General features: G+C 50.8%; 106 protein-coding genes and 1 tRNA gene (2 of these 107 running past the window's edge). 84 read left to right on the plus strand and 23 right to left on the minus strand.

Annotated features, from left to right (window positions below):
- Positions 1–292, plus strand: the 3' portion of a protein-coding gene (locus tag QP938_04775) for a TonB-dependent receptor (GenBank protein WIO75225.1). It extends 2,648 nt beyond the left edge of the window; only the last 292 of its 2,940 coding nucleotides appear in the window; its start codon lies off the left edge, out of view; it ends in the stop codon at positions 290–292.
- A gap of 49 nt (positions 293–341) precedes the next feature.
- On the opposite strand, the gene QP938_04780 is transcribed toward QP938_04775, so the two are convergent.
- Genes QP938_04780 through QP938_04790 form a run of 3 tightly spaced genes read right to left on the minus strand, consistent with a single transcriptional unit; the run spans position 342 to position 3,339 of the window.
- Positions 342–1,349 carry a cytochrome d ubiquinol oxidase subunit II gene (locus QP938_04780; GenBank protein ID WIO75226.1) on the minus strand — a complete coding sequence of 336 codons (1,008 nt, stop codon included), beginning with the start codon at positions 1,347–1,349 and terminating at the stop codon, positions 342–344.
- Entirely contained in the window at positions 1,346–2,779 is a 1,434-nt protein-coding gene (locus QP938_04785; protein ID WIO75227.1) for a cytochrome ubiquinol oxidase subunit I, read from the minus strand. The genes QP938_04780 and QP938_04785 overlap by 4 nt, the downstream gene beginning before the upstream one ends.
- On the minus strand, positions 2,779–3,339 hold the full coding sequence (locus QP938_04790) for a GbsR/MarR family transcriptional regulator (protein WIO75228.1): 561 nt from the start codon (positions 3,337–3,339) through the stop codon (positions 2,779–2,781). Before QP938_04790 ends, QP938_04785 begins: the two co-directional genes overlap by 1 nt.
- Positions 3,340–3,792: 453 nt before the next feature.
- Between QP938_04790 and QP938_04795 the strand changes: the two genes are divergently transcribed.
- Together QP938_04795 and QP938_04800 are read left to right on the plus strand one after the other, a co-directional pair.
- Positions 3,793–5,289: an adenylate/guanylate cyclase domain-containing protein gene (locus QP938_04795; GenBank protein ID WIO75229.1), complete on the plus strand. Its 1,497-nt coding sequence runs from the start codon at positions 3,793–3,795 to the stop codon at positions 5,287–5,289.
- The gene (locus QP938_04800; protein WIO75230.1) at positions 5,286–6,338 is read left to right on the plus strand and encodes a hypothetical protein; all 1,053 of its coding nucleotides are present in this window, start codon (positions 5,286–5,288) and stop codon (positions 6,336–6,338) included. Before QP938_04795 ends, QP938_04800 begins: the two co-directional genes overlap by 4 nt.
- Positions 6,339–6,411: 73 nt before the next feature.
- Here the strand turns inward: QP938_04800 and QP938_04805 are convergent, their stop codons facing one another.
- Positions 6,412–6,921: a rhodanese-like domain-containing protein gene (locus QP938_04805; protein WIO75231.1), complete on the minus strand. Its 510-nt coding sequence runs from the start codon at positions 6,919–6,921 to the stop codon at positions 6,412–6,414.
- A 97-nt stretch (positions 6,922–7,018) separates the two neighbouring features.
- Here QP938_04805 and QP938_04810 point away from each other — a divergent pair, with 97 nt between their 5' ends.
- A complete protein-coding gene (locus tag QP938_04810; GenBank protein ID WIO75232.1) occupies positions 7,019–7,327 on the plus strand; it encodes a metalloregulator ArsR/SmtB family transcription factor in 309 nt (102 codons plus the stop codon).
- A 10-nt stretch (positions 7,328–7,337) separates the two neighbouring features.
- Here QP938_04810 and QP938_04815 read toward each other — a convergent pair whose 3' ends face one another.
- A complete protein-coding gene (locus QP938_04815) occupies positions 7,338–7,913 on the minus strand; it encodes an NUDIX hydrolase (protein WIO75233.1) in 576 nt (191 codons plus the stop codon).
- 62 nt (positions 7,914–7,975) lie between these two features.
- Here QP938_04815 and QP938_04820 point away from each other — a divergent pair, with 62 nt between their 5' ends.
- Both QP938_04820 and QP938_04825 read left to right on the plus strand, forming a co-directional pair.
- The gene (locus QP938_04820) at positions 7,976–8,584 is read left to right on the plus strand and encodes a CoA pyrophosphatase (protein ID WIO75234.1); all 609 of its coding nucleotides are present in this window, start codon (positions 7,976–7,978) and stop codon (positions 8,582–8,584) included.
- Positions 8,585–8,602: 18 nt separating this feature from the next.
- A complete protein-coding gene (locus tag QP938_04825; protein WIO75235.1) occupies positions 8,603–8,794 on the plus strand; it encodes a DUF1289 domain-containing protein in 192 nt (63 codons plus the stop codon).
- 74 nt (positions 8,795–8,868) lie between these two features.
- Here QP938_04825 and QP938_04830 read toward each other — a convergent pair whose 3' ends face one another.
- Positions 8,869–9,672 carry an inositol monophosphatase family protein gene (locus QP938_04830; protein WIO75236.1) on the minus strand — a complete coding sequence of 268 codons (804 nt, stop codon included), beginning with the start codon at positions 9,670–9,672 and terminating at the stop codon, positions 8,869–8,871.
- 184 nt (positions 9,673–9,856) lie between these two features.
- Here QP938_04830 and trmJ point away from each other — a divergent pair, with 184 nt between their 5' ends.
- The 21 genes from trmJ to QP938_04935 all read left to right on the plus strand — a co-directional run bounded on the left by trmJ (position 9,857) and on the right by QP938_04935 (position 29,621).
- Positions 9,857–10,630 carry a tRNA (cytosine(32)/uridine(32)-2'-O)-methyltransferase TrmJ gene (trmJ, locus tag QP938_04835; GenBank protein ID WIO75237.1) on the plus strand — a complete coding sequence of 258 codons (774 nt, stop codon included), beginning with the start codon at positions 9,857–9,859 and terminating at the stop codon, positions 10,628–10,630.
- Between the two features lie 105 nt (positions 10,631–10,735).
- On the plus strand, positions 10,736–11,227 hold the full coding sequence (gene iscR / locus QP938_04840) for a Fe-S cluster assembly transcriptional regulator IscR (GenBank protein WIO75238.1): 492 nt from the start codon (positions 10,736–10,738) through the stop codon (positions 11,225–11,227).
- Between the two features lie 19 nt (positions 11,228–11,246).
- Complete coding sequence (locus QP938_04845; protein ID WIO75239.1) at positions 11,247–12,461, plus strand: IscS subfamily cysteine desulfurase; 1,215 nt, start codon at positions 11,247–11,249, stop codon at positions 12,459–12,461.
- Positions 12,462–12,504: 43 nt separating this feature from the next.
- Positions 12,505–12,897 (plus strand): Fe-S cluster assembly scaffold IscU, encoded by a 393-nt coding sequence (iscU, locus tag QP938_04850; protein WIO75240.1) that lies wholly within the window; start codon positions 12,505–12,507, stop codon positions 12,895–12,897.
- Positions 12,898–12,918: 21 nt separating this feature from the next.
- Entirely contained in the window at positions 12,919–13,242 is a 324-nt protein-coding gene (gene iscA, locus QP938_04855; GenBank protein ID WIO75241.1) for an iron-sulfur cluster assembly protein IscA, read from the plus strand.
- A gap of 32 nt (positions 13,243–13,274) precedes the next feature.
- Positions 13,275–13,874 (plus strand): Fe-S protein assembly co-chaperone HscB, encoded by a 600-nt coding sequence (gene hscB, locus QP938_04860; GenBank protein WIO75242.1) that lies wholly within the window; start codon positions 13,275–13,277, stop codon positions 13,872–13,874.
- 34 nt (positions 13,875–13,908) lie between these two features.
- On the plus strand, positions 13,909–15,762 hold the full coding sequence (gene hscA / locus QP938_04865) for a Fe-S protein assembly chaperone HscA (GenBank protein ID WIO75243.1): 1,854 nt from the start codon (positions 13,909–13,911) through the stop codon (positions 15,760–15,762).
- A 21-nt stretch (positions 15,763–15,783) separates the two neighbouring features.
- Positions 15,784–16,122: an ISC system 2Fe-2S type ferredoxin gene (fdx, locus tag QP938_04870; protein WIO75244.1), complete on the plus strand. Its 339-nt coding sequence runs from the start codon at positions 15,784–15,786 to the stop codon at positions 16,120–16,122.
- A gap of 51 nt (positions 16,123–16,173) precedes the next feature.
- Positions 16,174–16,368, plus strand: coding sequence for a Fe-S cluster assembly protein IscX (gene iscX, locus QP938_04875; protein WIO75245.1), 195 nt, complete (start codon positions 16,174–16,176; stop codon positions 16,366–16,368).
- A 118-nt stretch (positions 16,369–16,486) separates the two neighbouring features.
- The gene (locus tag QP938_04880; GenBank protein WIO75246.1) at positions 16,487–18,388 is read left to right on the plus strand and encodes a bifunctional diguanylate cyclase/phosphodiesterase; all 1,902 of its coding nucleotides are present in this window, start codon (positions 16,487–16,489) and stop codon (positions 18,386–18,388) included.
- A 198-nt stretch (positions 18,389–18,586) separates the two neighbouring features.
- Entirely contained in the window at positions 18,587–19,012 is a 426-nt protein-coding gene (gene ndk, locus QP938_04885; protein ID WIO75247.1) for a nucleoside-diphosphate kinase, read from the plus strand.
- A 23-nt stretch (positions 19,013–19,035) separates the two neighbouring features.
- Entirely contained in the window at positions 19,036–20,229 is a 1,194-nt protein-coding gene (gene rlmN / locus QP938_04890) for a 23S rRNA (adenine(2503)-C(2))-methyltransferase RlmN (protein WIO75248.1), read from the plus strand.
- A 164-nt stretch (positions 20,230–20,393) separates the two neighbouring features.
- On the plus strand, positions 20,394–21,176 hold the full coding sequence (gene pilW / locus QP938_04895) for a type IV pilus biogenesis/stability protein PilW (GenBank protein WIO75249.1): 783 nt from the start codon (positions 20,394–20,396) through the stop codon (positions 21,174–21,176).
- Positions 21,177–21,229: 53 nt separating this feature from the next.
- Positions 21,230–21,997 (plus strand): DUF4115 domain-containing protein, encoded by a 768-nt coding sequence (locus tag QP938_04900; GenBank protein ID WIO75250.1) that lies wholly within the window; start codon positions 21,230–21,232, stop codon positions 21,995–21,997.
- 52 nt (positions 21,998–22,049) lie between these two features.
- Positions 22,050–23,168, plus strand: a complete 1,119-nt coding sequence (ispG, locus tag QP938_04905; protein WIO75251.1) for a flavodoxin-dependent (E)-4-hydroxy-3-methylbut-2-enyl-diphosphate synthase — start codon at positions 22,050–22,052, stop codon at positions 23,166–23,168.
- Between the two features lie 103 nt (positions 23,169–23,271).
- On the plus strand, positions 23,272–24,546 hold the full coding sequence (hisS, locus tag QP938_04910; GenBank protein WIO75252.1) for a histidine--tRNA ligase: 1,275 nt from the start codon (positions 23,272–23,274) through the stop codon (positions 24,544–24,546).
- A gap of 68 nt (positions 24,547–24,614) precedes the next feature.
- The gene (locus QP938_04915) at positions 24,615–25,304 is read left to right on the plus strand and encodes a tetratricopeptide repeat protein (protein ID WIO75253.1); all 690 of its coding nucleotides are present in this window, start codon (positions 24,615–24,617) and stop codon (positions 25,302–25,304) included.
- Positions 25,305–25,345: 41 nt separating this feature from the next.
- Entirely contained in the window at positions 25,346–26,509 is a 1,164-nt protein-coding gene (bamB, locus tag QP938_04920; protein WIO75254.1) for an outer membrane protein assembly factor BamB, read from the plus strand.
- A gap of 125 nt (positions 26,510–26,634) precedes the next feature.
- Positions 26,635–28,035 (plus strand): ribosome biogenesis GTPase Der, encoded by a 1,401-nt coding sequence (gene der, locus QP938_04925; protein ID WIO75255.1) that lies wholly within the window; start codon positions 26,635–26,637, stop codon positions 28,033–28,035.
- 60 nt (positions 28,036–28,095) lie between these two features.
- Entirely contained in the window at positions 28,096–28,866 is a 771-nt protein-coding gene (locus QP938_04930; protein ID WIO75256.1) for a DUF481 domain-containing protein, read from the plus strand.
- Positions 28,867–28,895: 29 nt separating this feature from the next.
- Positions 28,896–29,621, plus strand: coding sequence for a DUF481 domain-containing protein (locus tag QP938_04935; protein WIO75257.1), 726 nt, complete (start codon positions 28,896–28,898; stop codon positions 29,619–29,621).
- Between the two features lie 129 nt (positions 29,622–29,750).
- Here the strand turns inward: QP938_04935 and xseA are convergent, their stop codons facing one another.
- Positions 29,751–31,094 (minus strand): exodeoxyribonuclease VII large subunit, encoded by a 1,344-nt coding sequence (gene xseA, locus QP938_04940; protein WIO75258.1) that lies wholly within the window; start codon positions 31,092–31,094, stop codon positions 29,751–29,753.
- Between the two features lie 378 nt (positions 31,095–31,472).
- Here xseA and QP938_04945 point away from each other — a divergent pair, with 378 nt between their 5' ends.
- Together QP938_04945 and QP938_04950 are read left to right on the plus strand one after the other, a co-directional pair.
- Positions 31,473–31,892: a hypothetical protein gene (locus QP938_04945; protein WIO75259.1), complete on the plus strand. Its 420-nt coding sequence runs from the start codon at positions 31,473–31,475 to the stop codon at positions 31,890–31,892.
- 94 nt (positions 31,893–31,986) lie between these two features.
- On the plus strand, positions 31,987–32,475 hold the full coding sequence (locus QP938_04950) for a DUF2165 domain-containing protein (GenBank protein WIO75260.1): 489 nt from the start codon (positions 31,987–31,989) through the stop codon (positions 32,473–32,475).
- 179 nt (positions 32,476–32,654) lie between these two features.
- On the opposite strand, the gene argS is transcribed toward QP938_04950, so the two are convergent.
- Entirely contained in the window at positions 32,655–34,394 is a 1,740-nt protein-coding gene (argS, locus tag QP938_04955; GenBank protein ID WIO75261.1) for an arginine--tRNA ligase, read from the minus strand.
- Between the two features lie 202 nt (positions 34,395–34,596).
- On the opposite strand from argS, the gene QP938_04960 reads away from it, so the two are divergent.
- The 3 genes from QP938_04960 (at position 34,597) to QP938_04970 (ending at position 38,077) form a co-directional block, all read left to right on the plus strand.
- Complete coding sequence (locus QP938_04960; GenBank protein ID WIO75262.1) at positions 34,597–34,845, plus strand: OadG family transporter subunit; 249 nt, start codon at positions 34,597–34,599, stop codon at positions 34,843–34,845.
- 258 nt (positions 34,846–35,103) lie between these two features.
- The gene (gene oadA / locus QP938_04965) at positions 35,104–36,894 is read left to right on the plus strand and encodes a sodium-extruding oxaloacetate decarboxylase subunit alpha (protein ID WIO75263.1); all 1,791 of its coding nucleotides are present in this window, start codon (positions 35,104–35,106) and stop codon (positions 36,892–36,894) included.
- 10 nt (positions 36,895–36,904) lie between these two features.
- On the plus strand, positions 36,905–38,077 hold the full coding sequence (locus QP938_04970) for a sodium ion-translocating decarboxylase subunit beta (protein WIO75264.1): 1,173 nt from the start codon (positions 36,905–36,907) through the stop codon (positions 38,075–38,077).
- A gap of 70 nt (positions 38,078–38,147) precedes the next feature.
- On the opposite strand, the gene QP938_04975 is transcribed toward QP938_04970, so the two are convergent.
- The 9 genes from QP938_04975 to QP938_05015 form a co-directional block, all read right to left on the minus strand.
- Positions 38,148–39,521: an NAD-dependent succinate-semialdehyde dehydrogenase gene (locus QP938_04975; GenBank protein WIO75265.1), complete on the minus strand. Its 1,374-nt coding sequence runs from the start codon at positions 39,519–39,521 to the stop codon at positions 38,148–38,150.
- A gap of 55 nt (positions 39,522–39,576) precedes the next feature.
- Positions 39,577–40,800, minus strand: coding sequence for an ectoine hydrolase (gene doeA / locus QP938_04980; protein WIO75266.1), 1,224 nt, complete (start codon positions 40,798–40,800; stop codon positions 39,577–39,579).
- Positions 40,797–42,074, minus strand: coding sequence for an aspartate aminotransferase family protein (locus tag QP938_04985; GenBank protein WIO75267.1), 1,278 nt, complete (start codon positions 42,072–42,074; stop codon positions 40,797–40,799). The genes doeA and QP938_04985 overlap by 4 nt, the downstream gene beginning before the upstream one ends.
- 111 nt (positions 42,075–42,185) lie before the next feature.
- Complete coding sequence (doeB2, locus tag QP938_04990; GenBank protein WIO75268.1) at positions 42,186–43,355, minus strand: N(2)-acetyl-L-2,4-diaminobutanoate deacetylase DoeB2; 1,170 nt, start codon at positions 43,353–43,355, stop codon at positions 42,186–42,188.
- A 170-nt stretch (positions 43,356–43,525) separates the two neighbouring features.
- On the minus strand, positions 43,526–44,392 hold the full coding sequence (locus tag QP938_04995) for a DMT family transporter (protein WIO75269.1): 867 nt from the start codon (positions 44,390–44,392) through the stop codon (positions 43,526–43,528).
- Positions 44,393–44,424: 32 nt separating this feature from the next.
- A complete protein-coding gene (dapE, locus tag QP938_05000; protein ID WIO75270.1) occupies positions 44,425–45,561 on the minus strand; it encodes a succinyl-diaminopimelate desuccinylase in 1,137 nt (378 codons plus the stop codon).
- A 123-nt stretch (positions 45,562–45,684) separates the two neighbouring features.
- Positions 45,685–46,161, minus strand: a complete 477-nt coding sequence (locus tag QP938_05005) for a Dps family protein (protein WIO75271.1) — start codon at positions 46,159–46,161, stop codon at positions 45,685–45,687.
- 641 nt (positions 46,162–46,802) lie between these two features.
- On the minus strand, positions 46,803–47,837 hold the full coding sequence (gene dapD / locus QP938_05010; protein WIO75272.1) for a 2,3,4,5-tetrahydropyridine-2,6-dicarboxylate N-succinyltransferase: 1,035 nt from the start codon (positions 47,835–47,837) through the stop codon (positions 46,803–46,805).
- A gap of 27 nt (positions 47,838–47,864) precedes the next feature.
- Positions 47,865–48,209, minus strand: coding sequence for an ArsC family reductase (locus QP938_05015; GenBank protein ID WIO75273.1), 345 nt, complete (start codon positions 48,207–48,209; stop codon positions 47,865–47,867).
- A gap of 643 nt (positions 48,210–48,852) precedes the next feature.
- On the opposite strand from QP938_05015, the gene QP938_05020 reads away from it, so the two are divergent.
- Together QP938_05020 and QP938_05025 are read left to right on the plus strand one after the other, a co-directional pair.
- A complete protein-coding gene (locus QP938_05020; protein WIO75274.1) occupies positions 48,853–49,380 on the plus strand; it encodes a histidine phosphatase family protein in 528 nt (175 codons plus the stop codon).
- Between the two features lie 41 nt (positions 49,381–49,421).
- Entirely contained in the window at positions 49,422–50,309 is an 888-nt protein-coding gene (locus QP938_05025; protein ID WIO75275.1) for a CHAD domain-containing protein, read from the plus strand.
- A gap of 11 nt (positions 50,310–50,320) precedes the next feature.
- On the opposite strand, the gene nth is transcribed toward QP938_05025, so the two are convergent.
- Genes nth through map form a run of 4 tightly spaced genes read right to left on the minus strand, consistent with a single transcriptional unit; the run spans position 50,321 to position 55,664 of the window.
- A complete protein-coding gene (nth, locus tag QP938_05030) occupies positions 50,321–50,974 on the minus strand; it encodes an endonuclease III (GenBank protein WIO75276.1) in 654 nt (217 codons plus the stop codon).
- A 3-nt stretch (positions 50,975–50,977) separates the two neighbouring features.
- Complete coding sequence (gene dapC, locus QP938_05035) at positions 50,978–52,183, minus strand: succinyldiaminopimelate transaminase (protein ID WIO75277.1); 1,206 nt, start codon at positions 52,181–52,183, stop codon at positions 50,978–50,980.
- Between the two features lie 15 nt (positions 52,184–52,198).
- A complete protein-coding gene (glnD, locus tag QP938_05040) occupies positions 52,199–54,853 on the minus strand; it encodes a [protein-PII] uridylyltransferase (protein WIO75278.1) in 2,655 nt (884 codons plus the stop codon).
- A gap of 40 nt (positions 54,854–54,893) precedes the next feature.
- Entirely contained in the window at positions 54,894–55,664 is a 771-nt protein-coding gene (map, locus tag QP938_05045; GenBank protein ID WIO75279.1) for a type I methionyl aminopeptidase, read from the minus strand.
- A gap of 446 nt (positions 55,665–56,110) precedes the next feature.
- Here map and rpsB point away from each other — a divergent pair, with 446 nt between their 5' ends.
- From rpsB to rpoS, 30 genes are all read left to right on the plus strand, one after another.
- Complete coding sequence (rpsB, locus tag QP938_05050) at positions 56,111–56,869, plus strand: 30S ribosomal protein S2 (GenBank protein WIO75280.1); 759 nt, start codon at positions 56,111–56,113, stop codon at positions 56,867–56,869.
- Positions 56,870–57,033: 164 nt separating this feature from the next.
- Positions 57,034–57,900 (plus strand): translation elongation factor Ts, encoded by an 867-nt coding sequence (tsf, locus tag QP938_05055; protein WIO75281.1) that lies wholly within the window; start codon positions 57,034–57,036, stop codon positions 57,898–57,900.
- 133 nt (positions 57,901–58,033) lie between these two features.
- Positions 58,034–58,786 (plus strand): UMP kinase, encoded by a 753-nt coding sequence (gene pyrH, locus QP938_05060; protein ID WIO75282.1) that lies wholly within the window; start codon positions 58,034–58,036, stop codon positions 58,784–58,786.
- Between the two features lie 4 nt (positions 58,787–58,790).
- The gene (frr, locus tag QP938_05065) at positions 58,791–59,348 is read left to right on the plus strand and encodes a ribosome recycling factor (GenBank protein ID WIO75283.1); all 558 of its coding nucleotides are present in this window, start codon (positions 58,791–58,793) and stop codon (positions 59,346–59,348) included.
- 102 nt (positions 59,349–59,450) lie between these two features.
- The gene (gene uppS, locus QP938_05070; GenBank protein WIO75284.1) at positions 59,451–60,206 is read left to right on the plus strand and encodes a polyprenyl diphosphate synthase; all 756 of its coding nucleotides are present in this window, start codon (positions 59,451–59,453) and stop codon (positions 60,204–60,206) included.
- Positions 60,199–61,032: a phosphatidate cytidylyltransferase gene (locus tag QP938_05075; GenBank protein WIO75285.1), complete on the plus strand. Its 834-nt coding sequence runs from the start codon at positions 60,199–60,201 to the stop codon at positions 61,030–61,032. The genes uppS and QP938_05075 overlap by 8 nt, the downstream gene beginning before the upstream one ends.
- Before the next feature lie 4 nt (positions 61,033–61,036).
- The gene (gene ispC, locus QP938_05080) at positions 61,037–62,206 is read left to right on the plus strand and encodes a 1-deoxy-D-xylulose-5-phosphate reductoisomerase (protein ID WIO75286.1); all 1,170 of its coding nucleotides are present in this window, start codon (positions 61,037–61,039) and stop codon (positions 62,204–62,206) included.
- A gap of 14 nt (positions 62,207–62,220) precedes the next feature.
- On the plus strand, positions 62,221–63,585 hold the full coding sequence (rseP, locus tag QP938_05085; protein WIO75287.1) for a sigma E protease regulator RseP: 1,365 nt from the start codon (positions 62,221–62,223) through the stop codon (positions 63,583–63,585).
- A 32-nt stretch (positions 63,586–63,617) separates the two neighbouring features.
- A complete protein-coding gene (gene bamA, locus QP938_05090) occupies positions 63,618–66,056 on the plus strand; it encodes an outer membrane protein assembly factor BamA (protein ID WIO75288.1) in 2,439 nt (812 codons plus the stop codon).
- Positions 66,057–66,120: 64 nt separating this feature from the next.
- Positions 66,121–66,630, plus strand: a complete 510-nt coding sequence (locus tag QP938_05095; protein ID WIO75289.1) for an OmpH family outer membrane protein — start codon at positions 66,121–66,123, stop codon at positions 66,628–66,630.
- 110 nt (positions 66,631–66,740) lie between these two features.
- Complete coding sequence (lpxD, locus tag QP938_05100) at positions 66,741–67,763, plus strand: UDP-3-O-(3-hydroxymyristoyl)glucosamine N-acyltransferase (GenBank protein ID WIO75290.1); 1,023 nt, start codon at positions 66,741–66,743, stop codon at positions 67,761–67,763.
- A 117-nt stretch (positions 67,764–67,880) separates the two neighbouring features.
- The gene (fabZ, locus tag QP938_05105; GenBank protein WIO75291.1) at positions 67,881–68,315 is read left to right on the plus strand and encodes a 3-hydroxyacyl-ACP dehydratase FabZ; all 435 of its coding nucleotides are present in this window, start codon (positions 67,881–67,883) and stop codon (positions 68,313–68,315) included.
- A gap of 10 nt (positions 68,316–68,325) precedes the next feature.
- Entirely contained in the window at positions 68,326–69,096 is a 771-nt protein-coding gene (gene lpxA, locus QP938_05110) for an acyl-ACP--UDP-N-acetylglucosamine O-acyltransferase (protein WIO75292.1), read from the plus strand.
- A complete protein-coding gene (gene lpxB / locus QP938_05115) occupies positions 69,096–70,265 on the plus strand; it encodes a lipid-A-disaccharide synthase (protein ID WIO75293.1) in 1,170 nt (389 codons plus the stop codon). Before lpxA ends, lpxB begins: the two co-directional genes overlap by 1 nt.
- The gene (gene rnhB / locus QP938_05120) at positions 70,258–70,908 is read left to right on the plus strand and encodes a ribonuclease HII (GenBank protein ID WIO75294.1); all 651 of its coding nucleotides are present in this window, start codon (positions 70,258–70,260) and stop codon (positions 70,906–70,908) included. Before lpxB ends, rnhB begins: the two co-directional genes overlap by 8 nt.
- A gap of 159 nt (positions 70,909–71,067) precedes the next feature.
- Positions 71,068–73,470 (plus strand): ABC transporter permease, encoded by a 2,403-nt coding sequence (locus QP938_05125; GenBank protein ID WIO75295.1) that lies wholly within the window; start codon positions 71,068–71,070, stop codon positions 73,468–73,470.
- A 138-nt stretch (positions 73,471–73,608) separates the two neighbouring features.
- Positions 73,609–77,295, plus strand: a complete 3,687-nt coding sequence (dnaE, locus tag QP938_05130; GenBank protein WIO75296.1) for a DNA polymerase III subunit alpha — start codon at positions 73,609–73,611, stop codon at positions 77,293–77,295.
- A 119-nt stretch (positions 77,296–77,414) separates the two neighbouring features.
- Positions 77,415–78,371, plus strand: coding sequence for an acetyl-CoA carboxylase carboxyltransferase subunit alpha (locus tag QP938_05135; protein ID WIO75297.1), 957 nt, complete (start codon positions 77,415–77,417; stop codon positions 78,369–78,371).
- 427 nt (positions 78,372–78,798) lie between these two features.
- Entirely contained in the window at positions 78,799–80,076 is a 1,278-nt protein-coding gene (gene tilS, locus QP938_05140) for a tRNA lysidine(34) synthetase TilS (GenBank protein WIO75298.1), read from the plus strand.
- A gap of 174 nt (positions 80,077–80,250) precedes the next feature.
- On the plus strand, positions 80,251–81,876 hold the full coding sequence (locus QP938_05145) for a CTP synthase (protein ID WIO75299.1): 1,626 nt from the start codon (positions 80,251–80,253) through the stop codon (positions 81,874–81,876).
- The gene (kdsA, locus tag QP938_05150; GenBank protein ID WIO75300.1) at positions 81,873–82,724 is read left to right on the plus strand and encodes a 3-deoxy-8-phosphooctulonate synthase; all 852 of its coding nucleotides are present in this window, start codon (positions 81,873–81,875) and stop codon (positions 82,722–82,724) included. Before QP938_05145 ends, kdsA begins: the two co-directional genes overlap by 4 nt.
- A 114-nt stretch (positions 82,725–82,838) precedes the next feature.
- Positions 82,839–84,131: a phosphopyruvate hydratase gene (gene eno / locus QP938_05155; GenBank protein ID WIO75301.1), complete on the plus strand. Its 1,293-nt coding sequence runs from the start codon at positions 82,839–82,841 to the stop codon at positions 84,129–84,131.
- A gap of 160 nt (positions 84,132–84,291) precedes the next feature.
- Complete coding sequence (gene ftsB, locus QP938_05160; protein ID WIO75302.1) at positions 84,292–84,579, plus strand: cell division protein FtsB; 288 nt, start codon at positions 84,292–84,294, stop codon at positions 84,577–84,579.
- Positions 84,576–85,289: a 2-C-methyl-D-erythritol 4-phosphate cytidylyltransferase gene (ispD, locus tag QP938_05165; protein ID WIO75303.1), complete on the plus strand. Its 714-nt coding sequence runs from the start codon at positions 84,576–84,578 to the stop codon at positions 85,287–85,289. Before ftsB ends, ispD begins: the two co-directional genes overlap by 4 nt.
- Positions 85,290–85,291: 2 nt before the next feature.
- Positions 85,292–85,762 (plus strand): 2-C-methyl-D-erythritol 2,4-cyclodiphosphate synthase, encoded by a 471-nt coding sequence (ispF, locus tag QP938_05170; GenBank protein WIO75304.1) that lies wholly within the window; start codon positions 85,292–85,294, stop codon positions 85,760–85,762.
- 102 nt (positions 85,763–85,864) lie between these two features.
- Positions 85,865–86,902: a tRNA pseudouridine(13) synthase TruD gene (locus QP938_05175; GenBank protein ID WIO75305.1), complete on the plus strand. Its 1,038-nt coding sequence runs from the start codon at positions 85,865–85,867 to the stop codon at positions 86,900–86,902.
- Between the two features lie 66 nt (positions 86,903–86,968).
- The gene (locus QP938_05180) at positions 86,969–87,610 is read left to right on the plus strand and encodes a protein-L-isoaspartate(D-aspartate) O-methyltransferase (GenBank protein ID WIO75619.1); all 642 of its coding nucleotides are present in this window, start codon (positions 86,969–86,971) and stop codon (positions 87,608–87,610) included.
- A 48-nt stretch (positions 87,611–87,658) separates the two neighbouring features.
- On the plus strand, positions 87,659–88,594 hold the full coding sequence (locus tag QP938_05185; GenBank protein ID WIO75306.1) for a DUF368 domain-containing protein: 936 nt from the start codon (positions 87,659–87,661) through the stop codon (positions 88,592–88,594).
- 3 nt (positions 88,595–88,597) lie between these two features.
- A complete protein-coding gene (locus QP938_05190; GenBank protein WIO75307.1) occupies positions 88,598–89,491 on the plus strand; it encodes a peptidoglycan DD-metalloendopeptidase family protein in 894 nt (297 codons plus the stop codon).
- 142 nt (positions 89,492–89,633) lie between these two features.
- Positions 89,634–90,506: an RNA polymerase sigma factor RpoS gene (gene rpoS, locus QP938_05195; protein ID WIO75620.1), complete on the plus strand. Its 873-nt coding sequence runs from the start codon at positions 89,634–89,636 to the stop codon at positions 90,504–90,506.
- A 115-nt stretch (positions 90,507–90,621) separates the two neighbouring features.
- On the opposite strand, the gene QP938_05200 is transcribed toward rpoS, so the two are convergent.
- Positions 90,622–90,945: a ferredoxin family protein gene (locus QP938_05200; GenBank protein ID WIO75308.1), complete on the minus strand. Its 324-nt coding sequence runs from the start codon at positions 90,943–90,945 to the stop codon at positions 90,622–90,624.
- A 55-nt stretch (positions 90,946–91,000) separates the two neighbouring features.
- Entirely contained in the window at positions 91,001–93,604 is a 2,604-nt protein-coding gene (gene mutS, locus QP938_05205; protein ID WIO75309.1) for a DNA mismatch repair protein MutS, read from the minus strand.
- Positions 93,605–93,761: 157 nt separating this feature from the next.
- Here mutS and QP938_05210 point away from each other — a divergent pair, with 157 nt between their 5' ends.
- The 20 genes from QP938_05210 to QP938_05305 all read left to right on the plus strand — a co-directional run.
- Positions 93,762–94,244, plus strand: coding sequence for a CinA family protein (locus QP938_05210; protein WIO75621.1), 483 nt, complete (start codon positions 93,762–93,764; stop codon positions 94,242–94,244).
- 134 nt (positions 94,245–94,378) lie between these two features.
- On the plus strand, positions 94,379–95,416 hold the full coding sequence (gene recA / locus QP938_05215) for a recombinase RecA (protein ID WIO75310.1): 1,038 nt from the start codon (positions 94,379–94,381) through the stop codon (positions 95,414–95,416).
- 109 nt (positions 95,417–95,525) lie between these two features.
- Complete coding sequence (locus QP938_05220) at positions 95,526–95,981, plus strand: regulatory protein RecX (protein WIO75311.1); 456 nt, start codon at positions 95,526–95,528, stop codon at positions 95,979–95,981.
- A gap of 79 nt (positions 95,982–96,060) precedes the next feature.
- Positions 96,061–96,486, plus strand: a complete 426-nt coding sequence (locus QP938_05225) for a hypothetical protein (GenBank protein ID WIO75312.1) — start codon at positions 96,061–96,063, stop codon at positions 96,484–96,486.
- A complete protein-coding gene (locus tag QP938_05230; GenBank protein ID WIO75313.1) occupies positions 96,437–97,303 on the plus strand; it encodes a M23 family metallopeptidase in 867 nt (288 codons plus the stop codon). Before QP938_05225 ends, QP938_05230 begins: the two co-directional genes overlap by 50 nt.
- A 269-nt stretch (positions 97,304–97,572) precedes the next feature.
- Entirely contained in the window at positions 97,573–97,764 is a 192-nt protein-coding gene (locus QP938_05235) for a Trm112 family protein (protein ID WIO75314.1), read from the plus strand.
- Positions 97,765–97,787: 23 nt separating this feature from the next.
- Complete coding sequence (locus tag QP938_05240; GenBank protein ID WIO75315.1) at positions 97,788–98,138, plus strand: histidine triad nucleotide-binding protein; 351 nt, start codon at positions 97,788–97,790, stop codon at positions 98,136–98,138.
- A gap of 49 nt (positions 98,139–98,187) precedes the next feature.
- A complete protein-coding gene (gene alaS / locus QP938_05245) occupies positions 98,188–100,791 on the plus strand; it encodes an alanine--tRNA ligase (protein WIO75316.1) in 2,604 nt (867 codons plus the stop codon).
- Positions 100,792–100,890: 99 nt separating this feature from the next.
- On the plus strand, positions 100,891–102,126 hold the full coding sequence (locus QP938_05250; GenBank protein WIO75317.1) for an aspartate kinase: 1,236 nt from the start codon (positions 100,891–100,893) through the stop codon (positions 102,124–102,126).
- A 193-nt stretch (positions 102,127–102,319) separates the two neighbouring features.
- Positions 102,320–102,505, plus strand: a complete 186-nt coding sequence (gene csrA / locus QP938_05255) for a carbon storage regulator CsrA (GenBank protein ID WIO75318.1) — start codon at positions 102,320–102,322, stop codon at positions 102,503–102,505.
- Positions 102,506–103,068: 563 nt separating this feature from the next.
- Positions 103,069–103,159, plus strand: a tRNA-Ser gene (locus tag QP938_05260).
- Between the two features lie 727 nt (positions 103,160–103,886).
- Positions 103,887–105,092: an RtcB family protein gene (locus QP938_05265; protein WIO75319.1), complete on the plus strand. Its 1,206-nt coding sequence runs from the start codon at positions 103,887–103,889 to the stop codon at positions 105,090–105,092.
- A 96-nt stretch (positions 105,093–105,188) separates the two neighbouring features.
- Entirely contained in the window at positions 105,189–106,127 is a 939-nt protein-coding gene (locus tag QP938_05270; protein ID WIO75320.1) for a hypothetical protein, read from the plus strand.
- Between the two features lie 15 nt (positions 106,128–106,142).
- Positions 106,143–106,340 carry a hypothetical protein gene (locus tag QP938_05275; GenBank protein ID WIO75321.1) on the plus strand — a complete coding sequence of 66 codons (198 nt, stop codon included), beginning with the start codon at positions 106,143–106,145 and terminating at the stop codon, positions 106,338–106,340.
- 195 nt (positions 106,341–106,535) lie between these two features.
- A complete protein-coding gene (locus QP938_05280; protein WIO75322.1) occupies positions 106,536–107,120 on the plus strand; it encodes a sigma-70 family RNA polymerase sigma factor in 585 nt (194 codons plus the stop codon).
- A complete protein-coding gene (locus QP938_05285) occupies positions 107,117–108,202 on the plus strand; it encodes a FecR domain-containing protein (protein WIO75323.1) in 1,086 nt (361 codons plus the stop codon). The genes QP938_05280 and QP938_05285 overlap by 4 nt, the downstream gene beginning before the upstream one ends.
- An 81-nt stretch (positions 108,203–108,283) precedes the next feature.
- Positions 108,284–111,775: a TonB-dependent receptor plug domain-containing protein gene (locus QP938_05290; protein WIO75324.1), complete on the plus strand. Its 3,492-nt coding sequence runs from the start codon at positions 108,284–108,286 to the stop codon at positions 111,773–111,775.
- Positions 111,776–112,364: 589 nt separating this feature from the next.
- Entirely contained in the window at positions 112,365–114,002 is a 1,638-nt protein-coding gene (locus QP938_05295; protein WIO75325.1) for a hypothetical protein, read from the plus strand.
- Positions 113,999–115,027, plus strand: a complete 1,029-nt coding sequence (locus tag QP938_05300; protein ID WIO75326.1) for a MoxR family ATPase — start codon at positions 113,999–114,001, stop codon at positions 115,025–115,027. The genes QP938_05295 and QP938_05300 overlap by 4 nt, the downstream gene beginning before the upstream one ends.
- A 116-nt stretch (positions 115,028–115,143) precedes the next feature.
- Positions 115,144–115,343, plus strand: partial view of a DUF58 domain-containing protein gene (locus QP938_05305; GenBank protein WIO75327.1) — the start only. The gene runs 697 nt beyond the window's last position; the window shows 200 of its 897 coding nt (coding positions 1–200); its start codon is at positions 115,144–115,146; the stop codon falls past the right edge of the window.

The raw sequence follows: 115,343 nt of genomic DNA on the forward strand, positions 1-115,343 counted from the left end.
CCATAATAACTATGGTGCGAACCTGTATGCCTACTACAGCCACCACTATAAAAACAGAGATGGTAATAGCGGCATAGTAAGTGATGCCAGTGTGGAGCATATGACAACTTATGACCTGACTGGCTACTACGATTTTGAAAACATAGCGCTTCGTCTGCGAGTTGGTGCGCAGAATCTGCTGAATACCAAGTTTCCATTTGCCGAGCGATGGAATACTCCATTTGATAGTACCCACTACGATCCCCGCGGACGTATCCTTTTTGTTGAATTGGAGAAAACATTCGACTTGTAACAAAAATAAAAGGGCAGCTTGCGCTGCCCTTTTATTTTTTTGAGGAAATTTAGTAGCACAGCTTCTGTGCCTTGCCCCAGAATACCCGATAGGAATAAATCGTATAACCAATAATCGCTGGCACAGTAATGGCCACACCCACCAGCATAAACTTCAGTGATGCGGTTGCGCTTGCGGCATCCCAGATGGTTAATTGCTCTGGCACAATAAACGGATAAAAGCTGTACGCTAAACCGTGAAAACTGAGCAGGAAGATGAACACCGCACCGGCAAACGGGACCCAGCAGTATTTATTGGGAATGCGCGGAAATTTTTTCAAAAAACGGTCGATGGCGATGACCAGGAAAAATGTCATCAGCGGAATCGGCGCCAACAAAATGATGTTGGGAATCGATAGCCATTTTTCAAAGATGCGTTCACTCACCAGTGGATTGACAATGCAGACTGCCAAAATACCCGCAGCCATAAACCACAAACTCCGACGTGCCCACTTGGCGGCTCTGCCCTGCAGTTGGCCATCGGTTTTCATAATCAACCAGCAGGCGCCGATAAAATGGTAACCCGCCGTCATGCAGATGGCGCTGATCCAGGCAAAGATTATTGCACCAGTGCTGTCTGCAAAACCGTGCACATAACGGCCGAACATATAGCCCTGTGCCAAAGTGGCCATTAGTGAACCGATGCGAAAGGCGTGATCCCACATGCGCTTGTGGGTGACCATCGCCTTGGCGCGAAAGTCAAACGATACACCACGTAAAATCAGTCCGGCCAGCAGTGCCGCTGTTGGTAAATAGAGTTCACCGAGAATAATCCCGTGAGCTTTGGGAAAGGCCACCAGCAAAATGCCGACAGCCAGTACCAGCCAGGTTTCATTGGCATCCCAGAAAGGACCGATGGAGGCGATCATACGATCCCGTTGTGCATCGTTCTCGCCGCGTTTGCTGAACGGCAAAAGAATACCAACCCCAAGGTCATAGCCATCGAGGATGGCATATATCAGCATCGCCAGGGCCATGAGGCCGGCGAAGATCAGCGGATAAATGGTGGCTTCATTCATGCCAATGTACCTTTATGCAGAGTATCTTCGGATAGGGTTCTTTCGGAATCGACAGGTTGATTTTCCTGACCTGCTTTTCTGGCCAGTAAAAACAGTGTGCTGATATAGGCAGTAAGCAGCACCACATAGAGAGAAAAATACATAGACAGAGTCAAGCCTAGATTGGCTGCCGGTACCGGCGCAGCCGCGTCTGCGGTTGTTAATATTCCACGAACAAGCCAGGGTTGCCGGCCAATTTCAGTGACATACCAGCCCGCCAGGGTGGCGATCCAGCCGGTAAATGTCATACCCACGAGAGTGCGCATCAACCATTGGGGTAGGGGGCGGTGATTTCGGCCCAGCCAGCTAGAGAGCCAGGAAACTGCCAGCATTAAGAGACCGATGCCGACCATGATTCGAAATCCCCAAAATAGTGGAGCTACAGGAGGGTGGGATTCAAAATCATTTAATCCGGTGATTTCACCATTTTTATCGTGCGTCAAAATCAGGCTGGCAAGATCGGGTGCACCCAGAGCCAGATCATTTTTTCTTTCCTGCTCATTGGGTAGCGCAAATAACAGTAGCGGGACATTCGTCTCTGTTTCCCACACTGCTTCGATGGCGGCAATTTTTTCAGGCTGGTGTTTAAAAGTATTCAAGCCGTGCAAATCGCCCATAAAAATCTGAATGGGAATAAGTAGTGCGGCGAGAATCGTCCCTGTACGAAAAGCCAGATGGACAGAGCGTTGTCGATCACCGCGAAGAAGTCGATAAGCAGAAATTCCCGCGACCAGAAAAGCACCAGTCAAACCACAGGCCAGTAACATGTGAGTCAGCCGGTAGGGCATTGAAGGGTTAAATATAATCTCCCACCAGTTCAACGGATGGGCGATACCATCAATCATTTCATGCCCGGCAGGGGTATGCATCCAGGAGTTCAGCGACAAGATCCAGAATGCTGACAGTGTGGTACCCACCGCAACGAGCCAGGTAGCAATGGTGTGGGTGCGCTCGGAGACTCGTCCCATGCCAAACAGCATAATGCCCAAAAATGTGGCCTCCATGAAAAATGCAGTCAGCACCTCATAGGCCAGTAGCGGTCCGGCAATATTGCCCACGGTTTCCATAAAACCAGGCCAGTTGGTTCCGAACTGGAATGACATAGTGATGCCGCTGACTACGCCCAATGCAAACGTCAGTGCAAATATCTTTACCCAAAATTTGTAGGCATCCATCCAGCTGGAGTCACCGGTTTTGCGAAAGCGAAGTTTGAAAAACAGCAGGATCCAGCACAGGGAGATGGAGATGGTTGGGAATAGAATGTGGAAAGAGATGTTGGCGGCAAACTGGATTCGGGCGAGCGTAACAACGGATTCTGCGGCTGAGCCTGCATCGGGAGGCAGGCTGCTGGCGGCCACTGTTGCAAGTGATAGCAGGGAGGTATTCAACATCAGTTTTGCCCTCCACCGGATTTGCCTTTCAGCTTGTCAGTCATATCCAGAACCTTGCTGACTCCGGCACCCAGCTTCATCAATTGTGAAAGTCGATCTGAGCTGAGGCGCTGCATATCATTGCTCCAGCCGGTGAGCAGTTCGATCATGGTGTGCATTTCGTTGATACGCTGGTGAGCGTAATGCTCGGATTCATTGACAGGGTTTTTCATCAGTAAATTGCGCAGCATGGAAAGGGTGGGGTCAATCTCGCGCTTGCGTCGTTCTTCAATCAGTGTTCGGGCAATCTCCCAGATGTCATCCGGAGTGCCGTAGTAATCCTTGCGGTCACCGGGAATACTGTGCAGGCGCAACAGGTTCCACGACTGCAATTCCTTTAGGCCCATACTCACATTAGAGCGCGAGATACCCAGGCACTCGACAATCTGGTCGGCATTGAGAGGTTGTTCAGAGATCATCAACAGGGCGTAGATCTGGCTTACTGTTCGGTTCATGCCCCAACGGCTGCCCATCTCGCCAAAGTGCATAACGAAGGTTTGAATGGAGTGAGTGAGTTCCATGACGGTATCCTAGTGTTTGAATTTTCAGAAATTACTGAAATTTTAGATTATTGGTTGATGTGGATCAATCCAAATTTCAAACTTCTCAGATACAGCGATCTCCATTGATAAATCATGGTCGTCGCATCTGGTGGTAAGTGGTAATGTACGCATCCGGATTTAGCAGATCAGAGAACGATATCAGTAAATAAATTGGTCAAAATCTTGTGGTAGACTGTAAGCTTAAATCGCTCTAGATCGGTATATTGTTTCGAGAATGTGGGCGGTGTTAGGAAAATAATAACGATAAGCGTGAAATGGAGAAATGATGCAGGAACGATCATTCACGGTTGGCCTTGGATGTCTACCCAGTATCTTATTTGGCACTCAAAGAAAACTGTGCGAAGGTTCTCATTTAGGCTCTTGCAGCATGCCTGAATCGGAAAAACGTAAGCCTACCCAGCCGATAACCTTATGACCGACACGCAAAATACAGCGAATAACGAAACCGACAAGCCGTATCCGGCTCGCAGGCGCCGGATTTCTATTTCCGTAAAACTCGGTGTAAGCATCAGTGTGCTGCTGTTGGTAGGTATGAGTATTCTGGCTTGGGCGGTGTACAGTTATCAGGAGCGACTGATTCGCAGTCAGCTTCAAGACTACAGTGCGGTAATTGTCAGCCAGCTTGCGGCGACAGTGACGGAGCCGCTGTTCACCGACCAAAGCCTTGAATTGGAAGTGTTGCTCAACTTCGCCACTCAAAGTGACCGTATTCTGGGTGCTGCGGTTTACGATCATGATCGCAATCTGGTTGTGAGTGCCGGTGCTACACCGTCTCTATCACTGCTTGATTTTGACCAGTCTGAGCAGCTGATTGATGCATCGCTGTTTGATCCCAGGGAGCTGATAGGTGAACCGAGCTTCAAATATGCTCTAACTCGCCTTAGCCCGGTTACATTCAAGGATGTTACTGCCGGTTATGTGGCGGTAACTCTACCGGCAGACCAAATGAGCACGATTTACAATCAGGCTCTGCAAGCTATTTTAATCATTACATTGTTGCTCTGTGTCTCTATTGTGCCCCTGGCGGTAGTGATGGGTAAGCGTATGTCGCGCCCCATAGAAAGGCTGGTTCAGGCCACTGAGGCGATTGGCAATGGCAATAGTTTTGTTATTGATGACCAGCGCAGTGATGAGATAGGTGAGCTCATTGAAGCCATCAACCAGATGGGCCAGGGCCTGTTGCACAAGTCAGCGGTTGAGGGGCGTTTAGAGTCGTTGCTTTCGAAAGACATTGCTCGCAAGATCATCAATAACATTGATGATGTTGGTGTAGGTGGAGAGCATGTCAGTGCCACAGTTCTCTTTGCTGATATTGTCGGATTTACCAGTCTTTCCGAAACCATGACACCACAACAGGTGAGTGAGTTTCTCAATGAGTTCTTCAATTACCTGAACCGCTGTTGTCGGTTTTACTTCGGCACTATCGATAAATACATTGGCGATTGCATTATGGTGTTGTTTGGAGCGCCAGAGCCTAACGAAAACCAGAAATATAATGCTGTAGCTTGTGCGGTTGTAATGCAGCGTGTATTGGCTGAACTTAATGCTATTCGTGAGAAGGAGGGTAAGTTCCCGGTCCAGTTGCGTATTGGTATCAATAGTGGCGATATGGTAGCTGGAATGATTGGTTCTACAGAGCGAATGGAGTACACCGTGGTTGGTGATGCTGTCAATTTGGCGTCGAGACTCTGCTCGGAAGCGGAAGCAGGTCAAATTGTGATTGAAGAAACTCTGTACAATGAGTTGTCTAAACAGCGCAAGGTTCACGTAGGTGAAAAACGTGAAATCAGAGTGCGTGGTAAGGCGCAAACAATAAATATATATAACGTGGCCGACATAGAATTGCACCAACAGCGGTCGGTAGAGAGTTTGATTGAAGATCTGGTGCATCAACGGAGATCTGCATGAAATATGGATGCTGGTTGTTGACCGCTGCACTTTTGAGCGGTTGCAGCAGTTTTGACTTTAGTTGGCCGGGTAAATCATCCCCTGACCCTGAGTTGTTGGCGGAGTTGGTGCAGGGGCAGCAGTACCGGGCTGCGCTTGATGTGATTGATCAAATTTCTACAAGCTCTCCTGACTACCAGGCTTTCCAGAGTCAACGTGCCGGAATCACCCAAAAAGCCCGAGCTTATGATGCCAGAGTCCTGGATAAGGTTCGGGAATTCCAGGCTCAAAGTAAGTGGCAGGAATTGTATGAGTTATTTGATGAGGCTTTATCTCGCCTCCCTGAAAATAGTGAAACTCATCGGGCTTATGGGGCATTTCAGAGTTATCGTGAAGAATATATCAATGAACAGAAGGAAGAGCTCAACCTTCTTTTAGCAAAAAACCTTTTGGAAGAGGGACAATACCGTCAGCGCATTTATGAGGCTGATAAAGATTCCAGAAGAGCCCGTAAAGATCTTGAGGCGTATAAGGAGCGCCGTGATGAGGCTGCTGAGTTTATCAGTGAGCGCGGCATGGCAGCCTTGGAGCAGGGAGATTACGGAAAGGCGAAGGAATATTTGAAGCTTGCCAATGATCTCAAGTCCAATGAGATGAATCAAAAAGCGTTAAAACAGGTTCGCCAGGAACTTGATGAGCGCTGGTTGAAGCATGTGGGTGAACGCCGGGAAAAACGTCAGCTACGTTACACTGAGTTATTGGGTGAGTTCCAGGATGCCTGGAAAATAAGGGATTACCAAAAAGCCCGGGAATTATTGGCAGAAATGCGAGAAATTGATGAAAGTGCGCCTCAGAATGATGTTCTCAAACACCAGCTTGAGGAGAGTATTCATGTGCAGATCCAGAGTGTGATTGCCAAGGGGCAGGCGGCCTATTCAGCGGGAGAGGTTCAGCAGGCATTGGATATCTGGAGTGAGGCTCTGTCTCTTGCGCCGGAAGATGAAGAGCTGCTTAAGCATATTGAGCGAGCAAAGCGTTTTCTCGGTAAATATCAATCTCTGCAAAAGTAAATAGACATAAGTTCAATTGACACTGACTGAAAGAATAGCGAAAACAGAGCTTGGATCTGTTTTCGCTTTTTTATTAACGCTTGTTCCACGGCATTTTGCTGATCAGCATGCCCATGCCGCAGGTGTCAGTGATGCCGGCAAACACCAGGCCAGCACCGACAAAAGTACTGAGTAGGTAAAAACCGCTGTTTACCATGTATCCCAGCAGGCAACCTAATACCACCAGGCTGCCAGCAGCAATTCGAACTTGACGTTCAAGGGACATGTGCTGCTTGCCAGAACTTGTGCAAGGGATTCCGTTTGCCGCACAACTGTCGGTGCCGCCCTCAATCACAATCAGTTCACCCTCGTAGTTGTCGCAGAGCTTCTCAGCCGCCATGGTAGCGCGCTTTCCAGATTTGCAAAGAAGGTAGATTTTACTGCCGGAAAGCTGTTCAGCCTTCAGGTTGTCCAGGGGCAGGTTGATGGCTCCGGTTACATGCTGGCTTTTGTGTTCTGCCGGGCTTCGTACGTCTACAACGGAGTCTGATTGCCAGTTGACCTCTTGCTGGAACTGTTGGGGAGTAATTTGACGCCATTTCATATGGAGGTAATCCTCAATGTATTGTCTTCAACCTGGATATTTATATAATTGATCAACAATATTAGCAAGTTCTAATTTACTTTTGGTGGATAGCATCATGCAGATGACGTTAAGTGACATGGAGCAAAAGGTCGATCAGGCCAGTGCGGTTATGAAGTTGTTGGCCAATCCGGGCAGGCTGAAGATCCTTTGTTTGCTTTGTGAGTCGCCTCGATCGGTTGGGGAGTTAGTGGATACTGTGGGTCTGAGTCAATCGGCGTTATCCCAGCATTTGACCAAGATGCGTCAGGAAGGGCTTGTTTCGCCTACCCGGCAAGGCCTTGAGCAGATATATAAAATCGACAACCCGGTTGTGCTGAAGTTGCTTAAGGTGCTCTATGAGCATTACTGCCTGCAAGAAAGCTGATTCAGCTGTTTTATTTTTCAGTGTCGTGAGGAGTCCAGTGCCAGTGACCATCGGGTGAGCTGCTGGCGAAGCCGGAATGCAGTGGGAAGTGATTGTTACGGCGATCTTCAAAATATCGTTTCAGGGTAAATTTTACGGCTGTAAATGATAGCTCATTCCAGGGGATCTGATCCTCCTCAAAAAGCTCCACTTCAAGGCTTTCCGGTCCACAGGCAAATGTCGGTTCAATGAGTTCGGCATGGTAGAAGAGGTGAACCTGATTGATTGTGGGAATACTGGTCATTGTGTACAGCTCGCCAATCCTTACATTGGCGTTAGCTTCTTCCCAGCACTCGCGAGCAGCACCTTGCTCAGTGGTCTCGCCGTTTTCCATAAACCCGGCCGGGAGTGTCCAAAATCCGTAGCGCGGTTCTATAGCCCTGCGACAGAGAAGTACGCGCCCTTCGTAAGTTGGCAGGCAGCCGGTGACAATTCTGGGGTTGATGTAGTGAATTGTGTTACAAGCACTGCATACATGACGCTGCCGATCATCGCCTTCAGGAATTTTAAAGTGGACAGGTTGGCCACAGTGACTGCAAAAATTCATCTTAACCTTTACCTTACTGCAGGAATAAAGGCAGTATAACAGTACTGCTGTAGAGAACTGTTATGCTTGATATCATTGTCCAAAATCTGGAATCCTTTCCGGTTAACCCCATAGTGCCCGGGGCTGATCAGCCTCGTCAGGCGGCTGTACTGCTGGCGCTGACTCGTGAGAAGCGGCCAGAGGTTATTTTGATCAGGCGAGCGGATCACCTTAAAGATCATCCGGGGGAGGTGGCATTTCCCGGAGGTATGTGGGAAGAGCAGGATAATAGCCTGCTGGATACAGCGCTGCGGGAAAGCCACGAAGAGATAGCGCTGCATCCCGAGGGGGTAGAGTTAATCGCGACTTTGCCTACAGGGTCGACCCGAATGGGGGTGAAGGTCACGCCCTACGTTGGTGTTATCAATCCGGGCCTGGAATTCAGTCCCGACCCACAGGAGTTGGATTCAGTCTTTTCCGTTCCACTGGATTACCTGTTGAATGAAGACCATTTGACGCGTGATGTATTTCCATTGGCGGGTGAGGAATATTCGCTTCCCTGTTATCATTTCGCCGGCTACCGGATCTGGGGGTTTACTCTGGGTGTTCTGGTGGACTTTTTGAATCGGTCTTGCGGGGCGTCGATACAGTTGCAATATCCGCCCATCAAGACCCGAATTAACCGCAGTTAACTGTTGTAGAAAGATTTTATGAGTGACATTGAAAAGCCAATACCATCGCCGTGTATATCAGTTTGTGCCCTTGACGATGAGGATGTCTGTATGGGCTGTTTTCGTACTGCGGATGAGATTCGGGAGTGGTCTGTGCTGGATAATCCTGGTCGCAAGAAGGTGCTGAAGGAGAGTATGCTGCGCTCGCGTAAGGCCAATCCATTTGCCTGAGGCGTAAAAGCACTTCAATAAAAAACGGGATGACCTGCAAAGATCATCCCGTTTTCGTTTCAGGCTGTAACCGGTTACTTCACATGCCCCAAATGCTTGCCAACCACTTTCAGGGTCGGCTTCAGCAGACGTGGGCTGGCAGCAACCACGTGGCCGCTTTCCATGTAGTTCTCACCGCCCTGGAAGTCACACACAAGGCCACCGGCTTCTTTGATCAGCAGCACGCCTGCGGCGATGTCCCAAGGCTTCAGGTGCATTTCCCAGAAGCAATCAAAGCGACCGGCTGCGAGGTAGGCGAGGTCCAGTGAGGCAACACCGATGCGACGAATGCCGGAAGAATTTTTAGCCATATCGTGCATGCAGGCCAGGTAGTTGCTCATCTCGCTGAATGACGGATCGCTGAACGGAATGCCGGTGGCGATCAGGGCGCCGGCCATTTCGGTGCGACCGGTAACGCGAATGCGACGGCCATTCAGTTGTGCGCCGCGGCCGCGGCTGGCAGTGAATTCTTCGTTTTTGAACGGATCGTAAACCACGGCGTGCTCAAGGCGACCATTAATGGTACAGGCGATTGAAACCGCACAGTGGGGAATGCCGCGAATGAAGTTGGTGGTGCCGTCGAGTGGATCGATAATCCAGACAGTATTGCTATCGGGATTGCCAGTCTCTCCGCTCTCCTCGCTGATAAAGCGATGATCCGGATAGGCTTTGCGAAGATGGAACAGAATCTCGCGCTCGGCGGCCTGGTCAATTTCGGTAACAAAGTCGTTATGACCTTTCTGGTCGACTTTTACTTTGTCCAGCTGTTCAGTGGCGCGCACGATGAGCTCGCCAGCCTTGCGCGCTGCGCGCAGGGCAATATTAACCGTGGGTTCCATGGGTATCCCGTAGATAGCAATGTTAAAGAAGAAAAAGAGCGTGGAACGCTTTGGGGTAAGTCCCCGGTTCCTGAGGCGCGCGATTCTAGCAAAATCGATACCGATGCTCCAGCTTTTCTACGGAGTATGTTATCTGGGGGTGGTGAGTGGTAGAATCCGCGCGTTTTTTGATTCGAGCAGCCCGATGACCGATATCCTCAAGAAAATCCGTGTAGTGTTAGTTAACACCACCCACCCCGGAAATATCGGCGGTGTGGCCCGTGCCATGAAGAACATGGGCCTGGAGAAGCTCTACCTGGTTGACCCCAAAGAGTACCCATCGCCGCGTGCATTGCAACGGGCTGCCCACGCCCTGGATGTGCTCGATAATGCAGTGATTGTTGATACTCTTGAAGAGGCTGTTGCTGGATGTGGCATGGTGGTGGGAACCAGTGCCCGTTCCCGTGGTATTCCCTGGCCGATGCTCAACCCGCGCGAGTGTGGCCGACAAGCTGCAAGTGAAGCAAGCGTGCACGAAGTGGCACTGGTTTTTGGTCGTGAAGATCGCGGACTGACCAATGAAGAGCTGCAGCGATGTACCTATCACGTTCATATCCCGACTAACCCTGATTACAGTTCCCTCAATTTGGCGGCAGCGGTGCAGGTGTTGACCTACGAAGCTCGTATGGCGGCGCTGGAAGCAGAAGAGGGTGGTCTGCCGGACCTGAATGATTGGGATATTCCTCCCGCCAAGCACGACGCTTTGGAGCGCTATTACGAGCATCTGGAGCAGGCATTGGTGGATATTGATTTTCACAATCGCGATAACCCGCGCCAGACCATGGCCAGGTTGCGTCGATTGTTTGGGCGTATTCGTCTCGACGAGATGGAGTTGGCGATTTTGCGCGGTATGTTGACGTCGATTCAGCGGGCAGCAAGGCAACTGAATGACCTGATTGACCAGAAAGGTGATAAGTAATTCTAGGTTGATGGTTAATTCCTACTGTTTCAGTGTGTTATTTACTTGACTAAAAAGGTAGGTTTTTTCCATAATGGAGGTCTGTTCAAAAAGAGTTGCGATGCCATGCGTTTGACAACCCGAGGAAGATACGCCGTAACCGCCATGCTTGACTTGGCGCTCCACGGCCAGGAAGGACCGATCAGTCTGGCGGACATTTCCCGCCGGCAGGGTATTTCGCTGTCCTATCTGGAGCAGCTGTTTGCCAAGCTGCGTCAGAATGGCCTGGTGTGCAGTGTGCGCGGACCAGGTGGCGGATACCGATTGAGTCGTCCGGACTCGGAGATCGACGTTGCGGTAATTATTGATGCCGTAAATGAATCAGTTGATGCCACCAACTGTTCCGGTGGCGGCAATTGCCAAGAAGGCGAGATCTGTCTTACCCACAATTTGTGGCAGGATCTCAGTGACCAGATTTACCAGTTTCTCAGTGGCATCAGCTTGGCCGACCTGACTTCCAGAGCTGAGGTGCAGACTATCTGTCAGCGCCAGGATCAGGAAGCGGCCAAAATTTCGCCTGAAGGCGACCGAATCCCTGCTACTGAAGCATCAGCATAAGATGTGGAGTGATGAGTTGATGAAATTACCTATTTACTTTGACAATGCCGCCACCACCCCGGTGGATCCGCGTGTTGCCGCCAAAATGGCCGAGTGCTTGACCACTGAGGGTGTGTACGGCAACCCGGCTTCCCGTTCCCACGCTTTTGGCTGGCAGGCGGAAGAGCTGGTTGAAGATGCTCGTCGTCAGGTTGCTGACCTGATCAATGCCGATCCGCGCGAGATTGTCTGGACTTCCGGTGCTACCGAATCCGACAACTTGGCCATCAAGGGGTGTGCCCAGTTCAACCAGAGACGCGGCAAGCACATCATTACTTCGAAAATTGAGCACAAAGCGGTTCTGGACACCTGCCGTCAGCTGGAGCGTGAAGGCTATGAGGTGACTTACCTGGAGCCAAACGCCGAAGGCATTATCGAGCCGCAGGTTGTTGCCGATGCGATCCGTGAAGACACCACTGTTGTGTCACTGATGCATGTAAATAACGAAGTGGGTTCTGTTAACGATATCGCTGCTATCGGCGAAATCTGCCGTGAGCGCAAAGTCTTTTTCCATGTGGATGCGGCCCAGAGTGCTGGCAAGCTGCCGATCGATATGGAGACCATGAAGGTCGACATGATGTCGTTCTCTGCACACAAGATTTACGGCCCGAAAGGCATGGGTGCACTGTATGTTCGCCGCAAGCCTCGTGTTCGTATCGAAGCACAAATGCACGGCGGTGGTCACGAGCGCGGCATGCGTTCCGGTACCCTGGCAACCCACCAGATTGTTGGCATGGGTGAAGCCTTCCGAATCGCCAAAGAAGAGATGGCCGAAGAAGTAATTCGTATCAATGCGCTGAGAGATCGCCTTTGGAATGGTCTAAAGGATATCGAAGAGGTGCATTTGAACGGTTCTGCCGAGCACCATGTTCCCGGTATTTTGAACGTGAGTTTTAACTATGTTGAGGGTGAGTCGCTGATTATGGCGCTCAAGGATCTGGCAATTTCGTCTGGTTCTGCCTGTACCTCTGCCAGTCTTGAACCTTCCTACGTGCTGCGTGCACTGGGTCTGAATGATGAGTTGGCACACAGTTCACTGCGCTTCAGCATCGGTCGTTTTACCACCGAGGAAGAAGTGGATTATGCCATCAGTAAAGTGGGTGACGCAGTGTCGAAACTGCGTGAACTTTCCCCGCTTTGGGATATGTATAAAGACGGCGTCGACCTCAATCAGGTCGTGTGGACCGCACACTAATCAGTAATGATGTTGAACGAAATCGGCATCGGGAGAATTTGAAATGGCATACAGCGAAAAAGTTCTGGATCACTACGAAAACCCGCGCAACGTCGGCAAGATGGATGAAAAATCTTCCAATGTTGGCACAGGCATGGTGGGTGCGCCTGCTTGTGGTGACGTAATGCGTCTGCAAATTCAGGTGAACGAAGATGGGGTTATCGAAGACGCCAAATTCAAAACCTACGGTTGCGGTTCTGCTATTGCTTCCAGCTCCCTGCTCACCGAGTGGGTGAAGGGCAAGACCCTTGAAGAGGCCGGTGCAATTAAAAACACCGAACTGGCCGAAGAGTTGGCCCTGCCACCAGTAAAAATTCACTGCTCGGTACTGGCGGAAGACGCCATTAAGGCAGCGATTAAAGATGTGCGCAGCAAGCGTGGCGAAAGCGCCGAGTAAAACTAAGGAGTTGTGAATACAATGGCAATTACGATGACCCCGGCCGCTGAAGAACATGTGCGTCGTCACCTGGAAAAGCGCGGCAAGGGACTCGGTATTCGATTGGGCGTTCGCACTTCCGGCTGTTCCGGTCTCTCCTATGTGTTGGAGTTTGTTGACGAAGCCGACAGTGCCGATGCCGTAATCGAAGGAGACGGTGTAAAACTGTTTATCGATCCTAAAAGTTTTGCCTACCTGGACGGCACCGAACTGGATTTCGTCAAAGAGGGGTTGAACGAAGGCTTCAAGTTTAATAATCCCAACGTCAAGGATGAGTGTGGTTGTGGAGAGTCATTCCACGTTTAACCATACATCGTTTTGAATACAAGAGAGGTGGATTGGCTAAGGCAAAATCCACCTTTGTTTTATCTGGCGAAGTCCGCAACTTGAACCACTTGGAAATTCACGTGGAATTTACCAATAACTACTTTGAAATATTCGGTATTCCGGAAACATTTTCACCGGATTTGGCGGCACTGTCGGATCGTTACCGCGAATTGCAGAAAGAGTTTCACCCTGACCGATTTGCCGGCAAAGCCGAGCGGGACAGGCTGCTCGCCGTACAGTGGGCGGCTACTATAAATCAGGCATTTGATACCCTGAAATCACCGTTAAAACGAGCTCAATACTTGTTGTCGTTAAAAGATGTCGACAGCAGTGGTGAAAAAACTGTCAGTAATGATCCGGTATTTTTGATGGAGCAGATGGAGTTGCGCGAGGCGTTGGCTGAAGTGCGTGAACAGTCTGACCCATTTGCTGCGCTGGATGGTTTGCGGGATCGCGCCCAGGGTGATTATCGACAGCAACAGGATGATTTTTCACAGCAATTTCAGCAGGAAAATTATTCCGATGCTGAGGCTACCGTGGCGAAAATGCAGTTTCTGGTGAAATTCCTGGCTGAAGTGGAATTGCTGGAAGAGCAGCTGGACGACGAATAGAACAACTGAACGATTTAAAGAAAGGCAGAGTACATTGAGTTTATTGCAGATATCAGAACCGGGCTGCTCCCCAGAACCTCATCAGCGTCGTCATGCGGTAGGTATTGATCTGGGGACCACCAACTCGCTGGTGGCAACCGTCCGCAGCGGCAGTGCCGAAACATTGCCCGACGAGCAGGGGCGCCATATTCTGCCTTCTGCAGTTCGTTACAGTGCAGACGATGTATCTGTTGGTTGGGATGCGCGCACCAATGCCGCTGCTGATTCGCTGAATACCCTGTTGTCTGTAAAGCGTTTTATGGGGCGCGGTGCGAGTGATATTAAGCGCTTCGGTACCGAGTTGCCTTACGAATTTGCCGAGCAGGAAGGCATGGTTCGTTTTATTACCGCGGCGGGGAAAATCAGTCCGGTCCAGGCTTCTGCAGAAATTTTAAAAGAGTTGGCCGCTCGCTCTGAAGCTTCTCTTGATGCGCCCTTGGATGGTGCTGTTATTACCGTTCCTGCCTATTTTGACGACGCCCAGCGTCAAGCCACCAAAGACGCAGCGACGCTTGCCGGTATTAAGGTATTGCGCCTGTTGAATGAGCCAACTGCAGCCGCTGTGGCGTACGGTTTGGATCAAGGTGATGAGGGCGTTATTGCGGTTTACGATCTCGGTGGCGGCACCTTTGATATTTCCATTTTGCGCCTGTCTCGCGGGGTGTTTGAAGTGCTCGCCACGGGCGGTGACTCTGCATTGGGTGGCGATGATTTTGACCACGCACTGGCCGAGTGGATTCGCCAGCAGGCTGGCCTTCCGGAAAGTCTTTCTCCCGCTCAACAGCGTGAGCTTCTGGATGCAGCGCAGGCGGCAAAAGAAAATCTGTCCGATGCTGACTCCACTGAAATTTCCGTAACCGGTTGGCAGGGCGCTGTTACCCGTGAGTATTTCGAGCAATTAATTGAGCCACTGATTCAGCGCACCCTTCGTGCCTGTCGCAAATCGCTGCGCGATGCCGGTATCGATGCATCCGATGTTATCAACGTGGTTATGGTTGGTGGCTCCACGCGTGTGCCGCGAGTGCGCGAAAAAGTCGCCGAGCTGTTTGGCAAAGAGCCGCTTACCAACATCGATCCCGATCGGGTGGTGGCGATTGGTGCTGCACTTCAGGCAGACGTGTTGGTGGGCAATAAGCCCGATGATGAAATGCTGCTGCTGGACGTGATTCCACTCTCGTTGGGGCTTGAAACCATGGGTGGCCTGATGGAAAAAATTATCCATCGCAATACCACCATTCCAGTGGCCAAGGCGCAGGAATTTACTACTTACAAGGATGGCCAGACTGCTATGGCCATTCATGTGTTACAGGGTGAGCGTGAACTGGTTTCCGACAACCGTTCGCTGGCGCGTTTTGAATTGCGCAATATGCCGCCGATGGTGGCTGGTGCTGCGCAGATTCGAGTCACCTTTCAGGTGGACGCGGATGGTCTGTTGAGTGTGACAGCGAAAGAGCTGTCCAGCGGAGTTGAGGCTCATGTTGAAGTGAAGCCGTCCTACGGCTTGTCCGACAATGAAGTTGCCAGCATGTTGCAGGACTCTTTTGAGCACGCTAAAGACGATATGAAAGCCAGGGCTTTACGCGAGCAGCAGGTGGAGGCCGGTCGGTTGATTGAAGACCTGAATGCTGCACTGGCGCAGGATGGTGAAACGCTACTGTCTGAACAAGAGTATCATTGCCTGCAGAAGTCGCTGGATGAGCTGGCTGGTATCGCGAAGGGCGATGACTATCGTGCCATCGCACGGCAAATAGAGGCGGTGTCCAGAGGCAGTGAGGAGTTTGCCGCCCGTCGCATGGACAACAGCATTAAAAAGGCACTTGCCGGTCAAAAACTGGATGACCTTGGCTAGCCGAGTGTTATTGGAGAGAAAATGCCCAAGATTGTATTTATGCCTCACGAGACCATTTGTCCGGAAGGCAAAGTGATTGAAGTTGAATCAGGTGTCAGTGTCTGCGATGCGGCCCTGCAAAATGGTATTCACATCGAGCATGCCTGCGAAAAATCCTGTGCCTGCACTACCTGCCATGTTTGGGTGCGGGAAGGTTTTGAGTCGCTGGAAGAGGCCGATGAACTTGAAGAGGATTACCTGGATAAGGCCTGGGGTGTAGATCCCGATTCCAGACTGAGCTGTCAGGCGCTGGTCGCCGATGAAGATCTCGTGATAGAAATACCCAAATACACTATAAATATGGTGTCTGAAAATCACTAATAACCACTGTCGAGAATAGCGCCAGCGGTGATTACACAGCGGAGCAGTCAGATGAAGTGGAGCGATATTCAGGATATAGCCATCGAGTTGGCGGATACGCATACCGATGTGGATCCGCGCTACGTGAATTTTGTAGACCTGCGCGACTGGATTCTGGCGCTGGATGAATTCGACGATGATCCCGGTCATTGCGGGGAGAAAATACTCGAGGCTATTCAGGCTGCCTGGATCGAGGAAATGGATTAACCCTTTGCGACCCTTGGAATAAGGCGCTATCGGGGTTGTGACAAATGCAGTAAACTGCTGCTAGAATGAGAAGTGAGTCACAATAACAAAGCAATCATAAAAAGAGATTGGGGAAGCCATGAGCTCTAAGTCGGAGCTTCATAGAATCTTGATGGAGAGTTCTCCATACGGTCTCCTATTCTTTGCGTACGGCACCTGTATTGAATCCAACCCCAAAGCGGAAAGACTCCTAAACTGCGAACGCAACCAGCTTCTCGGTACCTGTCTCGACGAAATCTCCGGCGATGAATCAACCCAATTACTTGGACTGAAGCTGCAAATCAAGCGAGCTTTAAAAGAGGATAAGCAACGCCTTATCTGGAGCTGCAGCAGTGAAGATGCCGAAAATCAAAAAATTGAACTTTGCGTAAAACCGATTGATGGTTCCACCTCGGAATGCCTCATTACACTGATGGAGGTGGCGGCGGACTCAGTTGGTAGCAAGCCTGTTTTTGCTGAAGAATCAAATCCAAAGCCGACGCAGGAAGCGCTGGAAGTTCCAGAAAGCGAACCGATTGAATTCCTGGAGTCTGTAGCCTCGGAGGAACAGGAAAACTTACAAGAGAGTTTGTCGGAAGAGAGCATACCAACACTTGAGGAGATCGTTCTGCCGCCTCAATCGGTTGCCACTTCCCGCGAAGTAACCACCAAGAGCAATCAGCTGGATGAAAACTTCTTTGATCCGCTGACCCAGCTTCCCAATCGCCAATATCTCAAGCAGGTGCTGGATCGCTATCTGGCTGGTACTGATCGCTCGGAGCAGATTGGTGCGTTGCTCAAAATTGATCTGGATGAGTTCAAGGATATAAATGATTCCTGGGGCCACAATGCCGGCGATCAGGTAATCAAGCGTATTGCTGCGGTGCTGTCTGACCTGATACTGCCGGATGATATCCTGGTTCGAATGAATGGCGATGAATATGTGCTGTTCAAGCCAGGCGGTTTGGTAAAAGGCCCGGATCAATTGTCACAAACTGCCTGGCAGGCCCAGCAGGTGGCAGAGCAGATCTGTGAAGCGGTGGCGACGCCGATTTTTATTGATGGTCATGAGTTGGTGCTCACCGCCAGTGTTGGCATTGCACTGTTGTCTGATGATGAGTTATCTGCCGAGCGTGCGCTTCAGTTTGCTGATACCGCCATGTATGAGGCAAAACGTCAGGGTCGCAATACGGTAGCGTTCTTTGATCACAGCATTACCGAAAAAGCCAAGCGTCAGGTAGGGCTCAATATTCGTCTGCGCAAGGCGATTGATAACCAGGAGTTTGCGCTCTATATCCAGCCTCAAGTGGATGTAAATTCCGGGCGAGTAATCGGTGGTGAAGTCTTGCTTCGCTGGCTCAATCCTGAGCGCAGTCACAATATGCCTTCGGAATTTATTCCGGTACTGGAGGCCTCCGGCCTGATTGTCCAGGTAGGGCACTGGGTCATTCGCACTGCTTGCGAATACCTGCGCAGTTTTATAGATCAGGGGCTGTGGCAGGAAGGTATGCGTCTGGCGATAAATATCAGCCCAAGGCAATTCCGGGATCCCCAATTGCTGGAAGTGGTCCAGCACAGTATCTCCAGTTACAACATTGATCCACGGTACCTGAACTTCGAAATCACCGAAAACCTGCTTATCGACGATGTCGATCAAGTGATCGAAAAGATGAACGCTATCAAGTCGCTGGGTGCCTGCTTCTCTATTGATGACTTTGGTATTGGCTACTCTTCAATGATCTATCTGAAGCGACTGCCATTTGATCACCTGAAGATCGATCGAGTATTCATTCGCAATATTCCCTTTGACCCGGAAAGCTATGGGGTTGTAGAGGCGATCATGGCGGTATCCCGCCAGTACGGCCTGCATGTCGTGGCGGAAGGGGTGGAGGATGTGGATGCCCTTACTTTACTGAGCAAGGTGGGTTGTGACAGCTATCAGGGTGCGTATTACAGCATGCCTGTTCCCGTGGATCGCTTCCGGGAGCTGCTGGTGGCCTGATTCGGCCTGAAAAGGCCTCCTGTAGCGAAATTTCAGTCAGTGTCGATAGGTCCTGAGCTATTTTGACCAGAATCCTTCTCGTGCTACCAAGCTTTTCTTGTAAGTATCTGTTGTCAAGAGTAAAATTCGCCACCGATTTTGAATGGGGCTGATTTGGCCTCGAATGTGGTTGTTAATTTATTTTGGAGATATGGTCCCATGGCAGTCGAACGCACCCTGTCTATCGTCAAGCCTGATGCAGTAGCCAAAAACGTTATTGGTGAAATCGATGCTCGCTTTGAAAAAGCCGGCTTGAAAATTGTTGCTATGAAAATGGTTCGTCTGACTGACGAGACCGCTGGTGGTTTCTACGCCGAGCACAAAGAGCGTCCTTTCTTCCCGGCTCTGGTTGAATTCATGACTTCTGGCCCGGTAGTTGTACAGGTTCTGGAAGGTGAGAACGCTATCGCTATGAACCGCGAGTTGATGGGTGCTACTAACCCGAAAGAAGCTGCTGCTGGCACCATCCGCGCTGACTTCGCTGAAACCATCGACGCCAACGCTGTACACGGCTCTGACTCTGCCGAGTCTGCTGCTCGCGAAATTGCTTACTTCTTTAACGCTGACGAAATCTGTGAGCGCTAAGGCCTAACGGCCAGGATAATGGTATGACTGATCTGACGGCTAATAACGCCGTAGAGCAATACGATGTCCGCGAGCCCCAGAAGGTAAACCTTCTGGGGCTTTCTGCTGAAAAGCTGGCGGCTTTTTTTGCCTCTATCGACGAAAAACCGTTCCGCGCCACCCAGGTGCTGAAGTGGATTCACCAGCTTGGTGCCGACGATTTCGAGCAGATGACCAATCTGTCCAAGTCGTTGCGAATCAAATTGCAGGAAACCGCTGAAATTCGCCCTCCAGAGGTGGTGAGTCAGCTGGATTCTGCTGATGGAACCCGCAAGTGGCTGATTAAAGTTACTGGTGGCAGCTGCGTGGAAACCGTGTTTATTCCTGATGGTGATCGCGGCACGCTCTGTGTTTCTTCCCAGGTGGGTTGCTCGCTCGACTGCAGCTTCTGCGCAACTGGCAAGCAGGGCTTCAACCGCGATCTGACTGCGGCCGAAATCATTGGCCAGGTGTGGATTGCAGCCAAATCGTTTGGTCAGTTAGAGCCAAAAGCGGAGCGTACGGTCACTAACGTGGTGATGATGGGGATGGGCGAACCGTTGTTGAACTTCGACAACGTGGTAGACGCCATGAACCTGATGCTTAATGACAATGCCTACGGCTTGTCCAAGCGCAGGGTTACCCTGAGCACTTCCGGCGTAGTGCCGGCACTCGATCGTCTCGGTGACGTAACCGATGTGTCGCTGGCAATCTCCCTGCATGCGCCCAATGATGAGTTGCGCAATGAACTGGTACCGATCAACAAGAAATACCCGATTGCCATGTTGCTCGACTCTACAAAGCGCTATCTGGATAAAATGCCCGACACCCACCGCAAGGTGACAGTTGAGTACACTCTGATTGATCATGTTAATGACCGACCCGAGCATGCTCACCAGTTAGCTGAGTTGATGCGGGATGTTCCTTGCAAAATTAACCTGATTCCGTTTAATCCGTTTTCACAATCGGATTATCGCAAGGTAAGTAACAATGCTTTGAACAGGTTCCGCGATATTTTGTATCGTGCGGGTTACACTGTAACAGTGCGTACTACCCGTGGTGATGATATCGACGCTGCATGCGGTCAATTGGCCGGTACAGTGAATGATCGTACCAAGCGAAGTGAACGATATCGAAAACAAGCGGAACAAAAAGCACTTTTAGAGGCCGAACAACCGGTAAAAATATTAAATCAATAGTGTTGCTGCTGGCAGGCTGTTGAAATTTGTATTCGAGGCAGCTACTGCAAGGCAAAAATGGATGAAAAGAGGGCGTTTATTGTAATAAATGACCGATTTGAGTCCATTTTAAACGCCGCAGGAGCAACGCAGATAGAATTTCAACCACCTGCTAAGGAGCTGCTGTGAAAAGGGGATACACTGCTGTGCCAAAAGCCGTCCTGGTGATGACTGTACTGCTGCTGTGCGGCTGTATGGTAACCGAAAGTAGTAATTACCCTAAGCCGGTTGACGAAGATAAGATGCTGACAACCCATATCAATCTTGGGTTGCGCTATGTCAGTCGTGGCAATCGAGAAATGGCTCGCCACCATCTGGATAAAGCACTGGCGATCGACTCACGATCTTCCGGCGCATTAACCGGCTATGCGCTGGTTTACGAGCAAGAGGGCGAGCACGAGCTTGCCGAAGACAATTTCAAAAGGGCTATGTCGGCCGACCCTTCCGATACCCGGGCACGTTTCTATTATGCGGTTTACCTGAACACCCGTGATCGTTTTGTGGAGGCGCGCAAGCATTTTATCCAGGTCACCGAAGACGTGGGGTATCCCCATCGAGCTTTGGCATTCGCCAGCCTTGGCCAGGTGGAAGCCGAAATGGGGAATTCTGATGCGGCTCGCCAGGCTCTGGAAAGAGCATTGCGTATTAACCCTAAATTGCCACAGGTTTACATGGAATTGGCCGAGTTGGAGTACCAGGCGGGTAACTTTAAAACCGCAAATACCAACCTGAAGTACTTCAGTCAATTTTCCAAAGGCCCATCACCACGCAGTCTGTGGTTGGGTATAAGGTTGGAGAGAGAATTTAACAACAAGGATGCAGAAGCCAGCTACGGATTGGCGTTGAAAAACATGTTCCCTGAGTCTGATGAAAACCAGGCTTACCAGGAGTGGCTGAAAACGCGTTAATCCATTTTTAAATTGTGTAGTACAGCTAGACATAAGGCATCAAAGGCATCGTCATGCAAGATAACAATAAACAATCGCGTGAGACCGCTGTAGAAGTAAATAAAGAGCAAATCGAAGGCGAGAGGGCTTCCTCTACCACGCCTGGAATTCTGTTGCGCAAAGCCAGGAGAGATCAGGGCATTTCCGAGGAGGAAGTGTGTGAGCAGCTTGGCCTAGGTGCGCGTGCCTTGCGTGCACTGGAAAGTGATAATCTTGAGCAGTTACCTGCCGATGCCTATGTGCGTGGCTACTTGCGTCGCTACAGTGCACTTTTGGGGATTCCCTGTGAGCCGGTTTTGGATAGTTACCAGCATTATCGTGAAGAAATGTTTGGCAAGGTGGAGCCAGCCCTCTCCGAGCCGGTGCAGTCGATCGGTGTGCCTCTGTCAAAACGGCCTAATTGGGTGAAGCCACTTTTCTGGATCTGTTTGATCCTGTTGCTGGTAGTGGTAGCTTTTTGGGGGCTTCGCGAACTGTCTGGTAATACAGAGGCCAGTGTTGTTCATGAAGACGGGGCCAAAACCCTGGAATCCCAGAAACCACTGCAAAAACTCTCGCTTTCGTTTACCGGGAATACCTGGGTTGAGGTGATTGATGCCCAACAGGATATCCTGCTGGCGGATATGGCTGAAACTGGAGAACTTCGAAATCTGGAAGGTGTAGCTCCGTTTCAGGTCAAGCTCAGTGACGCCAGTGCAGTGAAAATACACTACGCCGGACGCCCAGTTGAGGTAGAATCTGCCTCTCAGGCCCGGGTGGCCCGGGTGGTTATCGGCCATTGACTCTCTAAATAGGTGTCTGGCCGGGTAAATACAGGCCAAATGGTAGTTTTTCATGCAGTTTGAGTCACCGATTGTTCGACGCAAAACTCGCCAGATCATGGTGGGTAACGTTCCTGTGGGCGGCGGGGCACCGATCTCCGTCCAGAGTATGACCAACACCGAAACCACCGATGTCGACGCGACTGTAGCCCAGATTCAGCGTTTGCAGGATGCTGGTGCCGATATTGTCAGGGTTTCAGTACCCAGTATGGATGCAGCCGAAGCTTTTGGTGCGATTCGCAAGCGGGTGAGCCTGCCGTTGGTGGCCGATATTCATTTTGACTATCGAATTGCTCTGCGCGTAGCCGATCTTGGTGTTGACTGTTTGCGAATCAATCCCGGTAATATTGGCCGTGAAAAACGTATCCAGGCAGTGGTGGACAAAGCCCGCGATCTCAATATCCCAATTCGCATCGGGGTAAATGCAGGGTCCCTGGAAAAAGACCTCCAGAAAAAATACGGTGAACCGACCCCGGATGCGCTGGTGGAGTCTGCACTGCGCCATGTGGAAATTCTCGACCGCCTCAACTTTCACGATTTTAAAGTCAGCGTAAAGGCCTCCGATATTTTTATGGCGGTTGGTGCCTATCGCAAATTGTCCGAACAAATCGAACAGCCGCTGCACCTGGGCATTACCGAAGCTGGTGGTTTCCGCTCCGGTACCGTGAAGTCGGCAATCGGCCTCGGCCAGCTGCTAATGGAAGGTATCGGTGACACCATGCGAGTCTCCCTCGCCGCAGATCCGGTGGAAGAGGTGCGGGTTGCCTGGGATATGCTCAAAAGCCTGCGCATTCGCTCCAAGGGTATTAACTTCATTGCCTGCCCCAGCTGCTCACGTCAGAATTTTGATGTGGTGAAAACCATGAACGAGCTGGAAACGCGATTGGAAGATATCACTGTACCGATGGATGTAGCGGTAATCGGCTGTATCGTAAACGGTCCGGGTGAAGCCAAAGAGGCGGATATCGGCCTGACCGGTGCGTCGCCAAGCAATCTGGTTTATATTGACGGTGAACCGGATCACAAAATTGGCCAGGATAACCTGGTGGATGAATTGGAAAGACTGATTCGCGCCAAGGCAGAAGCCAAGGCTGAGGCAGAAAGCCAAATCATTGCTCGATCCGAAGACTGAGATTTAAAAGCTGTGAAACTGCCGGGCTGAAAACTCGGCAGTTATTGTTTTTATATCGAGTACTTCAAACAAATAACCGAAAGCACCAAGAACGGAAAAGAACTTGAAAAAAATCCAGTCAATCAGGGGTATGAATGACCTTACCCCAGCAGGCTCTCCTGTATGGCAATATCTTGAAGGCACTGTGGCCAAGCTGCTGAAAAAGTACGGCTACAGTGAAATTCGTACCCCCATTCTTGAGCAAACCGATCTGTTCAAGCGCTCTATTGGCGAAGTGACAGATATTGTCGAAAAGGAAATGTACACCTTTGACGATCGCAATGGTGAAAGTGTCACCATGCGACCAGAGGGGACCGCCAGCTGTGTGCGCGCCTGCGAACAGCATGGCTTGCTCCACAACCAGATTCAGAGGCTTTGGTATACCGGGCCGATGTTCCGTTACGAACGTCCCCAGAAAGGGCGTTTGCGTCAATTCCACCAGGTAGGTGTTGAAGTGTTTGGTCTGGATGGACCGGATATTGATGCAGAGCTGCTGGTAATGACAGCCAGATTGTGGCGAGAGCTGGGCATAGCTGATGCCGTTACCCTGCAGATCAACTCTCTGGGCACCCCTGAGTCACGAGCAAAATACCGCGCCGAACTGGTGGCCTTTCTTGAGGCGCGCAAAGATCAGTTGGACGAGGATTGTAAGCGCCGTCTGGTAACTAACCCGTTGAGGGTTCTGGATAGCAAAAACCCGGAAGTACAGGCGCTGTTAGTGGATGCACCCAGCCTTCAGGATTACATGGATGAGGAATCCAAAGTTCACTTTCAACGTTTGTGTGAACTGCTGGATGCCGCCGGTGTCTCTTATGAGGTCAATCCTAAGCTGGTTCGTGGATTGGATTACTACAGCAAAACAGTTTTTGAGTGGGTCACTGATTCACTCGGTGCACAAGGAACAGTGTGTGCCGGTGGTCGCTATGATGGCCTGGTAGAACAACTCGGTGGCAAGCCCACTCCTGCAGTTGGTTTTGCCATGGGCATTGAGCGTCTGGTTCTGATGCTTGACGCATTGAACGTCGTCCCCGATAGTATCGCCCGACAAATTGATGTCTATCTGGCGGCACTGGGCGATGTACAGAGTGCGGCACTGACTCTGGCTGAAAAATTGCGGGACGAGTGCCCGAATCTTCGCTTGTTGAGTCACTGTGGTGGAGGCAGCTTTAAAAGTCAGCTGAAAAAAGCCGATAAAAGTGCTGCTGATATTGCCTTGATCCTGGCAGAAGACGAACTGGCTGCGGGCTCGGTAACTGTTAAGTTCTTGCGAGAAGAGCGAGAGCAGCAAACGGTAGCCATGGCGGATGTTAGCCAGTTGTTGAATAACTATTTTGACTAAACCCTTGCGAATTTTGGACGACAGATCCTGAATCGCAATTTATTGATTTTGATTGGTAAGGAGTGAGCGTGAGCGCACATCTGAGTGAAGAAGAGCAACTGGAGGCGTTAAAGCGCTGGTGGAAAGACAACGGCAAAGGCGTTGTTATGGCTGTAGTGCTGGGTCTGGGTGCAACCTGGGGCTGGAACAGTTATCAGGATTACAAAGAAGAGCAAGCGCAGCAGGCATCTCTTGTTTACCTGCAAATGCTGGACGCTGAGAGTGCAGCTTCGCCTTCTGAGCGTACCGAACAGCAAAAAGCGGATATTACCCGTCACGCAGTAACTCTCAAAGATGAACATGCCGGTACTCAGTATGCGTATTACGCTTCCCTGATGTTGGCCAAATTGGCTGTTGAGCAATCTGACCTGGATACTGCTGCCACTGAACTGGAGTCCGTATTGGATTCAGGTGCCGATGAAGGCTTGAAAGCGATAGCTAATCTTCGTCTGGCTCGAGTGCAGGCTGCCCGTGGCAAGCATCAAGAAGCGCTGGCGCTCCTTGATAGTAATGTGTCTGGTGCATTGGCGGCGGATTATGCAGAGGTACGTGGCGATATTTACCTGCAGCAAGGTGATAACAGCGCTGCCTATACCGCTTATAAGCTGGCGATGGAGCTGGCGGTTGCAGCAGGTGAGCAATCCAACCAGTTACTCCAGCTGAAATTGAACAGAGTAGAATCTGCGGGTTCTGAAGTCGCCTCGGAAGCGGCAGAATAATAATTTCTGACAAATAGGATGCTGCCATGAGAGGAATAACAATGAAGCAATGGCTTGCGACAAAACGTATTACCGCAGCGATGGCATTGGTATTGCTGTCCGGTTGTAGCTGGTTTGGTGGTGATGACGATGAGAGTGGCCCGGCGCCACTGGCAGATTTTGAATCACTGGTTAAAGTTGACCGGGTTTGGTCCAAAGGGATTGGCGGCAGTGCCGATGACTACTTCTCAGGTTTGCGGCCTGTTGTAGCTGACGGTGTGGTTTATGCAGCGAGCTCCGATGGCGATGTATCTGCTTTCCAGTCAACAACTGGCGAACGTTTATGGGAAGTTGAATTGGATGTCTCCATCTCGGGCGGTGTCGGTATTGCCGGGGATAAAGTTTTGGTTGGCAACCGCAAAGGCCAATTGTTTGCCCTGAATCGGGAAGACGGTGTCCAGCTTTGGCAGGCAAGCCTGAGTAGTGAGGTTCTCTCTCCAGCTGCCGGCAACAGCAGAATAGTTGTTGCCCAGGTGCATGATGGTTCCATCGTGGCGCTGAATGCACAAACCGGTGAAAAGATTTGGGATCGCTCTACACAGGTTCCACGCTTGAGTTTATATGGAAACAGTGTGCCCCAGGTTAGTGATGATGCCGTAGTTGTAGCTACCGCCGATGGCAAGTTGATCAGTTATGAGCTTGAACGCGGTGCTTTTAACTGGGAGGTACCACTGGCTAGCCCTCGTGGAGCTTCTGACCTGGAAAAGCTCAGCGATATTGATGGCCAGATCCTGCGAGTTGGAGAGGTATTCTACGTATCTGGCTACCAGGGCTCTGTGGCTGCGCTGAGTAGAACCAGCGGTAGAGTGTTGTGGAACAAAACCCTTTCCAGTTTCCATGGCCCGGCGGTGGCCAATAACAGATTGTTTGTGGTTGACGACAACGACCAGCTGCGCTGCTTGCGCAGCAATGGTGGTCTGGACTTGTGGACCAATGATCAAATGCAGCGTCGCGGTTTGACCGCGCCAGTAGCCTTTGCCGACATTGTGGTTGTTGCTGATCGTGAAGGCTACATGCATGTGCTGTCAGCAGAGGATGGCCAGATGGTTGGACGCACCAAGGTGGATGGTAGTGGCGTTCGTGCGCCGATGACGACCGATGGCACCTTGATCTTTGTTCAGGACGACGGTGGCGATTTAAGTGCGTATCGCATCACACCGAAGTAAATAATCCTTAAAGTCTGCTAAAATGGCTGCCCTTAAACCGGTGGCCATTTTTTTCGTCGGTACATTGCTCATCTAAAGAGACGGTTGCCACTGGCACCGCAAACCTAAACTGAGGTAACTCGGTAGTGAAACTGCCTGTAATCGCCCTTGTCGGGCGCCCCAATGTCGGTAAATCGACGCTCTTTAACCGACTCACCAGATCCCGGGATGCCTTGGTGGCTGACTTTGCCGGACTGACCCGCGATCGCAAATATGGCGAGGGGGAGATGCATGGCAAACGTTTTATGGTTATCGATACCGGTGGTATCAGTGGTGACGAAGAGGGCATCGACTCGGTAATGGCAGGTCAGTCACTGCAGGCCATGGATGAAGCCGATGTGGTGTTGTTTGTGGTGGACAGCCGCGCTGGCCTGACCCCGGCGGACCGGATTATTGCCCAGCACCTTCGCAGTAAGGGCCGCAAGGCGTTACTGGTGGCCAACAAAATCGACGGTGTAAACCCGGATATGGCGATGGCGGAGTTCTATGAACTCGGCTTTGAAACCGTTTTTCCGACCACAGCTACGCACGGCCGTGGTGTCCGCTCGATGATGGAAGAGGTACTCGAACCGTTCGAAGAGCCAATTCCTGAAACTGAAGGAGAAGATCAACGCGGTATCAAGATTGCCGTAGTTGGGCGCCCCAATGTGGGTAAATCGACGCTGGTAAACAGATTGCTTGGTGAAGATCGTGTTGTGGTATTTGATATGCCCGGCACTACTCGTGACAGTGTTTACATCGACTACGAGCGTCATGGTAAACGTTATACCCTTATCGACACCGCCGGTATTCGCCGCCGCAAAAACGTTAAGCTGGCCGTGGAAAAATTCTCCATTGTCAAAACCCTGCAGGCCATTGAAGATTCCAATGTGGCAGTGTTGCTGGTTGATGCCAGTGAGGGGCTCGTAGATCAGGACCTGCACATGATGGGTCATGTAATCGACGCAGGCCGTGCACTGGTGGTTGCAGTAAACAAGTGGGATGGTCTTGAGCCCGAGCAAAAGGACCACGTCAAAAATGAGCTGGAGCGCCGCCTGCGCTTCGCGGATTTTGCCGACATTCACTTTATTTCCGCCCTGCATGGCAGTGGCGTAGGCAACCTGTATAAATCCATTGAGCAAGCCTATAAATCGGCCACAGATAAACTGAGCACCTCGTACCTGACACGATTGCTGGAAGATGCAGTAGCCCAGCATCAGCCGCCAATGGTAAATGGTCGCCGAATCAAATTGCGTTATGCTCACTCTGGCGGATCAAACCCGCCCATCGTAGTTATTCACGGAAACCAGACCAGTCAGGTTCCCAATAACTATGTGCGCTACCTGGAAAAAACCTTCAGGCAGGCACTGGATCTTCACGGCACGCCAATTCGGATTGAGTTCAAGGGTGGTGAAAACCCTTATGCCAATACGGCATCGTCGGATCGGGAAGCCGCAAAAAAACGTCGTTTGCAGAAAACCAGGGACGCTCGCAAAAAGAAAAAGTAACAGTTTGCCGGGATTACCGACCGGAGACCGGTGATCCCGACCTCGTGGGGGGGTGAGACAATGAAACCACTAATACTCTTTTCAGCGTTTTTATCGTTGCCTGTCTGGGCCACAAACCTGGCTGAGACAGAAAATAAAAATCTTGATGTGGCAGGCTCTGAAGCTGCATCCAAAGCGGAACCTCCTGCCAAAATCTGGCATGGTATCGGTTCTCTCGGCTTCAATAATTCTACCGGCAATAGCCATGCAGAAAATCTGTTTGGCAAAATCAAGCTGGTCATCAATCCTCAAAAGTGGCGGCTTGAGTGGGGATTGGAAGCTGCACTGGGGTCAAATGGAGAGAAGCAGACTCGCCAGACTTATATAAATGATCTGCAGCTGGATTATGATTTTTCAGAGATCCGTTACGGATTTGCCAACCTGCACACTACGCGCAATAAATATGGAGCATTCCGTCACCAGTCGACTTTCTCTACAGGTATGGGTTGGCGCACAATCAAAGGTGAGCGCAGCGAACTGTCCTTGGAAACAGGTCTGGGTGTTCGCCAGACTGAAGAGAACGTATCCGGGTTGATCAGCACCGAAAAAGTTGTGCGGGGAAAACTCAACTGGGTCTATCAACTGAATGACACAGCCAAACTGGTAGAAAACTTTCGTTTTGAATCCGGTATGGGTAATACCACCATAGAGTCGGAAGCGGGGATGCATCTGCAGGTTTCTGAAAACGTAGGGCTAAAAGTTTCCTATCGAGTGATCAGCAATACAGAGGTGCCAGAGGGCGAGGCGGATACTGAAACATTGACTGCCGTTTCTCTGGGTTATCTTTTCTAGTACAAAGTCTCAACAAAAGAGGAAGAGCAATGAAGAAAAAGTTTCTCGTAGCCGTATTGGCAATCGTTCCGGCAGCGGCTTGTTTCGCAGAAGATAGCTCCGATAGTTGGTCTGGCGAAGCTGAGTTGGGTTTTACCCGATCTACCGGTAACACCGATTCTGAAAACCTGCTGTCTCGCATCAAGATCAATAAAGAATACTTGAAGTGGAGCAATGAACTGCGTCTGGAGGCAATCAATAGCTCCGAGGATGATGTTCGCACCAAGGAAAGCTACCTGATGGAGCTTCAAGCCAATCGTAAGTTCTCCGATCTTACATACGCTTTTAGTAACCTGCGTCACGTTGAAGACAAGTTTGGTGGTTTCCGCAAACAATCATCCGTCAGCTTCGGTATGGGTTGGAATGTACTGAGAGAGCCAGACCACAAACTGAAACTGGAAAGCGGTTTGGGTTATCGTCGCAGTGAAGAGCAATCTACAGAAGATATGCCAGGTGAGACGCAGGGCGAACCAGTCTTTGTTGGCAGTGCCGAGTGGGTTTACCAGCTCACTGAAACCACCACACTCAGCGACACCTTCCGTACAGAAGTGGGTAGCGACAACACCTTCACCGAGAATGAAATTGCAGCTCGCGTAAAAATTAACGCGTCACTGGGATTGAAAGTGAGCTACCTGGTACGTAACAACAGCGATGTGCCGGTTGATACCGAAAAGACCGACACGCTGACGTCGATCAGCCTCGACTACAAATTTTAATTGGTTCTAGAAAAACGTTTTCGAGGAAGTCAATGCAAGGCAAAAACAGGCGAAAAAGCGGAGTTTATATTTGATAAATGAGCATTTTGAGCCTGTTTTTAACGCCGCAGTGACAACGTAGATAGTTTTTCAATCGCTGATGGCATCGACGGTGCATGTAAGTGTACCGTCGCTCAATCGAGCGGTTACGGTTTGCCCGATTGCCACCTCTTTAACTGAATCAATCACCTGTCCCTGTTCAGTCAGGGTAATGCTGTAACCGCGCTCCAGTGTTTTCAACGGACTCACGGTATTCAGCATCTGCGCAACACCGGCCAGCGCTGTCTGGCGACTTTTAAGTTGCAGCCTAATTGCGTTGTGCAGTCTTTCGCTCAGGTAACTGGTGCGCTGTTTGTACTCGGCAATTTTTACTTCCGGGTGAAACCGTGACAGCCGCGCGGTTAACTCTTTTAAATTGCTCTGGCAGTGCTGAATCTTTTTGGCCTGGGCAGCCAGCAGGCGAATTTCCAGATGATCCAGGTGCTGTTGCTGTTCGCGGAGCCGTTCACCGGGGTGGCGTTGGCGGCGCTGCAGGTGTTCCAGCTTCTGGCGCAAAGCCTGAATCTGGCGTTTCACGGTATCCGCCAGTAATTGCTGGTAGCCAGCAAATGTCGCCATAAGCTCCGTGCCATCCGGGCTCAATAACTCAGCTGCCGCCGAAGGAGTAGGGGCGCGCAGGTCGGCAACCAGATCGGCAATGGTAAAGTCGACCTCGTGGCCAACGGCGCTGACGATGGGAATGTTGCTGTGGTAAATCGCTCGCGCAACACGCTCTTCGTTAAACGCCCACAGGTCTTCCATTGAGCCACCGCCGCGTCCGACGATCAGTACATCACAGCGGTTGTCGCGATTGGCAATTTCGATAGCGGTGGCAATTTGCTCTATGGCCTCGCGACCCTGTACCGCTGTTGGGTAAATGGATACCGGGATGGAGGGGAACCGTCGCCGCAGAATATTGAGGATATCCTGAATCGCCGCGCCGGTAGGGGAGGTGATCACACCAATGCGCTTGGGCATGGTAGGCACTGGCTTTTTGTGCTCAGCGGCAAACAAGCCTTCCGCCATGAGCTTGCTTTTAAGCTCTTCAAAGCGCCGTTGCAGTGCGCCCAGTCCGGCTTCTTCCATATGCTCGACAATCAGCTGGAATTCACCGCGGCCTTCATAAAGGCTAACCCGACAGCGCACCATAACCTGCATGCCATTTTGCGGCCGAAAGCGTACCAGGCCATTGCGGTTGCGGAACATTGCCCCGCGAACCTGGGCGTTGTCGTCTTTGAGGGTGAAGTACCAATGGCCGGAGCTGGGGCAGGCGAGGTTGGACAACTCGCCCTCCACCCAGATCAGTGGCAAGTGTGTTTCAAGCAACTGTCGGGTGCGACGGTTGAGCTGGCTGACAGTGAAGACCTGTCGTTCTGGGAGTTCGTTGATATCCATGGGGGCATTGTAAAGAAGGTGATTGTTGGGCGCTATGGTGGGTTTTGTTTGTGTTGTTGTGGTGCTTCGTAGCCGCCGCTACCTGCCGGGCAGTCTTTTCCCCTCATAATAAACACAAATCGGGGAAAAGACTGCCCGGAAGGTAACGGCTGAGTTGGGTTGAGGGTGAATGGTTCAGGCAGATGGTTTTGAGTAGGGGCTTCCAAAAATATCGAGACCTCGCTATCTTTGTTTATAGGAAAACTCACGTGCACAGGAGTGGATTTTTTGTCACTTCTGATCATCCTTTCCCAGCGACAAGTTATCGGCTAATGAAAAATAACCTCATTAGGCAAAGCAAGCGTTCGCGATATATAAATGCTATAGGCTAAATAGTCCATGAAACATATTACCTTTCTTTTAATATTACTAACCTTCAATAGTTTTGCATGTAATCAAGTTTCCGAAGCTAAAGAGGAGGTATTTGCAAAGATAATTAGAAGAGACTCGGAAGCAGTTGATATAGTAATTGTCTATCCGGATAAATTTGAAAATGCAAAGGTAGAATCTTTCTCGTTTGTTCTATTTCAAGATAATGAATTTTTCATGTATGTAGATTCGAGTATCTTGAAGCACGACTCTGGTGCAGTTGAAATCGACTTGGATCAGTGTAGCTGGTCTTATATTGCAGTCAAAGAAAGTGCATTAGACGATATTGAAATAGTCGTTAGTTATCGATGGCCTCCGACGGAGGATGGCACAGTAGTCGTGTGTGGACCAGAAAAACGACACAAGTTATCGGAAATAATCAAAAATTAAAGTGGGCAGATTTATATTCGATCTCTGAGTGCAGACTTTATACAACACTACCAGACATCTCCTATAGTTATATTCAACTAAAGGAGATACCCAAATGGCCATTCGAATATTAAAAATCATCTTGGTAATCTTTGTCGGTCTGCAGGGCTGGCTTTACGTCGCTGGCAACATTACTAATTGGGAATCCGGACTTGGCGCTGTTGGCTATGTGCTGGGAATGGAAGGGCACGAGGTCTACCCAAATCATATCTTTCCATCGATCACTAACCCGGCTTTAGTGACAATTGCTTTCATAACTATTATCACTGGAGAGTTTTTGGTTGGTGCGCTCTCGTTTAAAGGTGCTTGTGACCTGTGGAAAGCGCGAAATGGCAGTGCAGATGAATTCAATTCTGCGAAGACTTTTGCAATCTTAGGCTCGGGCATGGCAATGGTGGTCTGGTTTGGGGGTTTTATTGTTATCGGTGGAGCGCTTTTTCAGATGTGGCAGACCGCGATTGGTTGGAATTCGTTTGAGGGGGCTTTTGTTTATGCGGCCTGGAGCGCGTTTGTCCTGCTGTTTGTGAATAGTCCAGATAGGTAGATATCGAACCCGGCAACATTCAAGGAAGCAAGGCCTTTTACCCTTCAAAACCGTAGCCGGCATGGATGCCGGCTCCGAGCTTACAGGGATGTATTCACAGCGTGTTTTGAAGGGTAAAAGGCCTTGCTTCCGTTACTACGAAGCTCCAATACAAAAAAGCCTCGCAAGCAACCAGCAAATTACATCTGCTCCATCACCTCGATACCCAATAACTCCAGACCACAGGCCAGTGTGTCGGCGGTGCGCTTGCACAGCAGCAGGCGGCTGGCGCGGGTGGCGGTGTCTACGTCGTCTTTGAGTACCGGGCAGTGTTCGTAGAAGCTCATAAACTGGCTGGCCAGTTCGTAGAGGTAACTGCACAGAATGTGCGGGTAGGCGTCGGCGGCTACCTGGTCGAGTACTTCACCCAGTTGCAGCAGTTTCATGGCCAGGGCTTTTTCCTGCGGCTCGGCGATGGTGATGTCGCCATTCAGCTGTTCTGCATCGATTTCTGCGCGGCGGAAGATGCTGTGAATACGTGCGTAAGCGTATTGCAGGTAGGGGGCGGTGTTGCCCTCAAAGCTCAGCATGCTGTCCCAGCTGAAGATGTAGTCGTTAGTGCGGGTTTTGCTGAGATCGGCGTATTTCACCGCGCCGATACCCACTTTGCGAGCTACTTCTGTACGCTGGGCTTCTGGCATATCCGGATTTTTCTCGGTCACCAGTTTGGTGGCGCGTTCAACCGCTTCGGTCAGCAGTTCGGCCAGTTTAACGGTGCCACCGGTACGGGTCTTAAATGGTTTGCCGTCGTTGCCCATCATGGTGCCGAACGGGCAGTGTTCAAAGCTGAGGTTGTCGCTGGCAAAGCCGGCTTTGCGAGATGCTGTTATTACCTGCTTCATGTGCAGTGACTGGCGCGCATCAGTAAAGATCAGGATGCGGTCGGCGTTCAGCTGGTGACAGCGGTAATCCATTGCGGCGAGGTCAGTAGTGGCGTAGAGGTAACCACCGCCAGACTTCTGGACGATCATCGGGCTTGGATTGCCGTTCTTGTCGGCCAGCTCTTCCAGGAACACAACCTTGGCGCCCTGGTCGTCAACCGCCAGGCTTTTCTCTTCGAGAGTCTTGATAACGCCGGGCAGGGCGTCGTTGAAGGCGCTTTCCGGCTTGATGTCATCGTGACCCAGGGTCACATTCAGGGCGCGGTAGATTTCTTCACTGTGCTGAACCGAAATATCGATAAATTGTTGCCACAATTTCAGGCAGTGGCTGTCACCGCCTTGTAACTTGACTACATATTGACGCGATTTGTCGGCAAAATCGGCGTCATTGTCAAAATGTTTCTTGGCTTGCTGATAAAAAGTCTCCAGGTCTTTCAGAGCGAGTTCAGCCTGCTCACCTTCACCCAGATGTTCCTCCAATTCGGCGATCAGCATGCCGAACTGAGTGCCCCAGTCACCCATGTGGTTCTGGCGAACTACCTTATTGCCGAGGAACTCCAGTACTCGCACAACTGAGTCACCAATAATGGTGCTGCGCAGGTGGCCAACATGCATCTCTTTGGCCAGGTTTGGCGCGGAGTAATCCACGACCACAGTCTGTGCAGGATCGGCGGGTGTTGCGCCGAGGCGTTTATCTGCCTGTGAGCTATTTAATTGCTCAGCCAGAAAAGGTTGTGCCAGATGTATATTGATAAACCCGGGGCCAGCCAGTTCGACTTTGTCGGCGATGCCGTTCAGATCAAGGGTATCGACAACCTTTTGCGCCAATTCGCGAGGGTTGGTTTTCAGGCGTTTTGCGGCGCCCAATACGCCGTTGGCCTGAAAGTCACCAAACTCTGGTTTGGTGCTGTAGGTAACATGGGGGCTGCACTCGGCAGGAATCTCACAGGCAGTCATGGCGGCCTGGATACGATCGGACAGTAACTGTTTGATGCTCATGGAAATTTTGTCTGTTTTTACCGGCGGGAAATGACGTGTATTGTAGGGCTTTTTGCCTTTTAAACATAGTCTTGTAAAAAAATTTCACGAAAAATCAGAGGGTTGCGCGAAACTCGAGGTTGTTTGTACTATTCGTCAGATCCACTTCAGGGGCTTGATTCCTGAGTGGGTGAAACCTAATAACACCGAGGAGATTTCCCGAATGGCCGATCAGTTGTTTCAACAAGGCGTCGACCTGATGCTCTATGGCATGGGAACCGTATTTGTGTTTTTGGCGATCCTGGTGATCGCGACCGGAGGTATGACCAAGTTTATTGGGCGCTTCTTCCCGGAAGTGATCGAAATTCCAGAGTCAAAGCCGGTATCGCAAGGCAGTGGTCAACAGTCTGTCGATTCCAAAACACTGAAGATTATTCAAGCTGCGGTCGATAAGCATCGCGGTCGCAAATAACTTTAGGGCGCCTCTAAAAATGCACTTTTTCAGCGATAGCCGCGTTGGCAACGTACTCGACTCCTCATGTATGTCTTATACACTCCGGGTCTCCGTGCGCTGCCGCCTTGCTCTCGCAAAAAAAATCACTATTTTTAAAAGCGCCCTTTCGTTCTCTCATATTTTCACCTGGCTAGCTGCCGGTGGTTAACGTGTAAATTTGATTTCAATGCACATGGTCTAAAAGACACTGCATTGGTCTGATAGGGGAATTTACAGATGTCCGATTCATCTACCCAAACCCACAACAAGTTGGGTATTACCGATGTCGTATTGCGCGACGCTCACCAGTCACTGTTTGCAACGCGACTCCGTCTGGATGACATGCTGCCGATTGCAGAGAAGCTGGATAAAGTTGGCTTCTGGTCACTGGAAACCTGGGGTGGCGCTACCTTTGACTCCTGTATTCGCTACCTTGGAGAAGATCCTTGGGATCGCATTCGCGAACTGAAAAAAGCGATGCCAAACACGCCGCAACAGATGCTGTTCCGCGGCCAGAATATCCTCGGTTACCGCCACTATGCCGACGACGTGGTTGAAAAATTTGTTGAGCGCTGTGCCACCAACGGTGTAGACGTGTTTCGCGTATTTGATGCCATGAACGATATGCGCAACCTGGAAACTGCCCTCAAGGCTGTGAAAAAGGTTGGCAAGCACGCTCAAGGTACACTTTCATACACATTAAGCCCGGTTCACGATATTGAAACCTGGGTGAGCATGGGTAAGCAGCTTGAAGACATGGGCGCCGATTCCATTGCCATTAAAGACATGGCCGGTCTGCTCAAGCCTTATGAAGGCTATGAACTGGTTTCCCGCCTAAAGGCAGAGACCGATCTGCGCATACACCTGCATGCTCACGCTACCACTGGCCTGTCTACGGCAACTGCACTGAAGTGTATTGAAGCTGGCATCGACAACGTCGATAGCGCCATCTCTTCCATGTCGATGACCTACGGCCACAGCCCCACCGAATCACTGGTGGCGATGCTGGAAGGTACTTACCGCGACACCGGTTTGAATCTGCAGCTGCTGGAAGAGATCGCCGCGTACTTCCGCGATGTGCGTAAGAAATACGCCAAGTTTGAAGGCTCATTGAGGGGTGTTGACTCCCGCATTCTGGTTGCCCAGGTGCCGGGCGGCATGTTGACCAATATGGAAAACCAGCTGCGCGACCAGGGTGCCGAAGACAAGCTTGATGACGTGCTGGCCGAAATACCGCAAGTGCGTAAAGACCTCGGCTACCTGCCACTGGTAACACCTACCTCTCAAATCGTAGGTACCCAGGCGGTACTCAATGTACTGACCGGCGAGCGTTACAAGTCGCTGTCCAAAGAGACCTGCGGTGTTTTGAAAGGTGAGTATGGCGCTACTCCTGCGCCAGTGAATGCCGAGCTGCAGGCTCGCGTTCTGGATGGTGCCGAGCCGGTTACCTGTCGTCCGGCAGACCTGCTTGAGCCGGAACTGGACAAGCTTACTGCTGAGCTGCTCGACCTGGCGAAAGAGAAGGGCATTAACCTGGCTCAGGGCGACGATCAAATTGATGACGTGCTGACCTACGCACTGTTCCCGCAAATCGGTCTCAAGTTTCTGGAAAACCGCAATAACCCGGCGGCGTTTGAACCGGTACCAACTGGTAAGGATGTACCGACCACCGATGCCGGTGAAGAGATTTATACCGTTCAGGTTGAAGGTGTCGATTACACCGTAACCGTGAGTGCGGGTGGTGATGTCAGCGGCATTGTGCCGGTTGCAGGCGGCGCTTCCACTGCCACCCAGGCTGCTGCACCAGTTACCGGTGGTGAGCCAGTACCGTCACCGCTGGCTGGCAATATCTTCAAAGTGCTGGTTACTCCGGGGCAACAGGTTAAGGAAGGCGACAACATCATTATCCTGGAAGCCATGAAAATGGAGACGGCTGTGTCGGCTCCTCGGGATGGCACCATCGGCGATATCAACGTAAAAGAGGGGGATGCAGTCACAGTGGGCGCACCTCTGGTCACTATCGGATAAGGGGCGCTCGATGGAACCATTACTTAACTTATGGGCCGATTCGGGCCTGTCGCAACTGACTGCTGGTCAGGCAGTGATGATGGCCGTGGGCCTGACATTACTGTATCTGGCGATCAAGAAAGGCTTTGAACCACTGCTGTTGGTGCCAATTGGCTTTGGTACCTTGCTGGTAAACGTTCCCGGTGCAGGTTTTGAAGCCGCACCGGTCTATGATGCCCTGGGCCATATGGAGAGCCCGGGTGGTTTGATGTATTACATCTACCACGTAGGGATTGAGTCGGGTATGTTCCCGCTGATTATCTTTATGGGCGTGGGTGCAATGACCGATTTTGGTCCAATGCTTGCCAATCCGCGCACGCTGTTTTTGGGTGCTGCGGCGCAGTTCGGTATTTTTGCCACTGTAATTGGTGCAGTCGGGCTGAGTGCCGCCGGTATTTTCGATTTCAGCATTCAGGATGCGGCTTCCATCGGTATTATCGGTGGCGCCGATGGCCCAACGGCGATTTTTGTTACCAGTAAGTTGTCTCCGGATCTGCTCGGTGCCATTGCGGTAGCAGCGTATTCCTACATGGCGCTGGTTCCGATTATTCAGCCGCCAATTATGAAAGCCCTGACAACGCCGGAAGAGCGCAAAATCAAAATGGAGCAGCTGCGCCATGTTTCCAAAACGGAAAAGATTGCGTTCCCGCTGATTCTGTTGATTCTGGTTGCACTGTTTCTGCCAAGCGCCGCGCCGCTGTTGGGTATGTTCTGTTTCGGCAACCTGATGCGCGAGTGTGGTGTGGTTTCCCGCTTGAGTGATACCACCCAGAATGCCCTGATCAATATCGTAACGATCTTCTTGGGGCTGGGTGTTGGCTCAAAAATGAGCGCCGAGAAATTCCTCAACGCGGAAACGCTGGGTATTTTGGTGCTGGGGATGATCGCTTTTTGTATCGGTACTGCTTGTGGTGTGTTGATGGCAAAATTGATGAACCGCTTTGGCAAAACCCCGATCAACCCCCTGATTGGCTCTGCCGGTGTGTCAGCGGTTCCGATGGCAGCTCGAGTCTCCAATAAGGTCGGGCTGGAATCCAACCCGCACAACTTCCTGTTGATGCATGCCATGGGCCCCAACGTTGCCGGGGTAATTGGCTCGGCGGTTGCCGCTGGTGTCATGCTCTCAATGGTTGGCGGTCAATAAATAAAAAAAGCTGCTCGTAAGCAATTGCGAGCAGCTTTTTTTGCACTCAAATTTTTCTTTTATTTAACCTTTAATTTTCTTTTTGTGGGCCTATCCACACTTGTTGGGCATTCACAAATTCATGAATGCCATGAGGCCCCAGTTCTCGGCCAAACCCGGATCTTTTAATGCCTCCACTGGGTAGGCGGGGGTCTGTTTTAACAATTCCATTAATAGCGACCTGACCGGTTTCCAGTAGTGGAGCCATGGCTTCTCCGCGTTTGTGAGTGGTCCAGATAGCAGCTGCCAGACCATATTCGCTGTTATTAGCCAGCGATATAGCGTGCTGTACATTCTCAGCTTTCATCGCCACAGCGACTGGCCCGAATGTTTCTTCACGGCTGGCAGTCATCTCCTCGGTTACATCGGCCAGTAGAGTTACCGGATAGAAATAGCCATCTCCATCGGGTAATTCACCGCCGAGAAAACAGTGTGCTCCCTGGCTGATGGATTCGCAGACCTGGCGATGCAGGTTATCGCGCAGATCCTTTCGAGCGATAGGGCCGATATCGGTTTCGTCCAATTCCGGATCTCCAACCACCAGTTTTTCCAGACGTTCTTTCAGCAGGTCGATCATTTCTTCATAGACTGGAGCTTCGATAATTATTCGCTTTGCGGCGATACAACTTTGGCCGGCATTGATAATTCGGGACAGAACAATGACATCCGCTGCCTTCTCAAGATCAGCATCGGCCAAAACAATTGCCGGGTCTGAGCCACCCAGTTCGAGAACTGAATGCTTTATTTGTGAAGCAGCAGTGGATGCGACGGTGGCACCGCCCCGGTCGGAGCCGGTAAAAGAGACGGCCTGAATACGCTTGTCCCTGATTACCGCTTCAGCCTGTGAGCGCTCAATGGGCAGGTTTTGGAATATCCCGATGGGGCAGTCAGGGTGATCAAACAAATCTGCAATGGCGGCAGCACAGCCGGGTACATGTGGGTCGTGTTTCATCACACAGGTGTTTCCGGCCATCAGTGTCGGGGCACAGAATCGAAACGCCAGCCAGAAGGGCGCATTCCAGGGAAGGATTCCCAGAATGACACCCAATGGCAGGTACTGGACGTAACTCAGTGATGCATCTGATTCCAACACCTCGGGCTTCAGGTAGTGCTGGGCATGGTCGGCATAGTGCTCGGCGCACCAGGCGGCTTTTTGCACTTCGGCACGGGCTTCTTTGATCGGCTTGCCCATCTCTTCGGTCATGAGCAGAGCAAGTGATTCGATATTCTCGCGCATTCGTAGCGCGACAGATTTTATTACCTGGGCGCGCTCTTTGAAGGTGGTTTGCCGCCAGTTTTGGTAGGCAGATTCCGAGCTGGCCAGAATGTCTTCCACTTCACTCTCACAGGCAGGTTGAACTTCTCGAACAATACTCCCGGTGGTTGGATTGATCGCAGTTAGCATAATTTGACTTTCCTCCTGCAAAAGTTGGTTTCAGCAGATAATTTTTAACCCCCAGCTAAGAACTTTTACTGATGACTTTGGGGCACTCCAATTTGGTTGGTGCGTCGCTAACGCGCTCCGGTTTAACAAAAAAATCTTCGTCCATGGAAAAGAATGATTCACAGCCGCGCTCGCTGACTCGAATGGTGTCTGAGATTCCAACGGTTTTGTCGCCATCGACTCCCCACATCCAGGGAATAATGTGAAATGTCATGCCTTCCTCCAGCACTCGCGGTTCACCCTGTTTCAGGCTGATGATATAACCCTCATCCCAGCTTGGGGGAAAGGCAATGCCGATTGAATAACCCGAGCGGGTAATCAGGCGCGCGCCGACTTCGTTGTCGGTGATGATGTTGCGAATCAGATTGTCGATATCGGAGACAGTAACGCCGGGGCGAATCAATTTTTTGGCTTCAGCCAGCGCGTGCTTCATTCTCTCCTGAGCGGCGTACATACTGTCTGAGAGTTCGCCAAGCACCACTGTTCGCATCAATGCTGTGTGATAGCGGCGGAAACATCCGCCCACTTCAAGAAATACGTGTTCCCCGGATTGTACGGTTCGACCTTCCCAGGTGGCGTGCCCGATCATGGTGCGTGGCCCGGAAGTGACATAAGGCATTACTGCCGGAGGTTCGCCCCCAGCCGAAAACATCGCCTGAGAGATTGCCGCCCCGATCTCGTTTTCAGTAACACCAACCTGGCAGGCTTCAATGCCGGCTTTCATGCCAGCTTCTGTGGCTCTGGCCGCTTTTTTCATCACTTCAATTTCTACGGCAGATTTGCAAACTCGTCCTTCTTCCACAATGCCAAAGCAGTCCAACAGTTGGCCGTCGAGAAAGGTGGTGTGGATACTGTCCTGGTGATAGGCGGCAAAGTAGTAACTGTTTCGTTCGTAGCCGATATTTTTTCCGGACAGGCCAAACTCCCGCAGTGACTCCACCAACATCTGGATGGCATCACCGGTGTCGGGGTAAGGACGAGTATGTTCTACCCATGTACGGGCGTGGATGTTGGACTCCTCCATGTATCTGGTGATCATGAACGGCTCACTCTCCAGAGGTACCACCAGGCACTGGAAAAATGAGTAGCCTGTGGTTTGGTAGTCCGTCAGGTACATCAGGTTTTCCGGGTCGCTGATGATAACGGCATCGAGTAGTCGTTTGGCCATCCGCTCCCGCAGGGCATTCAGGCGGCGGACATATTCCTCGAAAGGGAAGGTCATATCATCGCGCTGTTTCATTCTGCCTCCAGAACGGTATCTATGGCTTTTGCGAGGATATTGAGTCCTTCACTAAGGTCTTCTTTGGAAATGGTGAGAGGTGGAATTAATTTAATAACCTGTCCGCCACTGCCACATGTGCCTACCAGCAGTCCCTGATTAAAGCTCTCCTGAAGTATTTTTTTGGCAATTGGCCCAGAGCCCAAATCAATGGCCTGCATCATGCCTTTGCCGCGCACCTGAAGCTTACGTTCACTGTGTTTTTCCACGCAGTGTTGCAGTTGCTCGTGCATGAGTTGACCTTTGCGCTGCGTATTCTGGTTAAGGTCGTCAGTATCGAAGTATTTGAGCGCCTCAGCCCCTGCTACAAATGAGATTCCCTGGCCTCGAAATGTGCCGGTGTGTTCACCGGGCCGCCAGTGTTTGTCGTGCTCTGGTTTGACCAGGTTCATCGCCAGTGGCGTGCCAAAGCCACCGATACCTTTTGCCAGGGTGATAATATCCGGATCCAGCTCCATACCGTCGAAGCTGAAGTAGCTGCCAGTACGTCCACAGCCGGCCTGGATATCATCGATAATAAACAGCGCTCCTAAATCGCGGGCAAGCTCCTGAACAGCGAGCAACCATTCTCGGCTGGCGACGTGAACACCGCCTTCGGCCTGAATGGTTTCAACCAGAAAGGCGGCGGGCTTTTCCAGTCCGCTGGAACTGTCATGGTACTGTTCGCGCAATTGCTGAATGGACTCGAGACCACATCCCAGATGGCAGCCCATGCAACGGGTTTCACAGCCAAAAGGTTGGCGCTGTACATTTTCAAGCGGTACACCGGCGGCATTTCGGAATACTTCGTTGGCGGTGCAAGCCAGTGCTCCAAGCGTCATGCCGTGAAATCCATGGGTGAAAGCCACGACTGTACGTCGCCCAGTGACTCGTCGAGCCAGCTTCAGTGCAGCCTCTACGGCATTGGTACCAGTAGGTCCCATAAACTGCATTTTGTAATTGAGGTTGCGAGGCTTGAGAATTGTATTGACAAACTTTGCAACAAAATCGCGCTTGGCAGTGGTGTAGGTATCCAGGCTGTGAGTAACGCCATCATTTTCGATAAATTCGATAACGGCTTTTTTCATGTGGGGGTTGTTGTGCCCAAAATTGAGTACACCGGCACCGGCGAAAAAATCGATGTAGGATTTCCCGTCCTCATCTGTTTGCCTGGCATTGGAGGCTGATTTAAAGACAGTCGGATAGAGTCTGCAGTAGCCGCGGATATCAGATTCCCACTGTTCAAATATATTCATATCGATTGCTCCTTTTTTGAAATTAAATTTCAAGCCAGTAGCTTAAAAACTAATGATGTTGGTGAATTTTTTATTTCTGGATAAATTTCGGGTTCACCATTTTTGACACGCTTACGGCAGTGGTGCTCCCACAAGCCGAGCGTAGATTCGGGTTACATGAGCAATTAACTCATCATTAAAGTCGTATTTAGCACTGTGGCAGGGTGGCGAATTTTGTGGGTCCCGGCTTGAGCCGATCAGTGCGAACGCCCCGGGGATCTCATTCAGGTAATAACTGAAATCCTCCGACGCCATGATTGGCAGCAGGGTAGTTGTGCTAATGGCATCGCTGCCAAACTCTTTCTGGAGAGCATTTCGATAGAGCTCTGCCTCAGCGCTGTGATTGAGCGTTGGCGGATAGCGGGGAGAAATTTCAACATCACAGTGAGTATTGTGTGCCGTGGCGACAGAGTGGCTGATCTCCTTAATCAACTGGATCAATTTATCCAGGTGAGTCGGATCTGCTATTCGATAGCTGCCAGAGAGCTTTGCCTTGTCGGGAACAATGGTGGGGCCACTGGGGGCGTCGAAACTGGTAATACTGACCACGGCGGCAGCTTGCGGGGGGAGACGTCGGCTGACAATTTGCTGTAGTGCCACAATAATCCCTGAAGCCGCCAGAACGGGATCGCAACATAATTCCGGCTGGCTGGAGTGGCCCCCCAGGCCATGAACAGTAATATCAATTAAGCCATTACCAGCCATAACAGCGCCTTCCGGGCAGACAGCTTGCCCAAAGGAAATTGCTGGCCAGTTGTGCCAGCCGAAGATGGCATCAATGCCCGCAAGGGCACCATCTTCAATCATTTTTTTTGCACCATAGCCACCTTCTTCGGCGGGCTGAAACAGCAGCGTCACTGGCCCCGGCAGGTTTTCTTCATGCAGTTTTAACCACTGTGCCGCGGCAAACAGTGTAGCGGTATGGCCATCGTGGCCACAGGCGTGCATACAGCCTGCTTCTTTTGACGTCCATTCAACACCACTCTCCTCAACAATTGGCAGGGCATCAATATCGCCACGCAGTGCAATGTGGCGTCCTTTAGCCTGACTGGCGATACGGGCAATCGTTCCAGTTTCTGCGCAGGCTTGCCATTCAATACCCAGCTGGCTCAGCCTTTGGCGAATCCTTGAGGCTGTTTGGTATTCAGACCATGTGAGTTCGGGATGGCGGTGTAATTCATGCCGGAAAGCTATGGCATCATTTATTAGACCCTTCCAGCTCTGTGCCAGTGTTTCGCTCAATTTACCCCTCCACCTTTCAGTGTTTAGTGCCTAGTACAAACCTAGTTTCTATATTGGGGTGCTTGCAAGTAATTGATCAGATGTTGTGAATTGGTATGGATTAGAGGATTCAATTAACAGGGTTTAGGGGGGATGGCGGGTGAGACGAAAATACGCCACCCGCAAGTGATTTATTTTCGTCTCAGGCCTATCCAGTTTCCGAAAAAGATTAACGAGACACCCGCTACTGCCGATATAGTCCATTGATAACCTTCGAATAATGTTGAGAGGCTTAACGCGACCACTGGAAAGAGCAGTGAAGAGTAGGCCGCACGCTCCGGTCCGATTCGCTTCAGCACGGTCAGATAGCAGCCAAATGCAATCACAGTTCCAAACAGACCCAGATAGAGCAGTGAACCTACGTATTCCATGGTCCATTCAAAAATAAACGGCTTGCCCATCCAGACTGCCAGCACCGCCATTGCGATGGTGCCATAGCTCATGCTCCAGAAATTGGTGGTGATGATGGGTATGTTGAACTTGCCATTGCGCGTGGCAGCGATATTGCCGAAAGATGCAACCAGCGGTGCGGCTACACAGAGCATCAATCCGTACAGTGAGGCATTTTGGTCAATTTTTTTCAGCTCGGGCCAATAAATCAGCCCGACACCAACGGCACCAATAAGCGCTCCCCAAACCACCATTCTGCTTACTGAATGTCGCAGGAACAGCCAGGCATTAAAAATATTAAAGAAAATAATGGTGGTAAAAATTACTGCCACGATACCGCTGGTGGTGAGTACTTCTGCACGGTAGACAAGCCAATAATTGAGGCCGTACAAGCAAATGCCTTGCAATGCCATAAAGGGGTGGTGCAAAAGCGGCGTTTTAAGAGACTTACGTTGCCATTTGCACCAGATAAACAGAATCAGTACCGCGAGGGCAAACCGATAGATCACGGAAACAAGCGGGTCTACGGTGCCCAGCTGAAAGGTGATCACCAAAAAGGTCGATCCCCAGATAAGCACCGTTGCAAGATACAAAAACCAGGTTGGCACTGATGTTTTCCTAGATGTTAGAGGAGCTGTTTTTAAAGGAATAGCTTTTCGAGAATCCGTCGGTAAATAGCGCTCAAGGTATTGAGGCTGTCCGCATCAACCTGCTCATCCACCTGGTGGATGGTGGCATTTACCGGACCGAGCTCAACAACCTGGGTGCCCAGCGGGGCAATAAAGCGGCCGTCGGAGGTGCCGCCCGCAGTGGAGAGTTCGGTTTCAATACCCGCAACATCACGAATACCGGCAACAGCGGCATCAACCAAAGGACCGCAATCTGTGAGGAACGGCTGACCGCTGAGATTCCATTCCAGATCATAGTTCAATTGGTGGCGGTTCAGGATCTCTTCTGTACGCTGCTGCAATTGTTCGGCGGTAACTTCAGTGGAAAAACGGAAATTAAATATCACTTCCACGCTGCCGGGTATTACGTTGGTCGCGCCAGTGCCGCCGTTGATGTTGCTGATCTGAAAGCTGGTGGCAGGGAAGAAGTCATTGCCGTTGTCCCAATGCTCGGCTGACAGTTCAGCAAGTGCCGGGGCAGCTTTGTGGATCGGGTTGTCGGCCAGATGCGGGTATGCGACGTGGCCTTGAATACCTTTCACAATTAGTTTGCCGCCGAGGGAGCCGCGACGTCCGTTTTTAATCACGTCGCCAACGGTGCTGGTGCTTGAGGGTTCGCCGACAAGGCACATCTCGGGGATGATATTTTGTTGCTTTAGCCATTCCACGACTTTTACGGTGCCGTTAATGGCGATGCCTTCTTCATCGCTGGTAATCAGGAATGCGATGCGGCCATTATGTTTGGGATGTTCAGCAATAAAGTCTTCACAGGCGGTAATCATCGCCGCCAGCGATCCTTTCATATCCGCTGCACCGCGGCCGTGCAAAATACCGTCGATAATCGCCGGTTGGTACGGTGGGTTTTGCCACTGTTGTTCCGGCCCGCTGGGGACAACGTCGGTGTGGCCGGCAAAGCAGAGAATGGGGCCATCGCCTTCGGTGATCGCCCAGAAGTTATCTACGTCGTCAAACCGCAGGTGAGTCACCTGGAAACCGATTTTTTCCAATCGCTCCACCATCAATTCTTGGCAGCCGGCGTCTTCTGGCGTTACTGAGCGGCGTTCAATGAGTTCGCAGGCTAGTTTCAGGGTGGGAGTGAGATCGGTCATGGTATTCAGGTCGCTTTATTCATTAAGTCGTTATTTTACTGAACGGGCGAAAAAAAGCCCGAAAAATATCGGGCTAAGGTTGTTGCTTGGGAAGTAATAAACACTTCCCGGGGACAATTAAGGTTACAACAGTGAGCGCAGCAGCCAGGCGTTTTTCTCGTGCAGGCGCATGCGGTCACCCAGCAGGGCAGCGGTAGATTCATCGTTGGCTTCTTGTGCGACGGTAATCACAACGCGACAGCTGCGTACAACGGCTTCATTAGCTTCGGCAAGGTGTCGAACCATATCAAATGCGGCCGGGATTCCATCAATTTCCTGAATGCTGCTCAGGGCTACGTATTGTTTGTAGGTACCTGGGGCCGGGTAGCCGAGGGTGCGAATTCTCTCGGCAATTTCGTCAACTGCAGTAGCCAGCTCGGTGTACTGCTCTTCAAAAAGCAGGTGCAGGTCACGGAAGTGGGGTCCTGTCACATTCCAGTGAAAGTTGTGGGTCATCAGGTAGAGGGTGTAGCTATCGGCCAGCACTTTGCTGACACCATTGGCGATCTGTTCACGTGCGGCGTTATCGATCCCGATATTTACCTGCTGTTCAATAGGCATTTTTCTAGCTCCTTGGTTTTTGCCAATAGTGTTGAATAGTGTAGAAGAGGAGCTGAGGAACGTGAAATTGATAAGATTTGTTGGGTCGATAGAAAATTAAAATAAGCTGATTGAATATCGAAGGTGACATTCTCTTGTTTTGATTAGCAGGCCCGCTCTTTCCCTGGCCTGACAGGCCACTCCTCATAATACTGACAAATCGTAGCGACCTGTCAGGCCAGGGTAAGAGCTACTTTGAGGGCTGGTAGCCCGTATAAAGTGTTAACGAAATACGGGAGCGATATACCGCGCTACGTGGTTGGTGCTGTCATTCTGAGCGAAGGGAGGGCGACAATCTTGGTCTAGTGACATTGGGTGACTATTCACTTTATTTGGTTGTGCGAATAGTGGACCCGCTATTTCCCTTGCCTGACAGGCTACTCCTCATAATACTGACAAATCGTCGCATCCTGTCAGGCAAGGGAAATAGCTACTTTGAGGTCTGGTAGACCGTATGGGTACTAACGAATTACCGGGGGGGCTTACTCGTTACTTTGGGAAAGTGTGTCATCCTGAGCGCAGCGAAGGATCTCAATTAACTTGTAGCAGTGAGATCTTTCGCTGCGCTCAGGATGACAGGTACTGGAAGGGTTGGCTGACTGTTAATTATTGCTGTGCAACTCGTCGTTCAGCTCAATGGCGGTGCGATTGGTCAGACACTCGGTAGCACCAGTCAGTGAGTTACGACGGAACAGCAGGTCATTTTTACCAGCCAGGTCACGAGCTTTGGCTTCACCAATTATCTCGCGGTTGTCATCAAGCATAACTATTTTGGTGCCGGCGGTAATGTACAGGCCGGCTTCAACGGTGCATCGATCACCAAGGGGAATACCGATACCGGCATTGGCACCCAGCAGAGACTCTTTTCCGACGCTGATAACAATGTTACCGCCGCCAGAGAGTGTGCCCATGGTGGAGCAGCCGCCACCGAGGTCTGAGCCAGCACCTACAAATACACCAGCGGAGATTCGACCTTCGATCATGTTTGGGCCTTCGGTGCCGGCATTAAAGTTGATAAAGCCTTCGTGCATTACCGTTGTGCCTTCACCTACGTAAGCACCCAAACGCACTCGTGATGTGTCGGCGATACGTACTCCGGCGGGAACTACGTAATCGGTCATTTTCGGGAATTTATCGACGCACTCTACGGTGAGGGTCTTGCCATTCAGGCGGGCCTGCAATTGGCGCTGTTCCAGTTCACGTAAGTCAATCGCACCTTCGTTGGTCCAGGCAACGTTTGGCAATACGCCAAATACACCGCTCAAATCGGTGCCATGAGGCTTAACCAGGCGGTGGGACAGCAGGTGCAGTTTCAGGTAACCCTCGGCAACTGTTTGCGGAGCGCTATCGGATTCCAGTGCGACAACTACCAGAGGGCGGATGCTGTCGATCAGGCTTTCGGCGAGGTCAGCCTGGCTGTTTTCGCCTGCCTCGCGCAGTGCCGTAGCCAGTGCTTTCAACTCTGTTGAATCCACGGCGATGGATTGATTGCCGCCCTGGTAATTGAGGGTGGCTTCCAGAGCTGAGGAAATAGATTCAGACGCGTTAAGTACTGGGCTAGCAAAGAATACTTCCAGCCATTCACCATTGCTGTTACGTGTGCCGACACCGATGCCGAAACTATAGAGAGTTGTCATTTCTAAATGATCCTGAAGTCTTAATGATTAACCGAACAGAGAACTGTACTGTTCGGCTTTAAAGCCAACCAGAAGTTCACCTTGAGCTTCCAGCACGGGCCGTTTGATAAGGGTTGGGTGCTCTAGTATGGCTGCGATAGCAGAGTTTTGATCGATCTGTTCACGAACTGTACTGTCGAGTTGCTTCCAGGTCGTGCTGCGTTTGTTCAGTAATACTTCCCAGCCTACTTGTTTGGTCCACATCTCAACTTGTTCTTTGGTCAGGCCGTCGTCGCGGAAGTCGTGAAAGTGGGCTTCAATACCATTTTGGTCAAGCCATTTGCGGGCCTTTTTGACGGTATCGCAATTTTTAATGCCGTAAATAGTCGTCACTGGGGAGCTGCTCCGTGTCGATCTGCGTAAGGCGCGGTAGGATAGCAAAATCAACCAGCATTTACACAGGTAGCCTACGATAAGCCGTAATTTTTGGTTAATTCGGTAATAAATCTGTTTAAAACCTGTCAAGTTGGCAATTTGTTTTGTCATTTTGATTGTTTGGGGGCTGCATAAAGCACAATCGGGGGCGAAATTGTTCTGATTTCTGCGTTAGATACAAAAAAATCTCTTGAAAAATTCCAAAAAGACATCTCTTGCGAAACTACTTTAAGTTCTTTGTCCACAGTTGATTTGATGTTTTCAAGTGGTTTATTTGAATATCTCCTAAGTTATTGATTTTACCTTTGAAGATTCGTAACTAATTGAAAAATATGAAAAAAATATTTGGCTGAAAAGTAGGCATTTTGCTGGGGGGCTACGAAATTAAAGGCGTCGGAGCAGTTTTTAAAATGTAATGCACAAAGTTATCCACAGAAATGGTGGATAACTATTTTGTCTGTAGGGGGGCAATGGGAGATTTTTGTCGGAAGAGAGGGGCTGTCTGAGAGACAGGTGGTCATGCTGCTGTCATAGAGTCTAGGCTAGCATAGCGGGCATGGGCCCCGGTACATCTATGAAACTTGGCAGGGAGTAGTTGGCAATGAAAGAGCTTTTACTGATACGTCATGCCAAATCGAGTTGGAAAGACGAGAGTCTGCCTGATATCGAACGGCCGCTCAATAAGCGTGGTTTTGCCAATGCGCCAATGATGGGTGAGCGTTTGCGTGAATCTGGGGTGGAGATTGATCGTTTTTACGCCAGCCCGGCATTGCGGTCACGAACAACCGCCGAGATGATTGTGGAGCAGCTTGATGACCGGCGACTCACAATTGAGGTTATATCAAGTCTATATACCTTTAACTACGAAGAGCTGCTTTGTTGGGTGCGCAGCCTTGATGATAGCCTGCAGCGTGTAGCCATGGTTTGTCACAATCCGGCGGTAACCGATTTGACCAACTTCCTGGCGCTTACCCACATTGGAAATATTCCCACGTGCGGTATTGTCACCCTGGGAATGAAAGTAAACAGCTGGCGAGATGCCGGTGCCGGTATGGCTGTTCTGGAAGAATACGACTACCCAAAGCGGGATAGGGACAATCTCGAACCGTGTCTTGTAAGTGGTGAATAGTAGTCGGGCCATATAAATGAGTCTGAAAATACAAAACTCAAATGTCCCAAACTATTAAAGTTGACGAAATTATAAATAAAACATTAACCCACGCCCTGGCCGAACAGGTGGCTTCAGCGGTTGAGCAGTTGATGTCTGTCGATCGTGCTCAGCATCTCGGTATTCACGAAGCGCGCATAGCACTGAAGCGTCTACGTGCATTGTTGCAGTTACTGCGTCCAATCAATAAGCGTCAATACAAGCGTCAGAATCGTGTAGTTCGTGAGTTGGCTTGGGAGTTGGCGCCATCCCGAGATGTTCAGGCGATTGCGGAAACACTCGACAAACTATGCCAAGACGACCCTTCGCTCGCGGATAATGAAGGAATGATTGCTGCCGCGGAGTTGATCGAGCGAATGCTGGCTGAGTTGTGCTCTTCCCCTAAGCTCACTGATGAGTTGCCAAGGATTTGCCATCATGTGGCCAGGCAGTTGAGCAATCAGGAAAAAGCTCTTGAAATTGCCATGGACGAGATTCAGGGCCCTGAGCAGCTGCTTACCGGGATGCGCTCAACTTACAAACAGTGCTACAAGCGGTTTAAACGCTGTTCGGAAAATGGTGCAAGTGATGAAATGCACAGTTGGCGGAAGCATGTGAAGTATCACTTATACCAGCTGCAGATGATTTCAGGGCTGATTGATTGTGATATAACGGATCGTATTCAATCCCTCAAAGAGCTCTCAATTGTGCTGGGTGATGATCACGATTGTGTGGTGCTGACCGCATGGTTGAGGCGCCACTTTGAGCAGCGACATCTTCCGACTCAATTGATTGTGGCTTCGGCCAAGCGGAGCCGCCAGCTTCGCCAGCGGGCCAGGGTGCTTGGCCTGAGACTGTTTTCATCGCGCCCGAAACTATTTCTCGAAGAGTTACCTTTCAGTTCGGGTTAAATCAATAAGCGTCAGGGTTTTTGGATCTTTTTCGGTTTCTTGCGGTTGGGATAACAGGTTTTGCAGATTTCGCATACGGTGCCATCACAGCCTCTCGCGGTGCAAAATTCCCGTCCGTAAAAAATTATCTGCAAGTGAAGGGCGTTCCAGCTTGCCTCTGGAAATAATCGTTTCAAATCTTTTTCGGTTTGAACGACATTCTTGCCGTTGGTCAGCCCCCAGCGTTGTGCCAGTCGATGGATGTGGGTATCCACCGGGAATGCCGGAACGTCAAACGCCTGTGCCATGACTACGCTGGCAGTTTTGTGGCCGACGCCCGGCAGTTTTTCCAGCTCGTCCATGTCGGCAGGAACTTCGCCTTGATATTTCTCCACCAGAATTTCTGAAAGTTTCGAAATGGCTTTGGATTTTTGCGGGGCCAGTCCACAGGGGCGAATCACTTCGTAAATTTTCTCAACGGGTACATTCGCCATATCGTGAGGGTTGTCTGCGAGGGCAAAGAGGTGCGGCGTCACCTGGTTTACTCGCTCGTCAGTACACTGGGCAGAGAGTAGTACTGCTACCAGTAAGGTGTAGGCATCCGTATGGTCCAGCGGCACAGGCTGTTCAGGATAAAGCTCATCCAGTTTGCGGTGGATAAAGTCTACGCGTTCCTTTTTTAGCACGAATTACCTCTCCAGAGTCTCTGCAAAACGGGCAATTCGTCTGGCGGCATCGACACATTCTTCCAGTGGGGCAACGAGCGCAATTCGAACTCTGTTTTTACCGGGGTTTCCGGTTTGGGTGTCGCGAGCGAGATATGAGCCGGGCAGAACGGTTACGTTTTCGGCGGCAAATAACTCGCGTGCAAATAGTTGGTCATCGATAGGTGTCTTCAACCAGATAAAGAAGCTCGCTTCGGGGCTTTCTGCGGGTAATTTCTCTGCCAGAATTGGCACAACTGCAGCAAATTTTTCACGATAGAGCTGTCTGTTTTCCACCACGTGCGTTTCGTCCTGCCAGGCGGCAATGCTGGCATGCTGCGTTGGCAGTGGCATGGCGCAACCGTGGTAAGTTCGATATTGCAGGAATGACTGAATGATTTCGGCATCGCCGGCGACAAAGCCGGAGCGAAGGCCCGGCAGGTTAGAGCGTTTGGACAGGCTCTGGAAAATAACGCAGCGTTTAAAATCTGTTCTGCCAATTTCAGCGCAGGCTTGCAGTAATCCGACTGGAGGCCTGTTTTCGTCTAGGTAAATTTCCGAGTAACACTCATCACTGGCAATAATAAAATCGTATTTATCTGCTAGTTCAATTACGGCTTTGAACTGTTCGCTTGAAGTAACGGCGCCAGTTGGATTTCCTGGGCTGCACAAATAGAGTAATTGACACCGCTGCCATACTTCGTCGGGAACTGTATCAATTTTGGGGATGAACCCATTTTCCTGTTCGCAGTTCATGAAGTAGGGTTCCGCTCCCGACAGTAACGAAGCACCTTCGTAAATCTGGTAAAACGGATTGGGCATCACGACCAGAGGATTTGGCTTAGAGCGATCAATGACTTCGTGAGCAAAGGCAAACAGTGCCTCGCGGGTTCCGTTTACGGGCAGAACCTGAGTCTCAGGATCAATTGCGTTGTCCACCAATAAAAAGCGTTTGGTCAGCCATTCAGAAATGGTTTTACGCAGCTCCGGTAAGCCTTTGGTAGCGGGGTAACCCGAGAGGCCGTCCATTGACGCGATCAGTGCATCGGTCGCCAGTTTTGGTGCGGCGTGCTTTGGTTCGCCAATGGAGAGGGCGATGTGATTGCGATCGGCAGGGGGTGTTACGCCTTCTTTGAGTTCGGCAAGGCGTTCAAATGGGTAAGCTTGTAGCTTTTGAAGATCTGGATTCATGTAGGTTGTTATCCGTCAAATATGCTGGTCAATACGCTGGCGAATCTGTTGTTGCAGGCTTTCTGCCAGTTCTTCATTAATAAGTGGAGAGCCGCTTTGGTCCGTAATAAAAAAGATATCTTCAACGCGCTCGCCCAAGGTGGCAATGCGGGCATTCTGCACGCGAATACCAAACTCCACAAAGATACGCCCGATACTGGCAAGTAGACCGGCGCGGTCTGCGGTGGTTACTTCCAAAATGCTGTGGCCACGCTCCAGGTTGTGGCTGAGCCGAGTGCTGGTTGCAATCGGGAAGTGTTTTAGTTGGCGCGGCGTACGGCGCTGAACAATATCCGAGTAATTGTCTCGCAAATCCAGTTCTTTATTTATGGTTTCGCGAATAAGGCGAAACCGTGCTTCATCGTGACCAATGGGCTGGTCGTTGTGATCCAGCACGTAAAATGTGTCGAGAGTGTAACCACCGGCGGATGTGTAAAGCCTGGCGTCGTGAATGCTTAAGTGCACCTGATCGAGAGCGGCTGCAATAGCTGCAAAAGTATGATCCCTATCGAGGGTGCGAATAAATATTTGGGTCACACCCTCTGCAGCATTACTTTCGTTTGATCGAATCAGGATCAGTGGTTGATCGCTGTTGTATTCGTCGATGGCCTCGGTGTGCCAGGCAATATCAATGGCACTTTCCCGCAGGAAATAGTCGTCACCCAGATTGCTCCAGAGTGCAAACACTTCTTTGGGGGTAAAACCCCGCGCCGCAAGAATGTCGAGGGCTTCCTCGCGTGTTTCTTTTATGCGTTGTTTTCGATCTGCAGGGTTTTCCAGGCCGCGGGCAAAAGCCTTGCTGGCTTCCAGGTAGAGCTGGTTCATCAGGCTGGCTTTCCAGCTGTTCCAAAGGCTCGGGTTGGTGGCATTGATGTCTGCAACGGTGAGAACATAGAGCATGTCCAGATGCTGCATATCCTGAACCTTGACGGCAAATTTGTTGATGACCTCCGGGTCAGTCAGGTCCTGTTTTTGCGAGGTTTGCGACATCAATAAATGATTCTGGACAAGCCAGGCCAGCAGGTTTACTTCCCGTTTTGTGAATCCGTGATGCTCTGCAAAATTGCGAATGTCCACGGCCCCCAAAGTTGAGTGGCAGCCACCGCGACCTTTAGCGATGTCGTGGTAGAGCGCTGCAATCAGCACCAGTTCTTTACGTTCCATTTTCTGGAACACTGACGCCGGCATCGGAAATTCTTTCTGGCCATTAGTGCGACCCAGTCGGCGAATGTTTTTCAGAACCTGCAGGGTGTGAACATCCACCGGATAAATATGGAACAGATCGTGTTGCATCTGCCCGATAATCTTGTCGAACTCCGGTAGGTATTTTCCGAGTACACCGTAGCGAGTCATGCGCTGCAAGGTGGTAGAGAGCCTGTAGGTAAGCTGGAAAATCTGCATAAACAGCGACCGGTTGTTTGGGTCGGCTCGAAAATTCTCGTCGATCAGGTCGCATTGGCTGTGAATCAAGCGAATGGTTGAGGCGCGAATGCCCTCCACATCAGCGTTTTTTCCGTATTCGAGAAATATCTCCAGTAGCGTCGACGGATTTTCCAGAAACACTCTCTTGTGAGTGACTTCCAGGTAGCGACCACGGCACTGTAATTGCTTGTTAATAGGGGTAATCGGTTCTTTGCTGGTGCCTCCGAGGATGGTTTCCTCCAGGTGGCGCATCAACACTTCGTTAATCAGTCGCAGCTGCATTACGGTGCGGTAGTAGTGCTGCATAAATTGCTCTACCGCCAGGCGCTCATCGTTATCCTCGTAGCCAAATAACTCAGCCAGCTCACGCTGGTGATCGAATTGCAATTTTTCCTGTGGTCGTCCGGCCAAAAGGTGGGCGCCGTATCGCACTCGCCACAGCAGCTCTTCGCCTTTGCGAAGATCGCGATATTCCTGGTCACTGAACAGTGCTTTGTGACGCAGTTCGGCAACGCTATCCGCGCGAAAATAGCGCTTGGCGACCCAGATGATGGTGTGAATATCGCGCAGCCCACCCGGGGACTCCTTGATGTTCGGCTCCAGATCGTATTCGTTGATGCCGTGACGCTTGTGACGTGCACTCTGCTCATCGCGTTTGGCAATAAAAAAGTCTGCCGCGTTCCAGATGTTTTCAGGCGCGATTAATTCGAGCATTTGTGCGCGGAGATCCTCGTTGCCACAGAGGGTTCGGCATTCCATCAAACTGGTAACGACGGTTATGTCATGGGCGGCGATTTCAGCACACTGCTGGGGTGTGCGCACTGAGTGGCCGACATTGAGTTTCAGGTCCCAAAGCAGTGTTAACAGCTCGGATATTTGCGTCTGGTATTTTTCTGCGTTTGCGTCGGAAAGCAGTAAAAGCAGGTCGATATCCGATTGGGGATGAAGTTCGCCGCGACCATATCCGCCTACAGCGATGAGACTGATTTCCTCATCAAAGCCCAGTTGCTGCCAGGCGACTGTGAGCAATTGGTCAATAATTTTTGCGCGAGCCTGGATCAGTTTTCGAATCGGAGTGCCATTTCTAAAGGCATTATCCAGCTGCAGGGTGGCATTGTTCAAAAAAGCCGACAGACTTTTTTTAAGACCCTGTTGGGATGCATCTTGGGTCAGTTGGTCAAAATCGGGAAAGGAGAGGGCTTCGGTCATAGTCGTTGGCCACTTACCCAGGGGTAAGTGGCCTGATTCCTCAGAAAGACTCTTCTTTGCGAGCGGTGAGAACTTCTACGCCTGTCGCGGTTACTGCCAGGGTGTGTTCCCACTGGGCAGACAGGCGACCGTCACGAGTTACAGCAGTCCAGCCATCTGGCTTAATTTTGGTGTGGTAGGTGCCAGCGTTAATCATTGGCTCAATAGTAAAGGTCATTCCTTCCTTCAGTGCCATACCTGTGCCGGGTCGACCGTAGTGAACCACTTGCGGATCCTCGTGGAAGACATCGCCAATGCCGTGGCCGCAGAAATCGCGTACCACTGAGTAGTGGTTATTCTCGGCGTGCTGTTGAATAACATGGCCAATGTCGCCCAGTGTGGTGCCTGGCTTCACAATCTCAATGGCTTTGTAGAGGCACTCCTGGGTTACCTTAATCAGTCGGGTTGCATGCTCTGGTGCCTTGCCAACACAGAACATCTTACTGGTGTCGCCAAACCAGCCATCTTTGATCACGGTGATATCGATATTGATGATATCGCCGTTCTTGAGCTTTTTGGTTGGCGAGGGAATGCCGTGACAAACCACCTGGTTGATTGAGGTGCAGATGGATTTCGGGAAACCCTTGTAGTTGAGGGGGGCCGGAATCGCTTTTTGCACATCAACGATGTAGTTGTGGCAGATGCGGTCCAGCTCTTCAGTGGTGACTCCGGCAACCACGTGCTCTTCAATCATCTCCAGTACTTCGGCGGCCAGACGGCCAGCGATGCGCATTTTCTCAATCTGTTCCGGGGTTTTGATGGATACGGCCATTATGTTCCCTGATGGTTTAGGCAAAAGCGATAGTTTATCTGATGGCGGTGGTGTAGTGCCACAAGGGAAACCCTGCAAGCCGTGTTCTGAAGGACCGTTCACTATACTTTGACTGGTTTGGTTGGTGTTTGGTCAGTAACGTCGCCAACTTTAATTATGCTGCCCCGAGAGCTTTATCGAGTTTGAGGGGAGTATATATGGTGCGCTGCTGGTATCTGGTCGGCGAATATGGTATAAAGCGCGCCGCTTCGTGAAGACTCGTCTCACGGGGCAATTAAACTTAAACGTCGCACATACATCGACACGCTGTTCTGGGTGCCCTTGCTCTGCCTTAAGAGTTGTGGGGTTGGATAGTGGGATGTGTGGAGGCCCAACCCGAGAGAACTTGCCCGCTTGCTATCACTCGCGGCAGTGGAACAAGCTCTCTGAATACAAAGGAAATAAATATGGCTACTGTTACCATGCGTGACATGCTGCAGGCTGGTGTTCACTTTGGTCACCAGACCCGCTTCTGGAACCCGAAAATGGACAAGTACATCTTCGGTGCCCGCAACAAGATTCACATCATCAACCTCGAGCAAACCGTTCCTGCCTTCAATGGCGCTCTGGAATCTGTTCGCGAAATGGCTTCCAACGGCAACAAGATCCTGTTCGTTGGCACCAAGCGCGCTGCCCAGAAAGCTATTCAGGAGCAAGCCGAGCGTTGTGGCATGCCTTTCGTTAGTCACCGCTGGCTGGGTGGTATGCTGACCAACTACAAAACTATCCGTGGTTCTATCCGTCGCTTCCGCGAACTGGAAGCTCAGAGCCAGGACGGTACTTTTGAAAAGCTGACCAAGAAAGAAGCCCTGATGCGCACCCGTATGATGGAGAAGCTGGACCGCTCCATCGGTGGTATCAAGGACATGGGTGGCTTGCCAGACGTACTGTTTGTGGTTGACGTTGATCACGAGCGTATCGCTGTTCAGGAAGCAAACAAGCTGGGTATTCCGGTAATCGGCATTGTTGATACCAACAGCAACCCGGACGGTATCGATTTCGTTATCCCGGGCAACGATGACGCTATCCGCGCTATCAAGCTGTACGCTGCAGCAATTGCTGACTCTGTTCTGGAAGGCAAGAATCAGAACAGTGGCGTTAGCAACAAAGACGAGTTCGTTGAAGTTGCTGAAGGCGGCGAAGCCCAAGAGCAAGCGGCTGAATAAGCCAGGCCTGGACCTGGAGGCTGTGACAGTTGTGCGACCCACAGCTGTCATAACCCCTCCCTAAGATGTCTGTGGCTAGTATGCGAGAGGGGGCCAATGGCCCCTTTTTCAAAACCCCGGCAGTGACCGGTGTTTGAGAAACGATTGAGAATGAGGACAGATCAATGGCAGCTATCTCTGCTTCTATGGTGAAAGAACTGCGCGACCGTACCGGTCTGGGCATGATGGAATGTAAAAAGGCACTGGCTGAAGCCGGTGGTGATATCGAAGTAGCAATTGAAGAACTGCGCAAATCCAGTGGTATGAAAGCCGCCAAGAAAGCTGGCCGTACCGCTGCTGACGGTGTTGTTGCTATTAAAGTGGCTGACGACAACTCTTACGGTGTTCTGGTTGAGGTTAACTCTGAAACTGACTTCGTTGCCCGCGACGAAGGCTTCCTGGGCTTCGTAAACCAGGTTGTTGAAAAAGCTTTCGCTGACAAGCAAACCGACGTTGCTGCCCTGATGGCTGGCGAGTTGGAATCTGCTCGTGAAGCGCTGGTTCAGAAGATTGGTGAGAACATCGGTGTTCGTCGTGTTGAGCTGGTTGAAGGTGCTGTTGTTGACGGTTACGTTCACAGTAACAACCGCATCGCGGTTCTGGTAAACCTGACTGCCGGTACCCCGGAAGTGGCTAAAGACGTTGCTATGCACGTTGCTGCGGTTAACCCGCAAGTGGCCAAGCCGGAAGAGATGCCGCAAGAGCTGGTTGAGAAAGAGAAAGAGATCTTCACTGCCCAGGCTCGTGAATCTGGCAAGCCGGACGAGATCATCGAGAAAATGATCGTTGGCCGTATGAAGAAGTTCCTGGCTGAAAACAGCCTGGTTGAGCAGCAGTTCGTTAAAGATCCTGAGCTGACTGTTGGCAAACTGATTGCCAACGCTGGTGGCGAGATCGTTGCATTCAGCCGCTTTGAAGTAGGTGAAGGTATCGAAGTTGAGAAAGTTGACTTCGCTGCTGAAGTGGCTGCCGCGCGCGGTACCACTGCCTAATATTGCAAGGTTATTCAGGCCGCCGGTAATATTCCGGCGACTTCTCGCTGAAAAGTGAGTAAAAGTCTGTACAATACGGGAGCCCAATTTTGGGCTCCCGTATATTTATCGGAATCAACAAGTTGGAGATGGTATGCCAAATAGCCAGATATCCAAGGACAAGAAGTACAAGCGAATCCTGCTGAAACTCAGTGGTGAAGAGCTGATGGGTGAGTTGGGTTTTGGAATTGATCCGAAAGTGCTGGATCGTATGGCGCTGGAAATTGGCCAGCTCGTGGGTATCGGCGTTCAGGTCGGCCTGGTGATTGGTGGTGGTAACCTGTTCCGCGGTCAGGCGTTGCACGCCGCCGGCATGGAGCGTGTCACCGGTGACCACATGGGTATGCTGGCGACAGTAATGAATGCACTGGCCATGCGTGACGCCCTGGATCGCAGCAATATTTCTGCTCGAGTCATGTCAGCTATCCCGATGAGCGGCATTGTTGAGCACTATGATCGCCGTAAGGCGATACGCTACCTGGAGCAAGGTGAGGTGGTGATCTTCTCTGCCGGCACAGGTAACCCGTTCTTCACCACAGACTCAGCTGCCTGCTTGCGCGGTATTGAGGTGGATGCCGAGTTGGTGCTCAAGGCGACCAAAGTGGACGGCGTATTCGATGCCGACCCGATGAAAAATCCTGATGCGAAATTGTACTCTCACCTGACCTACGACGAAGTTCTCGAGATGAAGCTCGGTGTTATGGACTTGACCGCTGTGTGCCTGTGTCGTGAGCAGGATATGCCGTTGCGTGTGTTCCGCATGTCCAAGCCCGGTGCTCTGCTGAATATCGTAGTGGGTGGTGACGAAGGCACATTGATTGAAGAAGGTCCGGCAAAAGAGGAATAACTGGATGATTAACGATCTTAAAAAAGACGCTGAACAGCGCATGGGCAAAAGTATCGACGCGCTGGTAACTGCATTTTCCAAAATTCGTACTGGCCGTGCTCACCCGAGCCTGCTGGACGGTATTTCAGTTTCCTACTACGGTTCCGACACTCCGTTGAACCAGCTGGCTAACGTTTCCGTTCTGGATGCCCGTACCCTGAGCATCAGTGTTTGGGAAAAGCAGTTGGTACCGGAAATTGAAAAAGCGATCATGAAATCCGACCTTGGCCTGAACCCGGTAACTACCGGTGAGCTGATTCGCATCCCGATGCCACCGCTGACTGAAGAGACCCGTAAGGGCTATACCAAGCAGGCGCGTAACGAGGCTGAAGGCGCTCGTATTTCAATTCGCAATATTCGTCGCGATGTTCTGTCTGATGTTAAAGATCTGCAGAAAGAAAAAGAGATCACTGAAGACGAAGAGCGTCGCGCTCAGGACGACGTACAAAAAATTACTGACAAGTATGTCGCTGAAGTCGACAAACTGCTGGCAGAAAAAGAAAAAGACCTGATGGCCATGTAAGGCCGCCGTGTCGACTCGGCACAACTGGGGCCTGTTAAGCAGGCCCTTGATATACAAGGAATCAGGTAAGGGCTCATTAATGAGTCCCCTTTGGGAGGTAGCATGACAGACCCGGTAGTTTCTGGCGCCGGTGATTGCCCGTTGCGGCATGTGGCCATCATCATGGATGGTAACAACCGCTGGGCCAAACAGCGCGGTCTTGCAGGGCTAGCTGGCCATCAGGCTGGTGTAGAGCGGGTGCGTGATGTACTCGAATCCTGTAAACGGCACCAAATTGATGTGTTGACCCTGTTCGCATTCAGTAGCGAGAACTGGCGCCGCCCGGCGGTGGAGGTTCAGGGGTTGATGTCGTTGTTTGCTTCCTACCTGAAGAAAGAGATCAAGCCTCTCAAGGATAAAGGTGTTCGCCTCAAAGTGATCGGCTCCCGCGAGCGTTTCAGCTCACGCCTGTGCAAGCTGATTGAGGAGGCGGAAGAGCAGACTAAAGATGGCAATCAAACCCTGGTGCTGGCAGTGGACTACGGTGGCCAGTGGGATATCACCCAGGCAGCTGTAAAACTTGCCCAAAAAGTTGAAAAAGGTGAGCTCAGCAGTGATCAGATTAATGAACAGCTGCTCGCCGAACAGATGTCGCTTGCGGACTTGCCGCCGGTAGACCTCTGTATTCGTACCGCTTCCCAACAGCGAATCAGCAATTTCCTGCTTTGGCATCTGGCATATGCCGAACTGTTTTTTTCCGATGTATTCTGGCCGGACTTTGACGACAGTGCTTTCAATGAAGCAGTAGAAGCCTTTTGTGGTCGTCAGCGTCGATTCGGTATGACCAGTGCTCAGATTGAGGAGAACGCGAGTGCTTAAGCAAAGAGTAATTACGGCGCTGGTGTTGGTGGCTCTGTTTTTGTCGGCATTGTTCCTGTTGCCTGCGGGCTGGTTTTGCCTGTTGGTTGCGTTAGTAGTTTTGGGAGCCTCGTGGGAGTGGGGCAACCTGGTGGGGTTGGAGCGTACATCCACTCGCCTCGGTTACGTGGCGTTGACTGCCGGGATTCTCTGGTTGACCGACTACCTGATGTCGGGCGCGTCCCGGGAAGTTCAAACCCGTTTTCTGGCCAGTGCCTGTACCTGGTGGGCGATTGCACTGCTTTGGGTGCAGGGGTTTCCATCCAGTGCGGTACTCTGGGGTAACAAGTGGGTCAAGGCGCTGATGGGCTGGTTTGTGCTCGTTCCTACCTGGATGGCGATGACTGTGTTGATGAGTGAGCCTCAGTATGGCCCGCTGATCGTATTGTATGTGGTGTTGCTGGTAGTTTTGATGGATACCGGTGGCTATGTGGCAGGGCGTATGTTTGGCCGTCGCAAGCTGGCTCCAAATGTGAGCCCTGGTAAAACCTGGGCGGGTTTCTTTGGTGGTTTGTTTGCCAATAGCCTTCTGGTGTTGGCGACCGGTTTTGCGCTCGGTGCGGATGCAAGATTGTGGGGGCTGCTGGCAGTAATAGTAGGTGTGGCCTCCTGCGCCTCGGTGCTGGGTGATTTACTGGAGAGCATGGTCAAGCGCCAACGCGATGTAAAAGACAGCGGCACCTTGCTGCCAGGTCACGGAGGCATTCTTGATCGGGTTGACGGCATGACCGCTGCATTCCCGGTATTCACCTTGCTCTATCTTCTCCTCGCTGAGGGTGTGTTGTAGGTTTATGCAGTCAATTACCGTACTTGGGGCAACTGGCTCCATCGGCGTCAGTACGCTCGATGTAGTTGCCCGTCACCCCGATCGTTACAAGGTGTTTGCTCTTACCGGTCACAGCCGTATTGAGCTGCTGGCTGAACAGTGTCGCCAGTTTGTTCCGCGTTATGCAGTGGTTGGCAGTGAGGCGGCCGCAGAGCGGCTAAAAGCCCTTGTTGCAGATCTTTCAACCGAAGTACTTCACGGTGATAAGGCACTGGCCGATGTCGCTTCCGATCCGGAAGTCGATATGGTGATGGCGGCGATTGTTGGTGCTGCAGGTCTGCTCCCAACCCTGGCGGCTGCTGAAAGAGGCAAGCGGGTATTGCTCGCCAATAAAGAGTCTCTGGTGATGGCAGGTGACCTGTTTATGGAGGCTGTTAAGCGCGGTGGGGCAGAGCTTTTACCTATCGACAGCGAACACAATGCCATCTTCCAGTGCCTGCCTGCGGACTATCGTGATACAGAACGTGCCGGGGTTCGCAAGATTTTACTGACTGGCTCAGGCGGCCCATTTCGAACCACCGATTTGAAAGAGTTGGGCGCGATGACCCCTGATCAGGCCTGTGCCCATCCCAACTGGTCAATGGGGCGAAAAATCTCGGTCGATTCTGCCACCATGATGAATAAGGGGTTGGAACTGATTGAGGCCTGCTGGTTGTTCAACGTTGGCCATGAGCATATTGAGGTGGTATTGCACCCGCAAAGCGTTATTCACTCAATGGTGGAGTATGTGGACGGCTCGGTGCTGGCCCAGCTCGGCAACCCGGATATGCGCACACCTATTGCTCATGCTATGGCCTGGCCTCAGCGCATGGAGTCTGGTGTTGCTTCATTGGATATTATCGCCACAGCAAGGCTGGATTTTGAAATGCCGTGTTTGGAGCGATTTCCCTGTCTTAAGCTGGCTCGCCAAGCTGCTGAAGTTGGCGGGGATGTACCTGCAGCTCTTAACGCTGCTAACGAAATTGCAGTTGACGCATTTTTGCAGAACCGAATTCGGTTTACCCAAATTGCCGAAGTTGTCGATGGCGTGTTGCAAGGCTGGCAGCGAAACGAACCAAATGGGCTTGCTGAAGTCCAAACAGCCGATGCGAATGCGCGTCGGCTGGCTCAGCAGTTAATTGTCGGGCAGGAGTAGGTCAGGAAAGCTTTATGGAATTTTTGCACACCATTTTCTACACGATTATTGCGCTCGGTGTTTTGGTCAGCTTTCACGAGTTTGGCCACTTCTGGGTGGCGCGTCGCTGTGGCGTAAAAGTGATTCGTTTTTCCATTGGTTTCGGTAAGCCGATATTCAGTTGGACTGATAAGCTTGGTACCGAGTACGCCGTTGCCTGGTTGCCACTGGGTGGTTATGTGCGCATGGTGGATGAGCGTGAAGACGATGTAGCTGATGAAGATCTGCCGTATGCCTTTAACCGCAAGTCGGTATGGAAGCGTATGGCTATTGTGGTAGCTGGGCCTGTAGCTAACTTTTTATTAGCCATTGTTGCCTACTGGGTGATGTTTGTTCACGGTGTGTCCGGTGTGGCCGCAGTTGTTGGTGAAGTACTGCCCGGGTCCATTGCTGAGCGAATTGGCCTCAAGCCGGGCTATGAAATTGTTGCAGTAGATGGTGAATCAATTTCTTCCCTTCAGCAATTGCAAGAGAGATTGGTGCTCAGGATTGGTGAGAGTGACACGATCAGATTCACTGTTTCTCCAGAAGGATCCAGACAAGAACTGAACCTGAGTGGATCTCTCGGCGAGTGGGATGTAGACAGTAAAAATCCAAACCTGCTTCGTTCCATTGGGCTGGTTCCAGATTACCCGCAACTGTTGCCGATTGTTGGCGAGGTTCTATCAGGTAGCTCAACGGAGCGTGCCGGGTTACAGGTTGGTGACCGCATTATAAGTGCCGATGGCATTCCAATGGACAGTTGGGTGCAGTGGGTAGAGTACCTGCAGCTACGCCCTGATCAGGAAATCAGTCTGATCGTGTCTCGCAACGGCGAAAATGTAACAGCAGATATTACTCCAGAGTCTTTCACTGAAGAAGATGGAACCCAATCAGCCCGAGTGGGTATGGGGGTTGTAACAGATCAAGTATTGAAGTGGCCTGAAGAAAGACGCCGCTATTACAGCTATGGCCCGGTGGAAGCAATAAGCAAAGCCGCAGGGAAAACCTGGGACACATCAATGATGACCCTGGGTGCTCTTAAAAAAATGGTCACCGGTTTGATTTCGCCCGAACACTTGAGCGGCCCCATTACCATTGCTAAAGTTGCTGGTCAGTCTGCTGAGGGCGGAGTGGTATCTTTCCTGAGCTTTATCGCTCTGCTCAGTGTCAGCCTCGGTGTATTAAACCTGCTGCCAATTCCGGTACTGGATGGTGGTCACCTGATGTATTACATCGTAGAGGCTGTAAAGGGGAGTCCGGTATCTGAAAGAGTTCAGGTGATCGGATATAAAGTAGGGCTGTTTTTGGTTATGGGCTTAATGGTATTTGCCCTATACAATGACCTGATGCGTCTTTAACAATAATTCAACAATTGATAATGATGGCCTTTATGAAGCGTCTAAATGTATTTGTTTTGCTGATGGTGTTGTCCAGCGCCGCCTTTGCCAAGGTATTCGAAGTCAAGGATATCCGTATTGACGGTTTGCAGCGGGTTTCAGCCGGTATTGTCTTCAGCTCCTTTCCAATCAGTGTTGGTGATCTAGTCGACGAAGAAGGACTTCGTGTGGCGACGCGCTCACTGTTCAAAACCGGTTACTTTGACGACGTAGCCCTGGCTGAAGAGAACGGCACACTGATTCTGAAGTTGACAGAGCGTCCAGCGGTTGACTCCATCAACATTGATGGTAACAAGGCCATTAAAACCGAAGATTTGTTGAATTCACTCAAAGACAATGGTCTTTCTGAAGGACAGATCTTCAAACAGGATGTTCTGGAAGGGTTAGCACAGTCTCTGCAAAGTGAATATGCGGGGCAGGGTCGCTACGGCTCCTCGGTGAAAACGCGGGTTGAAAAGCTGCCTCGTAACCGTGTTGCGCTTTATATGGATATTGATGAAGGCTCTGCAGCCGCGATCAAACACGTAAATATTGTTGGTAACAAAGAGTTTGAAGAGAGCGAACTGCTTGATCAATTCGAATTGAAAACCACTGGCTGGTTGTCCTGGATCTATAAAGACGACCAGTATGCACAGGAAAAACTTTCAGGGGACCTTGAGCGCCTGGAGTCTTTCTACAAAGACCGCGGTTATCTTCGCTTTACAGTGAAGTCTGTTCAGGTTGCGGTTAGCCCGGATAAAGCATCTGTGTATATCACCATCAACGTTGATGAGGGTGGTATTTATAAAGTTAGCGAAGTGGCACTTGGCGGTGAATTGGTAATTCCGGAAGAAGAAGTTCGTCGCCTGATTTTCCTGCGCGAGAATCAAACTTTCTCGCAGTATCTGATGACCACATCCAGTGAGTACATCACTGCCCGATTGGGTAATGACGGCTACGCATTTGCGGAAGTGGTCGGCCAGCCGGAAATTAATGATGAAGATAACACCGCCAAGGTTACTTTCTTTATCACACCGGGCAAACGCGTATATGTGCGCCGCCTTGAGTTCCGTGGCAATACCAAAACCGCAGACAATGTACTGAGACGTGAAATGCGTCAGATGGAGGGCGGTGTTGCCTCCAATGGTCGAATTGAGAGCGGTAAAATTCGCCTTGAGAGAACCCAGTTTGTTAAACCTGGTGTAGAAGTTGAAACGCCAGAGGTGCCTGGCACCGATGACCAGATTGATGTGATTTATACCATGGAAGAGCAGCCATCCGGATCTGTTGGCGCCTCTTTTGGTTACTCTCAATACTCCGGCTTTACACTGGGTGGTAATCTGCAGGAGTCCAACTTCTTTGGTACCGGTAAAGTGGTTGGAATCAGCCTTAATCGCAGTAAATACCAAAATAACATCAGCCTGACTTATCAAGACCCTTATTTTACGGTTGATGGTGTGAGCGCAGGGTTCACATTATTCGCACGTAAAAGTGATTATGCGGAATTGAACTTCACTTCCTATGAAACCGAGAGTGCCGGTATGAAAGTGAACTTCAGCTACCCGCTTTCCGATATTGAGCGCCTCAGTTATGGGTTTGGATTTGAAAACCTGAAGCTTGATACCTCCGACCTGTTTGAGTCTTCAGTGTCTCCGGAAATTCTCGACTTTATTCGCCAAAATGGTGATCAAAACGACCTGTTGACTCTGTCATTGGGTTGGGAACGGTCAACGTTGAACCGCGGTATTTTTGCTACTGCCGGTGGCAGGCAATACTTTTCTATGGAAGTGGCCCCCCCGTCGGTAGATGATCTGGCTTACTACCGTTTGACCTATTCCGGGCAGAAATACTTCCCATTGGGAGGGTTTGCCAAGTGGTTAAATGGCTGGTCTTTCCGTGTACGTAGTGAACTCGGATATGGTGAGGGGCTTGGCGATACACCAAGACTGCCGTTCTATAAAAACTTCTATGCCGGTGGCCCAAATTCTGTACGTGGATTTGAGAACAACTCGCTTGGCCCTCGTACAGTGCCGGTACAGGTTAGTGGCTTTGAATTGACGCCTGATAATACTGACCCATTTGGTGGTAACGTATTGGTAGAAGGCAGTGCCGAATTAATATTCCCTCTGCCTTTCATCAAGGATCAAAGCAGTGTTCAGGCCAGCATGTTCTTTGATTTCGGGAACGTTTTTGATACGTCATGCTCTGAAGATAGACCGCTGCTGCTTACAGATGGAACACCAGTTGTTGACTCTATGGGGAACGCTTTGACTGCACCAGGACAAGTCAATTGCCAAACACCTGACTTGGGCGAACTGCGCTATTCCGTAGGTATTGGTGCAACCTGGTTGAGTGGTTTCGGACCGATTACATTCAGTATTTCGAAACCGATTAATGCCAGTGATCTGGATGAGGAAGAGTCCTTCCAGTTCTCACTGGGTAACACTTTCTAAATTAGGGCCTGTAACAGGCTCCCAATAAGTAATATTTTTTGATTGGAGATATAACGTGGGTAATATGAAATCTGTAATTTTTGCATTGGCAGCAGTATTTAGCATGGGCGCTATGGCTCAGGAAAAGGTTGCCGTGTGCGATATCATGCAGGCAATCTTTGCATCTGATCCAGCTCAGGCTCGTGCCAAAGACCTGGAGGCTAGCTCAAACCTGACTACCCTTCAGGCAGAAGGTGAAAGCAAAGTCGCCAAGTTTAAAAAATTGCAGGAAGACAAAGAGAAAAACCAGCTGAGCTGGGATGATCAAAAGAAGAAATCCTACACCACCGAAGTTGAATACCTGCGCGCTGATATCGAACTGATTCAGCAGAAAATGAAAAACGAGCAGCAGAGCATTCAGCAGCAAATTGGTGCCGAGCTTCAACCGGTTGCACTGGCAGAACTGGATGCCTTGATCAAAGAAGAAAAAATTGACCTGCTGCTGCGCAAAGAAGCTGTGCTGTGGAGTGGTCCGGCTACTGATGTGACCAACAAACTGATTGACCGCATCAACAAAACCGCTGGTAAAAAATAACATCAGTCGTTAACAGCAGCTCAATTTGTAACTGTTGTTTAGCAGCTTACAGTTCTAGACCGAAAGTGGTCGATGATCTGTAAGCTGTTTTGCTTTTAAGGAGTCTTTTTATGTCCCGCCAATATACTCTGGCCGAGTTGGCCGACCACTTGGGTGCCGAACTGAGAGGCGATGCAGGCTGTGTAATTGAAAGCCTGGCGACATTGCAGGATGCAGGAGAAGGCCAGATCGCCTTTCTTGCCAATCCGGCCTACCAGCGTTATCTGGAAACCACTAAAGCCTCTGCAGTGATTCTCAGTCCGGATCTGGCGGATAAATACGCTGGCAATGCACTTTTGCTGAAAAATCCCTACTTGGGTTATGCCAAGCTATCCGGGTTGCTGGATACTGCGCCAAAAGTACCAGCAGGCATTCACCCCTCGGCAGTGGTTGCCGAAACCGCACAACTGGATGCCAGTGTGTCGGTTGGACCGAATGCTGTAATTGGTGAAGGCGTAATTATTGGTGCGAACGGCCAGATTGGTGCAGGAACTGTGATTGGTGACAACACTGTGATCGGTGAAAACTGTCAATTGGCAGCCAATGTAACCATCTATCATGGTGTGACTCTTGGTAATAACGTCATTATTCACAGCAGCACTGTGATCGGAGCTGATGGATTTGGCTTTGCCCCGGACAATGGCCAGTGGGTCAAGATTCACCAGCTGGGTGGCGTGGTTATCGGTAACAACGTTGAAATCGGTGCTTCAACTACCATCGACCGTGGTGCGCTGGGAGATACGGTTCTTGCCGATGGCGTCAAAATCGATAACCAGGTGATGATTGCCCACAATGTGAAAATTGGTGAAAACACAGCCATGGCGGCGTTTACCGGTATTTCAGGTAGTACCACAATTGGTAAAAACTGTACCTTTGCCGGCCGCTCGGGCTCTGTAGGACATATCGATATCGGCGACAATGTCCATGTGGCGGGTACCACGGTAATGATGAAAAGCGTCAGCGAACCAGGAGCATATGGTGCGGGAACGCCGACAAGCCCGATTCGAGAATGGCGCAAAAATGCCGCTCGCTTTAACCAGCTGGATGATATGAGCAAGCGTATTCGCAAGCTGGAAAAAGCTCTGGATCAGTAATAGGGCTGCATCTATCTGTCTTTTGAGTGTCAATGCCAACATAGACACCGCTCCCAGTTCCTTTATAATTCGCGCCTTGCCCTTCGGGGCGAGGTTCGAACGCCTTTTGGAGAAAGCATGGATATCAATGAAATCAAAGAGTACCTGCCGCACCGCTATCCGTTCCTGCTGGTAGACCGCGTTGTGGAGGTTGTCCCTGGTGAAAGCATCGTCGCTTACAAGAACATCACCGTGAATGAAGAGGTCTTTAATGGCCACTTTCCCGGCGCGCCGATTTTCCCCGGTGTAATGATTGTTGAGGCCATGGCCCAGGCATCCGGTATTCTCGGATTTACTACCGATGGTGAAAAGCCGGACGAGAACACCCTGTATCTGTTCGCCGGAGTGGATGAAGTCCGTTTCCGTCGTCAGGTTGTGCCGGGTGACAAGCTGGTTCTGGAGTCGCGCCTGATCTCCAAAAAACGCCATATCATGAAGTTTGAGACACGAGCTCTGGTGGATGGAGAGCTGGCTTGTGAAGCCAAGCTCATGTGTGCCCTGAAAAAAGTCTAAGGGGGCGTCAGTGATCGATCCACGCGCAATTGTAGATCCTTCTGCCAAACTGGCCGACGATGTGGAAGTCGGCCCGTTTTCCATTATTGGTCCCAACGTAGAGATTGGCGAAGGTACAGTCATTGGCCCTCATGTGGTAATCAAGGGGCCAACCACTATTGGTAAGCATAACCGCATCTATCAGTTTTCTACTGTGGGGGAAGACACCCCGGACCTGAAGTACAAGGGTGAGCCAACCACACTGGTAATGGGTGACCACAACACCATTCGTGAAGGTGTCACCATTCACCGCGGTACCATTCAGGATCGCAGCGAAACCACCATTGGTAACCATAACTTGTTTATGGCTTACGCCCATGTGGGGCACGACAGTGTGATTGGCGATCACTGTATTCTGGTTAACAATGTGGCACTGGCAGGGCACGTCAATGTCGGTGACTGGGCCATCCTGGCCGGTTACGCAATGGTGCATCAGTACTGCAATATCGGCGCCCATAGCTTTATCGGCGCTGCAGCCTTTGTAAACAAAGACGTGCCTGCCTACGTAATGGCTACCGGACATCCGGCTGAGCCAAAAACCGTTAACGTGGAAGGGCTCAAGCGCCGCGGGTTCAGCAAAGAGCAGATCCGCGAAATCAATCGTGCCTACAAGACCCTGTACCGTCGTGGTCTTTCTCTGGAAGAGGCCACAGCTGAGCTGGAGTCAATGGCCGCTGAAGAGCAGGCTGTCCAGTTGATGGTTGATACCATCAAAGCGGCTGAGCGCGGCATTATTCGCTGATGAACGAAACTGCTGTAGTTATCGGTATTGTGGCCGGTGAGGCGTCTGGCGATCAGCTGGGCGCCGGTCTTATCGCGGCACTGAAAAAGCGCTACCCCAACGCTGTTTTTGAAGGTGTCGGCGGCGACAAAATGATTGCCGAAGGCTTTAACAGTCTCTACCCGATGGAACGCCTATCGGTGATGGGGCTGGTAGAACCCCTCAAGCGCCTGCCGGAACTGCTGCGGATGCGCAGTAACTTGTTCAAGCATTTTCGCGATCGCAAACCGGCGCTGTTTATCGGTATCGACTCACCGGACTTTACCATCCATCTGGAAGGTAAGCTGAGGCGCTGTGGTATCGCCACTGCGCACTATGTCAGCCCATCCGTATGGGCCTGGAGACAGGGGCGGGTGAAAACCATTGCCCGCAATGTTGATCGCATTCTGACTTTATTCCCGTTCGAGTCCGAGTTTTACCGCCAGCACAACGTTCCAGAGACTTGTGTCGGTCACCACTTGGCTGATCGCCTGCCGTTAAAGCCGGATACCCAAGCTGCTCGAACCGAGCTTGGTTTGCAGGGTGATGCTCCGCTAGTGGCAATTATGCCGGGCAGTCGCGGTTCCGAAGTTGCCTCTCTGGGTAAGTTGTTTCTGGATGCTGCCAGTGAATTGGCCGCCAAAATTGACGGAATTCGATTTGTTATTCCCGCTGCCAACAGTCATCGTCGCCAACATATTGACGAGCTGATTCAGCAATATCCACATCTGGATATCACAGTTATTGATGGCCAGTCACTGACTGCCATGACGGCGGCGGACCTGGTATTGATGGCTTCCGGTACTGTCACCTTAGAAGCTATGTTACTGAAGAAACCGATGGTAGTGAGTTATCGTATGGGCAAAATGTCCTACGCGATCTTCTCGCGGTTGGTGAAAGTAGACCACGTTGCGTTGCCAAACCTGCTGGCGGGTAAGCGATTGGTGCCTGAACTGATTCAGGATGATGCAACGGTTGAAAACCTGACCGAAGCCGCCCTGGGTTTTCTCAATAATCCGGCTCAGGTTGAGCAACTGCAATCCGAATTTACCCGGTTGCACGAACTGTTGCGCAAAAATGCCAGCGAAGCTGCCGCCGATGCACTGATGCCTCTAATCGAAGGTCAGACTGTTGAGGTCAGCCGTGGCTAGACGCAGCAAGCAGACCCAAAAACTGACCGATCCATACATCGTTGATTACAACGGTCAGCTTCTGGCCGGAGTGGATGAAGTGGGGCGTGGGCCACTGGCTGGTGATGTGGTAACTGCTGCGGTAATTCTCGATCCGTTGCAGCCTATTGAAGGCCTTAACGACTCCAAAAAACTTTCCGAAAAACGCCGCGATGAACTCTACGATGAGATCATCGCCAAGGCACTAAGCTGGTCGATTGGCCGTGCAAGTGTTGCCGAGATCGACCGTTTTAACATTCTTCAGGCTACCATGATGGCAATGTACCGCGCAGTGCAGGGTCTTCATATCCAGCCTGAATATGTCGCGGTGGATGGCAACAAAATGCCGAAATGGCCTTATCGCGGTGAGACTGTGGTTAAAGGGGATGGGCGTGTTGCTGAAATCGGCGCCGCCTCCATTATTGCCAAGGTTACTCGCGATCGGGAGATGATTGCTTTTGAAGAGCAATACCCAGGCTACGGATTTGCCGGTCACAAAGGCTACGCAACCCGTGAACACACCGATGCCCTCAAAGAGCTGGGACCAACCCCTATTCACCGCCGCTCGTTCGAGCCGGTGCGCAGTATGACTGAGTCGGTGCAGTTGTCGTTGATCGGTGGTTAATTGACGTAACCCGCTTATCTGTGTTGCCCCATTGCATCACTTAACTATTCTGAACTTTCACGCTAAACCAAATGTCCTAAATTGCTCAAGCAATAGCTTGGCAGTTTGGTTTCTTTTTGGGTATCTACTATAAAGGTGTAATAACAACAGGGATGGTGCATGTTTCAGAGCTATTTTCAGACAGCCTTTCGCAATTTAATTAAAGATCCTGTCTACTCAGTCATTAGTATCCTTGGTCTCACTTTGGGATTAACCTGCGCGGTTACCATTCTTACTTATGTGATGTATATACTCAGCTATGATCAGGACTATCCTGATGCTGAGCGTATATATCGTTTGTCAGAAATGGTTCAGTATCCTGAGCGGGACAAATCTTGGAGGGATTATCTGAATCTGGAGTTGTATAAGCCTGTTCTTGAAACTACGAATGTAGTGGATAGTGTGGCTTATCTGTCTGGTGATAATGTGGAGTTATCATATGGCAATGAGGCATACACTGAAAGTATATATTATACGAATAACAGTTTTTTTCCCCTTTTGGGAGTGACCTTTATAAAAGGTCAGCCCCGGTTCGAGCAACCTGGCACCGTTGTTCTAAGCGAAACAGCGACCAAAAAATACTTTGGCAATATCAATCCGCTTGGAAAGACTCTGGGTTTGAAAGGCGAATTGATTACAGTCACAGGTGTTTTCAAGGATTTTCCTAAAAACACCCATCTTCATCAATTAAAACCGGATATATTTATTTCGGATCTGGGTATGCCTGTCTCTGAAGCTGATTATCAACGAAGAGGTTTGTTTTATGTGAAACTCAAGCCGGATGGCTTGATAGGAGATGTGGAGCGGCAGATTAATCAACGTATTGATTATAAAACACTGAAGGGATATGAGTTTACCCTGCGTTCGCAGTTTCGGCCAATCATTAATTCACACATGGTCAGAAAAGGCGATAGCTTACAAATTGGCACCAGTGGCACCAACCTTTTTGATTCCTGGTTTTTTATTTACGTCCTATCTGGGCTGGCGCTTTTAGTACTGTCTATTTCTTGTGTCAATTTTATCAACTTCTCTAACGCACGTTTTTTAAAGCGGAGCCGGGAAATTGGAGTGCGTCGAGTAATTGGAGCAGGCCGCTTGCAAATATTTGGCCAGTTCCTTAGTGAGTCGCTGTTGCTTAATTTGGTGTCAATTCTATTGGCAATAGTTATTTCACATGCAGTAATTCCATTGTTTGGCAATCTGATCAATACTGATCTGGAAGACGTTAATTACATAACCCCGTCATTTATCGCTGCACTAATTGGTTTATGGTTGTTCTCCACAATTTTGTCTGGCCTATATCCATCCCTAACCCTATCGAGGATGCAACCCGTTGCAGCCCTGCAAGGTGTAGGGGGCGGAAAAAGAAAAGGCAATGCATTACGGATTGTTAATATTACCCAGTTTTTAGCAGCAGGATTCTTGCTCACATTATGTATTTCTCTGGGGCTACAGGTGCATAAGATGAGTAATATTGACTATGGTGCGAATCTGGATGGCGCTTTGGAAATGCTGCTTCGTGGGCCGGGCTTAGAGGCGAAGAATGAAGTGTTGAGGGATTGGCTTGCACAAGTACCTAAAGTCGAGTCAGTGTCATCACCCATATCGTCTACTGGTAGACAGAGGTTTACTCTCCAGAAAAATAGTAATAGGGAAATTGAACTATCTTTTGGGTATGTGGAGGAGTCCTTTTTTTCACATATTCAAACTGATCTTTTGGCTGGCCGTCTATTTGATGGAGTTACCCCATCTGATGAGGCGTTAATTTCGCCAGACCCTTCGAAAACTAGGGGCGGGTCAGTAATTTTAAGTAAAGCTGGCCTCAACAAACTTGGCTATAGCAATGGCAAACAGGTTATAGGGCAGAAACTACATCTTGTTGGGCAAAATACTGAGTTCATAGTTGTTGGTGTTGTGAGTGCATTCCCGCAGATATTTTCGGGGTTTAGCATTGGTGCAGATTTGTATTTGCTCAATGAGCAGGCGGTGAGAGGAGTTAATGTGCGCATTGAAAGAGGTCATGTTGCTCGGGTTGTAAAAGAGTTGGAGAAAAAGTGTAAGGATTTTGCACCAAATACGACTCTTGGTCACATACCACCCACGCAACACGTGGACTATCTGGTTGGTGTGTTTTTAAGGGTATTAGCCAGTGTCGCAGTTTTTGCCTTTATCGCCATAGCCATTGCTGTGTTAGGGCTTTACGCAATGTCCACATATACACTTGGCCACAGACGTAAGGAGATCAGTGTTCGCAAAGTGCTGGGGGCTTCCAGCTGGCGCATTGTCAGGTTGCTGTTGTGGGACTTTAGCAAGCCGATATGGATTGCCCTGGCACTGGCCTGCCCAATAGCATTTCTGCTGGCTAACCAGATTGTCAGTCATTTCAACGATCAGATCCCACTGGGCCTGGTTACTTTTGTATATGTCCCTCTGGTTATCGTTTTGCTGGCATCGCTTACGGTAGCTGGTCACACCCTGAAAGCAGCTGGCACAGATCCGGTAGAGGGGTTGAAATATGAATAGCCAGTAAGCGGCTGATCACTGCCATTTGACGGGGAGCTTTGCCCCCCCGATTGCTATGACCTTATCGAACATCCCCCCCTGAACTGTTACACTCTCAGGCCGATTGAATAGACCTGCATAACGAGAAAAGTCCGGCCAATGACTTCACCATTTGTACACCTGCGCCTGCACACCGAATACTCCCTGATGGACAGCCTGCTGCGGATCAAGCCGCTGGTAAGCAGGGTGGCCGAACTGCAGATGCCGGCGGTGGCGGTAACGGATTTTTGTAACTTTTACGGTCTGGTGAAGTTTTACAAAGCTGCCCAAGGAACAGGCATTAAGCCAATTGGTGGCAGTGATTTTCTATTGGCATCGGATGATCCGGATACGGAACCGAGCCTGATTACCTTTCTGGTACAAAATGAAAAGGGGTATAAAAACCTCACCATACTGATCTCCAAGGCTTATCGCGAAGGGCAGTCGCAAGGGCGACCGCTGATCAAGCGCGAGTGGATAAAGGAGTATTCGGAAGGGCTGATTGTTCTGTCTGGTGGCCGCGAAGGCGATGTTGGCCGCGAACTGCTGATGGGGCATCAACAGCAGGCCGAGCAATTATTGGCAGGGTGGATGACTGATTTTCCAGGTCGGTACTACCTTGAGCTGCAACGTACCGGACGCCCTCAGGAAGAAGACTATTTGCACGCCGCGGTGACTTTGGCGGGGCAGGCGGGTTGTCCAGTGGTGGCGACAAACGATGTACGCTTTTTGCACGCCGAAGAATTTGACGCCCACGAAGCGCGGGTGTGTATTCGCGATGGTAGAGTGTTGGACGACCCGCGTCGGCCACGCAAGTACAGCGAACAGCAGTACCTGCGTTCGGCGGAAGAGATGGCAGAATTGTTTGCCGATATTCCGGAAGCACTGGAAAACACCATTGAGATCGCCAAACGCTGTACGCTGGATATTGAGCTGGGTACTTACTACCTCCCTGATTTTCCGATCCCGGATAACTTTGAAAGCGACCCGTTTTTCGATACCCACATTCCCTATGAGGTGATGGAGAAGCAGGCGAAAGAGGCGATGGCGACTAACTGGACTGGTCGTGAATCGGAGCCTGAATACGCAGCGATGCTGCGAACCAATGTGTTTTTCCAGAAGATCTCCTACGAAGGTCTCGAGTGGCGTCTGGAGTCGATTCTTGATAAAAACGACCCGGATTACCTCGCCGACAAAAAGCCCTATCTTGAGCGTCTGCAGTTCGAGCTGAACATCATCATGCAGATGGGGTTCCCGGGCTACTTCCTGATCGTGATGGACTTTATCCAGTGGGCCAAGGACAACGATATTCCGGTGGGGCCGGGACGGGGTTCCGGTGCTGGTTCATTGGTGGCATACGCCCAAAAAATTACCGACCTTGATCCACTGCAATACGACTTGCTGTTTGAGCGATTCCTCAATCCGGAACGGGTGTCGATGCCGGACTTCGATATCGACTTTTGTATGGAAAACCGCGACAAAGTGATCAGCTATGTAGCGGATGCATACGGACGTGATGCGGTATCCCAGATTATCACCTTCGGTACCATGGCTGCGAAGGCTGTGGTGCGAGACGTGGCGAGGGTTCAGGGTAAATCCTATGGTCTTGCCGACAAACTCTCCAAACTGATTCCACCCGACCCCGGTATGACTCTCGCCAAGGCATTGGATTCTGAGCCAATGTTGCGGGAGTTCCTTGAAGAGGATGAGGAAGCCCAGGAAATCTGGGAAATGGCCAAGCAGTTGGAAGGCCTGGCGCGAAACGTCGGTAAACACGCAGGTGGTGTAGTAATTGCGCCAACCTGTATCACTGACTTTGCACCGCTGTTTTGTGATGAGTCCGGCAGCGGCCTGGTTACCCAGTTCGATAAGGGCGATGTAGAGGAGGCTGGCCTGGTGAAGTTCGACTTCCTTGGTCTGCGTACCCTGACTATCATCGACTGGGCGTTGGAGATGGTAAACAGCGCACGCCAGCGACAGGGGCAGGAGCCGCTCGATATTGCCACTATTGAGCTGGACGACGTCGACACCTTCAAGCTGCTCAAGCGAGCGGAGACAACTGCGGTATTCCAGCTTGAATCCCGCGGCATGAAAGACCTGATCAAACGTCTCCAGCCGGACAACATCGAGGACATGATCGCCCTGGTGGCACTGTTTCGTCCGGGGCCGCTGGACTCGGGCATGGTGGACGACTTCGTTAACCGTAAGCACGGCCGGGCTGAAGTGGCCTATCCGGATGCGACTTATCAGCATGAGTGGCTGAAGCCGATTCTGGAGCCTACCTATGGAGTAATCGTTTATCAGGAGCAGGTGATGCAGATCGCCCAGACCCTGGCCGGTTACTCGCTGGGCGGCGCAGATATGCTGCGTCGTGCGATGGGTAAGAAAAAACCCGAAGAGATGGCCAAGCAGCGCGCCACCTTTGAGGAGGGCGCCAAAAGTCAGGGTGTTGATCCCGAACTGGCGATGAAGATTTTCGACTTGGTGGAAAAGTTCGCCGGGTACGGTTTTAACAAATCCCACTCCGCCGCCTATGCGCTGGTTTCCTATCAAACAGCGTGGCTGAAGGCGCACTATCCGTCGCAGTTTATGGCCGCCACCATGTCCTCGGATATGGATAAAACCGACAAGGTGGTGACCTTTATTGAGGAGTGCCGGGCAATGGGGTTGACCCTGTTGCCGCCGGATGTGAATACCGGTGAGTTCTACTTCACGGTGGACGAGCAGGATCGCATTATTTACGGTCTCGGTGCGATCAAAGGACTGGGTGAAGGCCCAATCGATAATATTCTCGAAGCACGCAAGTCCGGTCCGTTCAAGGATTTGTTCGACTTCTGCCAGCGAGTGGACTCTCGCAAGGTTAACAAGCGGGCGCTTGAGGCGATGGTGCGATCTGGTGCGCTGGACAGCATTGGTCCTCAAGGTGAACTGGGGGTTACGCGTGCGGTGATGCTGGCTGCTATTGATGAAGCGGTCAAACTGGCAGAGCAGAGTGCTCGCAACGCTGCCAGTGGCATGGGTGATCTGTTTGGTGAAACTCCTGCCGAGAGTGCCCCGGAAATCGGTTATGCCAGCTTTAACAGGGTGCCTACCCTGACAATCAAAGAGAGGCTCACTGGCGAAAAGGATACTCTGGGACTTTATCTCACCGGCCATCCGGTGGATGAATATGATAGCGAGCTGGATCAGTTTGTTTCTGCGAGGCTTTCCGGTCTGGCCCCGAAGCCACGAGAAGTACAGGTGGTTTCAGGTCTGGTGGTGGATATGCGAGTTCGCAAGAACAAGAAGGGCGAGCCGTGGGCCAGTATGACACTGGACGATCGGACCGGCCGCATTGAAGCGTTGGTGTTTGCCGACAGATTCCGCGACTGCCGTGAAAAAATTGCCAAAGATGTAGTGCTGGTGCTCGAAGGCGAAGTGCAGGCCGATGACTTCTCTGGTGGTTTGGCTATTCGTGCCGAAACTGTGAGAACCCTGGAGGAGTCGAGGGATCTTGCCGCCAGGGAGTTAACGATTGGCTATCATCCTGCCAACCGTAATGCCGAAAGTGCCAGACAACTGGAAAGTCTTTTGGCGCCGTATAGTGGTGGAGGCACCAAAGTGCGGGTGCGCTGTGCCAACACCGAAGCCCGTGGTGAAGTATTGCTGGGTGAACAGTGGCAGGTATCTGTACGTGATGATCTACTGCATCAACTGAGAGAATCGCTGGGGGCTGACCAGGTACAGCTTGCCTATGAGGGCGGTCGTTTGAAAACGGCTACTATCAAGGGAGGCGGGCGCAGGCCGCCCCGAGATAGCTCTGAATAGTAAAAAATGATCACAAAATGGTCGAAAACAACCGCAAGGGTCGGTGAAAACTGGCGTTATTGAGCCGTCAGTAGTACATTACGCCACCTTAGCGCCAGGACAGATGGAAAAGCATTCGAATGAACTTGAATTATCTCGATTTCGAACAGCCGATCGCCGAATTGGAAGCCAAAATTGAAGAGCTTCAGTTGGTCGGTAACGACAATGACCTCAATATCGCCGAAGAAATTGCCAAGCTGAGGGATAAATCCCAAAAGCTGACCGAGAGCATCTACTCCAGCCTGTCTCCATGGCAAGTGGTGCAGGTGGCTCGCCACCCTCAGCGTCCTTATGCTGTGGATTACATCAAGCGTGTTTTTACTGATTTTGACGAATTGCATGGCGACCGTCATTTTGGTGACGACCACGCGATTGTTGGTGGTACTGCTCGCTTGAATGGTGTACCGGTGATGGTGATTGGTGAAGAGAAAGGTCGCGGCGTCAGCGACAAGATTCACCGTAACTTTGGTATGCCCAAGCCGGAAGGTTACCGCAAGGCTCTGCGTCTGATGGAGATGGCTGAGCGTTTTAATATGCCGGTGATCACTCTGATTGATACTCCGGGAGCTTACCCAGGTATCGATTCGGAAGAGCGTGGTATTTCTGAAGCGATTGCCCAGAATCTGGCGGTTATGTCCCGTCTGAAAACCCCGATGATCTGTACGGTTATTGGTGAGGGCAGTTCCGGTGGTGCACTGGCTATTGGTGTGGGCGACCAGCTCAATATGCTGCAGTATTCCACTTACTTTGTAATCTCGCCGGAAGGTTGTGCAAACATTATCTGGAAGACGGTTGAGAAGGCTCCGGATGCCGCACAGGCGATGGGTGTTACTTCAGACAATCTGGAAAAGCTGGGTATTGTCGATGAGACTATTCCCGAGCCAATGGGCGGGGCACACCGCAATATTGATGTAATGGCTGCCACTTTGCGTGAGCGTCTGTCATCCCAGTTGACTGAGCTCAAGAAGGTGCCGATTGACCAGTTACTGGAAAAACGATTTAACCGATTGATGGCTTACGGAAACCCGGAAGCTTGATGGAAAAAACCGGAGTTTACTCCGGTTTTTTTATGCCTCTAATTTGGGGTTGCTCCAAGCTCCCCATTGTCTTCCTGAGCAAAGCGAAGGATCTCACTCTCTATGGCTCAGAGTATTAATTGACCCCGCTCTTCTCGCGGCCTGACAGGCCACTCCTCATATAACTGACAAATCGTCGTGACCTATCACGCTGTGGGAAGAGCTACTTTGGAAATTCGCTCAGGGTGGTAGTTGCTGGTCAAAGAGATGGGTTGATATGAAGAGTCTGGGCAAGTGCCATATTCTGGACCGTATGCGACAGGGACGTCGCATCCGAGCCTACAGGGATGTATACACAGCGTGTCCAGAATATGGCACTTGCCCAGGCTCGCCACCACGCTATAAGTAATCCCCCCCAGCAAACATTGTTTTTGTGTAAACTCACCACATGTTCACTTCAGACCATCTTGCTGCTCACGTCCCAGCCTTGGAATCCGCCAACCATATCTACGTTGGTTACAGTGGCGGCCTCGATTCGCACGTGCTTTTGCACTTGGTGGTTTCTCTCGTCGGTGCCCAAAAAGTTACCGCGCTTCATATCAACCACCAGCTTTCACCCAACGCTGATCAGTGGCAAAGCCATTGCTCAACTCAATGCAAACAATTTGGTGTTAATTTGCAAAGCTTTCGAGTGGATTTGAAAAAAAGTGGGAGTGGTGTTGAGCAGGCAGCTCGAGATGCTCGCTACCAGATTTTTGAGGCGGCTTTAGGGCGGGGTGATCTGCTGCTTCTGGCTCATCATGCTGACGATCAGGCAGAGACGGTACTCTACAGAATGTTGCGTTGTTCCGGTCCTCGCGGCCTGGCTGCCATGCCTGAGCACCGCGGGTTGGGCAAAGGACAGTTGCTACGGCCACTATTGAATATTCCCCGCGCCACGTTAGAGGGTTATGCAAAAGAGCATGACTTAAATTGGATTCACGATGAATCCAACGAGCTGCTGGATTTTGATCGCAACTTCCTGCGTCACAAGGTGGTACCGGTTTTGAAGGAGCGCTGGCCGGATCTGGCGGAGCGATTTTCACAGGTTGCACACCTCTGTCGCCAGACTGATGATTTAACCCGTGAACTGGCTGAAGCTGATTTGGTTAATGCGGGTGAGCGTAAGGAGCGACTGGGTGTCAGTATCGATATGGAGTCGCTGAAGTCCCTGTCACTCACCCGACGACATAATCTGGTTCGTTTCTGGTGTGAGCGTCGCGGATATCGCATGCCACCCCAGGTTCGCCTTGAGCGTATTCATCGAGAGTTAATTGAAGCCCGCGAGGATGCTTCCCCAATCATTGAATTTGGCGACTGCGAGCTGCGCCGATTTGCAGGGCGTATTTATCTGCTGCCACCACTTTGTCAGGCACCAGATCCAGATGGGGAAATTCCTTGGGATGGTTGTCAGGAGTTGGTGGTTGAGAGCGCAGGCTGTGTCCAGCCGATTTCTGTCCCTAAGGACGAGTACGTCGTTCGTTTTCGACGTGGAGGCGAGCGTTGCCAGCCAGTGGGAAGGGATAGGTCGCAGTCCCTGAAAAAAGTGCTCCAGGAGCTTCAGGTAGAACCCTGGTTGCGGGAGCGACTGCCTCTGGTTTACCGGAATGATCAGCTTGTAGCGGTGGCGGGTCTGTTCGTCTGTGAAGAGGGGTGTGAGATAGGTTGGAAGCCGGCCTTGAATTGATCTGTTTACCCGTAATATTGGTTCTGTTCTGGTGGCTTCGAGACACGCTTTCTGGTAATCTGCGCTCCCATCTTGATCGAGATGGTTGCAGGCCGCTTTCTGGCCCAAATCATTCTCTCTACACATTCTTTACCAGCTGTATTTACACAGACAAGCAGTCTCGGACGGGCTTTTATGACACGTTTTATTTTTGTGACGGGCGGTGTTGTTTCTTCTCTTGGGAAGGGTATCGCTTCCGCATCCCTTGGTGCTGTGCTTGAAGCGCGCGGTCTTAAGGTAACTATTCTCAAACTCGATCCTTACCTGAACGTGGATCCGGGCACCATGAGCCCGTTCCAGCACGGTGAGGTGTTTGTGACAGAGGATGGTGCCGAGACCGACCTCGACTTGGGCCACTACGAGCGTTTCCTGCGCTCCAAGATGACCAAGCGCAACAACTTTACCAGCGGTCGTGTTTACGAGACTATTCTGCGTCGCGAACGCCGCGGTGACTACCTGGGCGGCACTGTTCAGGTGATTCCTCATGTTACTGATGAGATCAAACGCCGCGTCAAAGTGGGTGGCGAAGGCTACGATGTGGCGATCGTTGAAATCGGCGGTACCGTCGGTGATATCGAATCACAACCTTTCCTGGAAGCCGTGCGTCAGCTCAAAGTGGAGCTGGGCATGGAGCGCGCCATGTTGATGCACCTGACCCTGGTGCCTTACATCGCTACCGCTGGTGAGGTGAAAACCAAACCGACCCAGCACTCAGTGAAAGAGCTGCGTTCTATCGGTATTCAACCGGATGTGCTGTTGTGTCGCTCTGAGATGGAAATTCCTGAGAATGAACTCAAGAAAATCTCTCTGTTCACTAATGTTGAGCAACGTGCGGTAGTTCCGTTGCTGGACGCCAAAACCATCTATCACATTCCCAGACATCTGCAATCCCGTGGCCTCGATCAGTTTGTGATCGACCGCTTGCGACTTGAATGTGGTGAAGCAGACTTGAGCGATTGGGACTGGGTGGCCGAGAATCATCTGCATCCGGAAAAAGAAGTCACCATTGCGATGGTGGGCAAGTACATGGAACTGCTGGACGCCTATAAGTCGTTGAACGAAGCACTCAGCCACGCCGGTATTCACAACAAGACCAAAGTAAAGATCCTGCACATCAACGCCGAAGAAGTGGAAGAGAAGGGCGTTTCCATTCTGGAAAAAGCAGACGCCATTTTGGTGCCGGGTGGCTTTGGTTCCCGCGGCCTTGAAGGCAAGATTGCCGCGGTGCGTTACGCCCGTGAAAACAAAATTCCTTATCTGGGTATCTGTCTGGGTATGCAGGTTGCGGTTATTGAATACGCCCGCAATGTGTGCGGCCTGGAAGGGGCGACCTCAACCGAGTTTGATCGCGACGCCAAGCACCCGATTGTCGGCTTGATTACCGAATGGGTAGACGAGACTGGCCAGGTAGAAGTGCGCGACGAGAATTCCGATATGGGCGGCACTATGCGCCTGGGTTCCCAGGAGTCTCTGCTGGTAGAAGGCTCCAAAGCGGCCGAGATTTATGGCTCTACCTCTGTGGTAGAACGTCACCGTCACCGTTACGAAGTAAACAACAATTACGTTGAGCAACTGGAAACCGCTGGCCTGAAAATTGGCGGCTGGTCCGAGCAGAACCATCTGGTGGAAACCGTGGAAATCGCTGATCACCCCTGGTTCTTCGCCTGTCAGTTCCACCCGGAATTTACCTCGACCCCGCGCGATGGCCACCCGATGTTCTCCAGCTATGTTCGCGCCGCATTGGCTCATAAGGGTGAATGATGCAGCAAATTATTGAAGTTGCCGGAATCGAAGTCGCCAACGACAAGCCGTTTGTGCTGTTTGGCGGCATGAACGTGCTTGAGTCTCGTGACCTGGCGATGCAGATTGCCGAACACTACGTGAAAGTCACCGGCGAGCTGGGCATTCCCTACGTATTCAAGGCGTCGTTCGATAAGGCTAACCGCTCTTCGGTGCACTCTTATCGCGGCCCGGGAATGGAAGAGGGTTTGAAGATCTTTGAAGAGATCAAAGAAACTTTCAATGTTCCGGTAATTACCGACGTGCACGAGCCGTATCAGGCCAAACCGGTTGCCGAAGTGGCGGATGTGATTCAGTTGCCGGCATTTTTGGCGCGCCAAACCGACCTGGTTGAGGCGATGGCTGAAACCGGTGCAGTAATCAACGTCAAAAAACCGCAGTTCATGAGCCCGGCGCAGGTTAAAAACCTGGCGGAAAAATTCCGCGAGTGTGGCAACGACAAAGTGATGCTGTGTGAGCGCGGTGCCTGCTTTGGATACGACAACCTGGTTGTCGACATGCTGGGCTTCCGCACTATGAAAGAAGTTTCCGGCGGAGCGCCTCTGATTTTTGATGTGACCCACGCCTTGCAGTGCCGTGACCCGATGGGTGCGGCGTCTGGTGGTCGTCGCCATCAGGTGGCTGAGCTGGCTCGTGCCGGTATGGCGGTTGGTTTAGCAGGCCTGTTCCTGGAGGCGCATCCGAACCCGGATAAAGCACTTTGCGACGGCCCAAGTGCGCTGCCGCTGGACAAGCTAAAGCCATTCCTTGAGCAGATGAAAGCTATAGATGATCTGGTGAAAAACCTGCCGGATCTGGATATTTCCTAATAACTCGTCATTCCCGCGAAAGCGGGAATCCACCAGATCGCGCTGTTCGCGAGATGGATCCCCGCCTTCGCGGGGATGACAAAGACTTACTTTACGTTCTAGAGAGACTTTTCAATGACTAAAATTGCTGACATTCGCGCTTATGAAGTGCTGGATTCCCGCGGTAACCCAACCGTTGAAGCCGACGTAGTTCTGGAAAACGGCATTGTTGGTACTGCCTGTGCACCATCCGGTGCCTCTACCGGCTCCCGCGAAGCACTGGAATTGCGCGATGGCGACAAGGCTCGTTACCTGGGCAAGGGCGTCTTGAAAGCAGTTAACAACATCAATACCACCATCCGCGAGCTGCTGGTGGGTAAAGATGTTACCGAACAGCGTGAGCTGGATCGCCTGATGATTGAAGCTGACGGCACCGACAACAAAGCAGTACTGGGTGCCAATGCTATTCTGGCTGTTTCCCTGGCTGCAGCGAAAGCAGCAGCAAAAGCCAAAGGTGTTCCTCTGTACGCACACATCGCTGACGTAAACGGCACCCCGGGTCAATTCACCATGCCGGTACCGATGATGAACATCCTCAACGGTGGTGAGCACGCGGACAACAACGTCGACATCCAGGAGTTTATGGTTCAGCCAGTTAGCGCTCCTACTTTCGCCGAAGGTCTGCGTATGGGTGCGGAGATTTTTCACTCACTGAAGAAAGTACTGAAAGTACGCGGCCTGAACACCGCCGTGGGTGATGAGGGTGGTTTTGCCCCGAACCTGGCGTCCAACGAAGAAGCGCTGGCAGTGATTGCTGAAGCCGTAGCCGACGCAGGTTACGAGCTGGACAAAGACGTAACCCTGGCTCTGGACTGTGCTGCTTCCGAATTTTACAAAGACGGTAAGTACGACCTGTCTGGCGAAGGCAAGGTATTTGATTCCAACGGCTTTGCCGACTACCTGGCCGAGCTGGTTAGCCGCTACCCGATCATCTCTATCGAAGATGGCCTGGACGAAAGTGACTGGGACGGCTGGAAAGTTCTGACCGACAAGATCGGCGACAAGTGCCAGCTGGTGGGTGACGACCTGTTCGTAACCAACACCCGTATCCTTAAAGAGGGTATCGAGAAGGGCGTGGGTAATTCCATCCTGATCAAGTTCAACCAAATCGGTTCTCTGTCCGAGACCCTGGATGCCATCCAGATGGCCAAGGACGCTGGCTACACTGCGGTGATTTCTCACCGTTCCGGTGAAACCGAAGACACCACCATTGCTGACCTGGCAGTAGCTACTGCCGCTGGCCAGATCAAAACCGGTTCCCTGTGCCGCTCTGACCGTGTTGCCAAGTACAACCGTCTGCTTCGCATTGAAGCCGAGCTTGGCAGCGAGAAAGCACCGTACCGCGGCCGCGCTGAGTTCAAGAACTGAGTGAGACGAGAGATGTGAGATGAGAGACGAGATGTCCGACTAACGCTCGGAGAAACTCGTCTCTCATCTATCGTCTCCCATCTCTCGTAAACGGCGAGGACTATCCTCGCCGTTTTTATTTAAATACACTACTAACAATGTACCAACACACCGAGAACCCATGCGCTGGCTTTTGGCTGTATTAATTGTCCTGTTTCTAACCCTGCAATATCGATTGTGGGTGGGAGAGGGCAGTCTCGCCCAAAAGGTGGAGTTACAGCGTGCCGTAGCAGAACAGCAGGCCATTAACGCAGAGGCCGAAGCCCGCAACGAAACCATTGCCCGAGAAGTTCGCGCTCTCAATGACGGCCTCGAAGCCATCGAAGAGCGTGCTCGCAATGATCTTGGTTTGATCAAGGATGGCGAGACGTTCTATATGGTGATAGAGAAAGAGCCGAAAAAACCATGACCGAACCTAAGTTTTGGGTAGTTGTACCTGCTGCAGGTGTAGGTCGCCGTTTTGGTGGTGATCAGCCAAAACAGTACTATCCCCTCAATGGCAAGACCGTGGCGGAGTGGACGCTTAGTCGTCTGCTTTCTGTAAGTCGTGTTGCCGGATGTGTTGTCGCGATCAGTGATGCGGATCAGCATTGGGCAAAGCTCGGAATTAACGACTCAAGAGTTATTTTGACTACAGGTGGTGCGGAGCGCTCCGATACGGTCTATCAGGGGTTACTCGCATTAACAGAATTGGCCAGCCCAAATGACTGGGTGCTGGTCCATGATATTGCCCGTCCCTGTGTGCGAGCAGCAGATATCGAGCGAATGATGGATGCACTTGCAGTAGACGCTGTCGGCGGTATTCTCGCTGCTCCTATGGCTGACACGGTAAAGCGGGTGTCCGGTGGTAATTGCATTGCTGCTACGGAAGATCGCAGCCAGCTTTGGGCGGCTATGACCCCACAGATGTTTCGTTATTCACTGCTGCGAGATGCTTTGTTACAGGCCAAAAATAAAGACTTTCAGCCCACTGATGAGTCCTCGGCTGTTGAGCAACTGGGTGTGTCGCCAAAAGTGATTGCTGGCCAGCGTGACAATATCAAAATTACCAACCGCGAAGACCTTGCAATTGCCGAGGCTATTCTGCAGGTCCAAATTCAACAGAAGGAAGACCACTGATCATGAGAATTGGTCACGGCTACGATGTGCATGCTTTTGGCCCAGGCGATCACCTGATGTTGGGTGGTGTAGCGATTCCTTATCGCCAGGGATTTGTTGCCCATTCCGATGGTGATGTGCTGGTTCACGCTCTCTGTGATGCGCTGCTGGGCGCGGCTGGCCTTGGGGATATAGGGCGCCATTTTCCCGATACCGATCCGCAGTACAAAGGTGCTGACAGTCGACAGTTGTTGCGACATGTCATGAAATTGCTGACAGAGCGCGGTTGGAAGTTGGGCAATGCGGATATAACCATCGTTGCCCAGGCACCGAAAATGGCGCCTCATATTGAAGCGATGAGCGCCAATCTTGCGGAAGATATGTCAGCCAATAGTGGCCAGGTCAACGTCAAAGCGACCACTACGGAAAAGCTTGGCTTTGAAGGTCGCAAGGAAGGCATTGCCTGTCATGCGGTTGTGTTGATTGTGACATAACATCTGTTGGGTGCGCCGTGCGCACCATTGTTGGTATGCCAGTTTAACTCGGTGCGCCTGGCGCACCTTACAATTACAGTTATTTTGAGTTACGAAGCCTTAATGTCAGACTATTCGTTGGATTTTCCTTTTGCCCACGGCGAGCCACTGGGCTCTGCTTCCTTCAGAAGTGTACCGGAAGACTTTGTTGTGGATGAGAGCCTCGGGTTTGAGCCACAGGGCAATGGTGAACACCTGCTGCTGCATATCCAAAAGCGCAACCAGAACACCCGTTGGGTAGCTGAGCAGTTGGCTCAGATAGCAGACATTAAAGCCATGGATGTTGGCTATTGCGGCATGAAAGACCGCCGAGCGGTAACCAGCCAGTGGTTCAGCCTGTATCTGCCCAAAAAGGAGTTAAACCTCCAAGCTGTTGAAGCCTTGGAGGGGGTGACCTTGCTGGCCAGTGGCCGTCATCCCAAAAAGCTGCGCCGCGGTGATCACCAGAGCAATCACTTCATTATCCGTCTGCGGGAATTGACTGCGGATCACTCTTTGCTCGAGCAACGTCTGGCATTCATAGCTGAACAGGGCGTGCCCAACTATTTTGGCGAGCAGCGGTTTGGGCATGACGCTGGCAACCTCCGGGAATTTGAACAGAAATTTGTTGGTCAGTCCGGTGATGCCCGATCCCGTAACCGACAGCGCGGCCGCCGCGGTGGTCGCTCCTCAGGTGGTGGTCAATCCGGAATTTATTTGTCTGCGGGGCGCTCGTACCTGTTTAATCGAATTCTGGCCACTCGTATGAAGCAGCATTCCTGGAATAAGCCTCTGGAAGGGGAAGAGCTGCCAACAGGTGCGATGTGGGGGCGAGGGCGTCACCAGGGCAGTGAGGCGAGAGTTGCGCTGGAGCAGCAAGTTGCCGACAGTCTGCCCGGTTGGGGAGATGCACTGGAGCACAGTGGGCTCTCACAGGAACGACGCGACCTGGTACTGCACCCGCAAAACCTGCAGTGGCAATTTGAGAGCAATGATCTGGTGTTGTCCTTCGGTTTGCTGCCTGGCTGCTTTGCCACCTCGGTACTGAGGGAGCTTACAGAGTTAAACACTGCACACTCGGGTCGTGATATAGTTGGTCACTTGGACAACCATAATAATTAATCTTGTGATACTCAGGAGTTACGTGTGAACAGCTTCGGGCTCTCTGCCAATGTCGGCGGTGTCGGCATGACCTCTCAGCGCACAAGGGAGCGCATGATTCAACGCCTGGTTGAGCAGGGCATCAAGAGTCAGAAAGTGCTCGATGTAATGCGAGTTACCCCCAGGCACCTGTTTCTGGATGAAGCACTTTCACATCGTGCCTACGAAGATACCGCACTGCCCATAGGTCACAAGCAGACCCTTTCCCAGCCTTATATCGTTGCTCGTATGACCGAGTTGTTATTGTCCCGCGGAAAACCGGGCAAGGTCCTGGAGATCGGCACTGGTTCCGGTTACCAGACGGCAGTGCTGGCACAATTGGTGGACAAGGTTTATTCGGTTGAGCGGATTGCTCCCCTGCTTTCGCGCTCTCGCGAATTATTGCGTCGTCTCGGCCACCGCAATGTTACAGCGTCACTTTCAGATGGCGGCTTTGGCTGGCCAGAATATGCGCCCTTTAACGGAATCATCAGTACCGCAGCCCCCCAGACCCTGCCACAGGAATTGCTCTATCAATTGGCACCTGATGGTATCCTGGTAATCCCGTTGGGGCCCGATGGTTATCAGGAGTTGTGTGTATTTACTCGCGAAGGTGATAGCAATAATTTTTCCGAAGAAGTTATTGAGCCGGTGCGTTTTGTACCTTTGCTCAGCGGTATCTCACGCTGAGTTGATAATTTTATTTTTAGTTGGAAGAGAATAAATTAAGGACAAGGAATGCGACGACCGGTCGATTACCTGCTGTTGTTTTTAAAAGGCATTGCCATGGGTGCTGCAGATGTGGTTCCCGGAGTGTCCGGTGGAACTATCGCCTTTATCAGCGGTATTTATCAGGAATTTCTCAATTCTATTCGCTCAGTTAACCTGCAGTCTTTAAAGCTGTTACGCAGTCATGGGATCGCTGCGTTCTGGTCGGCCATTAATGGTAATTTCCTGCTGGTTCTTTTTACTGGAATTCTGGTCAGTATTTTTTCTTTGGCCAAACTGGTCAGCTATTGTCTCGATGCATACCCGGTTTTGATCTGGTCGTTCTTTTTCGGACTGATCATAGCTTCAATTATCTGGATTACACGTAATCTCGGACGATGGGGTATCGCCGAAGCCATGGCGGTTATGGCCGGCACAATCCTTTCTGCATTTTTATTTTACCTTCCTCCACTTGTTGTGGGCAGCTCTCCGCTGGCGATATTTTGTGCTGGCGCCATAGCGATTTGCGCCATGATTTTGCCTGGAATATCTGGCAGTTTTATTCTGGTTTTATTGGGAATGTACGGTGTATTGATTGATGCCATCAGTGCACTTGATTTTACTACACTGGCACTGTTTGCACTTGGTTGCGTGGTGGGGTTATTGTCTTTCTCACGTGTGCTGAGCTGGCTTTTGGAACGCTATTACAGTGTTACATTGTCAACACTGGTGGGATTTCTCGCCGGGTCATTGGCCACAGTATGGCCGTGGAGAAATCCGCTGGAAGTGTTTTATACCTCTTCCGGAAAAGAGATCGTATTGGTGCAGGATAACCTGTTCCCATGGGAGTACTCTGAGCTATTGGGGCAGGATCCTCACACCTGGGTTGCTATGTTGTTAATGTTGTTTGGGGTTGTATTGGTTTTGGGGCTGGAACATATTGGTGGAAAGCGCGCCACCGTATAAAAAGTGAATATATTAAAGGGAAAGTCTACACACTTTTTTCTAATTTCTCTGCTGCTGTTCAGTAGCGGATGTGCCCGTCATGCACCCGCTCCCATTTCCAGTAGGCCTGCGCCGCCAAAGGATCTGATCGACTATCACGTGGTTTCCAGTGGTGAAACCCTTTATTCCATCGCCTGGCGCTATGAGCTTGATTATCAGCAACTGGCAAAGGCCAACGGTATTGCTGCACCGTACACCATTTATTCGGGGCAGCGTCTCAATCTGGACCTGACTAAATCGGTAAATACCAACACGCCGAAAAATAGCAGCAGGCAGGCGGTCGTTGCCACTAAACCCGGCGTTGCAGAAAGTAAGTCCAAGCCAACATCAAGTGCCAAACCTTCAGCATCGAAACCATCAGCTCCCAAACCGTCAACGGCCGGGACATCGTCATCAACCGGCAATACATCCAGTAAGACAATAAAAACCATTAAACCTGCAGGCTCCAGCCCTGAAAGTAATGCAAAAAAAGTGGCGTCACTACCAAAAAGCTGGAGTTGGCAATGGCCGGCAAAAGGGCGGGTGTCCCGGCACTACGATTCCTCAAAGGTTTTTAAAGGAATTTATATTTCGTCCGGAAAAGGATCGAAAGTCGAGGCTGCAGGCCCCGGGGTGGTTGTGTATGCCGGCAGTGGTTTGCGTGGTTACGGTCAGTTAGTGATTGTGAAACACAGTGATACTTTCCTCAGTGCCTATGCCAATAATCATCAAATATTGGTCGCTGAGGGGGAGATGGTGACCGCTGGTCAGAAAATAGCTGAGGTGGGTGGAGACATGGAGGATTCAAAGCGTCTCTATTTCGAGATCCGTAAAAACGGTAAACCCATAGATCCAGTAAGATTATTACCCCGGCAATAGGTTTTGACGCAGGAACTAATGAAATATTGCTAGACAATTGTTCATAAAGTGATAGTGTTGAAGTCAGGTCAAGGATGATTAATTACCTAAAAAATCACTGGGGGTTTGGCATATGCTGGATAATGATTTTTTGGAAGGCGATATGGAGCAACTGGACGATTCACTGAAAAAGCCAGAACAGGTGCTCGACGCAGCCAGTCTTTACATGAAAGAGATTGGTTTTGTGCCCCTTCTCACTGCGGAAGAGGAAGTTTTCTATTCCCGCAAATCCCGAAAAGGCTGTGAAGCCTCACGCAAACGAATGATCGAAAGTAACCTGCGCCTTGTGGTTAAAATTGCGCGACGTTACGTTAATCGAGGTTTATCACTGCTTGATTTGATCGAAGAAGGCAATCTCGGTCTAATGAGGGCTGTTGAAAAATTCGACCCGGAATTGGGCTATCGATTCTCGACCTATGCAACCTGGTGGATTCGCCAGACGATTGAGAGGGCGCTGATGAACCAGACCCGAACCATTCGTTTGCCGATTCATGTGGTGAAGGAGATGAATGTCTATCTGAGGGCGGCGCGAAAGCTGTCACAGGAATTAGACCACGATCCTTCTGCCGAAGAAATTGCCACGCTACTCGATAAGCCTATTCAGGATGTTTACCGCATGCTGGGTTTGAATGAGCGTGTCAGTTCAGTAGATATTTCCCTCGGTCACGATAGTGATAAGACGCTGGTGGAAACCATTGCCGATCAGCATCGTTCCGATCCAGAAGAGCTGGTAGAAGATGGTGATCTGGTGCATGCACTTGAACACTGGCTGGATGAACTGCCGCAAAAGCAGCGTGAGGTAATTGCTCGTCGCTTTGGTCTCCAGGGTTATGAAATCTCAACTCTGGAGGAGGTAGGTAAAGAGATTGGTTTGACTCGGGAGCGGGTGCGCCAGATTCAGGTTGAGGCGCTCAAACGGCTTCGGGAAATTGTCCAGAAACAGGGACTCGATAGCGAGACGTTGTTTGAGGAGTGATCGTCCGAGAGACGAGAGACGAGAGACAAAAAAGCCGCCTTAAAAGGCGGCTTTTTTGGTTTCTGGGGGGCGGGATTTTACATCTCCCATCTCCCATTCCCATCTCTCGATAATGTTATCTCTCGAGCAATGCCAGCTTGCCGGGCTTACCATCCCACTCAGCAGCATCTTCAGGCGCGTCTTTTTTCTCGGTGATGTTAGGCCACTCTTCAGCCAGTTCGGCGTTCAGTTCAATAAACACTTCCTGGCCCTCAGGCATTTCGTCTTCGGAGAAGATCGCATCAACAGGGCACTCTGGCTCGCACAGGGCGCAGTCAATGCACTCGTCCGGGTGGATAACGAGGAAGTTGGGGCCTTCGTAAAAGCAATCCACCGGGCACACTTCAACGCAATCTGTGTGTTTGCACTTGATGCAGTTTTCACCGACCACAAAGGCCATAACTCACTTCTCCTGACTAAAATCTTTAATGCGCCGCAACGGCTAAAGCCGGGCATTATACCTTTTTCGACAATTCTTGCAGCTCATACAGCGCATCCAACGCCTGCCTGGGTGTCAGGTTGTTGGGATCAATGGCGGTAATGGCTTCGCGCAGTTTTTGTCCGCCCTGATCGCTGAACAGTTCTGCCTGTGCTGGTTGAAGCAGTGCACTGGGCGGTTGTTTGGCAACATGATTTTTGGGGGTTTTCAGGCTGCCAGCTTCCAATACAGCCAACTCTTGACGAGCCAGTTCAAGGACCTGGTTTGGCAAGCCGGCGAGTTTGGCGACCTGTATTCCATAGCTCTGACTGGCCGGCCCCTCCTGAACGGCGTGCAAAAACACAATGCTGTCGTTGTATTCGGTAGCATCCAGGTGAACATTAACCACTGTCGGCATTTTTTCCGGCAGCGAGGTCAATTCAAAGTAGTGAGTCGCAAAGAGGGTAAAGGCGCGAACCTGCTCAGCAAGGTGAATGGCACAGGCCCAGGCCAGGGACAAGCCGTCAAAGGTGCTGGTACCGCGACCAATTTCATCCATCAACACCAGGCTGCGGTCTGTGGCGTTGTGGAGAATGTTGGCGGTCTCTGTCATTTCGACCATGAAGGTGGAGCGGCCACCGGCCAAATCATCGGAAGAGCCGATACGGGTAAAGATTCGATCCACCAAGCCAATAGAGGCGCTTTCTGCTGGGACAGGACTGCCAATATGGGCCAGCAATGTAATCAGCGCGGCCTGGCGCATATAGGTCGATTTACCGCCCATGTTGGGGCCGGTGATGATCAGCATGCGGCGCTGGTCATGGAAATTGAGGTCGTTGGCAACGAAGGGGGAATCCAGCACCTGTTCCACCACAGGGTGGCGCCCACTGCGAATGGAAATGCCAGGTTCGTCACTTAACTGTGGTTCCACAAAACTGAGGCAGTCCGCTCGCTCTGCCAGATTTGCCAGAACGTCCAGTTCCGAGACAGCGGCAGCACAAACCTGCAGTGGACCCAAGTCTTCGTTGAGGCGCTCAATCAGCTCTTCGTAAAGGGCCTTCTCACGAGCCAAGGCCCGGCTTTTTGCCGAAAGGGCCTTATCCTCAAACTCTTTGAGTTCGGGGGTAATAAAGCGCTCGGCATTTTTCAGGGTCTGGCGACGCTGGTAATCCATAGGCGCCTGATCAGAATTGGCCTTGGTGATCTCGATGTAGTAGCCGTGTACGCGGTTGTACCCGACTTTCAATGTGGAAATGCCGGTACGCTGGCGTTCGCGGGTTTCCAATTGAACCAGGTAATCACCGGCATTGGCGCTGATGTTGCGCAGCTCATCCAGTTCTTCGTCATAGCCTTCGGCAATGACGCCACCGTCGCGAATTACAACGGGCGGGTTTTCAATTACGGCACGGTGTAACAGGTCAACCAGCTCGGGAAACTCGCTGGCTTCTTCAGCTAGTTGCTTGAGTTGCGGGGCGGCAGCGTTTCGTAAATCGGATTGAATCTGTGGCAGTACTGCCAGTGAATCGCGAAGCCTGGTCAGGTCACGGGGACGTGCCGAGCGCAGCGCTACTCGACCGAGAATGCGCTCCATATCACCTACCTGACGAAGGGACTCCGCAACCACTTCGTAGCGATAGTTGTCCCGCAAATGGGCAATGGCCTGTTGGCGATTGACCAGGGTTTTCAGGTTGCGCAGCGGGCGATTCAGCCAGCGTTGCAGCAGCCGTCCACCCATGGCAGTGGACGTATTGTCCATCACCGACATCAGGGTGTTGTCCTGTCCGCCACCGAGATTGAGGTCAATCTCCAGATTGCGGCGAGTTGCGGCATCTAGAATCACGCTGTCGTCGCGGTTCTCGACGGAGATGCCGCGAATGTGGGGCAGGTCGGTGCGCTGGGTCTCTTTGGCGTACTGCAGCAGGCAACCGGCAGCCTGAATGGCAATGGCCAGCCCTTCACAGCCAAAGCCTGACAAGTCGTGGGTACCGAACTGGCTGGTAAGCTGGCGCTCGGCAGTTTCGGTATCAAACTCCCAGGGCGGGCGGCGGCGAACGCCGGTGCGGTGCTCAATATTGCTGAAATAGGGGAAATCTTCGCTGACCAATAACTCGGCGGGATTGAGGCGCTGCAACTCCCCCAGCAGACCTTCGGTGCCGATCAGCTCCTGAACCAATAGACGGCCGCTGCCAATATCCAGGGTGGCGATACCAAAGAACTCTCCCTGACAGCTTACCGCCGCCAGCAGATTGTCGCGCCGCTCTTCAAGCAGGGCTTCATCGCTGATGGTGCCGGGGGTGACGATGCGCATCACTTTGCGCTCCACGGGTCCTTTGCTGGTGGCCGGGTCGCCCACCTGCTCACAGATGGCGACAGATACACCTTGTTTTACCAAGCGGGCCAGGTAGCCTTCAACTGCATGGTAGGGGACACCTGCCATTGGAATCGGATTGCCACCGGATTTGCCTCGGGCAGTCAGGGTGACATCCAGCAGCTGGGCGGCGCGCTTGGCATCGTCGAAAAACAGTTCGTAAAAATCGCCCATACGGTAGAACACCATCTCGTTGGGGTGCTCTGCCTTAATGCGCAGGTACTGTTGCATCATGGGAGTGTGTTGGTCGAGCGAGGCCTGGAGTGCAGTCATGCGTTTTTATACTTGGTTTGAAGAATGTGAGGCTGCAAATTCTACGGGATTGCGCGGTCGGAAAAAACCGAGTGATCGCGAATCGTTCGTCAATCTTTGTTCACGGTGTTGGCTGGTGGGTAGGAATCTGCGGTCGGGATCTTCATAATTGGCATCTATGAATGAACAGCAAACTGAATTGGCAGCGCAGCTCGGTCAGGCACTGAAACAGCGCGGCTGGCGAGTGACTTGCGCCGAGTCCTGTACCGGTGGGGGTGTTGCCGCGGCAATTACTGCCATTTCCGGCAGCTCCGACTGGTTTGACGCCGGTTTTGTAACTTACTCCAATGCCATGAAACAGCGGCTGTTGAAGGTGTCGGCAGACACCCTCAATTCTCTTGGCGCTGTCAGTCAGGCAGTGGTTGAGCAGATGGCAAATGGCGCGATAGAGCTTGCCGGTGCCAATATTGCTGTAGCAGTAAGCGGTATTGCCGGCCCCGATGGCGGATCGGCTGATAAACCGGTTGGCACAGTCTGGTTTGCCTGGGCAGGGCCGGATAGCCTGGTCACAAAATGCTGTCTTTTTTCAGGTGACAGGGCGGCAGTGCGGGAGCAAGCTGTGTCCGAGGCGCTGCGAGGGCTGTTGGCTCTTTGCTATTAATTTTACTGTATGGCTGTACAGTTTGTTTTTTTTGGTTTATATTGCACGAAATTCCACGTTACTGATGATTTATACAGTTCTTTTCTGCGGTAGCGGGCGGCAATAAACAATATATAACGATGAGGTGAACACAGATGGATGCGAATAAGGAAAAAGCGCTACAGGCCGCTTTAGCTCAGATTGATCGTCAGTTTGGCAAGGGTACCGTAATGCGCATGGGTGAGCGTGAGCAGATGGCAATACCCAGCATTTCCACTGGTTCACTGGGTCTTGATGTGGCGCTAGGTATCGGCGGCTTGCCGAAAGGCCGTATTGTGGAGATCTATGGTCCGGAGTCCTCTGGTAAAACTACGTTGACCCTGTCAGTTATCGCTGAAGCCCAGAAGATGGGTGGTACCTGTGCATTTATCGACGCGGAGCACGCGCTGGATCCAATTTACGCTGGCAAGCTTGGCGTAAATGTTGATGACCTGATTCTGTCCCAGCCGGATACTGGTGAACAGGCGCTGGAAGTTACCGATATGCTGGTGCGTTCTGGTGCCATTGATGTTCTGGTTGTGGACTCGGTGGCCGCACTGACTCCAAAAGCAGAAATTGAGGGTGAGATGGGTGATCACCACGTCGGCCTTCAGGCTCGCCTGATGTCCCAGGCACTGCGCAAAATTACCGGTAACATCAAGAATGCCAACTGCCTGGTGATCTTCATTAACCAGATTCGTATGAAGATCGGCGTGATGTTTGGCAACCCCGAAACGACTACCGGTGGTAACGCGCTCAAGTTCTACTCTTCAGTTCGTCTCGATATTCGCCGCACCGGTGCAGTAAAAGAGGGCGACGAAGTACTCGGTAACGAGACTCGCGTGAAAGTGGTTAAGAACAAGGTGTCGCCGCCGTTCAAACAGAGTGAATTCCAGATTCTGTATGGTAAGGGTATTAACCGCCAGGGTGAGATTATCGATCTTGGTGTGAAGCTCGGTTTTGTCGATAAAGCCGGTGCATGGTACTCCTACGGTGGCACTAAAATTGGACAAGGCAAAAACAACGCCTGTGAATATCTGAGAGAAAACCCGGATATTGCCAAGGAGATCGAAGGCAAGGTTCGCGAAAAACTGCTGGACGCCGCGCCAAGCGCCAGCGAAGATCAGGAAGTTTATGAAGAGTCTGCTGAGTAAGCAGGTGAGCTAGTGTTAATGGCCCCACAAAAGCCTCGCCTATGCGGGGCTTTTTGTCGTTAGGTATGCAGTAAAAAAGTCGTTGCCGAAGTGTTAATTGGGAATTGTCATGGAAACCAGGGACGTCGATAAAGAGCGGAGTGAATTACGGTTTGCGGCGATGAACCTATTGGCTCGCCGTGAGCATAGTCGCCAGGAGCTGGAGCGAAAGTTGTCGGCACGCAGTTCAAATAACGCCTTGTTGGCCCAGGTCCTGGATCAACTAGCTGAGCAGGGTTTGCAGTCAGAGCAGCGTTTTGCTGAAGCATTTATTCGCAGCCGCATTACCCGTGGGCAGGGGTTGTATCGAATTCAGCAGGAACTTCGTCAGCGTGGAGTGGCTGATTCTATTACCGGGGTGGCGCTGGAAGAGATAGAGATTGACTGGTTTGAGTTGGCGAAGGAAACTGCATTACGTCGTTTCGGAGAGATGCCGGCAAAAGACCCGAAAGAACGTGCCAAGCGAATGCGATTCTTGCAATACCGCGGTTTTAGCAGTGATCAAATTCAGTATGCGATGTCATAAAATTGGTAAGAGTGAGGAGTAATTACTGATATAAGCAGTCTAACTGGTACCAAAAAGAAAATAATGGTGGCGGAGTCCAATGGGAAAGATGCTGGTCAAAACGATTATGTTCGTGTCACTGTTGGGGAGTGGCAGCATGGTAGTCGCCGAAAAGCCGACATTTGACGACGCTATTGACCCCGCGGAGTGGGGGATACGAAATGGCTGTATCCACACCAACAGAATAAAGTCGATCAAGTTTGAAGATGATCGCTTTGCTCTGGTTACAATACCCGGTGATAAAGTGATCATGCTGACCCTGAAAAGAAGATGCCCGGGGATCAGGTACAACGGATTTTCCTATACCGTCAGAAACGGTACACTCTGTGAAGGTTTTGACCACTTGACGGTATTGCGCACCGGTCTTAGCTGCCAAATCAAAAGTTTTACCCCTTATTTGCTGTTGGAATCACCTGATGATAATCAAGAAAAAGTCACGACAAGTGAGCCCTCTAAAGACAATTAACGGATTTACTACTGCAGTGGTCATTTCGTTATTGATGGTGGCCATGCCGTCACCCGCACAGACTCTCGAGTTAAAGGGTGAGAGTCGGCAGGGTGGATTGCTGGTTGGCAAGGTGCTGCCAGGGACTCAAGTCGAACTATCAGGTCGCTCTGTTCGTGTGAGTGACGAAGGTACCTTTGTTATCGGTCTCAATCGCGATGCGCCAGCAGAAATTGAGCTGGTTACACGATCAGCCGATGGTGAGCTCGAGACTCATAAAGTGGCTATTGCGGCGCGGGAATACAATATTCAACGCGTTGAGGGGGTACCACAACGTACCGTTAATCCACCGGAAGAGGCGCTGAAGAGGATTCGTGAAGAGTCCGCTATGGTGAAAAAAGCCCGTCAACTAGACGATAATCGCCTCGACTTCGGTCGCGGTTTCCGTTGGCCGATCGAAGGGTCTATTACCGGTGTTTACGGCAGTCAGAGGTTCTATAACGGCGAGCCGAAAAGCCCTCACTACGGCATTGATATCGCAGCCCCTAAAGGAGCCCCGGTCGTAGCGCCTGCAGCTGGGGTGGTGACCCTGGTCCATAAAGATATGTACTACTCAGGTGGCACGCTGATCATAGATCATGGTCATGGCGTATCGTCCACCTTTATCCACCTGAGTGAATCACTTGTGGCGGTAGGGCAGCGTGTGGAAGCTGGGGAAGTAGTTGCCAAAGTGGGTTCGACCGGCCGCTCGACCGGCCCGCACCTGGACTGGCGAATGAACTGGTTCGAAGTGCGCATAGATCCCCAGCTGGTCATTGACGCATTTCCGGAGAAATAACCAGAAGCTTATTCATGGCTTAGCGAGAGCAGGTAAAGCAAGGCTAAATGGGCGAAAAGGCGGAATTTACTTGAAGTAAATGAGCATTTTGAGCCACTTTTTAACGCCGTATTACCAAGCGCAGTAGTTATGCAGTAACTTCTATCCATTCATACTGCCGCCTGACGTGGTGTTGGGTGGCAGATTCCCGTAAAATTATCGATTGCATCCCTTCAGTACATGGTGGATTCCATGTGCCCACGGGTTAATTCTTTCTCAGGGCAGATGTCATGGACAAAAAACTTCTCAGCATTCTGGTGTGTCCGGTAACCAAGGCACCTTTGGAGTACGACCGGGAGAATCAGGAGCTGGTTTGCCGGGCGAGTGGTCTGGCATATCCGATACGCGATGGTATTCCGGTGATGCTGGAGTCAGAGGCGCGTCAGTTAAGTGCAGACGAAAAGCTTCATTCACACTCTTGAATTGACAGTTAGAAGGAATCACGATGTCTGAGCCAACGCTGTTTACCAGAATTATTGACCGCGAAATCCCGGCAGATATTGTTTACGAAGATGAGCATTGTATTGCCATCAGGGATATTGCTCCCAAGGCACCAACACACCTGCTGGTTATTCCCAAAAAGCCAATTCCGCGCCTGATTGATGCAACTGAAGAAGACAAGGCGCTACTTGGCCACCTGATGCTGGCAGCAGCAGAGATTGCCCGTCAGGCGGGTGTGGGTGAAGCCTTTCGGTTGATCGCCAATAACGGTGCCGGTGCCGGGCAAACAGTATTTCATCTGCATTTGCATATACTGGGCAACAAAGAATTCAGTGAAAGTCATCTTGGCTTTTAACCATTTTATAAACGGATGACCGCTCAGGCGGACCAGGAACTATTGATACATGAAAAGCGCAGAAATTCGCGAATCCTTCCTGAAGTTTTATGAGAGCAAAGGCCACACTATTGTGGACAGCAGCTCGCTGATCCCCGGCAATGACCCGACCCTGTTGTTTACCAATGCGGGTATGGTGCCTTTTAAAGATGTGTTTCTTGGTGAAGAGAAGCGCGATTACACTCGCGCTGCCAGTTCCCAGCGTTGTGTGCGTGCCGGTGGTAAGCACAATGACCTGGAAAACGTGGGGTACACCGCACGTCACCACACCTTCTTTGAAATGTTGGGCAACTTCAGTTTCGGAGATTACTTCAAGCGCGAAGCCATTCAATACGCCTGGGAATTTCTGACCAAAGTGTTGGGGCTGCCGGAAGAGCGCCTCTGGGTAACCGTTCATATCAGCGATGATGAAGCGGCTGACATCTGGTTGAAAGAAGTTGGAGTCAGTCCCGAGCGTTTCTCACGTCTGGATGAAGACAACTTCTGGTCCATGGGAGACACAGGTCCCTGCGGCCCAAGCTCAGAGATCTTCTTCGATCACGGCGCAGACGTGCCAGGTGGTCCTCCCGGAAGCGAAAACGATGACCTGGATCGTTACATCGAGATCTGGAATCTGGTCTTTATGCAATTTGAACGCTCAGCTGATGGCAAAATGACGCCGCTGCCCAAGCCATCTATCGATACCGGGATGGGACTGGAGCGTATTGCAGCCGTCATGCAGGGGGTTCACAACAACTACGACATCGACCTGTTCCGCAAACTGATTAGTGCGGCAGCAGAAATTACCGGTGAGAAGGATCTGGAAAACAAGTCACTGCGAGTGATTGCTGACCATATTCGTTCATCGTCTTTTCTGATCATCGATGGAGTTCTGCCATCAAACGAAGGCCGCGGTTATGTACTGCGTCGTATTATTCGTCGTGCTCTTCGCCAGGGACACAAGCTGGGTATCACCAAGCCATTCTTCTACCAGCTGGTAGCTACCCTGGTTGCCGAGATGGGAGAAGCCTATCCAGAACTTGCTGACAAGCAGGCTCAGGTGGAGAAAGTGCTTAAAGCCGAAGAAGAGCAGTTTGCCAAAACCCTGGATAAGGGCATGGTGGTACTGGAGGCCGCGCTGTCACAATTAACGGGTACCGAGCTTTCAGGGGAAGTAGTGTTCCAACTCTACGATACCTATGGATTCCCGACGGACCTGACCAACGATATCTGTCGTGAGAGAGGTCTGAGTATTGACCTCGACGGTTACCAGACTGCCATGGAAGAACAGCGCGCTCGCGCACGTGCCGCCAGTAACTTTGGCGTGGACTACACCGACTCACTGGATCTTGAAGGCAGCACAGAATTTACAGGCTATAAGGACTTGCAGCAGAAGGGGGCTGTGACCGGGATCTTCGTTGAGGGAGAGCCGGTTAACGAATTGTCTGCCGACAAAGATGCCATCGTAGTCCTGGATCGGACCGCTTTTTATGCAGAGGGCGGTGGTCAGGTTGGTGACTCTGGCTACCTGGAATTGTCTGAGGGGCGTTTTGAAGTACGTGATTGCAGTAAGCAGGGTGGCAGCCACTTGCACCATGGGCGTTTGCTGTCTGGGAAGCTTGCAGTTGGTGATCAGGTTACTGCAGTGGTTGATACCGAGGTGCGTCAGGCCACAGCCTTGAACCACTCAGCTACCCACCTGTTGCACGCTGCACTGCGTAAAGTGTTAGGTGACCATGTAACCCAGCAAGGCTCACTGGTGGATTCAGAGCGACTGCGCTTTGACTTCTCGCACTTTGAAGGCATGACCGCCGAGCAGATCAAGACAGTGGAACAGCTGGTTAACAGCGAAATTCGTCGCAATACAGCAGTTTCAGCCTCAAGCATGAGTATGGAGGAGGCCAAGGAAAGCGGCGCCATGATGCTGTTTGGCGAGAAATACGGAGATACCGTTCGCGTATTGAATATGGGCGAAGGTTTTTCTGTTGAGCTCTGTGGTGGTACTCACGTAACCCGCACTGGTGACATTGGTTTGATGCGAGTAACTTCCGAGTCCGGTATTGCCTCAGGTGTACGCCGTATTGAAGCGGTAACCGGTGCCAAAGCGTTGGCTCTGTTTGACCAGGCTGATGCAACGCTGGAAGCGGTGGCTAATACCGTAAAAAGCAATGTGGCCAATGTTCAGGATAAAGTGACTCAACTGGCTGACAAGAACCGCGAGTTGACCAAAGAGCTTGAGGCCCTGAAAGCCAAGCTGGCCAGTTCTGCTGGTGCAGATCTCTTGAGCAGTGCACAGAATATTGACGGTGTTTCAGTGCTGGCCACGAATGTGGAAGGCGCAGATGGGAAAACATTGCGTGACTTGATGGATCAGATGAAATCCAAGCTGGACCAGGGTGTCATTCTTTTGGCTGCGGTCAGCGATGGCAAGGTCAGCCTGGCAGCAGGAGTGACCAAGCCGGTTACCGATCGCGTCAAAGCTGGCGACTTGATGCGCTTTGTTGCCGAGCAAGTGGGTGGCAAAGGTGGCGGACGTCCGGATATGGCTCAAGGTGGAGGCACTGACCCATCAGCCTTACCGGCGGCCCTGGAGTCAGTCTACACTTGGGTTTCGGATAAATTGGGGGCAAATTAACAAAAACATGGTCATATCGATCGGTTATTGTTAACTTTTTGGGTAATTTGCTGTTTAATCGCGCCTCTTTGGTGTTATTAAACCGGTGTGGAATGATTAATGAGTCTGATAGTTCAAAAATATGGTGGTACCTCAGTAGGCAGCGTTGAACGCATTGAGGCTGTAGCCGATAAAGTTGCCAGTTTTCGCGATCAAGGTCACGATCTCGTTGTAGTTCTTTCAGCGATGAGTGGTGAAACCAACCGTTTGATTGGTTTGGCACGCGAAATTCATCCGGACCCAACTCCCCGGGAGATGGATGTGCTGGTTTCTACAGGTGAGCAAGTCACAATTGCCTTGTTATCCATGGCTTTGCAGAAGCGTGGCTACGATGCCCGTTCTTACACAGGCTCACAGGTAAGGATTCTGACCAATACCACCCACACCAAGGCGCGGATTGAAGAAATCGACTCCCACCGCATGCAGGATGACCTGAGTAAAGGGCGCGTTGTGGTAGTGGCCGGTTTTCAGGGTGTCGACCCTGAAGGCAATATCACTACGCTGGGTCGCGGTGGCTCTGATACCACAGCCGTAGCCTTGGCTGCTGCCCTCAGGGCGGATGAATGTCAGATTTACACTGATGTTGATGGTGTTTACACAACCGATCCGCGTGTTGTGCCAACTGCCAGACGTCTCGATACGGTGACCTTTGAAGAAATGCTGGAATTGGCCAGCGAAGGTGCCAAAGTGCTGCAAATTCGCTCCGTTGAGTTTGCCGGTAAATACAAAGTTCCCCTGCGCGTGCTTTCCAGCTTTGAAGATGGCCCGGGCACACTGATTACTCTCGAGGAGAAAGACAACATGGAAAAACCGGTCGTTACTGGTATCGCCTTCAATCGCGACGAGGCTGAAGTGACCGTGCATGGCATTCCGGATCAACCTGGAGTGGCTTACAACGTGTTGGCTCCAATTGGTGAAGCAGGAATTGATATTGATATCATCTGTCAAAACGTTGCACAGGATAACCTCTCTGCTGCACTGACGTTTACCGTAAACAGGGCTGACCTGCCGAAGGCGCTGGCTATTGCTGAAAAAGCAGCCAAAGAGCTTGGTGCCAAAGAGGTAGAGGGCGACCCGGACATCGCCAAGATCTCCGTAGTGGGAATGGGTATGAAGTCCCACTCTGGGGTTGCTTCCACCATGTTCAAGGCCTTGTCTGAACACAACATCAATATTCAGCTGATCACTACATCTGAAATTAAGATTACCGTTGTGATCGAAGAGAAGTATCTGGAGTTGGCTGTTCGTGCGTTGCACGATGCGTTTGGCCTGGCTGAAGTCAGCAAAGAGGAATGATCCTCAAGGGTTGGGATATTGATTACAGGACGACTCAAATCAATATCTTGACCCGAGATGCTGATATACTTTTGGACAGATGGTGCTTGCGCCGTCGACAATAACAGGCTGATCAACAATAAAACCAAAAGATCGGCTTTAAAAAAGCATGCGGTGTGGAATGCCGCAAGGAAAGCAGTATAGGAGAAAAGCCATGCTAATACTTACTCGACGTGTTGGCGAAACATTAGTAGTTGGTGATGACATCACCGTTACCGTCCTTGGTGTGAAAGGCAACCAGGTTCGCTTGGGTGTGAATGCGCCTAAAGATGTGTCTGTACACCGCGAAGAAATCTATCAGCGAATCCAACAGGAAAAGCAGATACAGGGCCAATCCTGATCAGGAAGTAAACAAAGTTGGGTGTCAGGGCCTGTTAACACCAATTTGATAGCCGCTGCTGGAGACCATTTTTGTGTCCAGCGAGACAGAAGGAGCGCGGTTTGGTTATTCCAAATAAGTGACTGATAACGAAGCGGGACGCTAAAATGGTTCCAGCCCACCGGGTTATGGCTAAAAATCCGCCACTCTTCGTTGCTTGTCGTTTATTTGGAGTCACCAAACTTCACTCCTCCCGCCTTGATTGGCGGATTTTTAGCCATAACAGCGACAATCAAATTGGTGTTAACAGGCCCCAAGCAAATTGATTGAAATTTAAAGCAATTCTTGGCGCCTAACCCCTTTGTTTTTCCTCCCATTATGGTATTATGCCGCCCTCGTTGCACAAGCTGACCAGCATATGTGTGGCAAATAAAATTAGGGTAAATTAGCCAAGTGGCTGACAAAGTGCACAGCACTTTGGGTGCCGAAAGGCAATCCCGTGAGGGACGAGAGCCAAAGGCTCGAAGCAATGCGCGATCAGGAGCGTCTTCCAAGGTTGGAAAAACTGCTGAAGAAAAATTTACGGTGAGGTGGCCGAGTGGCTGAAGGCGCTCCCCTGCTAAGGGAGTATACCCTAATCCGGTATCGAGGGTTCGAATCCCTCCTTCACCGCCATAAAGAAAAACCCGGCTTCGGCCGGGTTTTTTGTTGGTGGTTAATGAGAGTGAGAGCCCTCGTCGGGTTCGACAAAATGCGTTTGAGCATTTTGCACGAGGAGTGAAACGACGAAGCCCCGTAGGGGTGTTTGCAGCCCATAGGCTGCAGGCATGTAATCCCTCCTTCACCGCCATAAAGAAAAACCCGGCTTCGGCCGGGTTTTTTGTTGGTGGTTGATTTTGCTGAAAACCTCTCCAGATTCGACAAAATGAAGATGAATATTTTGCATGAGAAGTGGGGCGATAAAGTCCAGTGCAAATACGTATTGTAGACACCACAAGAGTTAGTGCCCCTAAAAATCCTTAACATAAAAAGATATGTTTATGCAGCGCTAAAAATTTTAATTAAAAGCTGAAGTTTTAAATATAGATAAAATTATTCCAAATAATATTGACAATTACTTTTGAAGTACTATTCTTTAGCCCAGTTCAAAAAGCTGCACTGCAGCAAAAGCATAAAGGAGCACTTAAATGTATCAATTCGTACCGAGTAGTAACTCCAAATAACCTTTTAAGTGCTGAAGCTTGGAAGGTTGTTGATCAATACCTTCCGGCCTGAAAATAGCTTTTATATAAGCCCCGGCTGGAATCAGTCGGGGCTTTTTCTTTTCTGATGATCTGAAAAAACCTGCCGGAAGGTGAGCTGGTAAATAGATGATGCCCGAATTTCAGGGCAGGGGATTGTTATGCCTGTAAAAATGGAATTAAACACCGGAAATAACGGATTTAAGCCGGTGAAGATATATACACGGGATGTGGATAATTTGGCGTTGACCCAGTTAAAAAGTCTGTCTCAGTTGCCATTTATTCACTCTCATGTGGCAGCTATGCCGGATGTGCACGCTGGAATTGGGGCCACAGTTGGCTCAGTTATTCCTACGCGATCAGCGATTATTCCCGCTGCTGTGGGAGTTGATATTGGCTGTGGAATGATGGCCGTTCAGCTGTCGCTAAATGCGTCTCAACTGCCGGATAACCTTAAGCCAGTGCGTGAAGCTATCGAGCGTGCTGTTCCTGTTGGTGCTCGTGCTCACAAGATGGTCTCCGCACGTGAATCCTCTTGCCGAGTGCTTGAGGTGGGAGTGAATAGACTGTTTGAGCAGCATCCGACGCTGTTAAAAATGCTGAAGCATCCGCAGCAGACTTGGGTGAAGCAGTTGGGCACTCTTGGAAGTGGTAACCACTTTATAGAGTTGTGTGTGGACGAAAGTGATGGTGTATGGGTGATGCTGCACTCCGGTAGTCGAGGAATTGGTAATGCTATAGGTCGTTACTTTATTCAGCTGGCACGTAAAGATATGAGTGGTCATATCCATAATCTGCCGGATCGTGATCTGGCCTACTTCGAGGAAGGTTGTAATCACTTTGAAGATTACATGTTTTCGATTGAGTGGGCTCAGGAGTATGCGCGAATTAATCGAGAAGAGATGATGGGGCTGGTTTTGAGGGCAGTTGAGCCAATGCTTCCGCCTTTTTCATTGCTGGAAAGCGCAATCAACTGTCACCACAACTATGTCAATCGGGAAGTGCACTACGGTGAGGAAGTTTATGTCACTCGAAAGGGAGCAATAAGCGCCCGTGCTGATGAACTTGGAATTATCCCGGGAAGTATGGGAGCGAAATCCTACATAGTTCGAGGCAAGGGAAATGCTGAGTCTTTTTGCTCCTGTGCCCACGGTGCCGGCCGAAATATGACCCGCAATGAAGCGCGAAGGCGTTTTAACCGGGATGACCTGATTCGCCAGACGCGAGGAGTTGAGTGTCGCAAAGACAGTGGCGTTCTGGATGAGATTCCGGCTGCATATAAAGATATAGATACAGTAATGAAAAACCAAAGCGACTTGGTGGAGGTGGTATACACCCTCAAGCAAGTACTTTGTGTAAAAGGCTGAAGATAGTTAATTGAAAGTAAACACAGGAGAGGCTGATGAAAACCATACCCGGTTTTAAAACTGAACGAACAATATCAAAAATAAATGGTAATGATTATGGACACGCAGTTACTCGACGAGGTAATCGATTGTCTGTCAGGGGAGCGCTACCTGTTTCGATATGGCAGTGATCAATATGCAGTCGTTTTGTTGCAGCGATTGCTACAGGAAAGTGATCAAAAAATATCTGAGCTTAGGAAAAGTTCTTTTGGCAGGCTGTTGAATAAACCAGTTATTCAAAAGGTTGTTGCCAGAAAAGGTGACGGGAAAATTAACCGCTATGATCTGGACAGGCTGTTAGCTGATGCCGATAGTCCGTATATCCTGACTCTGGATCGATGGGGTAACAAAAAGGATTATCGTTGGAGTCAGATCTCTCGCCCTGGTGAAAACCTTGTGTTGCAGATGAACTTCAATCGGCAACACGATCAGGATTTTGAGCGTTTACTGGAAATTGACAGGGAGGAATTCAACGGCTGGTCACATCCAACTTGTAAAACAGGGCGGAGCACGTTGTGTTGGGCCCGGCTAGATCTCGACTTTGAGAGCGGTCAGGCGTTGATCGAGGAAATTCAAACGGACTGGTATCGGGATGTTTTCCGTCTGTATCGACGAAAGGAGTGGGCAGAGAATCAGCAAAGGAAGCAATTTAAATTTTGGGGTTATGAACTCTCTGTTGAGAAAGTGCACGCATACTGTGCGCGTACTCTTGAGATACACAGACAATGGAATGAAGCCATGCTAACAGCGGTACTGAAGTTTCTGTGGGAGGAGCTTGGTATTCATGATGTCTACTACCACAGTTACGAAACAGGACGGATCCTGAAAAATATCGGCATATACAGTGGCCCACCACGGTCACTTTACACCGACCTCCCCAAACGCTTCTGCTTTGAGGAGGTGAGAAGGGGTCCGCAGTGGATCGAGAATTGCACACCTGCGCGCCGCAGATTAAAGAAGATCAAGCAGCCGAAGTGGTTTCGGCTGGCAATTTGATAAGGAGAAGCGAATATGCCCGATAGAAACCGGCAAAACCGGCGCACACAGCGTCAAGTCACGGGTAATCCCATTGCCCAGAACCCTCTGCTTCGCAGAGGTGGCGTTCACGAGAAATCCAATAGCGTCAAACGTCAAAATGCCAAGCGTGACCTGCAACAGCGGGTGCGCGCTTGGCGCAACCCTGTCAGTTTGGCTTTGTTGGCTGCCTGATGCATTTAAAGTTGGTTGTTTTTTGATCAATGCTTGCTTTTCTGTTAATATCCATGCAAATCAAAGAGTTAGTCTTAAACCCCTCTTGTTTGCCCATATTCCCGAGTTAAGTCTCAATTAACCTAAGTTCCTGACTGTAGGGTAATGGCCGACATGAACGTATGTTATTGGGTAACTATAATCGGGTAACACAATATGGCATTTTCGAGGCCAGCCAATGTGGTCTATTTGACGAGAGGCAAGGAAAATAACACCGAGGCACTGGATCGCCTCTATAAAGAGCATGCAAACCCTCTCAGGGGCATGTTCAACGCCTCTATGTGTGGCAGCCCTGATGTTGAAGACGTGATTCAGGATGTCTTTACACGCCTGTCGACTATGGAAGATCTGGCGGAAAAGTTCCCCAAAGGGAAGAAGGGCGTTCGCTCCTTCCTGTTTGCCATGGCTAACAACCTGATCATAGATATGGTGCGAGCAACGCGCGTCCGGGTGAAATATGTTCAAAATCAAATGGGCGAACAGGAGTTGGTAGAGGGGGTGATACCTCTGGAGAGTAAGGTTGAGGCCGAATATGAGCTGGAGCTTATCAAGGCATCTTTACTGTCAATGAATGAGCAGTGGCGTGATGCTTTTATCCTGAACCGGTTTAAGCATTTCAGTTACAGGGAGGTGGCTGAGGTAATGGGAGTATCCGTTAAAGCAGTAGAGAAATACATCAGTAAGGCGCTGCTGGTTATTAAGGGTGATCTAAAGGCTGGTAAAGCGGGAGCAGGATTATGATGGTTAATTTTAGACAGAAAGGAACTGAACGTCAGGCTGCCAGAGATTCCCTTAAGCTTTTTTCTGGCGATGTATCTTCAATTGAACTTAACAGAATGACTGAGGAAAGTGGCAAGTCGGACTCATATAAATCGCTCTTCAAAGAGTGTAACGACCTGCTGGCTAAAACCGGAAAGCTTTCTGAAGATGAAGATTTGCTAAGCCTAGTCAGCGGATATCCAGAGGCAAAAGGAGAGGCTGCCGAGATTAAAAAACCGGGCCGGAAAACGGAAAAAAGCTATGGAGCTTTCTGGTTTAGTGGGATCTCGGTTGCTGCAGCCCTCATAGTGCTTGCTGTTCATTTGGGCTACTTCAATATTGGTACCGGTCAGGACGCCACTATTCAGCGATATGTTACCCGTGTCGGCGAGCAGCGTGTAGTTACATTGCCAGATAATAGTGTGGTGAGCCTGAATACTGGATCCATTCTTCTGGTTGAGTACGGGGATGATTTTCGTCGGCTTAATCTTGAGCGCGGGGAAGCCTATTTTGATGTAAAACCGGATTCCGAGAGGCCTTTCAGTGTCGATGTTGGGTATCGATCCATCACCGTTCTAGGTACAGCATTCAACTTGCGAAGAGATCCTGACCAGTTTCAGCTTGCCGTTGTTGAAGGAAAGGTAGCTCTGCACCCTCGAGATGAAGCTATGATTAATGGCGCATCATTGTTGGCCCTGCCGGAAGGGGTGTACTCCTCGAAGGGAGGGGGGGCTTACAAAGTTGCAGCGGGTGAAGTAGTAGATTACAACAATCTTAAACATACCTACTCGGTAAAAGTGGATCCTGATATCGAATCCTACAGAAGCTGGACGGATGGTGTAATTCGTTTCGTCAAAGCGCCTTTTTCTGACGTAGTCCGGGAATTGAACCGTTACTCAGCCAAGAAAATTTTAATTGAAGACTCGAGTATTCTGAATCTGCCGGTTTGGGCGACTGTTCAAGTAAGTGATGTATCCAGTGCCTTGATGGGGCTGGAAAAAACACAGCCAATTAGGTTGGTTTTTTATCCCGACAGAATAGTTATTCGATCAAATATAAATTGAGTGTAGGGTAGTTAGTTAGTTGATTCGTATGTTGATTAGTGGGTCATCCCACATATCCACATAGAATCAAAGGGGTTTAAAGTGATAGGTAATAAGTCAATTTCCAGAAAAAAACTCTCCAGGGCAATTGCTTCAGGTGTGCTGATGGTGTGCGCGACCGCTGCCGTTGCTGATGAGAAAACAGTGGTTCTTGAATTAAAGTCCCAGAGTGCCGGACAAATGCTGACTGAGCTTGGTGAGTTGGCCGGTGTTCAAATCATGGTTGACCATAAAGTTCCGGAGACTCTGGTGCTGTCTTCTATCAGCGGTGAATACAAGCTGGAAGAAGCTCTCAAGAGAATATTGAAAGGAACCGGATTGGTTTATGAATTTGCTTCTGATCAGCTTGTGCTCATTAAAGAGGAAGATGTAGCGGAAGGTGGCAAGAGAGAAAAACAAGAAGTAGAAGAGATTGTAGTTACCGGTAGTAGTTTGATTAGTGACCCGGGAAAAATGACCCGGCAGGTAACAACGTTCACACGAGAAGATATTGAGCGCAGTGGCACCACCCGCCTGGATGAATTTCTTCAGCGTTTACCACAGAATGTGAATGCACCAACAAATGTTGCTTCCGGCTACCCGAATGGTGTAAGCCATGTCGATTTCGGGATGGGTGCCAATGTTTTTGCCGGCAGCAGTGTCAACCTGCGTGGTCTCGGTTCTCAATATACGTTAATTTTGATTGATGGCCGCCGTCCACCCAAAGGTGGTCAGTTCGGTGGTGTTACCGATATCAGTAATATCCCTATCGAGCAAGTAGAACGAATTGAGATTCTATTTGACGGTGCTGCTTCTATTTATGGAGCTGATGCTGTTGGCGGTGTAGTCAATATCATTACAAGACGTGAGTTTGCCGGTACCAATGTTTCCCTGACTTATTCCGATACCACTGAAGGCGGTGGTGCGCGCATAAATTTTGGCTTGGGTAAAACCTTTAACTGGGGCTCGGGTTCGCTTTCGGCAATGATCAACTATCAAACCCAAGAACAAATTGAGGGTGACCAGCGCGGAGGTTTAGAGTTTTCAGAGAGTGTCTACTTTGACCTGCCGACCTCAAACCCTGGAAATATCTCTGGTATTCAGAGTAATACCGGACATACATCTGCAGTGATGTGGGTGAAAGATGTCAATGGCGACGGCGATACTCTGGATGAAGAATTAAATGAGCGCATCCCAGGTGGCGTGTGGACAACCATAGAAAAGCGGAGTGCAAGTACTGGTTTTCAATGGGTAGCATCAGAGGGATACGTTGACCGGGAAAATGCGGCTGGTGATTTTTTTACCAGAATCCCTAATCCGCCTGCAAACCCTGCTGATGACGGATATACGGCGGTGAGGGGTGTTCAATTACCCCAGTACTCCAGTGATTCACTTTCCCTATACGATATCGATGTTGAAGGCGGGATGGGAGCAAACGAGTACGTTCCCTTCGATGGCATGGCGCTGAGCCCTGAAGACGAAACTATCACTGCCAGCATCAACTTAAGCCAGGATATTTCCGAAACTTTAAGTTTTGGATTATCTGTCATGTATGGAACGACGGATAAGGCGAGTAACACCAAAGGTGATGATGGAATCTTTAATATCGATGTCAATTCTGAAGCGAACCCTTTTAATCAGCCGCTTCGTTATGCATTCGTAAATGTTTTTCCCCAAGAAACCCAGAGTGTTCATTCCACTAATGCTTCAGTTGCAGGTAGTGTGAATTGGGATTTTCACGATGACTGGAGACTCGAGTTAGGGTTTGGTGCAGGAGAGACCAAAAGCTCGTCTGAGAACCGAAATCGTTTACGAACCGAGGGAACCACTTTTACCAAAGGGCAAGACTGGACCTGGATACCAAATCTTGAAGATCTGTTTAATGGCTATTTCACAGAGTGGGATGCCAGCGCTGGAGAGATGATCTACCATGACCTTGGAACCGATTTTCGTGATCCATATTTAGGCTATGGCAGCCCGGAAGCCCTGGCTGATGATGTGGTTATTCCGCTACTTTTGACGACAAATAACAGTTCGTCACGGGATGTAGATCTTCGATTGTCAGGAACGCTTTTTGAATTGCCGGCAGGTGCGGTAAGAGCCAGCATGAGTGCTGCGCATCGGCAGCAGAAGAACAGGGTTTTCAACTCGAACGACAGAATCTGGTCAAGTGCTCTGTCAGGTCAGGAAACTTCTCCAGATGTGTATTACGATGAAGAATACGGTGATAAAACCAATTCCGTAGCTACCGAAATATCTGTGCCATTGATTGGTGAAGAAAACGCCCTGCCACTCGTAGAAGACTTGCTGTTCAGCGCCAGTGCCAGAATGGAGGATTATACCAACACAGATGAAAATGGTCTGAACTGGTCCGCTGGTTTTAACTGGTCACTCAATGATTGGATGACTGTGAGGCTAAATCGAACCTATAGCCTTCGCATTGCCGAATCCGTTCGTTCCGCACGTGCACCCAAATACAATCGACAAAGTCGATGGTTAATCAGGGATCCAAATCTTGGTTATGTTATGTTCGATACCACCAGAGGTGATCCTGCTCTTTGGACTATTTCTGGTGGTTCTGATCACTTGAAGCCAGAGCGGAATTACGGAACAGCATTAGGCTTTATATTCAAACCTACATTCCTGGACGGTTTGAATATTCAGTTGAACCTCACTGAGTCAAACACGCATGACCAATTCGGCTCACCAAATATGGGGTCGCTCACGCTTGATGCAATGAGTCCTGAGAATGTGGCGAATAATCCACTGCTGACTTATGCAGACCCGGAAAACAACCCTGAACAAGCTTCTATTATTTTTGAGAACTTCTTCGGCGCGTTTCCTATGGCGACCGGTGATTTAATCAAGGATTCCCGTACTTACAATGTGGGTCATACATATAATCGAGGCGCAGATCTTCAGGTTCGCTATAATTTTGCTTCGGAATTTGGGCAATTTATGCTGGGCTGGAGTCATCAGTACTTGGATAAAAATGAAATTATTCAGTCTGATGTCTGTGCAAATGGTGCCTGTATGTTCCAGGGAGAAGGAACAAACAATGATCGCCATTATGATATGCCCATCGATATTGTTGGTACTATAGATCGCAGATATATCTCAGGTAGATTTGCATTGCCTAAAAACAGGGGTTCATTTGATTTTAGCTGGTATTACCGTGGTCTTGGTGTGAATTTAAATACTCAATACCAAGAGACTACATCAGTGATCAATAACCCAACACAAATAATGGCCATTGAAGACGGCCAAATAGTTACCAAGGTCAATCAATATCGTGTAGATACTACGCCGGGAAGAAGCGTAAACATGTCATTGAGCTACGAATTTAGCAGCGGTGACCTCCTTCCAAGAATTGAGTGGTTTGAGAACGCTACAGTCTCACTAACTATTTCGGATTTGTGGCGTAAAGAAAGGGAAGAAGAGCGTGTTTGGTTGCAGCACGATTATGAAGAGGGCGACCTTTATGATGCAATCAACCGATACACGGTTAATCCGCGCGGACGGGCATTCAGCCTGAACCTGAGGGGGAGCTTCTAATTTGAATGGCTAAGGATGAGCATGGACATGCGCTTTCCCGCATGATCAATAGTTCATCCTGAACAGCCATATTTCAATTTTGGAGCCAGGTTACCCCTGGCTCCATTTTTTTAGTGAGCAGCTTCACTCCGTATCTTGCCCCAAATGTCATCTCTTGAAGTTATTGCCCTGAAGAGCGTCTTCGCCCAAAAATCACCATAAAACAACCATTTACAAAACTTAACAAATGTTATGGGGGGGCTTTGTAGGGAGTTTTCGAGATCTATACGTTTTTTATATAAGAGACCGTTGAAACAAGCCTGTGCTTTATAGGTCTTTGAAACGGTTAACAAATCTTTACAAGTAACTACGCACTATTTCTTCAGGTTTCAGCATTTGGTGCGTCTTTATATAACAAGTCCGTTACTGGCAGCATGCAGTAACCACTTAATTTATAAGTAGATTGTCTATTGGAGAGGGAGAGTTTTGCAAAAAGCTGTTGAATTTAAAGCTGTGTCACCACGGAAAACCTGCAATCACTCGAATCAGCTTGCCGTGAAGAGCTTGGCCTTACTGGCAACCATTGACGCCCACATAGAAGGAGAGAGCAATGGATGCCAATGATCAAAAAAAACTAACCGAAGATCTGAATCTTCTATCAAGTCGGGCCGAAGCCGTATTGGCAAAAGCTTTTGTACGCAATCGCACTCAGCAACTACTTCATTGGGGGCTGTTATTCCTGGTTCTGTTCCCGCTGCCACTGCTGATCGTGGAGCTGTGTCGTTACGCCATGGGTGGAGAGCCTTTCGGGTTGTCCCTCTGGCACTATGCCGGATTATCACTCCTTGTCGCGGTACTGGTTATTACTGCTCGTTTGCTGGTTGGCTTTTTGAAACTGGTGATTTCACGTCAAAAAGCGCTTGGCCTGGTGGATGAGCAGCTTCAATTAACCAATCGCCTGACGACGGCCGATGAATTCTTGGGCGCAGAGACTCGAACTGGATTTATGGAAGCGGCCATTGATGATGCCGTAGAGCCCATAAATAAAGCGGTTTATCACAACATTTTGCCCGTTCAGGAAAACAGTAAAAAAGGATTTTCGCGCTGGTGCCTGGCGTCCGTGCCTGGTGCTGCGGCACTGGTGCTGTTGACTGCCTGGCTGGGTGGACTTCAGCTGACCAATGCAGATCAACTGATCGCTGAATCGCCGTTGCTGGCTGGTGCAGAAGTGCCCCGCCTGGAAGTGTTGCCGGAAGAGCTTGCATCATCCCTGGGTGACGAAGGTAAACGCGATAAGGACATGCCTCTGCGACCCAAGACCGAATCTGGAGGCTCGGAAAGCGCCGAGGGTGATCCGATGGAATCCCAGGCTGGCGAAGCCTCAAGCAATGCTGGCGGACAGCCGATGTTCCAGCCAAATCAAAACAATACCTCCAGCAGTCAGTCTGGTGGTACGCCGTCGGGTTCAAGCAGCCAGGCGCAGAGCGCTTCGGCCGGTGGACAGCAGTCTGCTGCTGGCGGTCAAAAGCAACCCAAGTCTCAATCAAGCCAAGCTAACCAGGATGGTGCCCAGCAACAGGATGGAGCTGGTAATGAACCAAGTGGTTCCAAGCAACAGTCGGGTAAATCCGGTCAATCTGGCGAATCAGGCAGCTCAGGCAGTCCTGGCAATTCGGGGCAGGCGGGCGAGTCGGGTGATAGTGGTTCCGAGGGTTCCAGCTCCGAGGGTGATGAGTCTGGTGACGGCGATGGCGACGGTGAGGGAGAAGGCGAAGGCGAAGGAGAAGGTCAGGGCGAAGGCGAAGGTGAAGGCGAAGGACAAGGTCAGGGAGAGGGCGAGGGCCAGGGTGAAGGCGAAGGACAGGGTGAAGGCAATGGTGGACAGCCTGGCTCCAGCCAGCAGAGTGGAGAAGGCACGGGTGAAGGCCAGTCTAGCGGCGAAGATGAAATCAAGAAAAACCGCGGTGCCGCCAAGGCAATGCTGGCACTACCTACGGGTGATCGCCTGATTGGTGTGCGCGGTAAAGGCCCGGAGCAAACCCGTCAGGAACAGACCGCTCCGCAGGAAGAGTCGGTTAATCAACTGACCGCCAGCCAGCGTACCTCTCGCAGCGACCGTATCGGTGAGCTGGAGCATGCCAGAGTGTCGGGTTGGTCCCGCAGTCTGGTCGAAAATTATTTCAAGCAATTACGCAACAAATCGAATTCCAATACAGAAAACTCCAAGAGTGAGGGAGAAGAGAAATGACATCAGCAGCAAATATGCCAGTAATGAATGCCGACGAAGCACGAGAAGCCGCAGAGCGTTTCCGCAGTATTTACACCAACATCAAAGACCAGGTCTGCGAAATGATGGTGGGTCAGGACGAGGTGATTGACGGTGTGATGACCGCGCTGTTTGCCGGTGGTCACGTGCTGCTGGAAGGTGTTCCTGGGCTGGGTAAAACCATGCTGGTGAACTCTCTGTCCAAAGCAGTGGGCACTGCCTTCTCCCGTATCCAGTTCACCCCGGACATGATGCCAGCGGATATTCAGGGTACCTCGGTACTGATGGAAACCCCGGATGGTGGCCAGGAGCTGCAGTTCCAGGAAGGCCCGATTGTATCCAACCTGGTACTGGCGGATGAAATTAACCGTGCCACTCCTAAAACCCAGTCGGCCCTGCTGGAAGCGATGCAGGAGCGTCAGGTTACTGTCGGTAAGCGCACCATCAAATTGCCAGAGCCGTTTGCGGTATTGGCGACCCAGAACCCGGTGGAGCAGGAAGGTACTTACCCGCTGCCGGAAGCCCAGCTCGACCGTTTCTTGTTCAAGCTTGTTGTTGGCTACCCGAAAGAGCAGGATTACTCCGTGATTCTGGATCGCACCACTGGTGGCCAGTCACCGGTAATCACCGCTGCGACTACCGGCGAAGAGATTGTTGAAATGCGCAATATCGTGCGTCAGGTGCCGGTGCCGGAAGTGGCGAAGAAATACGCCATTCACCTGGTGATGGGCACCCAGCCGGGCAGCGATTACGCCCCGGAGATCGTTAACGAGTTTGCCGCCCTCGGTTCCTCCCCACGTGGTGCCCAGTCCCTGCTGCTGGCCGGCAAGGTGCGTGCCCTGTTGAACGGTCGCTTTGCAGTGAGCTGTGAAGACATTCGCGAAGTGGCGGTACCGGTACTGCGTCACCGTATGGTGATCAACTTCCACGGCCAATCGGAAGGTATCAGCGACGAGATGTTGGTACGCGAAATCCTGAAAACCGTAAAAGAGCCGAATCAGGTTTGACCGTCATTGCGAGGGCGCGTAGCGACCGTGGCAATCTCGGACTTTGCGAGTACGAGATCCTCACGTCGCTGCGCTCCTCAGGATGACAGTAGCAAGTATTGACCTGAGAGGTAATTATGAGTGCAGCACTCACATTTGAAGAACTGTTTGACCCGGATTTTCTCAGCTCGCTGGGGCACCTGAGTATCACTGCCCGCCGCGTGGCCGGTGGTGGTCGCTTTGGCGAAAAGCTGTCGAAAGATCTGGGCAGCGGGGTGGAGTTTAAGGACTTTCGTCCCTACACCCCGGGCGACGACCTGCGTCGTATCGACTGGAA

Source organism: Porticoccaceae bacterium LTM1 (assembly GCA_030252795.1).
Taxonomy (GTDB): domain Bacteria; phylum Pseudomonadota; class Gammaproteobacteria; order Pseudomonadales; family Porticoccaceae; genus SCSIO-12696.

What these genes read in the sequence shown, in the direction of transcription:
- QP938_05220 (WIO75311.1), top strand. Translation starts at nt 95,526, where the DNA reads ATGGAAACCAGGGACGTCGATAAAGAGCGGAGTGAATTACGGTTTGCG.
- QP938_05095 (WIO75289.1), top strand. Translation starts at nt 66,121, where the DNA reads ATGAAATCTGTAATTTTTGCATTGGCAGCAGTATTTAGCATGGGCGCT.
- QP938_05020 (WIO75274.1), top strand. Translation starts at nt 48,853, where the DNA reads ATGAAAGAGCTTTTACTGATACGTCATGCCAAATCGAGTTGGAAAGAC.
- QP938_05280 (WIO75322.1), top strand. Translation starts at nt 106,536, where the DNA reads ATGGCATTTTCGAGGCCAGCCAATGTGGTCTATTTGACGAGAGGCAAG.
- doeA (WIO75266.1), bottom strand. Translation starts at nt 40,800, where the DNA reads ATGAAACAGCGCGATGATATGACCTTCCCTTTCGAGGAATATGTCCGC.
- QP938_04795 (WIO75229.1), top strand. Translation starts at nt 3,793, where the DNA reads ATGACCGACACGCAAAATACAGCGAATAACGAAACCGACAAGCCGTAT.
- iscX (WIO75245.1), top strand. Translation starts at nt 16,174, where the DNA reads ATGAAGTGGAGCGATATTCAGGATATAGCCATCGAGTTGGCGGATACG.
- bamB (WIO75254.1), top strand. Translation starts at nt 25,346, where the DNA reads ATGAAGCAATGGCTTGCGACAAAACGTATTACCGCAGCGATGGCATTG.
- tsf (WIO75281.1), top strand. Translation starts at nt 57,034, where the DNA reads ATGGCAGCTATCTCTGCTTCTATGGTGAAAGAACTGCGCGACCGTACC.
- QP938_04790 (WIO75228.1), bottom strand. Translation starts at nt 3,339, where the DNA reads ATGGAACTCACTCACTCCATTCAAACCTTCGTTATGCACTTTGGCGAG.
- mutS (WIO75309.1), bottom strand. Translation starts at nt 93,604, where the DNA reads ATGACTGCACTCCAGGCCTCGCTCGACCAACACACTCCCATGATGCAA.
- ispG (WIO75251.1), top strand. Translation starts at nt 22,050, where the DNA reads ATGCAGTTTGAGTCACCGATTGTTCGACGCAAAACTCGCCAGATCATG.
- QP938_05210 (WIO75621.1), top strand. Translation starts at nt 93,762, where the DNA reads ATGAATGAACAGCAAACTGAATTGGCAGCGCAGCTCGGTCAGGCACTG.
- QP938_05125 (WIO75295.1), top strand. Translation starts at nt 71,068, where the DNA reads ATGTTTCAGAGCTATTTTCAGACAGCCTTTCGCAATTTAATTAAAGAT.
- QP938_04935 (WIO75257.1), top strand. Translation starts at nt 28,896, where the DNA reads ATGAAGAAAAAGTTTCTCGTAGCCGTATTGGCAATCGTTCCGGCAGCG.
- QP938_05005 (WIO75271.1), bottom strand. Translation starts at nt 46,161, where the DNA reads ATGCCTATTGAACAGCAGGTAAATATCGGGATCGATAACGCCGCACGT.
- uppS (WIO75284.1), top strand. Translation starts at nt 59,451, where the DNA reads ATGACAGACCCGGTAGTTTCTGGCGCCGGTGATTGCCCGTTGCGGCAT.
- QP938_04970 (WIO75264.1), top strand. Translation starts at nt 36,905, where the DNA reads ATGGAACCATTACTTAACTTATGGGCCGATTCGGGCCTGTCGCAACTG.
- QP938_05185 (WIO75306.1), top strand. Translation starts at nt 87,659, where the DNA reads ATGCGACGACCGGTCGATTACCTGCTGTTGTTTTTAAAAGGCATTGCC.
- QP938_05250 (WIO75317.1), top strand. Translation starts at nt 100,891, where the DNA reads ATGAGTCTGATAGTTCAAAAATATGGTGGTACCTCAGTAGGCAGCGTT.
- QP938_04780 (WIO75226.1), bottom strand. Translation starts at nt 1,349, where the DNA reads ATGAATGAAGCCACCATTTATCCGCTGATCTTCGCCGGCCTCATGGCC.
- QP938_04985 (WIO75267.1), bottom strand. Translation starts at nt 42,074, where the DNA reads ATGAATATATTTGAACAGTGGGAATCTGATATCCGCGGCTACTGCAGA.
- QP938_05270 (WIO75320.1), top strand. Translation starts at nt 105,189, where the DNA reads ATGGACACGCAGTTACTCGACGAGGTAATCGATTGTCTGTCAGGGGAG.
- lpxD (WIO75290.1), top strand. Translation starts at nt 66,741, where the DNA reads ATGTCCCGCCAATATACTCTGGCCGAGTTGGCCGACCACTTGGGTGCC.
- pyrH (WIO75282.1), top strand. Translation starts at nt 58,034, where the DNA reads ATGCCAAATAGCCAGATATCCAAGGACAAGAAGTACAAGCGAATCCTG.
- QP938_04830 (WIO75236.1), bottom strand. Translation starts at nt 9,672, where the DNA reads ATGGAACCCACGGTTAATATTGCCCTGCGCGCAGCGCGCAAGGCTGGC.
- QP938_05175 (WIO75305.1), top strand. Translation starts at nt 85,865, where the DNA reads ATGTCAGACTATTCGTTGGATTTTCCTTTTGCCCACGGCGAGCCACTG.
- bamA (WIO75288.1), top strand. Translation starts at nt 63,618, where the DNA reads ATGAAGCGTCTAAATGTATTTGTTTTGCTGATGGTGTTGTCCAGCGCC.
- dnaE (WIO75296.1), top strand. Translation starts at nt 73,609, where the DNA reads ATGACTTCACCATTTGTACACCTGCGCCTGCACACCGAATACTCCCTG.
- rseP (WIO75287.1), top strand. Translation starts at nt 62,221, where the DNA reads ATGGAATTTTTGCACACCATTTTCTACACGATTATTGCGCTCGGTGTT.
- rpoS (WIO75620.1), top strand. Translation starts at nt 89,634, where the DNA reads ATGGAGCAACTGGACGATTCACTGAAAAAGCCAGAACAGGTGCTCGAC.
- argS (WIO75261.1), bottom strand. Translation starts at nt 34,394, where the DNA reads ATGAGCATCAAACAGTTACTGTCCGATCGTATCCAGGCCGCCATGACT.
- recA (WIO75310.1), top strand. Translation starts at nt 94,379, where the DNA reads ATGGATGCGAATAAGGAAAAAGCGCTACAGGCCGCTTTAGCTCAGATT.
- iscA (WIO75241.1), top strand. Translation starts at nt 12,919, where the DNA reads ATGGCAATTACGATGACCCCGGCCGCTGAAGAACATGTGCGTCGTCAC.
- QP938_04960 (WIO75262.1), top strand. Translation starts at nt 34,597, where the DNA reads ATGGCCGATCAGTTGTTTCAACAAGGCGTCGACCTGATGCTCTATGGC.
- rpsB (WIO75280.1), top strand. Translation starts at nt 56,111, where the DNA reads ATGGCTACTGTTACCATGCGTGACATGCTGCAGGCTGGTGTTCACTTT.
- QP938_04975 (WIO75265.1), bottom strand. Translation starts at nt 39,521, where the DNA reads ATGCTAACTGCGATCAATCCAACCACCGGGAGTATTGTTCGAGAAGTT.
- fabZ (WIO75291.1), top strand. Translation starts at nt 67,881, where the DNA reads ATGGATATCAATGAAATCAAAGAGTACCTGCCGCACCGCTATCCGTTC.
- iscU (WIO75240.1), top strand. Translation starts at nt 12,505, where the DNA reads ATGGCATACAGCGAAAAAGTTCTGGATCACTACGAAAACCCGCGCAAC.
- QP938_05135 (WIO75297.1), top strand. Translation starts at nt 77,415, where the DNA reads ATGAACTTGAATTATCTCGATTTCGAACAGCCGATCGCCGAATTGGAA.
- lpxB (WIO75293.1), top strand. Translation starts at nt 69,096, where the DNA reads ATGAACGAAACTGCTGTAGTTATCGGTATTGTGGCCGGTGAGGCGTCT.
- ftsB (WIO75302.1), top strand. Translation starts at nt 84,292, where the DNA reads ATGCGCTGGCTTTTGGCTGTATTAATTGTCCTGTTTCTAACCCTGCAA.
- QP938_04785 (WIO75227.1), bottom strand. Translation starts at nt 2,779, where the DNA reads ATGTTGAATACCTCCCTGCTATCACTTGCAACAGTGGCCGCCAGCAGC.
- QP938_05235 (WIO75314.1), top strand. Translation starts at nt 97,573, where the DNA reads ATGGACAAAAAACTTCTCAGCATTCTGGTGTGTCCGGTAACCAAGGCA.
- QP938_05025 (WIO75275.1), top strand. Translation starts at nt 49,422, where the DNA reads ATGTCCCAAACTATTAAAGTTGACGAAATTATAAATAAAACATTAACC.
- QP938_04950 (WIO75260.1), top strand. Translation starts at nt 31,987, where the DNA reads ATGGCCATTCGAATATTAAAAATCATCTTGGTAATCTTTGTCGGTCTG.
- QP938_04930 (WIO75256.1), top strand. Translation starts at nt 28,096, where the DNA reads ATGAAACCACTAATACTCTTTTCAGCGTTTTTATCGTTGCCTGTCTGG.
- ispF (WIO75304.1), top strand. Translation starts at nt 85,292, where the DNA reads ATGAGAATTGGTCACGGCTACGATGTGCATGCTTTTGGCCCAGGCGAT.
- QP938_04800 (WIO75230.1), top strand. Translation starts at nt 5,286, where the DNA reads ATGAAATATGGATGCTGGTTGTTGACCGCTGCACTTTTGAGCGGTTGC.
- fdx (WIO75244.1), top strand. Translation starts at nt 15,784, where the DNA reads ATGCCCAAGATTGTATTTATGCCTCACGAGACCATTTGTCCGGAAGGC.
- eno (WIO75301.1), top strand. Translation starts at nt 82,839, where the DNA reads ATGACTAAAATTGCTGACATTCGCGCTTATGAAGTGCTGGATTCCCGC.
- QP938_04810 (WIO75232.1), top strand. Translation starts at nt 7,019, where the DNA reads ATGCAGATGACGTTAAGTGACATGGAGCAAAAGGTCGATCAGGCCAGT.
- kdsA (WIO75300.1), top strand. Translation starts at nt 81,873, where the DNA reads ATGATGCAGCAAATTATTGAAGTTGCCGGAATCGAAGTCGCCAACGAC.
- QP938_04900 (WIO75250.1), top strand. Translation starts at nt 21,230, where the DNA reads ATGCAAGATAACAATAAACAATCGCGTGAGACCGCTGTAGAAGTAAAT.
- map (WIO75279.1), bottom strand. Translation starts at nt 55,664, where the DNA reads ATGGCCGTATCCATCAAAACCCCGGAACAGATTGAGAAAATGCGCATC.
- xseA (WIO75258.1), bottom strand. Translation starts at nt 31,094, where the DNA reads ATGGATATCAACGAACTCCCAGAACGACAGGTCTTCACTGTCAGCCAG.
- iscR (WIO75238.1), top strand. Translation starts at nt 10,736, where the DNA reads ATGCGTTTGACAACCCGAGGAAGATACGCCGTAACCGCCATGCTTGAC.
- trmJ (WIO75237.1), top strand. Translation starts at nt 9,857, where the DNA reads ATGACCGATATCCTCAAGAAAATCCGTGTAGTGTTAGTTAACACCACC.
- dapD (WIO75272.1), bottom strand. Translation starts at nt 47,837, where the DNA reads ATGACAACTCTCTATAGTTTCGGCATCGGTGTCGGCACACGTAACAGC.
- alaS (WIO75316.1), top strand. Translation starts at nt 98,188, where the DNA reads ATGAAAAGCGCAGAAATTCGCGAATCCTTCCTGAAGTTTTATGAGAGC.
- QP938_04825 (WIO75235.1), top strand. Translation starts at nt 8,603, where the DNA reads ATGAGTGACATTGAAAAGCCAATACCATCGCCGTGTATATCAGTTTGT.
- QP938_05285 (WIO75323.1), top strand. Translation starts at nt 107,117, where the DNA reads ATGATGGTTAATTTTAGACAGAAAGGAACTGAACGTCAGGCTGCCAGA.
- QP938_04805 (WIO75231.1), bottom strand. Translation starts at nt 6,921, where the DNA reads ATGAAATGGCGTCAAATTACTCCCCAACAGTTCCAGCAAGAGGTCAAC.
- frr (WIO75283.1), top strand. Translation starts at nt 58,791, where the DNA reads ATGATTAACGATCTTAAAAAAGACGCTGAACAGCGCATGGGCAAAAGT.
- QP938_04845 (WIO75239.1), top strand. Translation starts at nt 11,247, where the DNA reads ATGAAATTACCTATTTACTTTGACAATGCCGCCACCACCCCGGTGGAT.
- ndk (WIO75247.1), top strand. Translation starts at nt 18,587, where the DNA reads ATGGCAGTCGAACGCACCCTGTCTATCGTCAAGCCTGATGCAGTAGCC.
- QP938_05200 (WIO75308.1), bottom strand. Translation starts at nt 90,945, where the DNA reads ATGGCCTTTGTGGTCGGTGAAAACTGCATCAAGTGCAAACACACAGAT.
- QP938_05265 (WIO75319.1), top strand. Translation starts at nt 103,887, where the DNA reads ATGCCTGTAAAAATGGAATTAAACACCGGAAATAACGGATTTAAGCCG.
- QP938_05180 (WIO75619.1), top strand. Translation starts at nt 86,969, where the DNA reads ATGACCTCTCAGCGCACAAGGGAGCGCATGATTCAACGCCTGGTTGAG.
- dapE (WIO75270.1), bottom strand. Translation starts at nt 45,561, where the DNA reads ATGACCGATCTCACTCCCACCCTGAAACTAGCCTGCGAACTCATTGAA.
- QP938_05230 (WIO75313.1), top strand. Translation starts at nt 96,437, where the DNA reads ATGATAATCAAGAAAAAGTCACGACAAGTGAGCCCTCTAAAGACAATT.
- QP938_04945 (WIO75259.1), top strand. Translation starts at nt 31,473, where the DNA reads ATGAAACATATTACCTTTCTTTTAATATTACTAACCTTCAATAGTTTT.
- QP938_05225 (WIO75312.1), top strand. Translation starts at nt 96,061, where the DNA reads ATGGGAAAGATGCTGGTCAAAACGATTATGTTCGTGTCACTGTTGGGG.
- QP938_05145 (WIO75299.1), top strand. Translation starts at nt 80,251, where the DNA reads ATGACACGTTTTATTTTTGTGACGGGCGGTGTTGTTTCTTCTCTTGGG.
- QP938_05295 (WIO75325.1), top strand. Translation starts at nt 112,365, where the DNA reads ATGGATGCCAATGATCAAAAAAAACTAACCGAAGATCTGAATCTTCTA.
- QP938_04815 (WIO75233.1), bottom strand. Translation starts at nt 7,913, where the DNA reads ATGAATTTTTGCAGTCACTGTGGCCAACCTGTCCACTTTAAAATTCCT.
- rlmN (WIO75248.1), top strand. Translation starts at nt 19,036, where the DNA reads ATGACTGATCTGACGGCTAATAACGCCGTAGAGCAATACGATGTCCGC.
- dapC (WIO75277.1), bottom strand. Translation starts at nt 52,183, where the DNA reads ATGAATCCAGATCTTCAAAAGCTACAAGCTTACCCATTTGAACGCCTT.
- QP938_04820 (WIO75234.1), top strand. Translation starts at nt 7,976, where the DNA reads ATGCTTGATATCATTGTCCAAAATCTGGAATCCTTTCCGGTTAACCCC.
- ispD (WIO75303.1), top strand. Translation starts at nt 84,576, where the DNA reads ATGACCGAACCTAAGTTTTGGGTAGTTGTACCTGCTGCAGGTGTAGGT.
- csrA (WIO75318.1), top strand. Translation starts at nt 102,320, where the DNA reads ATGCTAATACTTACTCGACGTGTTGGCGAAACATTAGTAGTTGGTGAT.
- QP938_05275 (WIO75321.1), top strand. Translation starts at nt 106,143, where the DNA reads ATGCCCGATAGAAACCGGCAAAACCGGCGCACACAGCGTCAAGTCACG.
- QP938_05240 (WIO75315.1), top strand. Translation starts at nt 97,788, where the DNA reads ATGTCTGAGCCAACGCTGTTTACCAGAATTATTGACCGCGAAATCCCG.
- oadA (WIO75263.1), top strand. Translation starts at nt 35,104, where the DNA reads ATGTCCGATTCATCTACCCAAACCCACAACAAGTTGGGTATTACCGAT.
- QP938_05300 (WIO75326.1), top strand. Translation starts at nt 113,999, where the DNA reads ATGACATCAGCAGCAAATATGCCAGTAATGAATGCCGACGAAGCACGA.
- glnD (WIO75278.1), bottom strand. Translation starts at nt 54,853, where the DNA reads ATGACCGAAGCCCTCTCCTTTCCCGATTTTGACCAACTGACCCAAGAT.
- ispC (WIO75286.1), top strand. Translation starts at nt 61,037, where the DNA reads ATGCAGTCAATTACCGTACTTGGGGCAACTGGCTCCATCGGCGTCAGT.
- QP938_04880 (WIO75246.1), top strand. Translation starts at nt 16,487, where the DNA reads ATGAGCTCTAAGTCGGAGCTTCATAGAATCTTGATGGAGAGTTCTCCA.
- tilS (WIO75298.1), top strand. Translation starts at nt 78,799, where the DNA reads ATGTTCACTTCAGACCATCTTGCTGCTCACGTCCCAGCCTTGGAATCC.